This is a genomic window from Phocaeicola plebeius DSM 17135, assembly GCF_000187895.1.
Classification (GTDB): domain Bacteria; phylum Bacteroidota; class Bacteroidia; order Bacteroidales; family Bacteroidaceae; genus Phocaeicola; species Phocaeicola plebeius.
The window spans coordinates 230,686-346,028 of sequence record NZ_DS990133.1; the positions used below are offsets into that span (position 1 = coordinate 230,686).

General features: G+C 42.7%; 99 protein-coding genes, 2 tRNA genes, 1 pseudogene and 1 riboswitch (2 of these 103 only partly in view). Of the genes and pseudogenes, 41 read left to right on the forward strand and 61 right to left on the reverse strand.

From position 1 onward, the window contains the following. Together BACPLE_RS13805 and BACPLE_RS13810 are read left to right on the forward strand one after the other, a co-directional pair. A protein-coding gene (locus BACPLE_RS13805; RefSeq protein WP_007563018.1) for an efflux RND transporter permease subunit crosses the window boundary here: on the forward strand, positions 1–491 show its end. 2,614 nt of this gene lie to the left of the window's left edge; only the last 491 of its 3,105 coding nucleotides appear in the window; its start codon lies beyond the left edge, outside the window; it ends in the stop codon at positions 489–491. 18 nt (positions 492–509) lie between these two features. Then, on the forward strand, positions 510–1,892 hold the full coding sequence (locus tag BACPLE_RS13810) for an efflux transporter outer membrane subunit (RefSeq protein WP_007563020.1): 1,383 nt from the start codon (positions 510–512) through the stop codon (positions 1,890–1,892). A gap of 65 nt (positions 1,893–1,957) precedes the next feature. On the opposite strand, the gene BACPLE_RS13815 is transcribed toward BACPLE_RS13810, so the two are convergent. The 5 genes and pseudogenes from BACPLE_RS13815 to BACPLE_RS13835 all read right to left on the reverse strand — a co-directional run bounded on the left by BACPLE_RS13815 (position 1,958) and on the right by BACPLE_RS13835 (position 8,492). Then, positions 1,958–2,494, reverse strand: coding sequence for a GNAT family N-acetyltransferase (locus BACPLE_RS13815; protein ID WP_007563022.1), 537 nt, complete (start codon positions 2,492–2,494; stop codon positions 1,958–1,960). Positions 2,495–2,515: 21 nt separating this feature from the next. After that, positions 2,516–3,802, reverse strand: coding sequence for a M64 family metallopeptidase (locus tag BACPLE_RS13820; RefSeq protein WP_007563024.1), 1,287 nt, complete (start codon positions 3,800–3,802; stop codon positions 2,516–2,518). Positions 3,803–4,070: 268 nt separating this feature from the next. Then, positions 4,071–6,376, reverse strand: a pseudogene (locus BACPLE_RS13825) (TonB-dependent receptor). A gap of 32 nt (positions 6,377–6,408) precedes the next feature. Further along, positions 6,409–6,768, reverse strand: coding sequence for a hypothetical protein (locus BACPLE_RS19360; RefSeq protein WP_007563029.1), 360 nt, complete (start codon positions 6,766–6,768; stop codon positions 6,409–6,411). A gap of 20 nt (positions 6,769–6,788) precedes the next feature. Beyond that, positions 6,789–8,492, reverse strand: a complete 1,704-nt coding sequence (locus tag BACPLE_RS13835) for a bifunctional metallophosphatase/5'-nucleotidase (protein WP_050792093.1) — start codon at positions 8,490–8,492, stop codon at positions 6,789–6,791. Positions 8,493–8,702: 210 nt separating this feature from the next. On the opposite strand from BACPLE_RS13835, the gene BACPLE_RS13840 reads away from it, so the two are divergent. From BACPLE_RS13840 to BACPLE_RS13910, 14 genes are all read left to right on the forward strand, one after another. Then, complete coding sequence (locus tag BACPLE_RS13840; protein ID WP_007563032.1) at positions 8,703–10,841, forward strand: Tex family protein; 2,139 nt, start codon at positions 8,703–8,705, stop codon at positions 10,839–10,841. A gap of 14 nt (positions 10,842–10,855) precedes the next feature. Beyond that, positions 10,856–11,653 carry an NAD(+) diphosphatase gene (nudC, locus tag BACPLE_RS13845; protein WP_007563034.1) on the forward strand — a complete coding sequence of 266 codons (798 nt, stop codon included), beginning with the start codon at positions 10,856–10,858 and terminating at the stop codon, positions 11,651–11,653. Beyond that, positions 11,650–14,052, forward strand: coding sequence for a transglycosylase domain-containing protein (locus tag BACPLE_RS13850; protein ID WP_148374567.1), 2,403 nt, complete (start codon positions 11,650–11,652; stop codon positions 14,050–14,052). The genes nudC and BACPLE_RS13850 overlap by 4 nt, the downstream gene beginning before the upstream one ends. Before the next feature lie 171 nt (positions 14,053–14,223). Continuing rightward, entirely contained in the window at positions 14,224–15,192 is a 969-nt protein-coding gene (locus tag BACPLE_RS13855) for a hypothetical protein (protein WP_007563038.1), read from the forward strand. Positions 15,193–15,210: 18 nt separating this feature from the next. Further along, positions 15,211–15,897: a M15 family metallopeptidase gene (locus tag BACPLE_RS13860; RefSeq protein ID WP_007563040.1), complete on the forward strand. Its 687-nt coding sequence runs from the start codon at positions 15,211–15,213 to the stop codon at positions 15,895–15,897. 45 nt (positions 15,898–15,942) lie between these two features. Beyond that, positions 15,943–17,568, forward strand: a complete 1,626-nt coding sequence (gene pepT, locus BACPLE_RS13865) for a tripeptide aminopeptidase PepT (RefSeq protein ID WP_007563042.1) — start codon at positions 15,943–15,945, stop codon at positions 17,566–17,568. Between the two features lie 281 nt (positions 17,569–17,849). After that, on the forward strand, positions 17,850–18,509 hold the full coding sequence (locus BACPLE_RS13875) for a hypothetical protein (RefSeq protein WP_007563044.1): 660 nt from the start codon (positions 17,850–17,852) through the stop codon (positions 18,507–18,509). A 32-nt stretch (positions 18,510–18,541) separates the two neighbouring features. Continuing rightward, positions 18,542–18,904 carry a hypothetical protein gene (locus BACPLE_RS13880; protein ID WP_007563046.1) on the forward strand — a complete coding sequence of 121 codons (363 nt, stop codon included), beginning with the start codon at positions 18,542–18,544 and terminating at the stop codon, positions 18,902–18,904. A gap of 518 nt (positions 18,905–19,422) precedes the next feature. Further along, the gene (locus BACPLE_RS13885) at positions 19,423–23,787 is read left to right on the forward strand and encodes a sensor histidine kinase (RefSeq protein ID WP_040313234.1); all 4,365 of its coding nucleotides are present in this window, start codon (positions 19,423–19,425) and stop codon (positions 23,785–23,787) included. After that, complete coding sequence (locus tag BACPLE_RS13890; RefSeq protein WP_007563050.1) at positions 23,784–24,431, forward strand: response regulator transcription factor; 648 nt, start codon at positions 23,784–23,786, stop codon at positions 24,429–24,431. The genes BACPLE_RS13885 and BACPLE_RS13890 overlap by 4 nt, the downstream gene beginning before the upstream one ends. A 174-nt stretch (positions 24,432–24,605) precedes the next feature. Further along, on the forward strand, positions 24,606–25,862 hold the full coding sequence (locus BACPLE_RS13895; RefSeq protein ID WP_007563052.1) for a phosphoglycerate kinase: 1,257 nt from the start codon (positions 24,606–24,608) through the stop codon (positions 25,860–25,862). A 141-nt stretch (positions 25,863–26,003) separates the two neighbouring features. Further along, on the forward strand, positions 26,004–29,984 hold the full coding sequence (locus BACPLE_RS13900; RefSeq protein ID WP_007563054.1) for a hybrid sensor histidine kinase/response regulator transcription factor: 3,981 nt from the start codon (positions 26,004–26,006) through the stop codon (positions 29,982–29,984). Between the two features lie 10 nt (positions 29,985–29,994). Further along, positions 29,995–30,537: a chromate transporter gene (locus BACPLE_RS13905; protein ID WP_007563056.1), complete on the forward strand. Its 543-nt coding sequence runs from the start codon at positions 29,995–29,997 to the stop codon at positions 30,535–30,537. Positions 30,538–30,550: 13 nt separating this feature from the next. Beyond that, the gene (locus tag BACPLE_RS13910) at positions 30,551–31,120 is read left to right on the forward strand and encodes a chromate transporter (RefSeq protein WP_007563058.1); all 570 of its coding nucleotides are present in this window, start codon (positions 30,551–30,553) and stop codon (positions 31,118–31,120) included. Between the two features lie 8 nt (positions 31,121–31,128). Here the strand turns inward: BACPLE_RS13910 and BACPLE_RS13915 are convergent, their stop codons facing one another. The 11 genes from BACPLE_RS13915 to BACPLE_RS13970 form a co-directional block, all read right to left on the reverse strand. Further along, on the reverse strand, positions 31,129–31,671 hold the full coding sequence (locus tag BACPLE_RS13915) for an IbrB-like domain-containing protein (protein ID WP_007563060.1): 543 nt from the start codon (positions 31,669–31,671) through the stop codon (positions 31,129–31,131). Next, complete coding sequence (locus tag BACPLE_RS13920; RefSeq protein ID WP_007563062.1) at positions 31,662–32,960, reverse strand: DUF3440 domain-containing protein; 1,299 nt, start codon at positions 32,958–32,960, stop codon at positions 31,662–31,664. The genes BACPLE_RS13915 and BACPLE_RS13920 overlap by 10 nt, the downstream gene beginning before the upstream one ends. Continuing rightward, positions 32,947–33,354, reverse strand: coding sequence for a hypothetical protein (locus BACPLE_RS13925; protein WP_007563064.1), 408 nt, complete (start codon positions 33,352–33,354; stop codon positions 32,947–32,949). The genes BACPLE_RS13920 and BACPLE_RS13925 overlap by 14 nt, the downstream gene beginning before the upstream one ends. A 75-nt stretch (positions 33,355–33,429) precedes the next feature. After that, a complete protein-coding gene (locus BACPLE_RS13930; protein ID WP_007563066.1) occupies positions 33,430–34,443 on the reverse strand; it encodes an ABC transporter ATP-binding protein in 1,014 nt (337 codons plus the stop codon). Further along, positions 34,443–35,483 carry an iron ABC transporter permease gene (locus BACPLE_RS13935; protein ID WP_007563067.1) on the reverse strand — a complete coding sequence of 347 codons (1,041 nt, stop codon included), beginning with the start codon at positions 35,481–35,483 and terminating at the stop codon, positions 34,443–34,445. The genes BACPLE_RS13930 and BACPLE_RS13935 overlap by 1 nt, the downstream gene beginning before the upstream one ends. Then, positions 35,480–36,616, reverse strand: a complete 1,137-nt coding sequence (locus BACPLE_RS13940; RefSeq protein ID WP_007563069.1) for an ABC transporter substrate-binding protein — start codon at positions 36,614–36,616, stop codon at positions 35,480–35,482. Before BACPLE_RS13940 ends, BACPLE_RS13935 begins: the two co-directional genes overlap by 4 nt. 5 nt (positions 36,617–36,621) lie before the next feature. Continuing rightward, positions 36,622–37,737 (reverse strand): DUF5074 domain-containing protein, encoded by a 1,116-nt coding sequence (locus BACPLE_RS13945; RefSeq protein ID WP_040313236.1) that lies wholly within the window; start codon positions 37,735–37,737, stop codon positions 36,622–36,624. Between the two features lie 12 nt (positions 37,738–37,749). Then, the gene (locus tag BACPLE_RS13950) at positions 37,750–39,789 is read right to left on the reverse strand and encodes a TonB-dependent receptor plug domain-containing protein (protein ID WP_007563074.1); all 2,040 of its coding nucleotides are present in this window, start codon (positions 39,787–39,789) and stop codon (positions 37,750–37,752) included. Between the two features lie 59 nt (positions 39,790–39,848). After that, positions 39,849–40,062, reverse strand: a riboswitch (cobalamin riboswitch). A gap of 128 nt (positions 40,063–40,190) precedes the next feature. After that, positions 40,191–41,597, reverse strand: coding sequence for an amidophosphoribosyltransferase (locus BACPLE_RS13960; protein WP_007563075.1), 1,407 nt, complete (start codon positions 41,595–41,597; stop codon positions 40,191–40,193). 320 nt (positions 41,598–41,917) lie between these two features. Continuing rightward, positions 41,918–41,991, reverse strand: a tRNA-Thr gene (locus BACPLE_RS13965). Between the two features lie 20 nt (positions 41,992–42,011). Beyond that, positions 42,012–42,085 (reverse strand) — tRNA-Thr (locus BACPLE_RS13970). Between the two features lie 300 nt (positions 42,086–42,385). Here BACPLE_RS13970 and BACPLE_RS13980 point away from each other — a divergent pair. Genes BACPLE_RS13980 through BACPLE_RS14005 form a run of 6 tightly spaced genes read left to right on the forward strand, consistent with a single transcriptional unit; the run spans position 42,386 to position 46,679 of the window. Then, entirely contained in the window at positions 42,386–42,916 is a 531-nt protein-coding gene (locus BACPLE_RS13980) for a DUF4199 domain-containing protein (RefSeq protein WP_007563080.1), read from the forward strand. A gap of 19 nt (positions 42,917–42,935) precedes the next feature. Then, positions 42,936–43,889, forward strand: coding sequence for a glycosyltransferase family 2 protein (locus BACPLE_RS13985; protein ID WP_007563082.1), 954 nt, complete (start codon positions 42,936–42,938; stop codon positions 43,887–43,889). Next, entirely contained in the window at positions 43,889–44,389 is a 501-nt protein-coding gene (locus BACPLE_RS13990; protein ID WP_007563084.1) for a DUF6452 family protein, read from the forward strand. Before BACPLE_RS13985 ends, BACPLE_RS13990 begins: the two co-directional genes overlap by 1 nt. After that, positions 44,337–45,083: a DUF6048 family protein gene (locus tag BACPLE_RS13995; protein ID WP_040313241.1), complete on the forward strand. Its 747-nt coding sequence runs from the start codon at positions 44,337–44,339 to the stop codon at positions 45,081–45,083. The genes BACPLE_RS13990 and BACPLE_RS13995 overlap by 53 nt, the downstream gene beginning before the upstream one ends. A gap of 5 nt (positions 45,084–45,088) precedes the next feature. Next, positions 45,089–45,661 carry a manganese efflux pump MntP gene (locus tag BACPLE_RS14000; protein ID WP_007563088.1) on the forward strand — a complete coding sequence of 191 codons (573 nt, stop codon included), beginning with the start codon at positions 45,089–45,091 and terminating at the stop codon, positions 45,659–45,661. A gap of 4 nt (positions 45,662–45,665) precedes the next feature. Continuing rightward, positions 45,666–46,679, forward strand: a complete 1,014-nt coding sequence (locus tag BACPLE_RS14005; RefSeq protein WP_007563090.1) for an FAD:protein FMN transferase — start codon at positions 45,666–45,668, stop codon at positions 46,677–46,679. Between the two features lie 254 nt (positions 46,680–46,933). Here the strand turns inward: BACPLE_RS14005 and BACPLE_RS14010 are convergent, their stop codons facing one another. The 8 genes from BACPLE_RS14010 to BACPLE_RS14045 form a co-directional block, all read right to left on the reverse strand. Then, positions 46,934–47,839 carry a DMT family transporter gene (locus tag BACPLE_RS14010; protein WP_007563094.1) on the reverse strand — a complete coding sequence of 302 codons (906 nt, stop codon included), beginning with the start codon at positions 47,837–47,839 and terminating at the stop codon, positions 46,934–46,936. A 102-nt stretch (positions 47,840–47,941) separates the two neighbouring features. Next, positions 47,942–49,288 carry a sensor histidine kinase gene (locus BACPLE_RS14015; protein ID WP_007563096.1) on the reverse strand — a complete coding sequence of 449 codons (1,347 nt, stop codon included), beginning with the start codon at positions 49,286–49,288 and terminating at the stop codon, positions 47,942–47,944. A 12-nt stretch (positions 49,289–49,300) separates the two neighbouring features. After that, the gene (locus BACPLE_RS14020; RefSeq protein ID WP_007563099.1) at positions 49,301–50,659 is read right to left on the reverse strand and encodes a sigma-54-dependent transcriptional regulator; all 1,359 of its coding nucleotides are present in this window, start codon (positions 50,657–50,659) and stop codon (positions 49,301–49,303) included. A 40-nt stretch (positions 50,660–50,699) separates the two neighbouring features. Continuing rightward, positions 50,700–52,187, reverse strand: a complete 1,488-nt coding sequence (locus BACPLE_RS14025; protein WP_007563101.1) for a TolC family protein — start codon at positions 52,185–52,187, stop codon at positions 50,700–50,702. Positions 52,188–52,256: 69 nt separating this feature from the next. Beyond that, entirely contained in the window at positions 52,257–52,922 is a 666-nt protein-coding gene (locus BACPLE_RS14030; protein WP_040313299.1) for an ABC transporter ATP-binding protein, read from the reverse strand. A gap of 64 nt (positions 52,923–52,986) precedes the next feature. Continuing rightward, positions 52,987–54,282, reverse strand: a complete 1,296-nt coding sequence (locus BACPLE_RS14035; protein WP_007563105.1) for an ABC transporter permease — start codon at positions 54,280–54,282, stop codon at positions 52,987–52,989. 21 nt (positions 54,283–54,303) lie between these two features. Then, positions 54,304–55,617: an ABC transporter permease gene (locus BACPLE_RS14040; RefSeq protein WP_040313244.1), complete on the reverse strand. Its 1,314-nt coding sequence runs from the start codon at positions 55,615–55,617 to the stop codon at positions 54,304–54,306. Positions 55,618–55,707: 90 nt separating this feature from the next. Beyond that, positions 55,708–56,958 carry an efflux RND transporter periplasmic adaptor subunit gene (locus BACPLE_RS14045; RefSeq protein WP_007563109.1) on the reverse strand — a complete coding sequence of 417 codons (1,251 nt, stop codon included), beginning with the start codon at positions 56,956–56,958 and terminating at the stop codon, positions 55,708–55,710. Between the two features lie 214 nt (positions 56,959–57,172). On the opposite strand from BACPLE_RS14045, the gene BACPLE_RS14050 reads away from it, so the two are divergent. Further along, positions 57,173–58,462, forward strand: a complete 1,290-nt coding sequence (locus tag BACPLE_RS14050) for a putative DNA modification/repair radical SAM protein (protein ID WP_007563111.1) — start codon at positions 57,173–57,175, stop codon at positions 58,460–58,462. Between the two features lie 36 nt (positions 58,463–58,498). Here the strand turns inward: BACPLE_RS14050 and BACPLE_RS14055 are convergent, their stop codons facing one another. Then, positions 58,499–59,566 (reverse strand): linear amide C-N hydrolase, encoded by a 1,068-nt coding sequence (locus BACPLE_RS14055; protein WP_050792101.1) that lies wholly within the window; start codon positions 59,564–59,566, stop codon positions 58,499–58,501. A 133-nt stretch (positions 59,567–59,699) separates the two neighbouring features. Here BACPLE_RS14055 and BACPLE_RS14060 point away from each other — a divergent pair, with 133 nt between their 5' ends. Continuing rightward, positions 59,700–60,467, forward strand: a complete 768-nt coding sequence (locus tag BACPLE_RS14060) for a TIGR03915 family putative DNA repair protein (RefSeq protein ID WP_007563114.1) — start codon at positions 59,700–59,702, stop codon at positions 60,465–60,467. On the opposite strand, the gene truA is transcribed toward BACPLE_RS14060, so the two are convergent. Beyond that, a complete protein-coding gene (truA, locus tag BACPLE_RS14065; protein ID WP_007563116.1) occupies positions 60,464–61,222 on the reverse strand; it encodes a tRNA pseudouridine(38-40) synthase TruA in 759 nt (252 codons plus the stop codon). The two genes, BACPLE_RS14060 and truA, sit on opposite strands and share 4 nt — an antisense overlap. A gap of 13 nt (positions 61,223–61,235) precedes the next feature. Next, positions 61,236–61,904: a DUF5715 family protein gene (locus BACPLE_RS14070; RefSeq protein WP_022053623.1), complete on the reverse strand. Its 669-nt coding sequence runs from the start codon at positions 61,902–61,904 to the stop codon at positions 61,236–61,238. A gap of 192 nt (positions 61,905–62,096) precedes the next feature. On the opposite strand from BACPLE_RS14070, the gene BACPLE_RS14075 reads away from it, so the two are divergent. Beyond that, complete coding sequence (locus BACPLE_RS14075; protein ID WP_007563120.1) at positions 62,097–63,173, forward strand: YeiH family protein; 1,077 nt, start codon at positions 62,097–62,099, stop codon at positions 63,171–63,173. Between the two features lie 62 nt (positions 63,174–63,235). Here BACPLE_RS14075 and BACPLE_RS14080 read toward each other — a convergent pair whose 3' ends face one another. The 9 genes from BACPLE_RS14080 to BACPLE_RS14120 all read right to left on the reverse strand — a co-directional run bounded on the left by BACPLE_RS14080 (position 63,236) and on the right by BACPLE_RS14120 (position 74,092). Next, complete coding sequence (locus tag BACPLE_RS14080) at positions 63,236–64,084, reverse strand: helix-turn-helix domain-containing protein (RefSeq protein ID WP_007563122.1); 849 nt, start codon at positions 64,082–64,084, stop codon at positions 63,236–63,238. Next, positions 64,081–64,650: an HdeD family acid-resistance protein gene (locus BACPLE_RS14085; protein ID WP_007563124.1), complete on the reverse strand. Its 570-nt coding sequence runs from the start codon at positions 64,648–64,650 to the stop codon at positions 64,081–64,083. Before BACPLE_RS14085 ends, BACPLE_RS14080 begins: the two co-directional genes overlap by 4 nt. 89 nt (positions 64,651–64,739) lie before the next feature. Continuing rightward, positions 64,740–66,833, reverse strand: a complete 2,094-nt coding sequence (locus BACPLE_RS14090; protein ID WP_007563126.1) for a cytochrome c biogenesis protein CcsA — start codon at positions 66,831–66,833, stop codon at positions 64,740–64,742. A 5-nt stretch (positions 66,834–66,838) separates the two neighbouring features. Continuing rightward, complete coding sequence (locus BACPLE_RS14095) at positions 66,839–67,996, reverse strand: Rid family hydrolase (RefSeq protein WP_040313302.1); 1,158 nt, start codon at positions 67,994–67,996, stop codon at positions 66,839–66,841. Between the two features lie 19 nt (positions 67,997–68,015). Further along, positions 68,016–68,741, reverse strand: coding sequence for a hypothetical protein (locus BACPLE_RS14100; RefSeq protein ID WP_148374568.1), 726 nt, complete (start codon positions 68,739–68,741; stop codon positions 68,016–68,018). Positions 68,742–68,754: 13 nt separating this feature from the next. Beyond that, the gene (locus tag BACPLE_RS14105; RefSeq protein WP_007563131.1) at positions 68,755–69,969 is read right to left on the reverse strand and encodes a porin; all 1,215 of its coding nucleotides are present in this window, start codon (positions 69,967–69,969) and stop codon (positions 68,755–68,757) included. 26 nt (positions 69,970–69,995) lie between these two features. Then, positions 69,996–71,420, reverse strand: a complete 1,425-nt coding sequence (locus tag BACPLE_RS14110; RefSeq protein WP_007563134.1) for a di-heme oxidoredictase family protein — start codon at positions 71,418–71,420, stop codon at positions 69,996–69,998. Between the two features lie 98 nt (positions 71,421–71,518). Then, positions 71,519–72,697 (reverse strand): imelysin family protein, encoded by a 1,179-nt coding sequence (locus BACPLE_RS14115; protein WP_040313303.1) that lies wholly within the window; start codon positions 72,695–72,697, stop codon positions 71,519–71,521. Between the two features lie 30 nt (positions 72,698–72,727). After that, positions 72,728–74,092 carry a hypothetical protein gene (locus tag BACPLE_RS14120; RefSeq protein WP_007563138.1) on the reverse strand — a complete coding sequence of 455 codons (1,365 nt, stop codon included), beginning with the start codon at positions 74,090–74,092 and terminating at the stop codon, positions 72,728–72,730. A 646-nt stretch (positions 74,093–74,738) separates the two neighbouring features. Between BACPLE_RS14120 and BACPLE_RS14125 the strand changes: the two genes are divergently transcribed. The 5 genes from BACPLE_RS14125 (at position 74,739) to BACPLE_RS14145 (ending at position 82,825) form a co-directional block, all read left to right on the forward strand. Then, complete coding sequence (locus tag BACPLE_RS14125) at positions 74,739–75,416, forward strand: hypothetical protein (protein ID WP_007563139.1); 678 nt, start codon at positions 74,739–74,741, stop codon at positions 75,414–75,416. Between the two features lie 28 nt (positions 75,417–75,444). Next, a complete protein-coding gene (locus tag BACPLE_RS14130; protein WP_007563140.1) occupies positions 75,445–76,323 on the forward strand; it encodes a DUF4384 domain-containing protein in 879 nt (292 codons plus the stop codon). 18 nt (positions 76,324–76,341) lie between these two features. Further along, positions 76,342–77,817: a hypothetical protein gene (locus BACPLE_RS14135; protein ID WP_007563142.1), complete on the forward strand. Its 1,476-nt coding sequence runs from the start codon at positions 76,342–76,344 to the stop codon at positions 77,815–77,817. A 22-nt stretch (positions 77,818–77,839) separates the two neighbouring features. Further along, the gene (locus tag BACPLE_RS14140) at positions 77,840–79,948 is read left to right on the forward strand and encodes a WD40 repeat domain-containing protein (RefSeq protein WP_007563143.1); all 2,109 of its coding nucleotides are present in this window, start codon (positions 77,840–77,842) and stop codon (positions 79,946–79,948) included. Positions 79,949–80,032: 84 nt separating this feature from the next. After that, on the forward strand, positions 80,033–82,825 hold the full coding sequence (locus tag BACPLE_RS14145; protein ID WP_007563144.1) for a caspase family protein: 2,793 nt from the start codon (positions 80,033–80,035) through the stop codon (positions 82,823–82,825). Between the two features lie 455 nt (positions 82,826–83,280). On the opposite strand, the gene BACPLE_RS14150 is transcribed toward BACPLE_RS14145, so the two are convergent. The 6 genes from BACPLE_RS14150 to BACPLE_RS14175 all read right to left on the reverse strand — a co-directional run bounded on the left by BACPLE_RS14150 (position 83,281) and on the right by BACPLE_RS14175 (position 88,991). Further along, positions 83,281–84,441 carry a sodium ion-translocating decarboxylase subunit beta gene (locus BACPLE_RS14150; RefSeq protein WP_007563145.1) on the reverse strand — a complete coding sequence of 387 codons (1,161 nt, stop codon included), beginning with the start codon at positions 84,439–84,441 and terminating at the stop codon, positions 83,281–83,283. 2 nt (positions 84,442–84,443) lie between these two features. Continuing rightward, positions 84,444–84,872 (reverse strand): biotin/lipoyl-containing protein, encoded by a 429-nt coding sequence (locus BACPLE_RS14155; RefSeq protein WP_007563146.1) that lies wholly within the window; start codon positions 84,870–84,872, stop codon positions 84,444–84,446. 22 nt (positions 84,873–84,894) lie between these two features. Next, positions 84,895–85,824 (reverse strand): OadG family transporter subunit, encoded by a 930-nt coding sequence (locus tag BACPLE_RS14160; protein WP_040313306.1) that lies wholly within the window; start codon positions 85,822–85,824, stop codon positions 84,895–84,897. A gap of 25 nt (positions 85,825–85,849) precedes the next feature. Beyond that, positions 85,850–87,403 carry an acyl-CoA carboxylase subunit beta gene (locus BACPLE_RS14165; RefSeq protein ID WP_007563148.1) on the reverse strand — a complete coding sequence of 518 codons (1,554 nt, stop codon included), beginning with the start codon at positions 87,401–87,403 and terminating at the stop codon, positions 85,850–85,852. A gap of 49 nt (positions 87,404–87,452) precedes the next feature. Next, positions 87,453–87,857: a methylmalonyl-CoA epimerase gene (mce, locus tag BACPLE_RS14170; RefSeq protein ID WP_007563149.1), complete on the reverse strand. Its 405-nt coding sequence runs from the start codon at positions 87,855–87,857 to the stop codon at positions 87,453–87,455. Between the two features lie 165 nt (positions 87,858–88,022). Beyond that, complete coding sequence (locus BACPLE_RS14175) at positions 88,023–88,991, reverse strand: GNAT family N-acetyltransferase (protein WP_007563150.1); 969 nt, start codon at positions 88,989–88,991, stop codon at positions 88,023–88,025. A gap of 75 nt (positions 88,992–89,066) precedes the next feature. On the opposite strand from BACPLE_RS14175, the gene BACPLE_RS14180 reads away from it, so the two are divergent. From BACPLE_RS14180 to BACPLE_RS14200, 5 genes are read left to right on the forward strand one after another with little or no spacing between them, the layout of a single operon-like run. Continuing rightward, positions 89,067–89,603, forward strand: coding sequence for a nitroreductase family protein (locus tag BACPLE_RS14180; protein WP_007563152.1), 537 nt, complete (start codon positions 89,067–89,069; stop codon positions 89,601–89,603). Then, a complete protein-coding gene (locus BACPLE_RS14185) occupies positions 89,603–89,938 on the forward strand; it encodes a hypothetical protein (RefSeq protein WP_007563154.1) in 336 nt (111 codons plus the stop codon). The genes BACPLE_RS14180 and BACPLE_RS14185 overlap by 1 nt, the downstream gene beginning before the upstream one ends. After that, a complete protein-coding gene (locus BACPLE_RS14190; protein WP_007563156.1) occupies positions 89,935–90,732 on the forward strand; it encodes a Rossmann-like and DUF2520 domain-containing protein in 798 nt (265 codons plus the stop codon). Before BACPLE_RS14185 ends, BACPLE_RS14190 begins: the two co-directional genes overlap by 4 nt. An 18-nt stretch (positions 90,733–90,750) precedes the next feature. Continuing rightward, on the forward strand, positions 90,751–91,269 hold the full coding sequence (locus tag BACPLE_RS14195; RefSeq protein ID WP_007563159.1) for a KdsC family phosphatase: 519 nt from the start codon (positions 90,751–90,753) through the stop codon (positions 91,267–91,269). 9 nt (positions 91,270–91,278) lie between these two features. Further along, positions 91,279–91,875: a Maf-like protein gene (locus tag BACPLE_RS14200; protein WP_007563162.1), complete on the forward strand. Its 597-nt coding sequence runs from the start codon at positions 91,279–91,281 to the stop codon at positions 91,873–91,875. On the opposite strand, the gene BACPLE_RS14205 is transcribed toward BACPLE_RS14200, so the two are convergent. Next, positions 91,872–92,894: a glycosyltransferase family 2 protein gene (locus BACPLE_RS14205; protein ID WP_007563164.1), complete on the reverse strand. Its 1,023-nt coding sequence runs from the start codon at positions 92,892–92,894 to the stop codon at positions 91,872–91,874. The two genes, BACPLE_RS14200 and BACPLE_RS14205, sit on opposite strands and share 4 nt — an antisense overlap. Further along, on the reverse strand, positions 92,891–94,207 hold the full coding sequence (gene mtaB / locus BACPLE_RS14210) for a tRNA (N(6)-L-threonylcarbamoyladenosine(37)-C(2))-methylthiotransferase MtaB (protein ID WP_007563165.1): 1,317 nt from the start codon (positions 94,205–94,207) through the stop codon (positions 92,891–92,893). The genes BACPLE_RS14205 and mtaB overlap by 4 nt, the downstream gene beginning before the upstream one ends. Positions 94,208–94,510: 303 nt before the next feature. On the opposite strand from mtaB, the gene BACPLE_RS14215 reads away from it, so the two are divergent. Next, entirely contained in the window at positions 94,511–94,711 is a 201-nt protein-coding gene (locus BACPLE_RS14215) for a PG1828 family lipoprotein (RefSeq protein ID WP_007563168.1), read from the forward strand. Between the two features lie 347 nt (positions 94,712–95,058). Here BACPLE_RS14215 and rplI read toward each other — a convergent pair whose 3' ends face one another. From rplI to rpsF, 3 genes are read right to left on the reverse strand one after another with little or no spacing between them, the layout of a single operon-like run. Next, positions 95,059–95,508: a 50S ribosomal protein L9 gene (gene rplI / locus BACPLE_RS14220; RefSeq protein WP_007563170.1), complete on the reverse strand. Its 450-nt coding sequence runs from the start codon at positions 95,506–95,508 to the stop codon at positions 95,059–95,061. 18 nt (positions 95,509–95,526) lie between these two features. Next, on the reverse strand, positions 95,527–95,796 hold the full coding sequence (gene rpsR, locus BACPLE_RS14225; RefSeq protein ID WP_005841178.1) for a 30S ribosomal protein S18: 270 nt from the start codon (positions 95,794–95,796) through the stop codon (positions 95,527–95,529). A 2-nt stretch (positions 95,797–95,798) separates the two neighbouring features. Next, on the reverse strand, positions 95,799–96,146 hold the full coding sequence (rpsF, locus tag BACPLE_RS14230; RefSeq protein WP_007563184.1) for a 30S ribosomal protein S6: 348 nt from the start codon (positions 96,144–96,146) through the stop codon (positions 95,799–95,801). Between the two features lie 205 nt (positions 96,147–96,351). Here rpsF and BACPLE_RS14235 point away from each other — a divergent pair, with 205 nt between their 5' ends. Beyond that, the gene (locus BACPLE_RS14235; RefSeq protein ID WP_007563189.1) at positions 96,352–96,798 is read left to right on the forward strand and encodes a MarR family winged helix-turn-helix transcriptional regulator; all 447 of its coding nucleotides are present in this window, start codon (positions 96,352–96,354) and stop codon (positions 96,796–96,798) included. A gap of 190 nt (positions 96,799–96,988) precedes the next feature. Beyond that, positions 96,989–97,165 carry a hypothetical protein gene (locus tag BACPLE_RS19500; RefSeq protein WP_007563191.1) on the forward strand — a complete coding sequence of 59 codons (177 nt, stop codon included), beginning with the start codon at positions 96,989–96,991 and terminating at the stop codon, positions 97,163–97,165. Positions 97,166–97,239: 74 nt separating this feature from the next. Here the strand turns inward: BACPLE_RS19500 and rprY are convergent, their stop codons facing one another. From rprY to BACPLE_RS14250, 3 genes are all read right to left on the reverse strand, one after another. After that, a complete protein-coding gene (gene rprY, locus BACPLE_RS14240) occupies positions 97,240–97,938 on the reverse strand; it encodes a response regulator transcription factor RprY (RefSeq protein ID WP_007563193.1) in 699 nt (232 codons plus the stop codon). A gap of 3 nt (positions 97,939–97,941) precedes the next feature. Next, positions 97,942–99,492 (reverse strand): sensor histidine kinase, encoded by a 1,551-nt coding sequence (locus BACPLE_RS14245; RefSeq protein WP_007563195.1) that lies wholly within the window; start codon positions 99,490–99,492, stop codon positions 97,942–97,944. 265 nt (positions 99,493–99,757) lie between these two features. Beyond that, complete coding sequence (locus BACPLE_RS14250) at positions 99,758–101,917, reverse strand: elongation factor G (RefSeq protein WP_007563197.1); 2,160 nt, start codon at positions 101,915–101,917, stop codon at positions 99,758–99,760. 218 nt (positions 101,918–102,135) lie between these two features. On the opposite strand from BACPLE_RS14250, the gene hemW reads away from it, so the two are divergent. Both hemW and BACPLE_RS19365 read left to right on the forward strand, forming a co-directional pair. Then, positions 102,136–103,269 (forward strand): radical SAM family heme chaperone HemW, encoded by a 1,134-nt coding sequence (gene hemW / locus BACPLE_RS14255; protein WP_007563199.1) that lies wholly within the window; start codon positions 102,136–102,138, stop codon positions 103,267–103,269. Between the two features lie 76 nt (positions 103,270–103,345). Further along, positions 103,346–103,504, forward strand: a complete 159-nt coding sequence (locus BACPLE_RS19365) for a hypothetical protein (protein ID WP_157131895.1) — start codon at positions 103,346–103,348, stop codon at positions 103,502–103,504. A 122-nt stretch (positions 103,505–103,626) separates the two neighbouring features. Here BACPLE_RS19365 and glmM read toward each other — a convergent pair whose 3' ends face one another. The 7 genes from glmM to BACPLE_RS14290 form a co-directional block, all read right to left on the reverse strand. Then, on the reverse strand, positions 103,627–105,015 hold the full coding sequence (gene glmM / locus BACPLE_RS14260; protein ID WP_007563201.1) for a phosphoglucosamine mutase: 1,389 nt from the start codon (positions 105,013–105,015) through the stop codon (positions 103,627–103,629). A 25-nt stretch (positions 105,016–105,040) separates the two neighbouring features. Next, entirely contained in the window at positions 105,041–105,709 is a 669-nt protein-coding gene (locus BACPLE_RS14265) for a DUF4827 domain-containing protein (RefSeq protein WP_040313246.1), read from the reverse strand. A gap of 105 nt (positions 105,710–105,814) precedes the next feature. Beyond that, positions 105,815–106,852 (reverse strand): DHH family phosphoesterase, encoded by a 1,038-nt coding sequence (locus tag BACPLE_RS14270; RefSeq protein WP_007563204.1) that lies wholly within the window; start codon positions 106,850–106,852, stop codon positions 105,815–105,817. 60 nt (positions 106,853–106,912) lie between these two features. Then, complete coding sequence (locus BACPLE_RS14275) at positions 106,913–108,877, reverse strand: ComEC/Rec2 family competence protein (RefSeq protein ID WP_040313308.1); 1,965 nt, start codon at positions 108,875–108,877, stop codon at positions 106,913–106,915. A gap of 12 nt (positions 108,878–108,889) precedes the next feature. After that, positions 108,890–109,546, reverse strand: coding sequence for a ribulose-phosphate 3-epimerase (gene rpe, locus BACPLE_RS14280; protein WP_007563208.1), 657 nt, complete (start codon positions 109,544–109,546; stop codon positions 108,890–108,892). 72 nt (positions 109,547–109,618) lie between these two features. Next, positions 109,619–110,911, reverse strand: coding sequence for a porin family protein (locus BACPLE_RS14285; protein WP_007563210.1), 1,293 nt, complete (start codon positions 110,909–110,911; stop codon positions 109,619–109,621). A gap of 3 nt (positions 110,912–110,914) precedes the next feature. Then, positions 110,915–111,457: an RNA polymerase sigma factor gene (locus BACPLE_RS14290; protein WP_007563212.1), complete on the reverse strand. Its 543-nt coding sequence runs from the start codon at positions 111,455–111,457 to the stop codon at positions 110,915–110,917. Positions 111,458–111,610: 153 nt separating this feature from the next. Between BACPLE_RS14290 and BACPLE_RS18640 the strand changes: the two genes are divergently transcribed. After that, positions 111,611–112,294: a NigD1/NigD2 family lipoprotein gene (locus BACPLE_RS18640; RefSeq protein WP_007563214.1), complete on the forward strand. Its 684-nt coding sequence runs from the start codon at positions 111,611–111,613 to the stop codon at positions 112,292–112,294. Here BACPLE_RS18640 and BACPLE_RS14300 read toward each other — a convergent pair. The 4 genes from BACPLE_RS14300 to BACPLE_RS14320 all read right to left on the reverse strand — a co-directional run. After that, on the reverse strand, positions 112,291–113,214 hold the full coding sequence (locus BACPLE_RS14300) for an IS3 family transposase (protein ID WP_148374549.1): 924 nt from the start codon (positions 113,212–113,214) through the stop codon (positions 112,291–112,293). The two genes, BACPLE_RS18640 and BACPLE_RS14300, sit on opposite strands and share 4 nt — an antisense overlap. Beyond that, positions 113,133–113,669 (reverse strand): helix-turn-helix domain-containing protein, encoded by a 537-nt coding sequence (locus tag BACPLE_RS19750; RefSeq protein WP_007563219.1) that lies wholly within the window; start codon positions 113,667–113,669, stop codon positions 113,133–113,135. Before BACPLE_RS19750 ends, BACPLE_RS14300 begins: the two co-directional genes overlap by 82 nt. 134 nt (positions 113,670–113,803) lie before the next feature. Continuing rightward, complete coding sequence (gene fmt, locus BACPLE_RS14315) at positions 113,804–114,775, reverse strand: methionyl-tRNA formyltransferase (protein WP_007563220.1); 972 nt, start codon at positions 114,773–114,775, stop codon at positions 113,804–113,806. Between the two features lie 15 nt (positions 114,776–114,790). Next, positions 114,791–115,343, reverse strand: partial view of a chloride channel protein gene (locus BACPLE_RS14320; protein ID WP_007563221.1) — the 3' portion only. It continues 1,247 nt past the right edge of the window; the window shows 553 of its 1,800 coding nt (coding positions 1,248–1,800); its start codon lies beyond the right edge, outside the window; the stop codon is at positions 114,791–114,793.

Below are 115,343 nucleotides of genomic sequence, written 5' to 3' on the forward strand. Positions count from 1 at the left end.
TGGCGCTGGTATTCCTGTTCGTCTTCCTGTTCCTGGCAGCCCTTTATGAAAGCTGGACAGTGCCTATCGCCGTATTGATTTCACTTCCGGTAGCCGTTTTGGGAGCGTATGCGGGTATTACCCTCTGCGGTTTGGAAAATGACACCTATTTTCAGATTGGTCTGGTAATGCTTATCGGTCTTGCCGCGAAGAACGCCATTTTGATTGTGGAATTCGCCAAAGACGAAGTCGATAAAGGACGTGATATCGTAGAATCTGCTCTTCATGCAGCCAGCCTGCGTTTCCGCCCCATCTTGATGACCTCACTGGCCTTCATCCTGGGTATGCTTCCAATGGTGATTGCTTCAGGTCCGGGTTCAGCCAGCCGACAGGCCATCGGTACCGGTGTATTCTTCGGAATGATAGTAGCTGTTACCGTAGGTATCCTGCTCGTGCCGTTCTTCTTTGTAATGATTTACAAAGCTACCCACAAAATTAAAGCGAAACAGTAAACCTTACAGATGTAGCTTATGAAACTGAAAAATCAACTATATAAAATTTTGGTGATTCCCGTAGCAGCCCTCCTGATGGGAGGCTGCAAAATCGGGAAACAATACACCCGTCCTCAGATAGATTTGCCCTCTACCCTCGACAGCACAAGCGTAGATACCGTATCTATTGGTGACTATCCCTGGGAACAGCTTTATACGGACACGATCCTTCAGCAACTCATCCAAAAAACCTTGGACAACAACAAGGATATGCTGATTGCAGCAGCAAAAGTCAAGGAACTGGCTGCCATGAAACGTATTGATTATGCAAACCTCTTCCCTCAAGTCGGACTTAAGTTCTATGCAGAACAAGAAGGCGAAGACCACGGAGGCGGACACTATAAATCAGACGACCAGTATGATATAAAACTGGGGGTTACATGGGAAATCGACCTGTGGGGAAACCTTCGCTGGGCCAAAGACAAAAGTATGGCCGAGTTTATGGGTTCCATTGAGAATCAGCGGGCCTTGAAAATGAGTCTGGTGGCACAAGTGGCACAGTCCTACTTTGAATTGGTGGCTCTCGACAATGAACTGTCTATCGTGAAAAAGACAGTAGATGCCCGCCGGGAAAGTCTGCATCTGGCACGTATCCGCTACGAAGGGGGACTGACTTCAGAAACGGCCTTCCGTCAGGCACAGGTGGAATTGGCAAGAACAGCCACTTTGGTTCCCGATTTGGAAAAGAAGATTACATTGAAACAAAATGAAATAGCCTTCTTAGCTGGAGAATATCCTCACGACATAAAAAGAACGGTCCTGCCTGAAGATGTAATTCATGCAGCTTCCTTACCCGTAGGACTCCCCTCTTCCTTGCTGGAGCGTCGACCAGATGTACGCCAGGCTGAACAAGCCGTTATCGCCGCCAATGCAGCTGTAGGAATTGCTTATACCAATATGTTTCCTAAACTGACACTGACAGCCAGCCATGGTTCAGAGAACGAAGAACTTTCTCATCTGTTCAAATCGCCCCATTACCTATTGGCGGGAACCATTCTTCAGCCCATTTTCGCCATGGGAAAAAACCGGGCCATGCTGAAAGCAAAGAAAGCAGCCTGTGAACAAGCTGCCTACGCATACGAGAAAGTGGTACTGAACGCTTTCAAAGATGCTTACAATGCCATAGCAGAATATAATAAGGTAAAAGAAATCTATGAAACCCGCTTGAGACTGGAGCAGTCTTCGAAAATCACACTTGATTTGGCTCAGCTGCAATATATCAACGGAGTAATTGGTTACATGGATTTGCTGGACGCACAGCGAGGTTACCTGGATGCCCAAATCGGATTGAGCAATGCAGTACGTGACAAACAGATTACGATGGTTAATTTATACAAGGCCTTAGGAGGAGGCTGGCAATAATCCTCCCATAAAAAAACGCGGAAACTTGATTAGTTTGAGACATCAGTTTCCGCGTTTTTTGTATATTATACAGATTCTACTCCATATACCCTACGGTAAATTTCATTCCGTATAGATTCAAATTCTTTGTCTATCGTTTCTGTTCCTGCATACATCAGGAACATGGGAAGTGTTTCTCCTCCCTTGCGGTACGAAGGCTGTACATACTCTTTTTCGCATAAACTAAATCCACACCGCTGATAAAAACCGATACGCCGGCGACTCCATTCGTCCACCGGTTTCTCCACTTCCAGAATAATGACTCCCGGGAATTGCTGCTGAAGGACTTCCATGATTTTCCGTCCATATCCTTTATTGCGCACAGATGGAGAAGTAGCCAGATGCTCCACATAAGAAAAGCCGGCAAACTTCCACACTGTAATAAGTCCGACCAGAAGTTCATCATCTGAAATCAAGTAGCAGGTAAAGGCTGCACAGTTATCCACATTATTTCGTTGTGCTACATCATCCCTCCGCTCCGCTTCAGGGAAAGACTCATGCAACAAGTTTTCTACAAAAGAATAGTCTTTGTCTGTGGTTTGAAGTGGTGTAAATTGAAGCATAACCAATAGATTTAGAAATTATTACTCTGTATAAAAACGAATCGTCCGTTCCAAGGAGCGCTGGCATACGGGACAGAACACAGGTGCCTCATTGATTCTCATCCGGCATTCCGTAGTCGGGCGATAAATTCCCTTTTTAGTGTAACCAGCCCCTTCGTATACCCCAACTTTTGTGTAAATCAGTTTTTCATCGGTCTGAGGTTTTGTCGGCACAGGAGTTCCCTGTTCCAGCATATCCTTCCATTTATCTTCAAAATGAACCAAAGTCGTAATATTCGGTTCCCAAGGCTCTATATCATAAGGATACAACGGACTGGGAGCCTCATCATACGCATATTCATCGGCCAGCCCTCCAAAACTATGCCCAAATTCATGTACTACGACTGGTCTGAACATAGAGTGATGTGCCGTAGTTAAAGTGTAGGAGTTGTAAATACCTCCTCCTCCGTAGGTATCCGTATTGGCAAGGATAATGATATGCTCGTATGGAATGCCTGCCAGCCAGTTATGAATGGCTTTCACGCTACGGGTAGTCAGATAACGGTCGGAGTAAAACGTATCAAAATGCGAACTTACAGCTGTTTTTTTCCATTCATCCTTTCGGGGAATACTTACCCCACTGTCTTTTGACTCACTAAATACAGCCACAATATTGAAGCGGTCTTTCAGTTTCTTAAACGGTTCATGCGCAAACAAGGCTTCACACGCCACCGCCGCATCTTTGTAAAACAAATCCGATTCATTAGCTGCATAACCTTCTGCCATAATGGCCACGTCAATGCATTTATCCGAAGAACCTCCTTGCCACAGATAACGATGCGGTGTCAGTTCTCCTTCCCCTCTTTGATGAATCAGAATATCGGAAGGATTTACCTCATGTACCAGTGTGGCACTCACTTCGCGCGAGGCGTTCCGCAAAACGACGGTGATTTCTGCCGGCTGCTTGGGATAAGGCACCAAAAATGTATTTTCAAATCCACGTTTCACCACCTTGGCTTCCTGTTCTCCAATCCATTCCTGAAACAAACTGGAGAAAGAAGTGCGGTAGATAACCTTCCCGGTAGCCTTATCCTTCATGGTTATCTCTCCATTTCCTTCCAACGGAAGTTCCGACAAATGATGGCGTCTTCCTGCCCACTGCGGAAGAACCGACAATTCATCCAGACAAATGTCCTGCTTGTCTGCATTTCCCATAAATATATAATCCAGACGAAGCGTCTTGTCTACAAAATAATCTTCAAAAGTCTGCGCAAAGGTACTGCTTCCAAGTGACAGCCCCAATGCAAAAATCAATGCTGCTCTTTTCATACGTTCTTTTATTTTCCCACAAAAATAATGAAATGTCTTGTTTCCACACAATCCGCAGTCTAAAAAGCATTTCAATATATCACTCTTTCATAAAACCAGTACTTCCAAGAAAGTACTACAGTACTGCAAAGGAAGTACTCCAGTACTTTCAGGGAAGTACTACAATACTGCAAGGAAAGTACTGACTTTACATGAAAATACTTTGAACAACACATAAAAAAGCGGTGTCTCCGCCAAGAGACACCGCCATCCAAATAGTTATCATCAATTAATTAAAGAACTTTATTCCAATAAAGTATGTACGCGGCTGTGTTGGGCCATAGAAATACTTGGAGTCACGATTCATACCTTTATCCAAATCCTTCTGGAAGGCATTAAAGATATTCTGCACACCTCCGTTTACCTGCAACTTCAGATGGTCGTTCAACACAAAGGTGTAATTCAGCTTCAAGTTGAAATCCATAAAGTCTGGGGTATGTTCCAGACGGTCCTTCTCGATGTATCCGGCAAAGTGAGGAACAATCATACGTCCCGTATATACGCCGGAAAGAGAAAAATCAAAGTTCTTCAACGGGGCCGAACTGAACGTAAAGTATCCATAGTAATCCGGCGTACGCGGCATGCGTTTGATAGCTGCTACATCTTCATCTTCGCTCCATCTCACCGCTTCCGTGTAACGGCTGCGCTGTACCGTAAAACCTAACTGCAACTGTGCTTCCTTTCCATGGGCAATCTTGTAATCGATATTGGCTCCATACACCCGTGCCCCGTTTCCGTTTCTGCGTTCCTGAACCAATGTGCCCGATACAGGGTCCTTTCCTAAACTTTCCAGATAGAATACATCGTTCAACGCTGTATAGAAACCTTCAATCAGCAAGTTCGACTGGAAATGTCCGAAATTGAAACTCCAGTCTACAGAGCCACTGAAACTGTTGGAGCGTTCCGGTTTCAATCCTTTTGCCAGTCGTACTTCCATGGCCTCACCTCCTACGGCCGCCACATGCAAGTCCTCATCGTATGCCTGAGGCGCACGGAAACCCGTCGACCAGGTCAGACGCCCCTGGAATTTATCAGAAGGCTTCCAGAGGGTATTGATACGCGGACTGAAAATCACGTTATCCACCAAATTGTGTTTATCCAAGCGGAACCCAGCCAATATCGTGAAATAATCCAGTTTCCATTCATTCTGCACAAATCCGCTGGCAATCTTCACATCCTGTCTTAAGTCACGTCCGTAACCCGTCATCACATCATGCAAGGAGTTATACTGGTACTCCAGTCCACCGGTAAAGGTAGCCGGAGAAAAGAGACAGTTGTCCATGTTTCCTACATACATAGCACCACCTACAGCAGTCAAGTCTTTGGTTTTTCCGTATGCATTCTCTGCCTTGTCTGCCCCGTAATAGCTGTTACGGTCGGTGTGCTGTGCCGAAGCATATACAGAAAGCTTGTGCTTGTACTCATTGAAGAAAACATCATACGTCAGTCCCCCGCTGTTAATGATGTGCTTGGTCTGTTCCGTAATGTCCGTTTCGTGAGGCTGCAAGTCAAACTTGTTTCCTCCACGACGGAACTCGTTGGTGGTATGATATTCCAAACTGATACGGCTGAACTGTGTCGGACGGTAATATGCCCGCAGTCCGAATGTATTCATATTCAGTTTACCCAATTCAGAAAATCCATCTCCATCCGCATCATACGGATTACGGTTGCGATAAGACTGATACAGCGCGATACCATACGAATTGTCGGAAGATACCAGTGACGCATTGGCTCCCATATACTGTTCCCATACCTTTCCGTTCAAGTTCGACATGGTAGAAGCCACCTGAAATGAATTACGAACGGGGTCTTTGGTAATGATGTTAATGGTACCCCCACGGCATTGGCTCCAAATAAAGCAGAACCACCTCCGCGAACCACTTCCACGCGCTCAATCATATTGGTTGGAATCTGCTCCAATCCATACACGCCCGACAATGCACTCATCACCGGACGACTGTTAATCAGAATTTGTGAATAAGGTCCCTCCAATCCATTGATACGTACCTGAGGGAAACCGCAGTTCTGGCAATTGTTTTCCACACGCAATCCCGACTGATAGTTCAGCGATTTAGCCAAATCGGTAGAATTGACAATTTCAAACAACTTGTTGCTCATTACATTCACCACCACAGGCGCTACCTTACGGCTGGTTTCATTCCGGTTGGCCGATACTACTACCTCATCCGTCATGATACTTTCTTCCTCCATGACAAAGTGCATGTCGACCACAAAGTCTTTGCTCACCGTCACCTTCTTTACCTGAGTGGTATATCCCATTATCTGCACCTTCAAGGTATATTCTCCTGCCGGAAGCTTTTTAAAACGGAAATATCCTCCGGCATCCGTCACCGTACCTTCTCCAGTTTCCACCAACAACACGGTAGCATAAGGCAATCCTGCTTCCGAACCTTTCTCAATTACGTGTCCCACAATGGCATTTCCTTCTTTTACGGGACCATCAGCGTATGCAATAATACAGCTGACAAGAGCGCATACCACTCCCATCAGCAAATTGATATATTTTTTCATTATTTGCTCCTAAAAAATTAATACTATGTTCTTCAAATTCCCAATAAGAACGATAGTACAGGAGGAGCACGGAGGTACATCCCTTCCGTACAACAACATACAGCATGGAATGTATTCTTTATATAAGGTAATGAATAGAGCAGATGCAAATCGGGAGTCTTTACTTCCGTATGCCCAGGCTCCAATGAAGAAAAAGTCGACAGAAAATGCAGCGCCAATGTCTGCCCGTCACTATGAGAGTGAGAATGCGAGAAGGGATGCGAGTGCACAAGCATCACCCCGTTTACCACATGCACGTGGGTAAACAGGGCAGTCGTGGCATAATATGCGGCAAACAAAGTGGCCAGACACAATGCCCATACTCGTATATGTTTGCGGAACCCTTTACACATTTTCCGTCTTCCTACGTATTTTATTCGTTATCTTTGTTTCCAAACAAAAGTTCATAATCACGCTTTGCAGCAGGTACAGTCCATTCTTCAGGAATAAACTTCCACTGGTTCAGCGGAGCCGGATTCAGTACTTTAACCTCCTCAATCCGTTTCATCAGGTAATAGCGCAAATCCTTATCCGTTGAAAAGACAATACGCTTTGCCAGTTCTGCTTTGGGAATACCTGCTCCCTTAGTCAGCAAGTCTCCTCCTCCATTTCCACGATAGGAGTTGACAGCTACCCGATATTGCTTGTCCATCTCGAACGGCTTGCCGTCGGCCATCCGTTCGATCGTAATTCTCTTTCCGTATGGTTTGGTCACATCCACCGTATAGATGATACCCGCCGCAGAATCAAAATTGAAGCTGGGATTACGGAAACGACCGAAACCGTTATCTTTTTCGTTCAGCAACAGCAGGTGGTCATCGGGTGAAGTCATCTGGTTCACCCAAAGGTCATACGACATTTCCAGAAAATCCTTTACTTCCTTTCCAGTCAACACCATCGTGTAAAGCATGTTCTCAAACTTATATAAGTTGAACATATCGCTCATACGAATGTCTCCTTCTTTAATCTCGGCATAAGCCGACAAAGGCGCACAGAAAGAAATATCTGCTCCGGTAATATCCAGTTGCAACTGATGAATCAAATCAATAAAGGCTGACGGGCCAAAGAACGCATCCTTAGAAGAAATCGTATGTTCCATCCGTCCGATTTTCCGGGACACAAAAGCCTGCGTCGCCTCATACTGTTTCTGGAAAGTATGCATGAAATCCTTATCTACGGCATAGTCATCCATGTTCACCAGCTTTCCGTCGACTTGCTTCGATACAACCTTTCCATCCTGTTTCTTCACCGTTACGGTCACTTCTGACACCACTTTTGCCGTATTGGCCGGATCAATTACCAGCACAGAATCGCCCGACGCATTGGCTACTCTTTCATTCCAGCGGGTATGGTCGTGTCCCATAAAAACGACATCGAACCCTGGCACATTGGCAGCCACGCCTTTCGAACCGTTTTCTACCACATTGTCCAGTTTTTTTCCATCCATTCCTGAATGAAACAGTCCAATCAAAATATCCGGTTGTTCTTTTTCACGAATTTCCTTCACCCATTTCGCCGCACATGCTTCCATGTCTTCAAAACGAAGTCCGGCCCATAACTGCTCAGGCAACCAGGATGGTACTGCCGGCGTAATCATTCCTAACACTACCACCTTCACTCCGTTCCGTTCCAATACTTCATAAGGTTTCAGATAAGGCTTTCCAGTCTTCACATCCACGATATTGGCCCCAAGTATAGGAAAGTCACACTGTCCTACCCAACGGTCGTACACCGCATGTCCTGTCTCCACATCATGATTGCCCATATTGCCCACATCATAGCGCATATAGTTCAGCATAGCGGCACATACATGTACGGAAGCAGTATCCATATAATTGTAGTAATAAGCCACAGGCTGTCCCTGCAGAATATCACCGTTGTCCATTAAAATAAGATTGTCGCCATACACCTCACGTCCTTCCTTCACGTAAGAAGAAACGCGGGCCAGACTTCCTCTCATCTGCTTGTTCTGTATAAAATCATAGGGAAAGTAGCATCCGTGCACGTCGCTCGTCTCTACAAATTTCAATGTGATGGTTTCCTCATTATTCGAGGCTTTCAAATGTCCTTGACCCATACCGAGTAATGTGATCAGGCTGATTAAAAAGTAAAATCGTCTAGTCATCATTTTTGCAGACTTTTATATAAGTTTTTGCAAAGATACGAGAAGTTGCCGACATTCCCGCAGAATACTTCCTAAAATACCCAAATACGAAAGATTTCCCAACCGCTTTTTTATGCCATTTTTTCACTACTTTTGCAACCAAATAATATAAAGCCCCTATCAATGGAAGAATTCAGCCAGATGATTGCCGCTGAACTGAAACTACCGGCACATCGCATAGCCAATACACTCAAACTGCTCCAGGGAGGAGCGACCATTCCTTTCATCAGCCGTTACCGTAAAGAAGCTACCGGCGGACTGGATGAAGTGCAGATAGGCGACATTCAGACACGGTATGAGAAACTGTGTGAATTGTCCAAACGAAAGGAAACCGTACTTTCCACCATCGAGGAGCAAGGGAAACTGACTCCAGAGCTGAAAGCCCGCATTTCTGCCTGCTGGAATGCGACTGAACTGGAAGACATTTACCTTCCCTTCAAGCCCAAACGAAAAACCCGAGCTGAGGCTGCACGTGCCAAAGGACTGGAACCGCTGGCCCTCTTGCTTATGATGCAAAAGGAAAACAACCTTGCTGCCAAGGTACGGAACTTCGTCAAAGGAGAAGTCAAAGACGAGGAAGATGCACTGAAAGGAGCACGCGATATTCTGGCTGAACAAATCAGCGAGGACGAGCGGTCGCGCAACCTGATGCGTAACCAGTTCCAGCGCCAAGCTATCATTCAGTCAAAAGTGGTCAAAGGAAAAGAAGCAGAAGAAGCTTCGGCCAAGTACCGCGACTACTTTGATTTCTGTGAGCCCTTGAAGAAATGTTCTTCCCACCGCCTGCTGGCTCTTCGCCGGGGAGAATCGGAAGGTGTCTTGAAAGTAACCATTTTCCCGGAAGATGAAGATATGTGCAACGAACGCCTTCAACGGCTGTTCGTTCGGGCAAACAATAAATGTGCACACCAAGTGGAAGAGGCCCTCACCGATGCCTACAAGCGCTTGCTGAAACCTGCCATTGAAACCGAGTTTGCCGCACTCAGCAAGGAGAAGGCTGATGAAGAAGCTATTCGGGTATTCGCAGAAAACCTCCGTCAGCTGTTGCTGGCCCCTCCTTTGGGGCAGAAACGGGTGATGGGTATCGACCCTGGATTCCGTACGGGATGCAAAGTGGTCTGCCTGGATGCACAAGGTACCCTTCTGCATAACGAGGCCATTTACCCCCACCCGCCCAAATCTGAATATGCACAGGCAGCCCGAAAGATTGTGAAGTTAGTGGAACAATATAAAATCGAGGCCATTGCCATCGGAAACGGCACGGCCAGCCGTGAAACAGAGCAGTTTGTAACCAGCCAGCGCTACGACCGTGAAGTACAGGTTTTCGTGGTCAGCGAAGATGGAGCGTCTATTTACTCAGCCTCTAAAACTGCCCGCGAAGAGTTTCCGGATTATGACGTAACGGTACGTGGTGCCGTATCTATCGGCAGAAGACTGATGGACCCATTGGCTGAACTGGTGAAGATTGACGCCAAATCCATCGGCGTGGGACAATACCAGCACGACGTGGACCAGACCAAACTGAAGGCTTCACTCGACCAGACCGTAGAAAGTTGTGTCAACCTGGTGGGCGTGAATGTCAACACCGCAAGCAAGCACCTGCTGACCTACGTTTCCGGATTAGGTCCTACACTGGCACAGAACATCGTGGACTACCGTACTGAAAACGGTCCGTTTGAGTCACGCCGCCAGTTATTGAAGGTACCGAGAATGGGAGCTAAAGCCTACGAACAGTGTGCCGGATTCCTCCGTATTCCGCAAGCCAAGAATCCACTGGACAATTCTGCGGTTCACCCGGAAAGCTACCCGATTGTAGAACAGATGGCTAAAGACCTGAACTGCACGGTAGCCGACTTGATTAAGGACAAAGAACTCCGCAGTAAAATCGATTTGAAGAAATACGTGACCGATACGGTAGGTTTACCCACCCTGACAGATATTCTTCAGGAGCTGGACAAACCCGGAAGAGACCCCCGCCAGAAAATACAAGTATTTGAGTTTGACAGGAACGTACGTACCCTGGACGACCTGCAAGAAGGGATGGAACTACCCGGCATCGTGACCAACATCACCAACTTTGGCTGCTTTGTCGACATCGGTATCAAGGAAAACGGACTGGTGCACGTATCGCAACTGGCCGACCGTTTTGTCAGCAATCCGGCCGACGTGGTACGCATCCACCAGCATGTACGGGTCAAAGTTATGAGTATTGACCACGAGCGGAAACGTATTCAGCTCACCATGAAAGGATTGAACAACTAAATTGACAGATAACAATGAAACAAGATGAAAAGGAGCTGTACGGCTGGTTTATTTTCTGCCCCAAACAGCAGCTCCTTCTGGTTAAAGACGGAGACAAGTTCCACATCCCATATTCCGTGGAACCTCCCGTACAACTTCCTGCTGATACGCCCATACATACCGTCGGGGAAATTCTGGGCCATCCGGCAAAAGCATGTGCCCTTCCGCTGGAAGCACTAACAGAACAGAACACCTCATTTATTCCGACAGACCTGCGCGCTTCGTACGATGTACTGCCGCTGGAAGAATATCAATGTGCCGGGAAAGCCTCTCAGGTACTGACATGGGACAAGAACAGCCGCTTCTGTCCGGCTTGTGGCACCCCCACCACACAGACGGGTCCCATCACCAAACGATGCCCTCACTGCGGACAGGAAATCTATCCGCGTATCTCTCCTGCTGTCATCGTTTTAATAAAGAAAGGGGATAGTGTATTACTGGTACACGCACGCAACTTCCGGGGCAGTTTCAAAGGACTGGTAGCCGGCTTTTTGGAACCTGGCGAAACACTGGAAGAGTGCGTACACCGCGAAGTAATGGAAGAAACTGGTATCCGTATCAAAAACCTGAAGTATTTCGGGAGCCAGCCCTGGCCTTATCCAAGCGGTATCATGGTGGGATACTATGCGGAATATGAGAGTGGAACCATCAAATTACAGGATGAAGAACTGAGTGCCGGAGCATTCTACCACCGCGACCACCTGCCGGAAATCCCCAAGAAACTAAGTATTGCGCGAAAGTTGATTGACGCATGGTTAAACAACGAGATATGAAAAAAGCAGCATCATTTCTTATCCGACTTTTTCAACAGCTTCTGAGCCGGATAGTCAAAATCGGAAAACAGTGCATAAGCTGGTATGTACATACTTTCCGCAAATTGCCATGGTATGGGCGTACCGGAATGGGAATCCTGACCGGCATTGGCATGCTCATCGTCTTACTGGTCATGATTGACCTCAATTTCTTGTGGCTGTTCGGAAAATCACCGAGCATGTTTAACATCAAAGAGCCTATACAGCACATCGCCTCCGAGATTTACAGTGCCGACGGAAAACTGATTGGAAAATTCTATTCAGAAAACCGTACACCGGTGGAATACAAGGATATTTCTCCGATACTGGTCAAGACGCTGGTCTGCACGGAGGACGAACGCTTTTACAAACATTTCGGTATCGACTTTGAAGGAGTATTTGCTGCCGCCAAAGACTACGTGGCTCACGGAACGGCACGCGGAGCCAGTACCATCACTCAGCAGCTGGTCAAAAACCTGTTCAAGGTACGTTCACAATACTCTACCGGACTTTTAGGACATATTCCCGGAGTAAAACTGCTGATTATGAAGGCCAAGGAATGGGTTACAGCAGTCAAGATTGAAATGCTGTACAGCAAGGAAGAGATTCTGACCATGTATTTCAATACAGTAGACTTCGGAAGTAACGCATTTGGTATCAAGACGGCCTGTCATACCTATTTCAATACGACTCCCGATAAAATTACCGTAGAACAAGCTGCCACACTTATCGGTCTGCTGAAAGCTACGACTTATTATAATCCTAAAATCAACCCGAAGAACAGTCTTTCACGACGGAATGTGGTATTGGGAAAGCTCTATGAACACCATGTACTGAACAAGCATCAGCTGGATTCCATCCGGAAACTTCCCACCATTCTGAAATTCAAGCAGGAGAATTATTACACTGGTCCGGCACTCTATTTCCGCGAAGCCATAGCCAATGAACTGAAGGAATGGTGCAAAGAAAATAATACAGACCTCTATGGCGACGGACTGAAAATTTATACCACACTCGACAGCCGGATGCAGCAATATGCCGAAGAAGCTGTCAACCGTCAGATGCGTGAAGTACAGAAACGGTTTGATGCACATTGGGGTACACAGGCTCCGTGGCGGGACCGGAATGGAGAAGAAATTCCTCGCTTCATCGAAGAACTGGCCGAAAAGATACCGGCCTACCAGTATCTGTCCCATAAATACGGCAACCAGACTGATTCCATCACCTACTACCTGAACCAGCCACATCGTTGCAAGGTCTTCGACTATGACCTCGGACAAAAAGATACCCTACTCAGCACCATGGACTCTATCCGCTACATGGAACGCTTCATGCACTGCGGATTTGTAGCCATCGCTCCGCATACGGGAGAAGTAAAGGCATGGGTAGGCGACATCAATTTCCAATCTTGGAAATACGATAAGGTGTTGTCCAAGCGTCAGCCCGGCTCTACCTTCAAACTCTTTGTCTATACGGAAGCCATGAACCAGGGATTATCTCCCTGCGACCTGCGTGTGGATGAAAACATTCCCTGGGAAGTGGAAGAAAATGGAGAAAAGAAACTCTGGATGCCTCACAATGCCAATGGAGGTGCCACTCTCGATACCATGTCACTGAAAATGGCGTTTGCCCAATCGGTCAACACCATTGCTGCCAACATAGCCCATGAAGTAGGCATTCACCAGATAGCCACTACTGCACACCGCATGGGCATCCAGACCAAACTGGAAGAAACACCGGCCCTCAGCCTGGGAGCTTCTGACGTATCGCTATTGGAGCTGGTTTCTGCATACGGCACCGTAGTGAACGATGGAGAAGCCATTCAGCCCATACTGATTACCCGTGTAGAAAATAAGGATGGAAAAGTTATCTACCAGAAAGAGGCCGAAACGACCCAGGCCATTCCTTACGCCAGTGCCTATCTTATGCAACAGATGTTACGAGGTGGACTGACTTGCCCGAAAGGAACTTCACAAGCGCTCTGGCGTTTCCGCATCTTTGATAAAGGTACGGAGTTCGGCGGGAAGACCGGTACCTCTTCCAATCACTCCGATGCCTGGTTTGTGGGTATCAGTCCCAACCTGGTAGGAGGAGCCTGGGTAGGCGGAGAGTACCGCAGCATTCATTTCCGCACAGGCGAACTAGGGCAAGGCAGTCGCACCGCACTGCCCGTATTCGGCTATTTCATGGAAAAAGTATTGGCCAATCCGGAGCTTGCCGCACTTTATGCCAAGAAATTCCCAAGTCCTAAAGAAAAGCTGGACCGTTCATGGGATTGTAATGACTATTTCCCTCACTACTGTGACAGCGATTCCATTTATGCAACTTTAAAGGATTCCTTACAATTTGAAACCAATGATGAACTGAGTCCCACAGAATAGAAGTATAATTTTATTTATAAATCTCTATCCTGTCATTAAATTTATCTTATTTCTGTAAGATAATTTAATGACAGGATTTTTATTTTTTATACTGAAATTTGTCATGAGGAATAAAATTTCAAAAGGCATTATTTAAATCAAATAAATCTTAACAAAAAAAAGAATTGCTTTATGAAACAAATCTTTTTCATCATTATTTCAGTATTATCATATACTGCACTGAGTGCACAAACATATTTACCTACTACAAAAAATAGTAATGCACATAATGATTATTTTCTAAAAGGAAAACCAGAAAGCCTTTATCATCGAACATTCGAACTATCAAAAGATTCACTAACCGGAGAAATTATTATAGGTAAAGAATTTGATTCTCTCTCAGACTCTTCTTTTCGTATTTATTTTACAAACGACGGAGATGTACAAGAATTTCATCATATATACAATGGCACATCCTCTACTTCATTGCGTTACTTTTATGATCCAGAAAAACGATACTGTGTCTTACAAACCTATTTAAATTCTCCAGAATCATATCAAAGAAACTGGATAGAAAATTACCAAAGTTCAGATAACACTCAAAGTAATGTGTACAACCTCATACAAGAAGAATATTATATGTCCGACTTTGGAGACTCACTTCTTCTTACAAATCGTGACACAATTCTCTGCATTGAAAAAGATGGCATTTTTTTATCTTATTTCTTTTATAACACAAATAGTCAATGTGATAATTATCCTGCAAAAGACAGTCTCTATTATGCACAATACATAGATAGTTGTCGCAATAACGTTCTTCCTCAATACAGAACTATTAACCTATACAACGAACAAGAGCAAATTGTAACTCAAATAGAATATACGCCAATCAGTAAGCAACCATCTTACATGGAATATTATTACTACAATGAACAAGGGCTTTTAATCTCACATAAAAGATTGACTTATATAACATTCGATGAATTCGGAGAATACGTATACAGCCATGAGCCGCAATCCGACATATTCCGATACGAGTATCCTGATAATTCCATTGACGAACAAGGAAACTGGACCAAGAGATATGTATTCCGTCAATTCCGTAAAGAAAAGGAGCAACCACTCTACCTGGAATGCCGACAAATCGATTATATAAAATAAACTCACTCCATTTATAATATGAAAAAACTGACCATTACCTTAATTACCTTGTTGTTTTCCTTTGTCACAGGAACAGCACAGCCAGAAAGTTTATCAGCCAGACACATGCAACAAAGAGGACTTATAAACATCCAATCTCTCGACCCTAATATTCTGGTAGATTTAATGTATGCCAAAGCTGATAACTTTGTTGGAAGAATTTTATATACAGATCTTAAAGAAGCGTATTTACATCCTGAAGCAGCCAACGCACTCATAAAGGCACAAAAACTGCTAAAAGCTATTCACCCTTCATATAGACTCATAGTATACGATGCTACACGTCCGATGTCCATCCAGCAACAAATGTGGGATACCGTAAAAGGAACTCCTTCCGAAAATTACGTTTCCGACCCTGCCAACAAAGGAGGCACACATAATTATGGTTTTGCTGTCGATGTGAGTATATACGATACCTTACGCAAAGATACCATTCCAATGGGGGTAAAGGTGGATCATCTGTATAGCGAATCGAATATTGACAAAGAAGACCAGCTGGTACTGACCGGAAAAATCTCAGCTGAAGCAAAAAGCAATAGAGAACTCTTACGATACGTAATGACACAGTCCGGTTATCATACGTTGTGTTCCGAATTCTGGCACTTCAACTACAAAGGATACAACCGTGACTGGCTGACAGCCCATGGTTACCAAGCTATTCCATAAACTTCAAAACAGACTCTTTTTATCTCACCCTAAAATCTCTACAATATGCTACGTATCATCGTCTTACTTTTCTTCACACTTTTCACGCTGAACGGACAGGCGCAGTTCTGGAAAAAAAGCAGAATTGCAGCCATAAAAATTTATGAACGTGCCAAAAACTCTCAATGGGATTATTCCCACAAGAGAGTCCCAGACCCCGTTATAAATGCCGTAAAAAGAAATTACACACTCAAGCTAGACTCAGCCCAGCTGGCCCGTAATGCCAAATCGAAAGTTCTTTCTTCCTCGCCTGCACAGCCGTCACAGCCAAAGGAAGAAAAAACTCCTCCGGCAACTCCACGTTCCACCGTACAACGGAAAAAGACAAACAAGAATGTACACGAGAAAGTGTTGAACCGCTTTTTGTCTTATGTGAAAATTGAAAGCCAATCGGTCGATACACCCGACTTCAACGCATTTCCCATGACAGAAGGACAGAAAAAAATAGCCACTTTCCTAGCAAATGAAATACAGTCCTTCGGTGGAAAAAATGTAGAAGTAACAGTAAGTAAGGACTTCTATGTATATGTAAAAATTCCCTCCAACCTGTCTGACTCCCAAAACAAGACAGTACCCAACTTGTTTTTTACAGCCCATCTGGATGTTACCCCCGAAGCACCAGGGAAAGGTATCAACCCCATTGTGCACACCAATTATCCAGGAGGAGACCTTACTCTTTCACCAGGTATCGTACTCAGCCCCTCTTCACCAGCCGGAGCGCGCCTGAACGAACTGAAGGGAAAGACCATCGTCACCACCGATGGGACAACCCTGCTCGGAGCTGACGACAAAGCGGGATGCACCATTCTTGTCACACTGATAGAAGAACTGGTGAACAATCCACGCATCAAGCATCCCGACCTTTTCGTCATGTTTTCACAAAACGAAGATATCGGCCGAGCAGCCTATCGTTATGACCCAGCGGTGTTTGGCACAAAACCCGACATTGTCATTGACGTAGATGGAGGAGAACCTGGTGTTTTCTCGGCAGAGAATTTTACGGCAGCCGGACAGACATTTTATTTCAAAGGAAACAAGGCACACCCCGGAGACGGACTCAAAAGCCAATATGCTGATGCCCTTACTGCCGCCGCCTATTTCATGGGTGCGATTCCTCCTTCCGTACATCCCAGTGCCAGTTCCGGCAAACAAGGATACTTACATTGCTATGCATGTGAACACCCTGTTGACGCATCTGGGAAAATAATTGAAGAAGATTATATTGCCAAATACCGCATCCGCTATTTTGACAAACAAGAAGGTGATACACTAAGAACTTACCTGCATAATGCCTTCCAAAAGACCTGTAAAGCTTTTCCATTTGTGAAAATTACCCCATCGGAAGAAGTAAAACAATACGATAACATAGCTTATACAATGTACAAGCATACCCCAGAAATCATCCAAAAAGCCGCTTTGAAAGAAGGGCTGCCAATGGTTGCCAAAAGTGAACGTGGAGGAACGACTTCTTCCATGCTGGTCACTACCGGAGCTCTTCCAGGCGGTCCTTGCATCTATTCCGGTCAACAAGCTGCACATAGTTGTATGGAATGGTGCTGCATTGAAGATCTTACATTGATAGTACAAGTATTAAAGAATATCATCGAAGAAACATTAAAATACGAAAAATAGGAAACTTGCGATTAACCAATTATTATCCACCTAAAAATATGAGCCATGAAAAATCAATTCTTTTTATCCTAGTCACCTTGACAGCAGTTGGTGTATACGGAGTATCAAACTTGATCGATACCAATGTTCCCCCTACAGGCTTCCCATCAAGTCTGCTTGCTGTGGAGAAAGAAAAGCCATACGCAACCTCACTATTATCCAAAGAGAAGAATAACTCAATCTCAACATGAAATTCTGCAAATAACAAAATAATACCTTACGGAAATAAAGATAAAAATTGTATGAAAAAATTCGTTATTGCACTCCTTCTACTCACCGTTTCTCTGCTAGAACTAAAATCTCAGCAACCTCCTTTTTTTTGGAGAGAAGGACACAATTTTGGCATAAATGCTGGATACAAGAAGCTCTCTTTAAATTGCGGAGATTTTGAAGCTGGATTCGTAGAAATATCTTGCTTTATGAGACCATCACTCGGATGGGAATTTACAACCAAATTTGAATATGGGCCCAACTATCTAAGCTTTTCCCCAAGCGGCTTGATTGGGCTCCCTTTCTGGGCCTATTCATCCAGTCACGGAGGAGATAGTGACTCCAATGCCCTTGGAGCAATCTTATCAGTTGCTTCTGCCAAACTTCCTATCTATATTATGGATTGGCTCGAAGTTTGTCCATACTGGGATATACTTAAATTTTCCAAATTATATAAATCCAAGAAATTTAGAGTAAACGGAGATTTAGGACTACAGATTAAGCTATATCCCTTTTGTACAATTCCTAAAATAAGTACTTTTTTTATTAGTGGCTTTTGTCTGTATAACTTCGCCTACAAAAAAGATCCTTCAGCATACAACAATGAACCATGGAGTAACCAAAGAAAAAGATCAAACAAATCACCATTTTTCGGATATTCTTATGGTGCAACCATTGGATGCTATTTTTAATGACATTATCTCTAACTAAAACATATTCAAACATGAAAAAGATTTTTATCTTAACCTTTGCTCTATTCGGTTCAATGGTATTTTTATCATTTTCAAGCAACCACCTCGAAACAAAACATGCCAAAGAGGAATCAGAATGTAACTGTAATAACGTTATCACAGAGTCAGATGGCAAATGTACATGTGGTGGAGATTTATTTTTAAGTTATACCACATGCTTTAACTGGGTACGCTGTCCACTTAACTGTAAAAACGGATGGCTTTATATCGGAAAGACACGTGAAAAATGTACCGGATGCACTCCACAGCAAAATGGGAATGGACGGGGAAGTGTAAAAGAATTTTATCCTTGCCACGTTTGTAAAAAATGCGGTAAAAAATATGTACTCGATTAAGTGCTGCTATGAAAAACCGAAAGCCTTCTGCACATAATTTTCTGACAAACGATATAAGTTGCAGAAACTGAACTAAAGCCACTTCCTGAACCGGTCATTCAACAACGGTTCAGGCAAGTGGCCAAACAGTCTCACATAAAATACCTTGTTCTTCTATCACCTCATCCTTTTTTTCATTATCACAAAAACTTTTCTACGTTTCCCACCCGGAAAATGTACGTTTCACGAACGAAAAACCTATGGTTCTGCAACGGGAAACCTAGGGCTCTCTTATGAGAAGCCTAAAAAAAGACCTAACTTTTTCCCATTTACGGACCTGCATTTTAATTATCCCCAAATACATTTCTACAACCCATGTAGTAATTTTTTTTACACATATCTTCGATTTATAACGACAATAAATCTACTACATTAACCTATCTTTACGAAAAATATATTTTTTTCTTTCCCCGTTCAAAAAAAGAGAGAAGATTTTTCTATATTTGTTTAATTATTAACGACTTAAAACAAAGGTAAATATGCATCCTACCAAAAACTCAAACGAGTTTTTTCTACATTCATCCAGAATTTGGACAATAGTCAGAATTTGGATGAGGATACTTATACTCACCTTATGTACCTTTGTGCCACTTCAAGCTTACAATGCATCCTTACCTATAGCTGACAATTTTCGTTTTATCCGGTATTCCACACAAGATGGATTGCCTTCCGACAAAGTCTTAGATATTTTACAAGACCAATATGGATTTATGTGGTTCGCTACAGAAAACGGACTTTCCCGATTCGATGGCATCCATTTCGTAAACTATACACACTCATCCCACAACAAAAACAGCCTATCAAATAATGTTGTCACATCCCTCGCCGAAGACCGATATGGCAATTTATGGATAGGTACACAAAATGGACTTAACCGCTATGACAGAATTCACAATCATTTTCAGCAATATACCACACAAAACGGATTGAAAAATAACTTTATCAGAGCTATCCATGTTGACAAAGAAGATAATTTATGGATAGAAACTGCACAAGGTTACTTAACACAATATTGCCTTAAAGACAACAAATGGCAGCATTTCAAACACAGCCCTGGAACAAACGAAGGAAATCATTTTTACTGGCAGATATACGAGGACTCTCTTCAAAATCTATGGATAGGAGGACGCGCCCTGCACGGTTTCTTATTTTCAAAAAAATCTTATCAATTCACCCCGGTTCCTACGTGGTCGGATAAAGGTATGCCGCTTGAATCGGCTTTTTACGTAAAAGCCCCAGATGGCAGCTTATTTTCCTCCTCATTTGGTTCTGTCCAGAAATATGATTTCTCACAACATAAATTCATACACTATCGCTCCATCCCTTTTGAAGCGACTTGCGCAGTTACTGACAAAAAAGGCTTCATCTGGATAGGAGGATACGGAGGACTACTCAGATGGCATTATCCACAAGACAAAATCGAGCTACTGACTTCTCATCCTGATATCCCCTACTCCCTTTCTTCCAACCAGATTCTCTGCCTGTATACATCAAACGACGGATGTGTATGGATTGGAACTGAAAACGGAATCAATTTATATGCACCACAAAATAATTTATTTCACACTTACACAGGGTATAAGGTCACTGCCTTGATGGAAGACAAAAACCGACATTTGTGGGTAGGAACCCAAGATGACGGAAGCTATGTTTTTGACTTCGAAAAGAAACAAATTGAGCATTTTAATTATCGGCTGATGACAAAAGACATTGATTACCACACTTTCCAGCGTGAAAAAGAAATCATCAGGCAATATATCAGACACGAAGCAATCTATAATGAACAACATGCTTTGTCAGAAAATCTGGCTGATAATTTCCAAGCATACAAAAACGCAGATTTACACTTCCGATATCCAGATGAAAATCATGTATCAGCACTCTACCAAGACAATAAAGGCTTGATTTATGTCGGGTTATGGAATCATGTAGGATTCAATGTATACAATCCACAAAACCGACAATGGAAACGTTATGCCTTATGGAGCAAGAAGCCAGATTATCATTACCCACGCTTATGGCTAGGAAACCCGTTTGGAGCTAACTGGTATAATGGTTTTCTCGAAGACCGGAAGGGGCGTTTCTGGTGCATCACATGGGAATGTTTCGGACTGAATCTGTTCAATCGTAAAACAGGTAAATTTGAGTTCAAACATTATTTTCCCAATAATGTGCCCTGTTTCCCACAAGGAAAAATTGAACAGATATTCTATGATAAAAACTCTGACCGCTACATCTTTAATGGGAAAAGTACCTACTTCGGATATTATGACAACCAAAAGAAACGTTTTTACAAATTCGGAGAACACTTCCCAGACAATTATACTAACCTTGATATAATAAAAGGATATTACCAATACAGCAAAGCAAAAATATTCTCGCTTCCAAATGAATTTGGATGCGAGTACATACTGCCGGATGGCTATAACCGGCTTTATATGGCCAATGCACAAAGAATCATGTATATGAATCTTACAGACAATTCTGTGCATCAGATTCTTTCCATGCCTGGAAATACATCTTTTGCTTGGACACTCTCGGCCAACAAACAACTTCTTATTCTCTATTGCGATAAAGGATTTATGCAGGTAGATCTCCTAAAACACACTTACAAACCCTTACCACAGAACATCAACCTATCAGAAAATGAAGAAGTAAAAGTCATACTACAAACGTTAAACCACGAACTATTGGCAGGTACATCAAAAAACCTATGGAAACAAACTCCACGGCACACATGGGAAAAATTATTACCTGAAAATCAAACGGTTAACCTTTTACGAGAGACAGAAAATGACAAATTGTACGTTGGGGGAAGTAAAGGATTGTACATTTTCCAGAAAGGGAAAATTCAAAATTATATTCCTTTTTCAATGTATGATTCCCAAGGGCTACCTGGCACAGAAATCAGAGACATATATATATCCGATTCCACTACATGCTGGATTGCCACCAATGACGGACTGGCCAAACTGGGAAATGGTAAAATCGAAATCTTTGAGCACCATCCCCTCGACCCATACAGTCTCATTGACAATAATGTCTGTGCCATATCAAAAGGTCCAGACCATAAACTTTGGATAGCAACCTATCAAGGACTTTGTCTGCTCAATCCGGTAAACGGACGTTTTACAGACATGACACAACCCGGCAATGACTGCCTGACCTCCCGGCTCACTAGTTGCATAACCGAAGACAACCAAGGAAACATTTGGATAGGAACTACCGAAAAAGGCATCAATGTACTCTCTATCGAAGCAGATACTCTTACCCACTATTATCATCAATCATGGAATCCCTATAGTCTGCCTGATAATTACGTAGAATGTATCTTTTGCAGTCAGAACGGCAATATCTGGATAGGAACACATCAAGGATTGGTGAAATACAACGGAGGATGCAAACCATTCCAACGCATTTCGCAGACAGAAGAGCTTCAGGTAAAAGGCATACAAGAAGATTCACAACAACATTTATGGATTACCACCAACAAGGGATTATTATTATCCGATGCAAACGGTAATATTCTGCGTAAATTTCATGACTACCACGGTCTAACCGACAATAACTTATCAAGAGCAATCTGCTCACTAACAAACGGTAACATTGTCATTGGCGGGAATAATGGATTCAGTCTTTTCAGCCCCCAACAATTAAGTTTACCTCTTTCTGCTTCGCCAATAATGATTACAGATATAGAAGTAAACAGTTCACCATTTTCTACTGATCTGAACAAGAAAAAACAACTTTTCTTAGAAGACGACCAAAATTCATTTACCATCGGTTTCGCAGCTGCCGACTATGCTTACAGCACACACTTGAAATACCGATACAAACTGGTGCCTTTTGAAGAAAAATGGAATTACACAATACCTCCCCTGCTTACGGCCAAATATACCAATATACCCTTTGGACAGTATTATCTAGAAATAGAGACTACAAATGCCTATGGAGAGTGGAGCAATTTACCCCTCAAAGTCTCTATTCAAATTGCACCCCCCTGGTATTACTCCTGGTGGTTCCTCACAATATTTATTGTCAGCAGTATATTGGGAGGATGGAGCTTTATCAGATTCAGGGAAAGACACCTTAGAAAAGAAAATGAGCAACTGGAAACATTGGTTAAAGAAAGAACCAATAAACTATATCAGATAATGGAAAATAAAAATAAGTTTTTTAACATTGTATCGCACGACTTGAAAAGTCCGCTAAACAGTGTAAATGTTTTATCTACTATCTTACTCGAAGACTATAATAGCCTGAATGAAGAAGAAAAACTTCAGAAAATACGTATGATTTCTAAAACTTCACGCCAAGGAAAAAAACTACTCGATAATCTCCAGCTATGGGTACTGTCCCAAAAAGAAATCATCAAGCCAGTCTTCCGACAAACAAATCTAACAGATGAAATAGAAGCTGTAGTACAACTTTTAAACCCTGACATTCAAAAAAAAGAACTAATAATTGCAGCTCCAACCCAGGCAGTGACTGTATATACAGATAAAAATATGCTATCTACTATTTTAAGAAATCTGATAGCCAATGCCATAAAATACTCTTACCGCAAAGGATGTATCCAGATATCGGTCCAAGAAGAAAAAGACTACTGGCATATTAGCATTAAAGACAACGGAGTAGGCATGTCGGCCGAACGGACCGAAAAACTTTTTCAAATCGGAACAAAAGTTTCTTCTTTAGGTACAGAAAAAGAAGAAGGAACTGGATTAGGATTACTTATTGTCAAAGAATTCATAAACCGACTAGGAGAAAGCATTCAAGTAAAAAGTATCCAAGGAAAAGGCAGTATATTTACATTTACATTACATAAAACCATAAGAAGATGATAAAAATATTCATTGTAGACGATTCTGAAATACATTTGGAAGGAATGAAAAGCATTCTTAAGCATTCAGATAACCTAACTGTAACAGCTACGGCACAAACGGCTGGAGAAGCTAAGCAACTGCTACGAAAAGAAAAATACGATTTGGCAATTCTTGATATCAGCCTAGAAGAAGAAACCGACGGACTGGACCTTGCCCATTTTATCAAGACTACATTTCCTGACATGCCTATCATCATCCTTTCTCATTATAAAGACATACACTATATCATCCAGTCATTAAAAATGCAACTGAACGGATACTTGGCTAAAGACACACAAGCGGAGGAACTGATTTGTGCCATACAAACTGTTGTACAAGGCAAAGGTTTCTACTTTGGTAATACAATTTCTTATAATGACATTATCAAAGCTTTTGGAGGAGAAGAAAATGTGAAAAAGCGGAAACCATATGAATTGACCGACAGGGAACTGGAGGTAATCCAGCTATTAGCCAATGGATATACCAGCAAAGAAATAGCCAATGAACTGAATATAGACCGCAACACAGTAGAAACCTACAAAGATCGGATAAAAAGCAAACTAGATTGCAAATCAGCCATTGAAATTGTGGTCTTTGCCTATAAAAACAAACTTATTCATTAAATATCAGTCAGTCAATCAGATCTAACAATTACAAGTTTCTGTTTTTAATAGAAAATAACACACTTCAATGAATTTAGATGAAAGAGATTGAACTTCGTCACATTTTTTTTTTAACTTTGCGCTGCAACTCAAAGCAAGATTACAAACAACTTTAAACAAAAAATATTAGAGATTATGATGACTATTGACAAATTCAACTTTGCCGGCAAAAAGGCAATCGTTCGTGTGGACTTCAATGTACCTTTGAACGAAGAAGGTAAAATTACAGACGATACTCGTATCCGTGGTGCACTGCCTACTTTGAAAAAAATCTTGGCAGACGGTGGTGCTTTGATTATCATGTCACACATGGGTAAACCAAAAGGCAAAGTAAACGCTAAATATTCTTTGAGCCAGATTGTAGACGCTGTAGCTGCTGCTCTGGGTACTCCGGTTCAGTTTGCTCCTGACTGTGCTAAAGCTCAGGACGCTGCTGCTGCTTTGAAACCGGGTGAAGTATTGCTGCTTGAAAACCTCCGTTTCTATCCGGAAGAAGAAGGTAAGCCTGTAGGCATTGAAAAAGAAGATCCTGCTTACGAAGACGCTAAGAAAGCTATGAAGGCTTCTCAGAAAGAATTCGCTAAGACTTTGGCTTCTTACGCTGACTGCTACGTAATGGACGCATTCGGTACTGCTCACCGTAAACACGCTTCTACAGCTGTTATCGCTGACTACTTCGATGCAGACCACAAGATGTTGGGCTACTTGATGGAAAAAGAAGTACAGGCTGTTGACAACGTATTGAAAGACATCAAACGTCCGTTCACTGCTATCATGGGTGGTTCTAAAGTTTCTACTAAGATCGGTATCATCGAAAACTTGATGGACAAAGTAGACAACTTGATTCTTTGCGGTGGTATGGCATTTACTTTCGCTAAAGCTCAGGGTGGTAAGATCGGTAACTCATTGGTAGAAGATGACAAACTGGATCTGGCTTTGGAAATCATGGCTAAGGCTAAAGCTAAAGGTGTAAACTTGGTTTTGGGTTGCGACTGTATCGCTGCTGACAAGTTTGCTAACGATGCAAATACTCAGGTTTGCGAAGACAAGAACATTCCTGACGGATGGATGGGTCTGGATGCAGGTCCTAAGACTCGCGAAGAATTCAAAGCTGCTATCAAGGGTGCTAAGACTATCCTGTGGAACGGTCCTGCCGGTGTATTCGAAATGGACAACTTCGCTGGTGGTTCTAAGGTAATCGCTGAAGCTATTGCTGAAGCTACTAAAGAAGGTGCTTTCTCATTGATCGGTGGTGGTGACTCTGTAGCTTGTATCAACAAGTTCGGTATGGCTGACCAGGTATCTTATATCTCAACTGGTGGTGGTGCATTGCTCGAAGCTATCGAAGGTAAAATCCTTCCGGGTATCGCAGCTATCCGTGGCGATAAATAAAGTATAAAAACTTTATCATAAAATATCAAGGCATGACTTTTCGGTCATGCCTTTTTTTATTTCCTGTTCGTACATAAAACCCCATATTATTTTGATAAGAGATTGTTTTTTCCGAAATTTGCACTTACCAACAAAAGTATTATGCAGAAATTTATCTATCTCATTTGCCTTCTATTATCTGTCATATACACACGTTCAGAGGCACAAATATTTCAATATATCGGTATCGCAGACGGACTTAGCAGTCGAAGAGTTCTCTCTATTCAACAAGGAGAACACGATTACATATGGATTCTTACTCACAAGGGAATTGACCGTTATAACGGAAAGCAGTTTGCACATTATCCGCTGATTAAAAACGGAACGGTTGTCAACTGTTTCCCTAATCTGAATATTTTAAAAACAGACAAGGAAAAAAAGTTATGGGAAATTGGGAAAGACGGACTGGTTTTCAACTTGAATGAAGCCAGAGACTCTTTTCAACTGGTATTTGATTTACATGAGCAGTTCCCGGAAACTCAAAAGTGCCCGATAACTTGCATCTATCTAGACGATGAAAAGAATATCTGGTTCTGTACAGAAGGATATCAATATCTTTATAATGGAGATACTCAAAAGACGCATAAAATAAGTCAGAAAATCCCTGGTAAAGTAACTTGTATCACACAGGCAAAGGGAAATAAATATTTCATATCCACTGAACAGTTTCTGTATTCAGCAGTCTTAAATAAAGGTCAACTGACAAATGTACAGAGAATCAATATCTCTACCATTAATATTATAGATTACATTTATTACCATAAGCCCACAAACAAGCTTATCATCAATGCCCTGCTCGACAAATTGTTTATCTATACCCCAGATAGTGGAGAATTAATAGACCTCGGAAAACACCTGAAAGACATTGGAGTTAACACCATCACACCCAACCGGAAAAATCTGGATGAAGTGTTCATTGCAACCGATGGAGACGGAGTATACAAACTGGATGTCAGAAAAAAGGAACTTTCTCATTTCTTAAAAGAAGACAATGAGAGTTTTAACAAGATGAACGGAAGTATCATCAAGGATATCTATATGGACCAGAGTAACCGTATCTGGAACGTGATTTATCCTATCGGTATTACCGTCTATTCAGAAAAATACCCTAAATACCAATGGCTTAAACATGCACCGAACAGCAGCAACACTTTGTCGAACGACTGTATCAACGGCATCATGGAGGACTCTGATGGAGATATATGGTATGCCACCTGTAACGGAATAAGCTGTTATGACATAAGTGAAAAGAAGTGGAAAAGCTATTGCACAGAGAAGGAGCTTCCTCAATATGAGAATCATATCTTCTTGTCCGTATGCGAAATAAGACCGGGAATTATCCTGGCCGGAGGTTATATGTCCGGCATCTTCCGCATAGACAAGAAGGCCGGAACTACAACTTTCCATCAGCAAGGAAAATCGCAGGCACGTGAAACCCCGGACAAATATATCCGCGGACTGATAAAAGATAAAAACGAAGTTATCTGGAGTGGAGGATTCTACAGCCTGAAAAGCTTTGATACACGTACGCAGGAAAAACAGGAATACAATAGCTCCTACCCTATCACGTATCTTTTAGAAAGAAATGAAAATTCTTTCTGGGTAGGAACCATACAAGGATTATATGTATTCGATAAAACGAAACAGCAACTGTATCCTTACATGGAAAAAGAAGACTTTGGCTGTATCAATGCAATCTACAATACTCCCGATTTGAAAAAAACGTATGTCGGTACCTACGGTAACGGATTGTTTATCATTGATAATCAAACAAATGAAATCACACACTGCATGGCCAATAACAGCGGCTTGCAAACCAATAATATCTATAGCATTGTTCCTGACAAAAACGGTAATTTGTTTTTAGGAACAGAAAATGGACTGTCTTTCTATAATCTGAAAGAACAGACTTTTACCAACTGGACCCGGGAACAAGGTTTACAAGGAGCTAACTTTAATCCGACTGCCGGAATACATACCCGAAACGGTCAGCTGATTTTTGGAAGCAACGAGGGAGTTATTATCTTGCCCGATAGCCTGGAACTACCTTCAAATTTTTCTAGTCACATGGTATTCTCTAACCTGAATATCATGTACCACCCTGTATACCCGATGGAAAAGAATTCTCCTTTGACAAAAATTCTGGACGAAACCAATTTCATTCAATTGAAATACGACCAGAACACATTCTCAATGGACGTGTCTTCCATCAATTTCGACAATCCATCAAGTATTCTGTATAGTTGGAAACTGGAAGGATTCTACGACCAATGGACTCCTCCCACCAGCAACGGAACCATACGCTATACTAACTTATCGCCAGGTAATTATACTCTAAAAGTGCGATCTATCCTGCTCGATAACCAGCAGATACTGGAAGAAAGAGAAATACAGATTATGGTAGAACGCCCTTTCTGGCTGACTTTCTGGGCCTTTCTGGTATATGCTTTGTTGATTAGTGGAGCAGCCTACACCTTCCTGCGTTACCAGATTATCAAACGTGAGCGGAAAACGTCCGAAGAAAAAATCAATTTCTTTACACATGCCGCACACGATATCCGTACACCGTTGACCATGATTAAAGCTCCCCTGAGTGAAATCATGGAAAAAGAAAACCTAAGTGAAAACGGACAAAAAAACATCAAACTAGCCATGCAAAGCACCGAGAACCTGGCAGAACTGGCTAATAACCTGATTAACTTTCAGAAAGAAGAACTATACTCTTCACAAACCATCGTGACAGAGCACGAATTGAACCATTACTTAAGCAACTACCTGCTTCAGTTTGAAAGTTTTGCCCGCCAGAAAGACATCAAACTGTCTTACGAAAGTACGTTTGACAGCCTGAATGTATGGATTGATGTAAGTAAAATGGATTCCATCTTACGTAACTTGTTGTCTAATGCCCTGAAATATACCCCGCAAGGAGGGAGTGTATCGCTAAAAGCTGAAAACAACAAAAACAACTGGACACTCACCATCTCTGATACTGGCATTGGAATGAACAAAGAAGACCAGAAAAAACTCTTCAAATATTTGTTCAGAGGATACAACACTGCCAACCAGACTACCACTGGATGTGGCATCGGCATGTTGCTGACCTATCGCCTGATTGAAAATCATGAAGGTAAAATCTCATTCAGCAGTACAGAAAATGTAGGGACCACTTTTGTATTGAGTTTCCCCATAAAAAGCAAAAACTATCTGTATAAAAAAGAAGAGAAAGAAGCCACCACGGAGAAAACACAAGCTATAGAAAAAAAGACAACGGAAAGTATTATAACAGATGTACAATTCACCAATGTACAGACAGACGGACAAGCTCCTTTCATTCTTGTGGTAGAAGATAATGTATCTCTGAGGTCGTTCATTATGCACAGTCTCTCAGACACCTATCGTGTAGAGGGTGTTGGCAATGGACAAGAAGCCCTTGATTTTGTCCACGAAAAGCAACCAGACTTAATTCTTTCTGATATCATGATGCCAATAATGGATGGCAAAAGAATGTGCCAGATACTGAAAGAACAAATGGAAACCAGCCATATTCCAATTATTCTTCTTACCGCACTCGGCGACAAGGAGCATATTCTGGAAGGACTGGAAATTAAAGCCGACCAGTATCTGGTGAAACCTTTTGATATACATATTTTAAAAGCTACCATTCATACCCTTATAGAAAACCGAAGGATGTTACGTGACCGATTTAAATCGGCCGTAACCGCATTACCGGAAGAAGCTCCTGCCGTGAAATTGCCCACAAGCCTGGACGACGAGTTTATTCAGAAAGTGACCGAACTTGTCAAAGAAGGATTAGGAAAGAACTTCAATGTAGATACCCTGTGCGCTTCAGTTAACATGAGCCGTACCAGCTTCTACAACAAGATTAAAGCTTTGACGGGAATAGCTCCAGCAGAGTTTATCCGTAATATCAGAATGCAAGAAGCTGCCCTAATGTTAAAAAGCCAGCGCTATACGGTAGCCGAGGTTTCAGACAAAATGGGTTTTGCCGACCCTAAATATTTCACGGATACCTTTAAAAAATTTTATGGGGTACCCCCAAGTATTTACATGAAAAAGAATTAAACGCAATAACATGAATTTCTATTTAAGAGCATTTTTCATCTTCTTCCGAATAGGTCTATTCACCATTGGAGGAGGATATGCCATGGTTCCTTTAATAGAAGCCGACCTGGTAGACAAACGAAAATGGATAAAAAAGGAAGACTTTCTAGACTTGATGGCACTGGCACAAACTGTACCAGGCATCTTTGCCGTCAACATTGCCATCTTTATCGGCTATAAACTGAAAGGATTCTGGGGAGCTTTCTGGATGGCCCTAGGTACCATACTTCCCTCTTTTCTCATCATCCTAGCTATTGCTCTGTTTTTCAGACAATTCCAACATGTAGAAGCTGTAGAACATGTGTTCAAAGGCATCCGCCCCGCAGTAGTAGCCTTAATTGCAGCTCCTACCTTCAAAATGGCAAAATCGGCCCGTATCAACCGATACAATATCTGGATTCCGGTGGTTTCGGCACTACTGATATGGCTTCTCGGTTTTTCGCCTATCTATGTCATCATCCTCAGTGGATTAGGGGGTTACCTTTATGGACGCTACCAAAAGAAATATAACTAAAAGGAAATAAACTATGGTACTTTTATTACTGAAATTATTCTACACGTTTTTCAAAATAGGCTTATTCGGATTCGGGGGAGGTTACGCCATGATTTCCATGATACAAGGAGAGGTAGTCACCCGTTACGAATGGCTCAGTTCATCCGACTTTACAGACATCATCGCTATCAGCCAGATGACCCCTGGTCCTATTGGTATTAATTCTGCGACCTACGTGGGATACACGGCCATGGTAAATGCCGGCTACTCACACGCAGTCGGCATACTAGGCTCTACGGTGGCCACATTCTCTGTGGTACTACCTTCGTTTATACTCATGATATTTATCAGCCGTTTTTTTCTGAAATATCAACGTCATCCGGCAGTAGAAGCCGTATTTAATGGCCTGCGTCCCGGAGTAGTCGGTCTGCTTGCAGCTGCCGCTCTCGTACTGATGAATGGGGAAAACTTCGGAACAGATACGTATCAAATCATTATCAGTATCCTACTTTTTATCGGATGCTTCATTGCTTCCAACCGATATAAGGTAAACCCGATTCTGCTGATTGTATGCAGTGGTATCTTAGGCTACGTTATATACTAAAAAGAACTTTACTCTTCACTCTCCGGTAAAATGGACTGGGGAGTGGGGATAGAAAAATCATTGTCTGCAAACAAAGATGCCAGCCCCGAAACCTGCTTTAAACGAAGTAATTCATCTTTATCCATTCCTATATTTTTCATAATCCATTTATCCGACATCCCAGCCTGAGTCAGTTCCGCCACAATATTCGTCATTAATCCAATATCATGAGTCCCCCGCGCACGATTATGACGGATGGTAGATCCCATACGGTTAGACAAATCCTTATCAATTACCACTACAGGCAACATCCCATTCTCACGTTCATAAATTCGCTGAGAGGTTTTCAGCACCTGATAACGATGAAACCCATCTACAATAATATACTTGTCATTTTCCTTGTCATAATAACATACGCAAGGCATAGTAAATCCATCTTCCCAAATTGACAGTTCCAATAACTTCATTTCTGGGGGAGCCACCACATTCGGATTATAATTATTGGCACACACTTTCTCCACCGGTACGGCTTTTACATGGTAAACCGGACTTGTTTTCTCTTCTATGTCCATATCTTCTTATATTGTTGTAAAATATAATCTTTCATTTTTTTCTCTTCTTTGTTCATGGCAAATCCCATATATTTACATGCATAATCATTACGAAGAATACACAAGCACATACGTTTATAAGTAGGTATTTCCCTGAACTCCGCAATATCAATATCATCCAAATACTCCATCATAACCGGACGCTTGGTCGTCTTGTAGTTACTTTTATTTCTTACCGTTATCGGGATATTCAGCTTTTCAAGTTTTGCTATCGTTTCATCACTCAAACAACCACCTTTCGTTCTCCAGAACTTAATACTGGTATGCAACTTGTTTAAATAACCTCTTCGGGTTTCCTCCGGAAGTGTGGAAAGCAGAAATTCCATGAAGGACTTCCAGGTATGCCCCTCCGGTAATTTAATAGAACCGTATCCCATCGCATGGGTACCTCCATAGATAGCAGAAAAATTAACTCCGTTCACACGGCCAATCATCCGACCCCAGGTATCCGGCTCTATCGCTTTATACAAGCGTAAACTCTCAATGGCCTCACTAATAAAAGGACTGGCAACTCGCTGCCGTTCCAAGCTCACACCTGCATAATAATAAAGGTCATACAGGCGATTGTAATCCCAACCGAATTTTCCATTTGCAGTCCAGATATCAGTCGTTTTCCAATCATAAATGGGATAAAGATTATACACATCATTGGCAATCTTGGAAGTCCACTGATAATTGTGATAAAGCTGTTGCTTCAAGCCCCCGTAAATGGTACGCCATCGGTTATAGCTTTCTTGAGTTCGTATTCCAACCAGACAAGCTGTACGTACTGCCTTTTTCTTTTCATGCAGCCAGGCAGCAAAACGTAGTTGGAACTCATAGTCCCACATATTTTCATGAAAGAAATCAAAATCTTGTGCCCTCAGCACATTTTGAGGAATTTCTCGTACCCAAATATCTCGTACTTTCTCATCCCATGGTCGCCAATAATGCTGATACATGGAAGTACACGTCCTTACTTTAAAAGGAACGCAAACCCGATACACATCAAGAATATCTTTATTCTTCTCTAAAATACGATTAACAAACTCAATGGTATGGTCATACTGCACTTCATAATCCATAAAGAAGACACCAAGCTTAATATTCAGTTGATGCCGACGTATATAATCAATACATAAATTAAGCAGCACACCACTGTCCTTTCCTCCAGAAAACGACACGTAAATGTTATCAAATTCTTTAAAAAGAACAGCCAAACGCTCTTGTGTCAGTTCATAGACATTTTTCGGTTTTTCATTCGTTTTCATGCTTCTTCCTCATTTTAAGATACAAGTTCCACGCACGTTCTATTTCAAATCCGTGTGTACGGAAATATGATTCATGAGGTTTCTGAACAACAGCCTCCACGCCCCTTTCTTCTCCCAAGAAATCATTATCCACAGCATCCAATAAGCTCACAAAAACATCTTCATCGTCATTACTAACATAATAGTTATTGATTACCAAAGATTTTTTCCGTACCTCTACAGGAAAAAAACCGACTACCTGATTAGCAGAAAATGCCACAAACCAAATAAATGATTCACTGGTTTTAAAGGGATAATTATGATTATACTTAATAATTTCCGGATTCATCACCAATGGGGCTATACAGTTATATAATTCGGGAGATGTACCGGACATTTTCACCACAACTGCCATATATTTATTATTTTTCCAACTAATAGACCGAGCAAAAATAACAAATATCCTTCAAATAAGCTTATTTTCTAACAATTATATATTACGGAGCAATGAATCAAAGGTAGAATAACAAAAGGTCTGTCCATTTTCATCGGTATAAAGAAGACAATTGGAAGATTGCACATCCAACAATGGTAACTTTTGAGTAGAAAGACAAACATCCAGGCAAAAATAATGATGACGGTTCAAAGCATTCTGCGCCCAATGACGTAGCACTTCATCTTTCGCCTTTAAAACAATAGATTTCTCCCCCGACACCTCAGGAGAAAAGCCACCATGCATCAAATCAAACTTAATCCGGGCATGATTGGCAAACAATGTATCCATCCGGTTGTTCAATATCAGATCTTCCGTCACGCCACATTCCAACCCTCCTGTTGAAGAAAGAAGCCAAAGACGATCAGACAAAACCAACGCCTGTTCAATATCATGAGTAGACAGAAGAATAGCCCTCTTTTCCTCTATGGCCAGACGATGCAGAAGATTCATGATTTCAATACGGCTTACCACATCTAAAAAAGCGGTCGGTTCATCCAACAATATCAACGGACATTCCTGCACCAGCGCTTTGGCAATCATCACTTTCTGTCGTTCTCCGTCAGAAAGTTCAGCCATATAACATCGTGCCTTATGTGCTATCTCTACGGCTTGCAGTGCATGTTCTACCAACTGCTTGTCGGTCTTATCCAAACGTCCGAAAAATCCTGTATAAGGCTGTCGTCCCAAGGCGACCAGTTCATATACTGTCAACCCTCCTGCTTGCGTACGGTCTGTCAATACGACCCCTATGGTTCTTGACAACTCACGTTCGGAGTAGGCAGACAAATCACGCCCCAACAGTTTCAAGTCGCCAGATAAAGACGGTTGAGCAGCCGCCAAAGTGCGAAGCAAGGTAGATTTACCTGCTCCATTCGCTCCCAGTAGGCATGTCAGCTCCCCACGAAAAAGCTGAAAATTCAGACCGGAATGTACTTCCGTCCGCTTCTTCCCTACCTGATAACCGATTGTCAGGTTACGACCCTCTACCACTATTTCCGATTGATTCATCAGTTAAAGTATTGAATTCGACGTTGATTGATAATGACATAAATGATGACCGGCGCCCCCAAGATTGGAGTTACGGCATTCAGCGGTATTACCCCCGACTCTCCCGGAAGGACGCAAATCAAGTTACACAGCAATGCCAATGCTCCTCCAGCAAGCAGCGTAACAGGCATCAGCGAATTATGGTTGGAGGTACCCAGCATCAAACGGGCCAGATGAGGAACTGCCAGACCGATAAAAGATATAGGGCCACAAAATGAAGTCGTTACCGCAGTCAGCAATCCGGTAGCCAACAATAAGAAGTTACGTACCCGGCGAATATTCACTCCCAGATTTTCGGCATAGCGCGGCCCCAAAAGCAAGGCATTCAAAGGCTTAATAAGCATAACTGCTACTAACAAGCCGACCACAGTCAGCAACGAAAAGGCCGGAAGCTGCTCCAAAGAAACTCCACCAAAGTTTCCCATTCCCCACACCATATACGAGTGGACTCCTTCTGCCGTAGCAAAGAAATTCAACAAAGAAATCAGTGAAGAAGTAATATAGCCTATCATGATACCGGCTATGAGCAGCATTACATTACTTTTTATCAAAGAGGATAAAAACAATACCAAAGCCAACACAGCTACAGCACCAAAAAATGCACCTAATATGACAGAAAAAAATCCGGAAAGTGTAAACACACCTGTGGCAATGGTTCCTCCTCCGGCAAGCATCACAAGTGCGACTCCCAGGCTGGCTCCTGAACTGATACCTAAAATGGAGGAATCAGCCAATGGATTGCTGAATACCGTCTGCAACATCAGTCCGGAAGCCGACAAGGCTGCTCCACAAAGCAAAGCCGTAATGCATTGAGGAAAACGCGATTCCCACACGATAAACGTCCAGCTTGCCTTTTCAGCCTCTTCTCCGCTTAAAATACGCAGCACTTCCTGCGCCGGAATATCTACCGAACCTAAAAATAAATTGGCTACCACTAAAAGCGCTATCAAAAGAGCCAAGGTGCCGAATATTACGTAATGTTTTTTATCAGAATGTATCATTCCGCTAAATTACTAAAATATTTCGGTTCATAACCTTCCAGCAACTCGGGATGGAATATTTTTACCATATCTTTCAACAATACCTCCGGATGAAAAGGTGATTCTTCATAAAAAGGTATCCGATAGGTGTTACATCCATAAATCCGACGTTCGCGGAATGCCTTGAAACGCGTATAAAGCGAGTAGTCCTTCTGAAGTTCCTTATAGGTCTTATCTTGTAGCTGATTGTATTTTATCAACCAGAAATCGGCATGTTCTCCTTTGTCGAAGACGGCTTCAAAAGCCATCGGCACAGAACCACTGTTCGGCAATTCTGCAAAAACATAATCTGCTCCGGCATCTGCATACAAGCGTCCTGTAGTACTCTGTCCTCCGGCAATATACCATGCAGAGCCATACTTCAAATCACTTAATACCGTAGGACGGGAAGTAACCTGCGCTGCCAAATTCTTTACTGTCAGATATTCTTTTTCTATATGCGCAAAAAGTGAATCTCCTCGCTGTTCCTGCCCTACCAGCAATCCGTAAAAACGTAACCATTCCGCACGCCCTAACGGAGAGGTTTCCATATAATCCGCACATTCTATCACGGGTACTCCCAGCTTACCTACCCGACCGTATCCCCCGCTGTTCTCAAACGGAGAAAGCATAATGGCATCCGGACGAAGGTCGATAATTTTCTCAATATCCGGATTCATTCCGTTTCCACAATCTACGATTTCACCGTTCCGGCATCCGTCCTGTACCTCCGGCATCTTGAAATATTCCAGATTGCAGACTCCCCTGATACTTTTGGCCTGTCCCAATTCTTTCAGCACACTTCCATGCACCACAGAATACACCACGGCCCGTTCCAACGGAATCCGTACGACAGTCCCCTCCGGCAAATTTTCCGGAACTGGCTGAGTCTTATCAGTCAACAGATAAGTATGCAATATTTTCAATGTATCCCATGGGTTACGAATAGAAACCATGGTATAATCAGGAAACTTTACCACAGACAAGTTGGTGGCATACCTCATTTTCAGGGTATCTCCTTCCTCCTGAACGGAAGAAGTCTTGCTTCCTCCGCCGCAGGCAGAGAGAAGCAAGACTGTAATTACTATATGGGCAGATAGTAAAATTTGTTTCATAAAAATCAATCGATGAAAGCCATTGTTTTAGGATTCTGACCACCACAATCAAACTTTTCTACAAAGTTTCCGTTACGGTCAAAACGATACATCGTACCATTAGCTTCTGAATAGAATGTCACACCTATATAAATATCTCCCTTCTCATCATCCACGCTCATCATATAGACACTTGATGTAGCCAGTTCCGCAGGTGCATTTTTCAGGAAAGAGGATGAATTTACCGTAGCTGTCTTAATATTATAAGAGAAGAATGTATTGGTCGTACTTGTTTCAGGCCAATTAGAGTAATCTGTTTCTGAATTTACAAAATACACCATATCATCTCCTACCGCCATATTAGTAGCAACTCCTAAAGAGGTCTGCTTATTACCATTTTGCGGTTCTATCATCTGAGCAGAATATCCCTTATCCGCATAATTCCCCCAAGAAATCAGGAAAATCTTTCCATCTTCTTCCAATACCTGATTCGGGTTAAGGTCTACTGTCAAAGTAGTTTCTAACTGCATATTGGCAGCATTGATCACAAACAAATCTGTCTGATACTGATATCCCGCATCATTCTTCAAATAAGAATTAGCCACGTACAATTTACCATCGCATTCAGCAATACCTTCCAGATTAGCTCCTCCTTTAAATGTACCAACAACCTTCAAGGTATTTGCATCCAGTTTCGTCACCTGACCACCATATTGCGTCATATAAATATATCCGTCATCAGCTGCCAAATAACGAGGATCTCCTTCTGATTCAGGAATTGTATAGCGCTGTTTCTCTACTCCAGCCGTATTCATCCGAACCAAATATCTTGAACCTGCAATAATTGCATAAAGGTCATTATTATATTCAATCATGGACTGTCCTGTATCACCTAATTTAGCCTGATTCTGAGTATAAAAAATATCATTAATAAATTCGGCATCTTTATCCGGTGCATAAAAAGACAATGTTGCATTGTTATATCCCATGGTACCTTCATTCAGAATAAATGCCCGATGAGTAGGAAGGGTAACCTTAGAACCACTGTCATCAAATAACTCTTCATCTTCGCTACAAGCTACCAGTGACGCTCCTAATGTCACCATGCAGCACAAACTGAAAAATAATTTTCTAAATTGCATAAATATTTAAATTTAAAAATGAATAGCAGCTGTTATTTTCCATGAACGCCCTGGCATCGGATAATACTTTATTACCTCATATTGCTCATTCATGAAATTAATTAAATCTGCCTGTAGTCTTAAACGACAGGTCTTAAATGAAAATTGCCGAGAAAGAGTTAGCGTTTGTTCCACATACCCTTCAATTTCATTCTCCGGAATATTCTGTGAGAAATAATATCTTTTTCCGACTCCAATCAAACTATATCCTAATTTTATCCATGGCGTTTCCAAGATGACAGAACCGTTCCCATTATGTTCTGGCGTATAAGGCAATTGATCCTTATAATTTTTAGCATTCGGGTCAGTCAAATCAACAGCCTTTTGCCATGTATAACTTCCTGATACATGTGCTTTAAACAATTCACCTAAAGGAATACCCATAGAAAGAGTGATATCAGCTCCCCATATATGAGTTTTCCCATAATTCGCCATTCTCCATACATAAGTAGAAGGAAAAGCTACAATCTTGTCTGTTACCTGATTGAAATACACATCCCCTGTGAATGTCAAATAGTCCCATACAGAGTTCTTTTTTGCTCCCCACGTTACGCCAATATTGTATTCCTTTGCTTTTTCCGGACGAAGAGAACGATTTCCTAATCGATAATAATATAAATCATTGAAGGTAGGAGTACGGAAGGTACTTTTATACATCGCCCGCAAGAAAAAATCCTGCTCACTCAGAGGTCTCCAATTTATAGAAAAAGACGGGGATAATTTCTTTAAATCTTCTGGTTTATCACCGGTCTCTACATGTTCTTTTACATACGTATTTATTAAAGAAGCATCCATTTGCACACTGCCCAATTGATAGCGGGCATGTAAGGCCGTCAAAGAAGTTACACGAGTGGGGAACGGACAATCCGGTAAATTACTATCCAATGTATTCACTGCTAAATCTTGAGCCAATGATACGGAAAAGCCCTGAAACGGTCGATACAAAACAGCTCCCGAAGCATAATATTCATGCTGGGTATAATGATCTGTGGAAACTCCACCCTCATATTGTGCCCCCTTATCCTGATATTTATTCCAGGCATAATTGTACTTAGCCAACACCTGCAATGACCATTTCTCAGCTATTTTATCCTGATATTTTGCTTGCACGAAAGCATTCTTATCCCATAGGCGTTCATTTGAAACCGGATTATACAAAATTACGGCTCCCGGTAATCCACGTTCAGACTGATAATAATATGCCTTTACATTCAATTTCTTATCTTCCTTAAATTCATGCATAAGATTCCATTCTGTATGCCAGGAATCCACTTCCGAATTATTTCTCTTCTCCGTTTGGGTATATTTTCCGTTTTTCAGCAAAAAAGGATACTGCCCATCCGAACGTAAATAATCTCCGTCGACAGACAGTACCGTCTTTTCACCAAACTGCTGTCCATATCGAAAATAAGGATTGACCAAACCAAAAGAACCTCCTTTTACCTGAAACAACAGTTGCCATTTTCTATCTTCCAAAAACTCAGGACGAGAAGTCTCAATATTCAAGACTCCTGCCGAAGCATACAATCTGGCAGACTGAAGCATATCTTCATTCTGACCTACACTTAACGATAAAGATTCTACGTTATCTAAAGAAAAACGCCCTATATCTATCTGTCCAGCCTGACAATTGCTTACGGCAACTCCATCATAACTAATTGCAGTATGGGCTGCTCCCATATTACGAACGGAAACTGTTTTCAACCCTCCCGTACCTCCATAATCACGTACATCGGTACCCGCAAAACGCCTTACCGCATCTGCCATATTCTGAATACCCAAATCTTCCATCATATCTTTCCCCAAACGCTGCACAGGAACATTTGAAGAAATTTTATTCATTGTTTTCTTCCCGCTCACCGTCACATCTGGAATCTGGTGTACCTTTCCCGTAATACTATCTGAATCTGTTTTTTGTGCACAAAGTGTTCCCACTCCGGCCCAAATCCACAGACACATAGCTATAAGAAAGCGATACCCGACAATAATAGCCGGTTCATTCAAGTTTTTCATTCAAATTTTAATTGTAATTCTACATTACGCACGTTCTTGCCATCCTTTCCTCGAGAATGCAAGCATGACTTTGTTTTGCAGGTCTTCTGACTTACTCCCGTTTGTCTTGCCTTCCCATCTTTATTTAAAAGACAGTGGCCTTGCAGAGGGTAGACAAACGTAAATGACTGGAGCTTACAGCAGCGGGACTGTCCGGGACTTTCACCCGATTCCCTTTTCATCCGCGATTTCGCTTAACCGGAAATCAATACGGAACAAAACATTGCAAATATACATTTTTCCTGAAAAACAAATACAACTTTTTAGAAAATATATCTATACAATAAAACAAGCCTAATGTCGGGATATAAAAAAAGCTGTCTCAAAATGAGACAGCTTTTTTTATTATTAAGCAAAATTAATCAGAAACAGCTGGAACCATCGAAGCAATGTGTACAAACCTTGCACTTCGGCAAGCCAATAGCCTCAATCAAGGTTTCCAGCGTATTGAACTTCAATGAGGTCAATCCGAAACGGGCACGAATACGTTCTACCAGTTCCTTGTATTCCGGAGAATCTGTAGTAGCATATTTGTCGAGTTTAGCATTTTCATCACCCTCAATTTCCTTGATGATACGACGGGTTATCAACTCCATATCTCCCTTAGAAGATGTAAAGCCAATGAAAGGACATCCGTAAATCAGCGGCGGACAAGCAATACGCATGTGTACCTCTTTTGCTCCGTAATCGTAAAGAATGTTCACATTGTCACGAAGTTGAGTACCACGTACGATAGAATCATCGCAGAACAACAGACGCTTGCCTTGCAACATGGCACGGTTAGGAATCAATTTCATCTTGGCTACCAGCGAACGCATGCTCTGGTTGCTCGGAGTAAAACTTCTGGGCCAAGTCGGGGTGTACTTGGCTATAGCACGATGATAAGGAATTCCCTTACCTTCTGCATAACCTAAAGCCATACCTACTCCCGAATCAGGAATACCGCAGGCACAGTCCACTTCAGACTCATCTGTCTGTCCCATCTTGTATCCGCTCATGAAGCGAACTTCTTCCACGTTCTTACCTTCATAACAAGAAACAGGGAAACCGTAATATACCCACAAGAAAGAGCAGATCTGCATCTTCTCGTTCGGTTTGCGAAGCTGTTCAAGACCGTCGGCACGCATGCGCAGAATTTCACCCGGTCCTACATATTTGTCAATTTCAAAATCCAGGTTCGGCAAACTGCTTGACTCGCTGGTGGCAGCGTATGCCCCATCCTTCTTTCCGATGATAATTGGCGTACGTCCCCATTTGTCACGAGCCACAATGATACCATCTTCAGTGAGAATCAACATAGAGCAGGAACCCTTGATTTTGTTGAATACATTTTCAATGCCATCCACAAAATCCTTTCCTTGTACAATAAGCAATGCTACCAGCTCCGTAGGGTTGGTTTTTCCCATGCTCATCTCCGAAAAGTGCATATTGTTGCTCAACAACTCCTGCACCAGTTCATCCATGTTATTAATCTTCGCTACCGTCACAATGGCAAAACGTCCCAAATGAGAATTAATCATCATCGGTTGAGGATCCGTATCACTGATGACACCGATTCCTGCCTTTCCCTTGAACTTAGGAAGTTCACTCTCGAACTTCGTGCGAAAATAAGAACTCTCCAGATTGTGAATCGAACGTATGAAACCCTCGCCTTCGGCGTATGTCGCCATTCCGGCGCGTTTCGTTCCTAAATGTGAATTATAATCCGTACCGTAAAATAAATCGGTCACGCATTCAGCCTTAGAGACTGTTCCGAAAAAACCACCCATTCTGTATGTATGTTATTTAGTTGTTATGATTTTCGGGTGCAAAAATACAGAAAAAAACGGGAAGTCATTGCCAAGCTTTTTCTATAAACATATTTTTTAATACAATGAGTGAACAATTTCATCCTTCCGCTTGTTTATACATCATAACTCCTTTACAGAATCCCCCTTTTCCAACAAGGGAAGAAGCCGCACGTAAATCATACAAAGGGCTTAACTAGACTTTACATTATGTACAAAAGCCGCCGTACAACACCGGCGGCTTTTCTTTTTCCTTATTTATAAACACAAAAAAAGTTGAACAGAACTGTCCAACTTTTCTGAGCCTCTTGTCGGATTCGAACCAACGACCCCGAGATTACAAATCACGTGCTCTGGCCAACTGAGCTAAAGAGGCGATAATCATGTCTTTTCTTGAGCCTCTTGTCGGATTCGAACCAACGACCCCGAGATTACAAATCACGTGCTCTGGCCAACTGAGCTAAAGAGGCGGGTGGGTAAGCTTACCATATCGCGCCGCTACAACCAACTACCTTTGCTGCGATCAAGCCCTGGAGGATTCGAAGGGAGCTGGCCGTATGGGACTTACCCGTATTTCAACATGTTCTCGACAGACATCTTATCGATGTTTCTCGATTTCGGGTGCAAAGGTAGGCATTTTTTTTGAATACGCAATACCTTCATGAAAAAAAATATACCAAAATGGTAAAGAATATGATTTTTCAGTCTTTTTATATACCATAGCTCACTGAAAAAGACTACTTTTGTAACCATTATCAAACGTAACTATCATGACAACAGAAAGACCGATAACCTTGCAGGAATACGCCATGCGGTTTGGAACTTACATGGGATTGTTCTGGATTTTCAAATTCATCTTCCTCCCCATAGGCTTTTCCATCCCGTTGCTTCAGCTCCTGTTTATCCTGATGACCCTCTTTGTACCGGTGTTAGGCTACATTTATGCACGCCGCTACCGCAACCAGTATCATGAAGGTAATTTTTCTTTCACTCAGGCGTTCAGTTTCTGCTTTCTGATGTATCTTTTTGCTTCTATCCTGACAGCGCTGGCACACTACGTGTATTTCCGCTTCATTGATCAGGGTTACTTGTTGAATACGTATCTGGACCAACTGGAAACTATAAAGGATTCCGTAACCGGCGACATGAAGATTTCCGTAGAACAACTTATCGGTAGTCTGAATGTGATTTCTTCCCTCAGTTCTTTGCAACTGACCTTTCAGCTGCTTTCGCAGAATTTCTTCTATGGAATCCTGTTAGCTATTCCTACCGGTCTGGTAGTCATGAAAAAGAAAAACTAATCGCTTTAGCAATATAAATATGGATATATCTGTAGTCGTACCTCTATATAATGAAGAGGAGTCCTTACCCGAACTGTATGCTTGGATTGAACGCGTAATGCATGAGCATCATTTTACTTACGAAGTTATCTTTGTAAATGATGGTAGTACAGACCACTCCTGGCAGGTCATCGAAGAACTTAGCCGGAAGTCAAAAGAAGTGAAAGGCATCAAGTTCCGCCGTAATTATGGAAAATCACCTGCCTTATTCTGCGGATTCAAGAAAGCAGAGGGAGATGTAATCATCACCATGGATGCTGACTTACAGGACAGTCCGGATGAGATTCCGGAACTTTACCGCATGATTACAGAAGACGGTTATGACTTGGTTTCCGGATGGAAGCAGAAACGCTATGACCCGCTGTCGAAAACAATCCCGACCAAACTATTCAATGCTACCGCACGTGCGGTTTCGGGAATACATAATCTGCACGACTTCAACTGCGGACTGAAAGCCTATCGTCGGGACGTAGTGAAAAACATTGAAGTATATGGCGAAATGCACCGCTATATTCCTTACTTGGCTAAAAATGCCGGCTTCAACCGTATCGGAGAAAAGATTGTACATCATCAGGCACGCAAATATGGAAAGACCAAGTTCGGACTGAACCGTTTCGTCAACGGCTACCTGGATTTGCTTACCTTGTGGTTCTTGTCTACCTTCGGCGTGAAACCGATGCACATCTTCGGCTTCTTAGGCTCCATCATGTTCATCCTGGGATTTATCGCTGTCATTGTGGTAGGTGCTACCAAGCTCTATGACATGTATTGCGGCAATCCATATCGCCTGGTAACCGAAAGTCCCTATTTCTACCTGGCACTGACCACCATGATATTAGGAACCCAGCTTTTCCTGGCCGGATTTATCGGAGAACTGATAGCACGCAATTCTCCTGAAAGAAACAACTATCAAATCGAGAAAGAAATTGAATAATGAAGAAACTACCGATTGTATTAGGTATCCTCTTAGTGGCAGTCGTTTCCTTTTTTCCAGCTTGTGAAGTGGAAAACTGTCCGCCCAATGCACTGGCGTATGCCCAGTTTGCATTTGTAGACCAATATGGACGATCTGTGCAGTACACCGATACACTCACAGTCATCGGGCAGTTAGAGACCGCTGATACGACAATTTACGACACGCTGATCAATAAGTCAACCAACACAAGTACGCTCAGCCTGCCGCTCAGCTACGGAGAACAAACCCGGTTTATTCTTCAGTATGCCAACCGTCAGCGAGACATCCTTACAATTACTCACCGCAATATTCCTTATTTTATCAACCTGGATTGCGGTACCATGATGTTTTATGAAGTTACCAATGCGGAAACTACCACCCGTATGCTCGATTCGCTTGTCATTACCAATCCGAACATAGATAATTATGAGAAAGAGAATTTCAAGATATATTTCACTATTTCTGATACTAACGAGTAGCTGTCTTTTGCTTTCTCCTTTACAAGCACAGAAACCGGGCGTACATAAAGCAACTCCCGCAGAGATTAAAAAGGAAGACAAGAAGAAAGCTGAGCCGACAGAGCCTGTTCCGTTCTATCAGGGAACGAGCATAGGAGTGGAAATTGCCGGGCTGGGAAGTTACCTGTTAGGCAGCGACATTCTGAATACTGAAATTGCCGTACAAGCAAACTTGAAAAATCGCTTTCTTCCCGTCATTGAAGTGGGATACGGAAAGGCAGATGCCATAAATGATGGAAACAACTTGCATTACAAGACTTCCGCTCCTTACTTCCGTATCGGAATGGATTATAATGTGTTTTACAAAAAGACACACCTCCCGGGTTATTTGTATGTGGGTCTTCGCTACGGTATGAGTTCATTCAGTTATGATGTAGACGGCCCCAGCATGACCGACCCAAACTATGGCGGAGAAATCTCTTATCCGTTTGCCTATTCCGGAATGAAAAGTAGTGCCAGCTGGCTGGAAGGCGTATTCGGACTTAAAGTGAAAATATACAAAGGTTTCTGCATGGGTTGGAGTGTAAGATATAAAATGAGAATGAGCGTAGAAGGTCATGACAATTCCATTCCATGGTATGTACCTGGATTTGGGAAAAATGCCGGGAGCAGTTTTAACTTGACGTATAATCTCATCTACAACTTACCCTTCTGATTCACATGAATTTAATTGAAACCATTTTATTATCTATCAGTCTGGCTATCGACTGTTTCACCGTATCCGTAACCAGCGGAATTATTCTGCACCGTATCCAATGGGGCACATTTTTACGAATGGCTTTTTTCTTCGGTCTCTTTCAGGCACTAATGCCCTTCTTGGGATGGTTAGGTGCCAGTCGTTTCCAGCATCTGATTGAAGCCTACGACCATTGGATTGCCTTTGCCCTATTGGCATTTTTAGGTATCCGCATGATACGTGCGCAATTTAAAGAAGAAGAAACCGCTTCCTTCAACCCTACCAGCCTGAAAGTGACACTGGCATTGGCTGTAGCCACCAGTATTGATGCATTGGCCATCGGTATCTCGTTTGCCTTTGCCGGATTCAAGCAATTGGAAAGTCTTTGGATGCCTCTGACCAGTATTGGAATTGCCTCTTTCGTACTCTCACTAGCAGGAAGCCTCATCGGCGTATTCTTCGGTAAGCGTTTTCACCTGCGGGTGGAAATCTTCGGCGGACTGGTGCTGATTGGCATCGGTATCAAAATATTAGTAGAACATTTATTCTTGCAATAAAATCATGAACAAAAACAACTTAAAATGGCAGTTGCCGTTTCTTGTATTGCTCATCGTAGGAACGGTACTAATTCTGAGAAAACAATCTCCTTACCAGACCGACCAGGGACTGGTATTCGGTACGGTCTATAAAATTACTTACCAGTCATCCGAAAACCTGAAAGAAGAGATTGAGAAAGAACTGCAGAAAGTAGACAACTCTTTGTCGCCGTTCAACAAGCAGTCGGTCATTACCCGCATCAACCACAATACAGACATGCACGCCGACAGCCTGTTTGTGTATGTATTCAATATGGCCAAAGAAATCTCCAACGAAACCGGAAAGGCTTACGATGTAACCGTGGCTCCGTTAGTCAACGCCTGGGGATTCGGCTTCAAGCACTCTCAGTTTCCTGATTCGCTGACCATCGACAGCCTGCGTCAGTTCGTAGGTATCGACAAAGTACAGCTTAATGCAGAAGGAGAAGTAGTTAAAGCCGACCCGCGCATGATGCTCGACTTCAGCTCTATCGCTAAAGGGTTTGGTGTAGACTGTGTAGCACGCTTGTTCGACCGCAAAGGTATCAAGAATTACATGATTGACATTGGTGGAGAACTGGTACTGAAAGGACAGAACAGCAAAATGGAAACCTGGCGTATCGGCGTGAACAAACCTATTGACGATTCTTTGTCTGTCAATCAGGAACTGCAGACCGTATTAGAAATTACCAATGCCGGTATGGCTACTTCAGGCAACTACCGTAACTTCTATTACAAAGACGGAAAGAAGTATGCACATACCATCGACCCTCGCACAGGATATCCGGTACAGCACAATATTCTTTCATCTACCGTCATCGCGAAGGACTGTGCCACAGCCGATGCATACGCCACTGCCTTCATGGTACTGGGCCTGGATTCAGCCAAGGCCATCTGTAGTGCACATCCTGAACTGGACGCCTATTTCATCTACTCGGACAAAGACGGAAAATTACAGACTTACTCTACCGAGGGTATGAAGAAATACATGCGAAACTAAAAAAGGCCTTGTTCAAGACAGGATATAAAAAATGCCGGAACGTAAAAAGTACGCTCCGGCATTTTTCATCTTATCAAGATACTACACCAGCCTTCTTCAGGCAAAAGGACCCGTCACAATCTTCTTTTCCCAGTACTTCTTAGGAAGTACTACAGTACTGCCGTGAAAGTACCAGAGTACTGATTAGAAAGTACTGGAGTACTGCCAAGGAAGTACTGACACATCTCCAGTCGGTTCAAGAAAAGACCTTGTAATTATCCTAATACATTTCCTAAGTAGAGGAAGAACATACCAATCAGCACTAAAATCAGATCGACCACCTTACTCTTCAGGTTCTTCTCACGGAATATCATGGCACCAAACAGGAAGGAAACCACCACGCTTCCCCGTCGCACCATAGACACAATGGAAATCATGGCCCCGTCCATACCAAGCGCATAGAAATACACGAAATCAGCCGCCGACAAGAATACGGAAATCAGGATAATGCACCAGTCCCAGTGAAACGGTGTACTGCTTTTCCGCTTGGGCCACCACAGGAACATCAGCACTCCTCCCATCAGGAAAAGCTGGTACACATTGTACCATGCCTGTACCACCATGTTGTTGAAGCGTCCCATCAGGTATTTATCGTACAAACCGCTGACAGCACCTAACACAGCCGCCAGCACCACAAACCAAATCCATTTGTCGTGCTTGAAATCGATTCCTTCCTTCTTTCCCGAACGGCTCAGCATGAAAAATGAAATGATGGCCATCAGCACACCAATCCACTGGTACACATTCAGGCGCTCACCAAATATCAGCAAGGCACCTACCAGCGTCATGACCGGACGAGTAGCATTGATGGGGCCGACAATGGTCAAGGGTAGGTGTTTCATACCGAAATAACCGAAAGTCCACGAAGATAGCACGATAAACGATTTCAGGATAATGAACTTATGTACCTCCCAACCTGCTGAAGGCACGTAGAAAAGTGTATCCTGCAACGCCTCCGGATGAAAGTACGAAACTAAAATAAACGGTAAAAAAATCAGACTCGAAAAAAGCGTATTCAGTCCCAGTACCGGAAGAACCGCATTGTTTGCCAATGATTTTTTCTTGAAGACATCATAAAAGCCCAGCAACGCCGCTGAGCAAAAAGCCAGTAATAACCACATGTTTCTTTACGTTAAATCGAATTACAGCCTGCAAAATTAGGCAATAAAGCCGTGACTGACAAGTTTATTCCACAGAACCTTCTACCATTTTTCAGAAAGCGTTTACAATGTATATTTATCCGTGTCCTTCCCTTGCTCCGGACGTCGTTCTGGAAATGAAATACGAAAACGTGTCAGACCATCAGCATAAGTCCGCAAAGAGAATGTACACCCCAGTCTGGTCAATACTTCCCGAATGAAAATCAATCCGATACCTTGCCCGTTAGGCTTGGTCGAAAAGAACGGACTGAACAATTTCGTTTCCACCTCCTTACTGATACCTTTTCCGGAATCGGCAATTTCAAGCATGACCGGAGATACTGATGTACGAATAAAAATATCCCCTCCCTGCCCGATGCTTTCTGCCGCATTCTTAATAATATTCACCAGTACCTGTTCAAACAGAACCGTATCAATCCACACTTTCGGGTTCTCCATACATAACTCATTATGCAGCGTAATCTGCCGTTCCCGACAGATTGTTTCCATAAACATTCCACAAGCTATCACCCGGTCATTCAGCCTCACCAGCTCTATATTGGGGTCCGGAATCTTCACTACATCGGCAAATTTGGTAATAAACTGACTCATCCCCCAGCAACGCTCCACACAAACTTTCATCACTTCCTGCAAATCGTTAGTTTCTTCCTCCAATGTTTCCAATGCTTCTCCAACGGTTTCCAAAGTAGAAGTAATGCCGGCTGTGGTATTATTCACCTCATGGGCTATCATCCGAATCACCTTCTCATAGGCCTTTTTCTCTGCTTTCACCACCTCGGTGGTTAAACTTTCTACCAATATGAACGGATGAGCAAACCCTCTGTCCACAAATGAAAGCCGGGAGCAGCGGTAAATTTTGGCATCACTTAAACGGATGGTATCTGTGGTATCCTTAGGTAAACGTGCCACTTCTTCTGCCAAGGGCGAATCCAGTTCGTCCAGCCGTTTTCCCATTAATTCCTCAACTGAAGCATATCCCAAAAACCGCAACGCCGCCGCATTCAACATAGATATCTGCTCGTCGAAAGTCAAAATAATCACTCCCATGGGTGATACATTAATCAACAAGTCTAAGAAATGATTCTGCTCACGCAAACGCAGACGTTCGTTCTTCAACTGATCCATCATCCGGTTAAACATCTCCACGATGCGGTCTGCTTCAGCCTGACCTACCGAAGCCAAACGGCTGCTGAAATCTTGTTCACGCAACAGGTCCATTCCACTTGCAATGCTATTGAGCGGTTTTACAACTTTACGATAAAAATAGAACAAGACTATCAGGCTAAAAGAAATCACACCTTCTCCCACATATAAAAGCATGCTCTTTGTATTCAGGGTGAAAAATAACAAAATGCTCCACGCCAATATGAGCAACAAGCCCAACAGGAAAAACAGCGTTCTCAACCTCATAAAACCTTCTGATCAATCATTAAACGAAATTCCGTATTTTTCCAGACGACGATACAAAGCCGCCCGGCTGATGCCCAGTGAAAGAGCTACCTGAGTCAAATTATTATCATGCGTATCCAACGCCTGAAGAATGGTACGTTTTTCCAGTTCCTCCAATGTAAGTCCTTTTGCATTCGCAACAGAGTCTGTAGCAACTGAAGCCGGATGATACTGTGACTGAAAATCCTCTGCCGTCAGACAATCTTTTCCACACACCAACAAGGTACGCTCTACTAGGTTCTTCAGTTCCCGGATATTCCCGGGATAAGACAAACGACTTAAAAACTCCAAGGCATCTTCGGAAAGTTTCACCAACGGCAATCCGTCCTCACGGCATCTGTTTTCCACAAAATGACGGGCCAGCAAAGGGATATCCTCACGCCGTTCACGCAAGGCCGGCAGATGAACCGCAATCAAATTGATGCGATATAACAAATCCTCACGAAACGTGTGTTCACGCACCATCTGCTCCAGATTAGCATTAGTCGCACAGACCACCCGTACATCTACCTTTCGCGGACGACTCTCCCCCAACGGTTCAAACGTCTGCTCCTGCAGCACCCGAAGCAACTTTACCTGACACGACAAATCCAATTCACCGATTTCATCCAAGAAAATCGTTCCTTTATCCGCCAGTTCAAAACGTCCTTTCCGGTCGGTTACCGCATCGGTAAAGGCCCCTTTCTTGTGCCCGAACATCTCACTTTCAAACAAAGTTTGAGAGATGCCTCCCAAGTTTACTTTCACAAAAGGTTTGTTTCTGCGCAAACTGTTCAAATGAATCGCCTCAGCAATCAGTTCTTTTCCTGTACCGCTCTCACCTGTTACGAGCACCGAAGCACTTGTTCGGGAAACTTTCTTCACCGTTGCCAGCACAGCTTCCAGTGCCTTGCTCTTGCCAATAATGTGGCTGCGGTCGAAATCCTCATCTTCCATAGTCGAAGTATCGGCCACTTCCTCCCTGGACGTCAGTTCCAAAGCCGTTTCAATACGTTGCATTAACGCCGCATTATTCCAGGGTTTGGTAATAAAATCAAAAGCACCAGCCCGCATCCCTTGTACAGCCAGCGGAATGCTTCCCCAAGCTGTCATCAGAATAACCGGTACATCCGGACAAAACAACTTAACCTGTTTCAATAAAACCAACCCTTCTGCCCCATCGGTCGAAAGGCTGAAATTCATATCCATCAGTATTAATTGCGGTGTCACAGAATGTATCGCTTCCATTGCCTCTTTAGGCCCAGACACAGCCTGTACTTCATACTTCGCTCTCTTAAGCATAAAACTCAACGAAGAGCGAATGGCACTATCATCATCTATTATCAATATCATAATACGACAAAAGTAAATATAATTTTACAATAGCAAGAGGTCAATGCTTCACAATCTTCTCAAAATCGGCCTCTATGCCCGTTCCTGCCACAAAATCCCAAAGTGTAAGACTGCGTAGCTGATAATAATAATACCAGTAGTAAAACAATTCATTGATGTGTTTACGGCGAGCCTCATCCTTCTGGCTTTGTGAATCGTTCAAATCCAGTGTAGAAATCTTACCTATCAGAAAAGTCTCCACATTGGTATGATAACGCTTACGGGCAATCTGGTCAGCCTCATCGGCCAAATGAAGCTGAGTCTGCTGGTTGTTAAACTGCTCTACCAATACAAACAGGTTCTGATTGAAATTCATGGTTTCCTGACGTAGCTTACTCTCAGTAACCTCCCGGTTACTCTGTGCCACTTTTACCTGTCCGCGACGTTTACCCCAGTCCAGAATCGGAATTTTAAAACCAATCTCAACCACCTGATTATCTTTCAGACGACGATAAGCCGTATCGAAACGACGGTCTGTTCCTGTAAATCCCACCTGGGCAAACAGCGTGATTTCACGCATGTTTCCCTTGGCCTTGGCTACTTCATAATCGGCTTCCAACTGCCTGCGGCGAATATTTTGAGCAAATGAATTATTGGCCAAGGCCTTGGAAAGCACATCTGCATAGTCCAGGCGGATTTCGGGTATTGAATCCGGAATCTGAGGTGTCAACTCCTCATACTCTCCCAATGCTAAGAAAGAACGCAAGGTAAACATGTGACTCTTCAAGGAACTTTCATTGGAAGTAAGCGCAGAACGTGCATCCAGCACATTCAATTGCAACTGTAACAAATCATTTTCACTAATCTGCCCCATTCGCCGTTTAGTCTTGGCCACTTCATACAGTTTTTCCGCATTTTCCAGATTCTGCTTAGCAATAGCTACATTCTCACGGGCCAGTAACAGATTGAAAAAATAATTGATAGTGGTCATTGTGACCTCTTCCGTCGCACTCAAAAATGCTGCCTTAGCCTCCGCATAACGCACCGGCTCAATCCTACGGTTCCATTTTGTCTGATTCACTCCAAAAACAGGCTGATTTAGGGTCAAAGCCAGTGGAACCGACATAAAACGATTGTCAGAACCGCCATCCATCTGCCGCAGAAAATCGAGGGAAGTATTCAATGAAAGTGTACCTCCCGTAAACCAGATATTCTGGTCGATGGACAACTGTCCGTTCATCTGCATGTAGTTATTTCGTACATACGTATAGGAACCATCATTCTGCTGGTACGAAGTATAACCTTTTTGATAGGAAGGAAGGGTCGCTGTAAAGTTCACTTCCGGCAATAGCTCTGCACGGAAAGTACGATATTCCCAATAGGCCGTTTTCAGTTCGTTTAAAGCGACAGCCGCATCCACACTTTGTACCCGTGCCAGCATGATAGCTTCTTCCAGTGTCAATGTATGCGTTTCTCCCATCGGCACTGCGGTCACTCCCTTACTACAGCAGATAAAAAGAGAAAATAAAATCAGCAGGTTCCGTTTCATAATCTTCGATTCATTTTGTCATACAATGTTCATCCTTCACACCACTCTTCCCCTATCAACCATTTCACCTTATCCTACCTGCCGGCCATCAAAGAACCGCACGATACGTGACGTTTGTTTAGCCTGTTCCTCATTGTGGGTAACCATGACGATGGTACGCCCATCTTCCTGATTAAGCTTGTGCAGAATTTCCATAATTTCCGCTCCCATCCTGGAATCCAGGTTACCGGTCGGTTCATCAGCCAATACAATTTCCGGATTTCCCACAATGGCCCTGGCTATAGCCACACGCTGGCACTGTCCACCCGAAAGTTGTGACGGCATGTGATGCATACGATGGCTCAACCCCACTTTGAGCAACACCTCTTCGGCCAGTCGACGACGTTCCTTCGCTGAAACGTCACGATAGAGTAAAGGCAATTCCACATTATCCAGCACATTCAATGAATTGATCAGGTGGAACGACTGAAAAACAAATCCCAAGTTCCGGTTGCGAAAAGCTGCCAGCTCCTTGTCTTTCATTCCCTCTACTTTCACCCCCGCAACCTGAATAATACCGCTGGTAGGGGCATCCAGCAGTCCCATAATGTTCAACAAAGTAGATTTTCCACATCCTGAAGGCCCCATAATGCTGAGGAATTCTCCTTTTTCTACCATGAGGTTCACATTTTCCAATGCCTGAGTCTCTATTTCATTGGTCCGGTAAATCTTGTTGATTCCGGTTAATTCTATCATATTCATACTCATCTTATTTAAAAGTTTACTATTATATTCGCATTCAAACGAATCTTTCCATATTTTATTCATCCCTCAATGCTTCCGTAGGCGAAATGGAGCTTATCCGGCGGGCAGGAATATAAATGCCTATCCATACCACCAGCAGCAGAATCACGTACACCATCAGCGATACTAGGAAGAAATGAAGTCCAAAATTGTCTACCCAACTGGGTGTAACAGCTTCCATCAAAGAACTTCCCGTATTCAGTCCCTCACTAAATGCATATTGCAGATAAATGAAACAGCCTATGAAGGTAGCCAGCGTGGTCAGTGCCGTGCCCTCTCCTAAAAGCAACAGACGAATGCGATGCGGTGTCGCTCCATAAGAAAGCATCACGCCCACTTCTTCACGACGGGTACGAGTCTGCATCCAGAAAGTACCAATCACTCCCAGACAAAGATTGACCAGAAAGAACAAGGCAATGCTTAGGCTACGACGATAAAGCACAGTAGAATCACTGAATTCACGTGCCGCATTGATTTCGTCGTATGACTGCAATTCGCGGGCATAAAGATTCCCTATACGTAGCTGACGAAGCATCCAAGGACGAAAATCATGCAAGAAACGCTCCATACGCACTCCTTCTTTCAAACGAACAACAATCCTCATATTGTCCAGGCTGGAACGTATATCCGGATTCTGCAGGGGCATAAATACAATCGGCACAGGACGTTTGTCACTCAAATACTTACATGATTTCACGGTTCCCTTCACCGCCGTATAACAAGTATCTGTTCCATTCACTTTCCAGCAACGCTGATTGCGATATATGTGCGTGCGGAACATACCTTCCAGCAAATCTTCCGTCATAATATAATAGTCCCCATTGTCCAAATCGGACAACTGAGCCGCACTCATACTCCCCTTGCCAGACTGGAAGCCATAGGTTTCAAAGAAATGGGTATGAGGCAAAAATTCGATAAATAAAGCCGTATGAGCCACTGAATCACCTTCCGCTATAAAGCTGGAAGTTCCAGTTCCCATTGCACCAGGATACACAAAAGAAAGAACGGGAGTTGCCTGTTCCACATCGGGATGCTGCCGGGCACGGTCCACCAGATTCAAATAAGTCTGCATCAACGAAGCCGAATCAGCTGCTTGTGTCTCATACCCGGGAGCTTCCTGAGGAAGCATACCCACAGATACCATACAAAGACGATCTGCATCATAGCCTAACGGAAGATGTCGCTCATAGGTCACCACCATCACTGGATCGAAAATGTACCAGGAAAGAATTGCCACTAATATCAGTTCAGCCAGCAGCCATCCGTTACGACGACGACGGCTCCAAAGATTTTTCAAAATCAATTTCCACATATCCACCAACTATTTTTCAGATTATCTTTTTTCATACAATGAATACACAATCGGCTTGCGCAATGATGTCCATGCCGGCCACAAAGCAGACAACAGGTTAAGTATCAGACAAAGCACAAACGCCACAATAAACACTACCGGTGCAAACAGCATTTCACCTGATACATACAGATTAGCTCCTTCGGCAATATCCATAGGCCACGAATCGAACAACATAAAAATCCATTCACGACCCACATAAAGCATACTCCATGCCACCAACAACCCCAGTAAGCCTCCTACCAATGTAAGAAAAAAGTTTTCCCACATCACCTGCGATAACAATGTACTCCTACTCGCACCAAAAGCCTTACGTACTCCCATCTCCGACAGACGACTCTCCATACGGCTGGCTATCAGCCCACTCAGGTTTAAAGATGGTACAATCAAAAGTACCAGTAGCATCAGAATCAGATGACCTGCCACCTTCCAGGAACTAAAACTTGTATCGGCCGGATAATCTTTAAACACACTGAGTGTATGCGAAGTGGGCTGTTCCCATAACTCCATCTGCCACTGCCCTTTATACTGTGCATTTACTCTTCGGACCAAATCCCTGATTTCAGTGCGTAAGGCTTCTGCCTGTGCATTATCTTTTACTAAAAAAGTAACATTAAACCGACCACAATAGGGAAAACTGGAGGTACTGGGTTCCTTATAATTCAAGCCGACTGAATAAGGCACATATATCTGTGCATACGATTGGCCGGTCAAGAAGCTTGCTCCACGTACCACTCCACATACGCGATAGTTCACATAATCCATTGAAAACGAACGTCCCACAACGTCTTCGGTAGTACCGAACAGACGACGGGCGATGTCATCGGATATCACGGCCGTATGAATACCACTTGCCAAATCGGCCTCCGTAAACGGATGTCCCTCCAGAAACTGCAACTCATAGATACGGAAAAAAGCCGGGTCTACCAATTTCTGTACCGGACGAAAATCGCCACTCCGATCGGCAGGCTGTACATAATAGTCCGTCGCATTGCCGAAACATGCAGAAACTTCCACCACATTCTTAAGCGGATAAATCCATTCCTGCAAAGCCCGATACGACAAAGCGGCCTGATAAGTCATTGCTTCCTGCTCGGACTTGAAACTGACATGAGTCAGATACAACGTGTTGTCCCGATTCCTTTCAGGATATATAGGAGCCAGTTTCACGTAATAAACTACTGCTACTATAACCGTCATCGCAATGGCCAGTCCTGTACCAGCAATGTAGAGCATACTGAACAGACGGTTCTGTTTCAGTAACGTAAAAGCTTGTGTCAAATAGGTTCTTCGCATTCTCATAAAAATCTCACTCTCATTAAATTTTGTACCATATCAACGTATTTTTCATCTTTATCTTATCTCAAACTTGCCAATCCATAAACCTTAGTGTTTCAAGTTTATCTTATGCTTATTCTTATACTCTTTCATATCACTGACTACCACACGGTCGCCCGGTTGAAGTCCCGAAACTACCTCCACATATTCAAAATTAGAATCTCCCAGTTCCACCTTCCGCTTGACCAGTTCCTCTTTTCCATCCCGTACAAAAAGTTCATACTCTCCTTTTCCCACGTAATAACTGGCATTCTCTATTCGCAATACGCCCTCTTTCACGGCATTCATCACATACACATCCACTTTCAGTCCCGAACGCAACCGGCGGTGATGGTCATTAGACAGCTGCACAATAAAAGAAATCACTCCATTTTTAGATAAAGGCGTCACACTGCTTATCTGTCCTTCCAGTTTTTCATTGCCTATCTTTACGATGGCCCGTCCTCCTGCCATGACCTGATCAGCATAAGTATCGGCAATATCTGCTTCCACCTTAAAGTGACTCAGGTCTGAAACCACAGCCAATCGGGTACCTTCCGTCACCTGCGCTCCCACCTGATCATTAATATAGGTAAGAATGGCTTTCCTTGGTGAACGTATCTGCGCATCCTCCAAGGTTCGCTTCATCTCCGCCATCTCCTTACGGAAAATCTCATATTCCAACTGTTTGACCTTCAAGTCGGCAGCTTTCACCTGACGCTCATTATCCAACTGCTGACGAAGCTGTTCCAATTCCAGCCTGCCCGTCTGATAATTCAATTCCGCTTGCCGCACCCGGTCAGTCGTACCAGAACCCAAGCTATCAAGATATTGCTCGTTCCGAAATTCCACCTTCATCCGGTTCAGCTTCATAGCCGATACCTTTACCTGCATTTCCAAATCACTGAGATACGTTTGGTTATTAATCTCCAACTGCTCCAGCTGATAACGTTTCATCTGGTCCTCATCCTGCAATTTCTTATATTCAGTCTCGGTACTCTGTAAATCCAGTTTCAGCAACGGAGTACCTACATCCACACTGTCTCCCCCTTTTCCATACACCTCCACAATACGCGAATTAATCGGAGTATTGATTATTTCTTCAAAGGCTGGTACTACTTTTCCCGATGCACTTACACTCACCTCAATGGTTCCTCTGGTCACTTCTGAGAACACCAGTTCACTCTCTTTCACACTGCTGCGCGTCCATGAAAAAAGCAAAACCAACAATATCACGCATCCGGCTCCAATACTACCATATTGTATAATCTTCTTATTGCGTGCCTTTATTCGTACTTCTTTTGATATTTCCCGATCCATATTTTTACGTTATATCCGCATTTTCTGAATGCAACATCCATGCCAAAACAATAAACAACTGATTTACAACATAAAACCAATTTTAAGAAGTGTCCGATATCGGACACTCTGTTCGGTTTTACACACATTATGTACGTTTTTTACGAGAAATCTCACAGAAGCATTGCACATATCCGCAACTCTCTCTACCTTTAAATCTGAAAATAAAAGGGAAATGAACGAACTGGTAATACAAAAACTAAAAATCCTGACTGAATCCGCCAAATACGACGTGTCGTGTGCTTCCAGCGGTACTTCCCGCAAAAACACACGGGGAGGAGTCGGCAATACAGTAGGAGGATGGGGCATCTGTCATAGCTTTTCAGAAGACGGACGCTGCATTTCCCTGCTCAAAATTATGCTGACCAACTACTGCATCTACGATTGTGCCTACTGCATCAACCGGGTGAGTAACGACATTCCACGGGCCACTCTTTCCGTTACGGAACTGGTGGAGCTGACCATGGAGTTCTACCGGAGAAATTATATAGAAGGACTGTTTCTCAGTTCGGGAGTAGTACGTAATCCCGACTACACCATGGAACGCCTGGTACGGGTGGCCAAAGACCTGCGGCTGGTACACCGTTTCAATGGTTACATCCACCTGAAAAGTATCCCCGGTGCCAGTGAAGAACTGGTACGGGAAGCCGGACTATATGCCGACCGTCTCAGTGTCAATCTGGAGATTCCGACAGAAAAGAATTTAAAACTGCTGGCACCGGAGAAAGACCACCAGAGTGTGTATCTTCCGATGAAATACATCCAGCAAGGCATACAGACCTATCAGGAAGAGCGCAAGCACTATCGTCACACTCCCCGCTTTGCTCCTGGCGGACAAAGTACCCAGATGATTGTAGGAGCCACCCCCGAAACTGACAAGGACATCTTGTTGGTATCTTCTTCGCTGTATGAAGAACCTACCATGAAACGAGTGTATTATTCAGGCTATATTTCGGTAAATACGTATGACAAGCGACTTCCTACCTTGAAGCACCCGCCTCTGGTACGCGAAAACCGTCTATATCAGGCCGACTGGCTGCTACGTTTCTATCAGTTCAAGGTAGACGAAATAGTGGACGACCAGAGTCCTAATCTGGACTTGGAGATTGATCCGAAACTGGCCTGGGCCCTTCGCCATCCGGAGTTTTTCCCCGTCAATATACAGACCGCCGATTATGAAGCCATCCTGCGTGTGCCGGGCATCGGAGTAAAATCCGCCCGCCTGATTGTAGCTTCCCGCCGTTTCTCCCGTATCGGATTCTACGAACTGAAGAAGATGGGAGCCGTCATGAAGAAGGCCAAATACTTCATCACCTGCAATGAACTGCCCGACAAGACCATTCATGAGCTAGGTGCCTACGGAGTACGGAAACTTCTGCTCCCTACTCCCCGCAAGAAGATAGACGAGCGTCAGCTGAGTTTCGACTTTGGAGATACAGAAGAAGCTGCCCCCACAAACGAGTGAAGGCAGCTTCCTTACTTTTATGCATTCTACATTTTTTCAGCGGATTGACACTTCCATTACAGGCTGTTCCTTTATGGTATCCAATGGTACCGCTCTATACTTGACACGCTGAAAATCAATCTTGTTCAAATCAATACTACGTATAGCAGAATTATACATGGTACGATAATAAATCATCCGATGCCGCATATCCGTGGCCGAAGTCCACTGTGTAGCACTTGGGATATTGACAGGCACTTTTCCTTCCGAGAACTCAATTCCCAATGGAATATCAAAGTTGTTCAAAATCTGAAATCCTTGAAGTACGGTCTGACGGGCATTGTCCTGCACAGGGGCTGTAGCCTGATAAAAGGCAGCCCGTACAAAACGGGAAGGAGGAGTCACATCACCGGGAATGCCCAAGAACCCACTTCCAGCTCCGAAAGAACGAAGAGCTACATTCCCTAACGATTGAGGTTGGGCACTGCCCGGATACAGATTGACGTAATTATTCAAGTTGGTCAGTTGCCATTCAAATCCCGGAGAGTTAGTCAGTACTCCTAAGTTGTTTTCAAAGAAATGCAGTTCACCATCTACGATTTCCAATACCACCTGACGTCCTGATACATCGGCAAAACGCCAATGCACAGTCGATGCACGCGGGTCAATGGCCACTACATGTACCTGCTTCAGGCTTTCCACCACTTCATCCACCGTCTTGCAGTTGCCTAATACCCAGGAAACCAACTGTAAATCGGCAATGGAAGACGACTTATATTCTGCTTTATACGCTTCATACTGTCCGTAATTCGGGAAATAGAACAGACCGGCAGAGAGACCTTCTTCGTTCAAACCTTCTGCCACAAACTCCTTTTGTTCTACCGCAAGGCCCACATATCCATATTTTGCCGTAAATTTCATGCCATCCTGTCCACCGGGCACATACGACTGAACCGTATAACCACGTGGCACTACCACATAGCAACTGTTCAAGTCACTTCCACCCCATTCAATGGTACGGGCAAGAATGCGTGTGCTGTCTTTTGCTGTCAAGGTGATACCTGTGCAAGCCTGAGCAGGCTGTGACTGGAAGACGGCCACTGTGGCCATCAGTCCCAAGAGCATAGATTTGTAATTCATCATTTAATCTGTTTTTATTATATAACAAAAAACTGTTCCTTTTGTTTCAGTTTATCGTTTTTACTACTTTTGCTCCCTGAAATCCTCTATACACAAAGATACGAAATTCTCATAAACCATGACAGTTTTTCAATACGATTCCACTTTTGAAGGTCTGCTTACCGCCCTGTTCGATGCCTATTATCGCCGGACTTTTCCTGACCTGCTGCTTACAGAGAAGGAACCGTTTCCACTTTTTCATGAGGAGGTACATCAGGTGGTAACAGATGCGGAAAAGACAGAACGGGTTTGGAAACTGTTATCACGTAAACTTTCCCGAAGAGCACTTGCTTCCCTTACCTATTGCTGGCTCTCGGAAACACCGGAAGCTGCCATGCTCCTTTTTCGCTACATGCGGAAAGTAACCGATGCACCGGCCTCTATCGAACAAAATTTCGCAGACCCGGATGTGTTAGGAGTGTATCAACTCAGCAAAAAAGTAGCGGACGAGCGAATGAGGGTACTTCAGTTCATGCGCTTTCAAAAAACAGCCGACCAGGTATATTTCGGTATCATGGAACCTCTTTACAACGTCTATCCATTGACCATCCATCATTTTCGCGACCGGTTTGCCGACCAGCCGTGGATAATCTACGATGCCCGCCGTCACTACGGCTACTATTACGACCTGAAAGAAGTCAGCGAAATCACATTTGAAGACTCTCGTGCTGCCTTCCTGCGACACGGGAAGTTGGAAGATGAGCTGCTGGATAAAAACGAAAAGCTTTTCCAGGAGGGCTGGAAAAGCTATTTTCACAGTGTATGTATTCAATCCCGACTGAATCCCGTAAAGCACAAAAAGGATATGCCGGTCCGTTTCTGGAAATATCTTACCGAAAAAGACTAACCCAGCGGGAACAATTCATCTGGATAGCCTATATCGACCAAAAAGAGTGCATGTCCCGGTACGGATGTACCTGCACTGCAACGGTTCTTCTCTTCTATCACCTTCCGGAAACCTTCCACCGAAAGTTTGCCGCGTCCCACTTCTACCAGCGTACCGACAATGGCCCGAACCATATTCCGCAAGAAACGGTCAGCCTGAATGGTAAATACCCATTCCGTTTCGCTTACCTGATCCCAGTGGGCATGCATAATCTTGCAGTTATTGGTCTTCACATCCGTATGTAATTTGCTGAAGCTCGTAAAATCCGTGTAATCAAACAAGATCTGCGCCGCCTCATTCATCTTTGTAAAATCCAGAGGCTGGAACAATCGCCAGCAATATGCCCGGTTAAACGGATTCTTCTGTGTAGTGACGTAGTATTTGTACGTACGATAAGTCGCATCAAAACGGGCATGCGCATCCTGATTCACTCTCCGCACACGATACACTGATATATCCGGCGGCAGCAAACGGTTCAGTTTATCCGTCACCGTATCTTCATCCAGCATCCATTCCACATCAAAATGTGCCACCATCAGGCGGGCATGTACTCCGGCATCCGTACGTCCGGCCCCCACCACTTCAATGGCCTCATCCCGCAAGAAAGTATGCAGCGCTTTCATCAGCGTTTCCTGCACACTGCTTCCGTTAGGCTGTATCTGCCAGCCGTGATAGTTAGTACCGTCGTAAGCCAAATAAATGAAATATCTGAACATAGTTTCTTGAATTTTATCGGGCAGTAATATGGAAGCAACCTTGTTTCAATTCGTATTTCACATAGCAACGGTCTGCCTTACGAAGGTCACGCAATACTTCCGACAGCACCAGCTTCAATGTATCCGAGCTTACATCCTGCATAGGACGGCCATCAGGGTCTTCTACCTTCTCAAAACGCTTCCAGCTCACATCAAACGTAGTTCCATAAAAATGGCAGGAGTTCAGCGAAGCATTTCCGTTGGTTCTCCGCAGACGCTTTACGTCATCCTTCGTACGAGTCACGGACGTTACAATGATTTTATTGGGGTTCAGTCCTTTGTTTTCCAATGAATCCAAGAAATTAACTCCGATGGTATCCAGCAGCGCACTGGCCTGAGGTATCAGGTAGGGAATTGAATGCGTCAAAGAGTCCAGACCATACCGTTCACAAGCGGCAATTTCAATCAACCGGTCCTTCATTTCTTCCGCCTCTTCACGGGTACTGATAGGACGAATACCAATTTTCTTGGCTGTAGCCAGCTGTACATCATTCAAATCTCCGAACGAACGTTTATAGCTGATAACTCCCCTGATATTGCGCGGATTGTTCATTTTCATTGACATGTCCTTTTCCTTACATCCAGCCAGACAGATGCCAGCAAATAAAGCCACTGCCAGACATGACTTGATCAATAATTTCATTTCTTTTCCATTTTTAATTCCATGCAAAGATAGCATAAAAAGCAAGAAGCACAAAACCACCGAATAAAGGCCTAGACAATACACATTATTACTTTTAGTTATCACGCATAAAAAAATGTAAATAGGACATTCCATGGAAATCTTCTATCTTTGTGCCCGAAATAAAATCAAAATCACTAAAAACAAACTGATATGTTCAAGAAAGGAAACAGAGCCAATACCCTCCATGGTATTTTATTGATTGCATTATTTTCTTTTGCAGCTTTCTACATTGCCGAAATACCCTTCGTGAAAAGTCTTTCCTTCAGTCCGCTGATTGTGGGTATCATTTTGGGAATGCTTTATGCCAACAGTCTGCGCAACAAACTGCCTGAGACATGGGTTCCCGGTATCAAGTTCTGCACCAAGCAGGTACTGCGTGCCGGTATCGTACTCTACGGATTCCGTCTGACACTGACACAAGTAGCCGCCGTAGGACTCCCCGCAGTGGTTATCGATACCATCATCGTAGCCGGTACTATTTTCCTGGGTATCTGGCTGGGCAAACTGATGAAAATGGACAAAGATACGTCTCTCATGACAGCTACCGGTAGCGCCATCTGTGGAGCAGCAGCCGTACTGGGTGCAGAACCGGTGGTAAAATGTGAAGGACATAAAACGGCCATTGCCGTATCTACGGTAGTCATTTTCGGAACCATTTCCATGTTCCTCTATCCGATTATGTACCGTGCCGGTATGCTGGATGCACTGGGAGATACGGGAGTAGCCATCTACACTGGAAGTACCCTGCATGAGGTTGCTCACGTAGCAGGAGCCGGAAATGCCATGGACCCGACCGATTCATTAGGAATTGCCGGAACAGCTACCATCACCAAGATGATCCGCGTCATGATGCTGGCACCGGTACTGGTCATCATGAGCTTTGCATTGGCAGGACGGAAAAAAGCAAATCCTGAAGGTAAAGCCGAAAAGAGCAAAATCACTATTCCCTGGTTTGCATTCGGATTCATCGGTATCATCTGTCTGAACTCCTTGCTGCAATACCTCACAGGTGCCGAAACTGTAAAAGATATTCCGTTGAATGGTGCCATTGAGTACATCGATACCTTCATGCTGACAATGGCCATGACGGCACTGGGTACAGATACCAGTCTGGAAAAATTCAAACAAGCTGGTGCCAAACCGTTCTTGCTGGCAGGATTGCTTTACATCTGGCTGGTAGGCGGAGGATACTTGCTGACACAATATATCACTCCAATGTTTGGATAAAAGATAATCCTCAAAAAACAATAAGGGCAGGCGTAAACAAATTACACCTGCCCTTATTGTTTTTACATGTTCCGATACTGCTTGGGCGACATGCCTGTATAACGTTTGAAGTATTTCCCAAAGAAGGAAATGTCCGAAAAATTCAACGAATAGGCTATTTCCTGTACTGTCATATCCGTAGAACGGAGCTTAGCCTGTGCATCGCGTATGATGAACGAAGAAAGGATATCGGTCAAAGTCTTTCCCGTAACTTTCTTCACCGTTGTACTCAGATGTTGTGGCGAAAGATGCAACTTCTCGGCATAGAAAGATACATTGCGTTCCGTTTTATAATATTGCACAATAATACGAACCAACTCCTTTACAATTTCTTGATTTCGATTGTATCTCGGTGAATCTTCCTCCTCTCCTCTTTTCTTATATACGCCACCTAAAGAAAGGAGCAGCTGCGTATAAATCAAACTGATTTGCATTCCGCTCATTTCTTCTTTTATCTTCTGCCGACGAATCAAGAGACGGATACTATCCCGGAACAATTCATATACGTCTTTCTTCATCTCAATTACCGGTCGTTCGAATATATAAGGAGTATATTCCACAGTATAAGAAAACAATTTGGCTCCTTCTATCAGCTTTTTGGAAAAACCGACAAAAATAAACCGACAATCCTTACTCTGCTCCTGAATCTGAAAAAATACCCCTGGAAATATAATAGCCAATGAACCTTCCTTCAGATCATAATATGTCAAATGGATTTTTGTCCGGCAGCTTCCCCTCAGACAGAGCAGAAAAACACACCCCGGAAAAGGCGCAGAATTCTGGAACAAGCGGTAAAAACCACCCGTCATGTCTATACCAGCCACCATATCCTGGCCTTCCGGCAATAAATCAAGTCTGTCAAATCGCTTCATTCCTTAATTTCTTCTATAGGTGTCACATCTTGTATGTTCTTGTTCTTTTTACGGAAACGCAACAAACGGAACATATCCATCAATGCATATACAATGGAAGAAATTCCCAACACAATAAAAGGTATTTCAGCCGTAGCAAACGGATTGAACAAGACCGTAATTCCCGCTGCCAAAATCAATACGGGCACTACATACACCCCAAATGGAACCGGCATAAATGAACGAGCTGCAATCAGATTAGCCAGCTGACTGATACCACCCAAAACCAACAGAATGCCTAACACATACATCAGCACCCCGATAAAGAAAGAAGGCATGATAATCAACCATACACCGAAAAGTGTACTGCCTAACGCAACTATAGGAAACCCCGGACGAGGAGCATCTACCTTACTCTTGTTCAACAAGGCCAGATAAGAAAACAATCCAACCAGTCCGGGAATAAGGAACAACACCCCGATAGTAATTACCAGGTAACTCACTGCTACATCTGGCCATGTGACCAATAATATACCGATAACTAATGCACAGAGCGAACTGACTAATGCATAATTCAAAGATTTCATACTTCGTCCATTTTTAAATTCACTATCCAAAGGTAATGAAAAACTATCAATAAACAAATCATTCGCCCAAAAGGATAAAAAGCTATCACTTATCCGGCATAACTGTGCATTCCTCCGAGTACATAGTTTACGCCGAAATAGGTCATCAGTATGGCAGAGAACGAAACGATTAAAAACCAATGAAAAAAGTACGGATTTCTGAAACGAGGGATACTTTGCACATGAAAAGCCATTCCATAAAGCATGAAAGTAATCAGAGCCCAGACTTCTTTCGGATCCCAAGCCCAATAGCTCCCCCAGGACACGTTGGCCCATACCGCACCGATAAAAATTCCTATTCCTAAACACAACACTGCCGGATAAAGCAAGACCCGACAAAATAAAGTCAGCCGTTGCCGCTGCCAAGTATGCCGCCGAATACTCAGTGCCAGGATACTACACAGACACATCAAAGCAAATAAGGCATACGACACCATAATCAATGATACATGCAGACTCAGCCAGGGTGACAGCAATACCGGCATCAACGGGGTTATCTGCGGATTCATCTCGCTCAGATAAGCCACCAGCAAGGTAAAACCGGAAAGCAATAAACCGGTTGGAAGCAAAAACGAGAACCGCCGCTGCCAGATACAAGTACACAATAACAGAAATCCCGCTAAAAAAAGCATCGTTTCATGTCCGTTTCCCAAAGGAATCCGTCCTCCAATATACCAACGAAGCAAATAAGAAGTCCAATGAAACAGACAGGCCATCCATACAGCCCACACCCATATCCGTCGCCACCTACTACTCCAGTTTCTTGCCTTATCGCCTTCTTGCATCACATAGGAATAGACCCACCATCCCAAAGCCAGCAAACCTAAAGAAAGATTAGCCATAAACAAAACTTTAGTGAACGGTACCGCATGATAGAAAATCTCTGCACGTATTCTTAACGGCGATAACGGAGTGACACTTCCATCCTCCGGCAAAGGACGGATAAAAGTACCTTTCTGAAGCATCAGTACCATACCGACCTTCTCATCCAGTTCCAACACTTCTTTTTCCAACTTTTTTGCCCGATGGTTCTCCAACCAACCTTTCTCATGCGTATTTCGCACTTCGTCCTGTAGTCTCTGCAACAATCCCTCCAACCGATAGGTCTTTCCATCAAACAAGTCTACCAGTGCGGCATACTCCGATTTCAATCCCAATTCCTGCCTCAACCGTTCACTTTTCACCCGAAACATCAGTTCGTGCTGCCATTCTTCGGGATAAAGTAACCAACTGGCCACCACTTGTTCCGGTGTCAAACCATGATAAGAAGGTTTTCCGCTCAACTTGATTACAAAGTCACGGGCCAAAGTATGGAAGGGCGCCACACGGTCGTGGTATATCACCTGACTCATCTTCAGCTTTTCCGCATCCTGCCGGGCCAGGACACTGACCGGACGAGCTTGAGCCGTCAACTGGAAAGCACATACTCCCAGCCATACCAGTCCCATTTTTCTCCATAGGGGATGACGTAACAAGCGGAAAAAAGTCTCCCTCCGGCTGCCTAACAGCCATAAAGAAGAGAAAGCCAGACACAAATACCCGGCATAGGTTACAGCAATTCCCCAAGGGTCATAGTTTACACTCAACCAGCTTCCAGACAAATCCGGGTCGTATGATGACTGATAAAAACGATAACCCTCTACAGAAAGAATGTGATTCATTGAGATTACCTCTTCTTTCCATTTTCCATTCACTTTATAACTCACGTAACTCTTGTAATCAGAAGGGGCTTCCGTTCCCGGATAATAAACCACCCTGAAGCTGTCCAGAGAAAGACTGAAAGGCAACGCCCTCGCTTGCTGGTCGGAAGTCCGGATAAAACTCTTCACTTCTTGCCCTTGCATCAGATGCACATACCCTTTTTCACCTGTCAGATAGGTAAGCATGGCCCCTCCCAGTATCACTAAAAGAGAGCCATGCCACCACAAGACCGGGAGACGCTTCCACAGCCGGCATTTGCCACATGCCCGCACAAGCCCGAAAGCCAGCGCACCCCACAAGCCACAAAACCAACAAGCGTGATATATATGTGCCTGGACAAAAGTTGTTCCGTATGCATGCTCTAAAAAAGTAGCTATGGCCAATACTCCCATCAGCACCACATAAAGAACTACCCAGACGTTTTTCCACAGACGTTTTTTCATACAAACTAAAAATCAGGATACTGTGTATGCTTCATCATTTTTGTACCCATGCACTCCATCTCTATCAGCCAACCCGGACGGCAGACAGGAGCCAACAGAATCACTTTTGGCGTTTCCGGGAAACGCTGGTCGAACATCTCCCGCACCACGGCATAATCTGCCGCATCGCGCAGGTAAACCAACATCTGTCCGATGTCATCGAACGACATTTCTGCTTCCTTCAACAAGGCCTCCACGTTTTCCCACATACGTTCAGTCTGCCTCCGAATGTCGCCTGGATACACCACTTCACCCTTATGATTGATACTGGCCGTACCTGATATGAAAACCTGACGTCGGTCACCATAGTCCACATACGTACCACGTTCAAAACTTACTCCATACTCATACGTAGGATTCAAATGAGTCGGTGCATATAAATAATGAATCTGTTCCTGGTGGATACCCAACACGGCATACGTATCCATCTGTACCAGCACCTGTGTATCGGCATGACGCCCACCGATACCGGTACTGGCTATATAATGTGTTTGTGGTGTCAAATCCTGCGTCACAAACACTTCGTTACGGGCTTTTACCACTCCGGCATAATTCACATCTACATTCTGTACAAAAAACCAGGTACGAATGCAGTTCTCAGCCAGATGCCCACCCTGTGCAATCAGTTGCAGGATATAATCATTCAGCAACAAGCGGGTCTGGTATTCTGAATTAGCCGCCCGATTACAAGCCGAACCACCCCACAGATGGCGGTAAGCCCCGTGTGGCACTTCGAACAATCCGCTTTCCAGCGCACGACATTGCACACCGGATTGCAGATATACCCATAAAGCTATTTTTGTTCCGTTCAGCGGGGGCTGTTCCACAATCGAACAGGCACAGACTGAGCTTTCCGGCACCTGTACCGCCAGCCAGTCGGCCTGATTGGCAGCATCGCTTAAAAAATAACGCTTGAACACGGCAACAGATCCCTTCAACTCATTCTCCAACAGCTGATAATAGGTATCGAGCAAGGTATCCAATTGTTCCTGATACGTCAAAGAAGGCCGAGTAACGTGAATCATCACATGGTATTCAGCGACTCCTTCAGCCGGTTCAAAACATGAAATTTCTACTAATGTATTTTCTTGTGACTTGTGGTTTCGTAGTTGTTTGTGGCTCATATTCATACTATTTTAATATTCAAGGTTTGGCACCTCCATTTATCCAATCATCTATCAAGTTCAATAATACCGGCTCAGCCGAAAGAATGTCCTGATGGTCATGGTGCACGTGACCGTTTTCATGCAGTACCTGATACAAAAAGCTGTTTTCCGCATCTGCCGGTTTCACCCTCATGACTTCCGGATTCACTACAGACGGGACATTTACCAGCTGTTCATAGCTTTTTCCTGCAGTCAGGAACAAATGCCCTGCCGCTGAAGTGCTTCCTCCATGGCAACTGGCACAGCGGGAATCAAACACTTGCTGTTGCACAGCCTGGAACATGCCGACTTGCTGTGCACCCACGTCCATACGAATCGTGTCTTCTGCCGTTTCCGAGCAATCGACCCTGGCGAAGGTCACTACCCGCTCCCGAATGCGGTTAATCACGCACAATTCTATTTGAGTGACTTCATCGGTCACTCCCGACATCACCACCTGCACCGTACCATCTTCTCCTGCCTGCGAAGGCATCACATTGGCAGAAGTCAGTGCATATTCACTTTTCGCATCAAAACCGGCTACGGCTACCGTATATCCGGAAGGCCAGGTATCCATACCCGTTACCTTTCCGGTGAATTTCACCGTACGTCCGCCTTCTGCCGTAGCTGGCACCGCTTCATAGATACGTCCTTCGTCGCAGGAAACCAAGCATAGGATTCCCAGCCCCAAGAGTATCCATCCATACACATTTCTTTTCATCACACCCTCCTTCCTTTTAGAACGTGTACTGAAGCATCACCGTGGCATTATGGGTCGCTATACCCAAGTCGTCATTATCACGGTCAAGTTGTGTATCGTGCCCCCAGCGCCCTACAAACTGATACATAGCCTGTAATTTCAGGTTGCAGCCTTTAAAGAAATAGTTTACTCCCACGGCCGGCATATTCATGAATCCGTTTGTATCCATTCCGTTACGGTTGAAGAAATCATAACGTGCCGTAGCTTGCAAGCGGGAAGTCACAAAATAGCCTCCCTGTACGTATCCACCCAGGTAGTGATACCCCTGGTCAATTTTCTGCCGTTTGGTAAAGCCCACGTGCATGTAATACATTTCCGCTCCCAGATAGAGTTTTCTTTTCAACATGGCAAACTCCAATCCGGCACGGTAATCGTTCGTACTTTCGTTCTCACTCTCCACATTCAATGAAGTGGATACTCCCAGCATCAGTTTGTCTTCATTCAGCCGGTTAAGATTTCCCTGCGTAGAAGGCATCACTCCTTTGGGCATGTAGGTAAAGCGTCCGGCATAAAGTAAGGAAGGAATGTGCCAGTCATCACTGAAGGTCTTTCCTGCCGTATTCACCGAAATACCCGTACCATTGAAAAGTCCCACTTCATAACCAAACTTATCCGCCAGCAGACCGTGTACTTCCACTCCCAAGTCGAATCCCGTTCCGATATTGGGAGTCACGGCATTCAACGAATAAGGCAGAATCACCGGAGCGGTCAGCGACAGCGGTAAGGAGGGCATCAAGGTTTCTCCTAGCGTAGTCAGGTAGGCATGCGAAAAAGGTGTTTTAAACTTACCCACGCGGATAGAAAACTGTTTTTTCAGCTCCACATCGAACCAAGCCTGCTGCAACAAGGCTGCGCCCGTAGCCGCTGCATTCAGTGACAGATTGAACGACACTTTGCCAAAGGCTTTCCCTGTAAAGCCCAACACTGCATAAGGAATAGCAAAGCCTGAGTTAGCCACATTGTCCTGATTATAGGCCTTGTCCAGTCCTTCATCATCATACCAGTTGAAGTTGGCACTTGTCTGCACTAACAGATAAGGCTTGAACACAAAATCTCCTTTCTTAGAAGCGATGGTAAATCCTTCTCTCCCAGCCAACGACACGATACCATTTTCCGTATCCTCTTCATGTTGTGCCAGTGCTGTCAATGGCATTAGCGCAGACAGACACAAAGCAGTCAGTATTTTTTTCATAAGTTATCAGTTTCTATACTTAATGATTAAAGTGAATTTAAAAACGCAATCAAGGCATCACGGTCTTCCTTACTCATGCGTTTAAACAAGTTTTTCGAAGCTTCCGCCTCTCCTCCATGCCACATGATAGCCTCTACGAGGTTACGGGCGCGTCCGTCGTGCAGGAAATAGGTATGTCCGTTCACCACTTCCTGCAAGCCGATGCCCCATAATGGAGTGGTACGCCATTCATTCCCCCGGGCCAGACCACTTACGTAATTGTCGTTCAAACCCACACCCATAATTTCCGACCCCATATCATGCAGCAGAAAATCAGAATACGGATGGATGGTCTGATTGCCCAACCACGGTAGTTCCGTACCGTTCAGCAGTGTGGCTCCTCTTACTTTTGTATGCAGCGTAGTCACATGGCAAAGGTGACATTTCGCCTCATAGAATTTCTGTTCTCCTTTCTGTACCTGCGGATCATTCACATTCCGGCGGGCCGGCACACCCAGGCAGTGCATATACAAGTCCACATCCTCCATGTCCTCGGTCGACACGTCCAGCTGGTCGTACGAAAGTCCCATCATACTGCCCTGATCCATCTGTATCTGTCCCTCACATATCTCCTCAGGATAACGGCTGTTGGTCACCCCCATGTCACTGGAGAATCCTAATTCCACCGTCAAATCAGCATGCTGTGCCTTGTTGCCCGAAAGTCCCAAACGAGTTACTCCACGCTCACTGATATAATTGCACCGTCCGCTAATGCCGTATTCGGGGTAATTACTTTTGGCAGCCAATGCTTCGATTTCTTTCTGGTCGAGTGCCATCATCTGCCCCATTCCCACATGACGTAACGGTATACGGACAGAACAGAACAAATCTTCCGGACGAATACTGTCGGCATACCACTCCGTAATGGTATAGGTCGGCTTGCAAAGCTCATAAGTTTCTCCATCGGGAAATTCGAATGTCTGGTAGTCATACTTCACTGACAATTTTCCCTCCGGTTCCACCCCATAAATGGCCTGATCATGGAGCACACGGCCGTAGTTCTGGAAGAAGGCTCCGTTCTTTCGGGTGATATATACCAACATGGAAGAAAAACCGTAATTTCCTGAGCCACCTTCACTCCACAAGGTAGGCTTGGTACGTCCGGCATTGCGGTGACAACTTCCACAGGAATAACCGGCATACACGGGACCTAATCCACCATCCTGGTTACTACTGGTACGCACATCGTCATACAATCCATCTCCGTCGTTAAAACGGCTGCTATAAATACCCGACAGCCACGACGCTTCAAAATCATAAGCTTTCGAAGAAGTCAGAAAATTAGTAGCCGTACCGGCTGACAGTGCAAAGCCTTCCGGCAACTCCACGTACTGCTGGTCGGTTCCTTCTTTCTCACAGCTCCATAGAAAACAGGGGAAAAGTCCGTATAACAAAAGTTTTACTATTCTCATTTATTCTTCTCTTTTTCGGAAACATACAGAGGAAGTAAAGGAGGGCTTCCCCTTCTTTACTCCCCTGCCTGTCATTCATCAAAAATTTATCTTCATGCTTAATCTACCGTACGTGCTTGTCCGTCTTTGAACAACAGGAATTCCAAAGTATGGAAACCACGTACATTCTGTGCGGCAGAAATGGCTTCACTGTCTTCTGAGTAGTCGCCACTCCATTCCATCTGGCTGTAATCTCCTGAATTCAGGATGTTCACGATGGCAGCCTGGTCAAGCGGCCAGCTGTCCATGTTCGGGTCAAGTCCCTGATCTGCTACCGGACCAAACAAGAAAGCCTCACTCTTTTCCCATGGTTCACGGGCAGTAATCCAAGCATCACAGGCATCCTTGAAAGCCTGATTGGTTGGGTTGGCTGCCAGCGTATTCACCTTGTCATACAAAGTAGCTACTCTGTCTTTCAGGTCTGAATAAGTGGGTAATACCACTACATCCACGTAGTTCTTTACCACCGGACTCAGCACAGCTTCCGACAATGCATCACAAGCCGGTTTTACCTTATCTTTCAACAAGACACTCAGTTCACTGCAGGCTTCCTGAGCCGCCAGACTCTGTTCGCTGTTGATATGGTTACGGAACGGTTGCGGGATGGCTAAAATCTTATCGTAAGCATTCTTGATAGCCAACAAAGTATTATCTGCCAGTTGCTGCTGCCCGTTGCTCACCAATACCGTGTACAAGGATTGCGTGGCCACCTGAGTTTTATCAATAGCAGCTCCACTAATCAAAGCCTCACTGCGCACACCACAGAAAGCATTACAGATAGATACGATGTTATTGGAATAGTCTTCGCGCGAGTGCCAGCTATACCAGGATTCTACTGCATAGAGGGCTTCTGTTACCTTCCCTGCCTGGTATTTGGAATACGGGTCACCGATTTTTGTTTCTCCCACCTCATTGGCAATATCTACACAACCGTCTATCACTTGCTGCACGCAAGAACCTGCACTGTTGAACGGTGCCTCATGATTTTTAAAGGTCACGGCATAACTTTCACCTCCCTTGTAACTGGTAGCCCAATAGCCATACAAGTCGGAAGCATCTTTACGAAGTAAGGTAACCACTGCCTTCATGTAGTTGTTCCAGCTAGTCGCGTTTTCCGACGTATAATCAATGTTGGCCGCATCGGTCGGTTCTGTCGGTGTGTCTTCGTTACTGCACGCTGTCATCGAAAAGGTCAGCCCCATTGCCAAGGCTGCCGCATAAAAGAAATTCTTTTTCATATACATAATAGTTTTTTAGGAGTTAATAAATCATTTCTTGAAAAACCAGCCGATGTAGGCCAAGCCAATGGAAAACTCATTTTCACTGGTATACGGTCCGGTACCGAACATCTTTCCTGTACCAATCTGACGGGTAGTATAGTCTGCCTTCACCACCAGATTAGGCAAAGCAAACCAATTCAATCCGGCCACCCACATGCTGACCTTGTTACGCAAGTCCATGGTCTGCCCGGCTTCTCCTTTTTCTTGCGGATTATAGTATTCATAGCGGGCAAACGGATAAATCACAGGAACTTTGGGATTGTGATTGAAAATGGAACGCAGGTTCACACCCACCTCTCCGGCATAACTGACTGCATTTTTAGCTACCGGAACCACGCGGCTGTAAGAAGCATTGTTCGACAAACGGACATTCTTGCTGCTAATAAACTTTGAGTTGCTCAGGTTACCATAGACCATATTGGCACGTGCAGTCACATAGTCATTCTTGTACTGCAAGTCGCCTGAATAAATCCGTAACGGTGCTTTCTGTCCCTCGTAGAAATTGGGTTTGTCGGAATTACCTGCCGTATTGGCACAATAATAAAAAGAACCTCCTACACGCAGTCCCGGCACTCCACGGTAATCTACACGAAGCACATACCCAGGAGAATTGAAATTATCTTCCTCAAACAAGCCCTGCTTACCGCTGGCAACCCAAGTATTCCGGTCGAATCCGTTGGCATTCAGTCCGGCCACCACCAGCACCTGATAGTCGAAAGTGGCATATCCTTTTCCCAACGTACCGAAAAACTCAATACCCGTTTCATGCCAGGTAGAAGGCAAGATGGTGGTTTCACCCTCCGGTCGCACTGTACCGAAGAAATTAATCGGCTCGTGATGTGCATTGGTCAGTCCCACCGGCACAATCATGTGTCCCGCCCGCACATTGAAAGCCGGATGAATAAGACGGGTGATATGAAACTGCTCCAAGGCCACTTCTCCCCCTTTTTCCATTTCCGTTTCATATTCGCCGTTTTCCGAGTTCTCCAGCTCCATGGCAGCCCCTGTTCCTCCGGCTTCAAATTCGATTTCTGCGCTCAGAATCCATTTCGGAGTAAACTTATAATCCATTGCCAGCACAAAGCGTGGAATAGAAATCGTGTTCCGATGATCACGGGTGTTTCCATTGGGATTACCGTAATAACGATTGATGCCATAATCCTTAAAACTGGCCACAGCTTCTCCATAGCCTCCCAGACGGAAACGGGTATATTCGTCATTGTCCGTATACTGTTTGCGTGCAGCTACATTTCCGTGTACTTCAGCCACCTGCACCGAATCAACTTCACTGGCCGAAACAGCTCCTACGGCACAGCAAAGAGCGGTTAAAAATAAACTAACTTTTTTTTTCATTTCTCTGCGATTTTTGAACACCGCAAAGGTATACTACACAAAAAAGGCTATCAATACCTAAAAATTACGAAAATTAGAAATTAAAAAATCCCCACTTATAAGTAGAAGACAAGTCTTCCACATCCCAATAAGTAAAGTGATAAAACTTATTGACCTAACGCTTCTTTCACAAAAAACAACCGATTTTTTACATTTCCTAAAAAGTTGTTTAGTTGCCGACTTGTATACCTAAAAAAGAGTAGCCAAAGAATGCCAGCATCCCCCCATTTTAAACAACGCATTTATCCCAAAGAATAATCCTCAAAGTAGTTTTTATGTTTCCGGCATACCAACCTTATGTTTCCAGGTCGAAAGACTTAGGGTTCCGTCTCAAGAAACTTAGGTTTTCAATAAGAAAAACAAAGATTACTTCTCTATAAACTTCTTATATTGAACTTACGGTACAGTATTTAACTGATTTAGGGTTATAGGTCACAGCAAAAACTGTACAAATCGACAAATAATGTAACTTAAATAGACAGAACTTTTTGTATATTTGACAAAAAGAAACATTTTTAGGATAAAAACAAATTCTAAAAGTGATAATTCATTATCTTTGCACCCCGGAAAACGTTTAAAAAATCATTATCACTAAATTATCTATTTTATGAAAAAAGCAGTATTACTATGTCTCAGTTTAATTATGCTGTCTATTTCTTCTGTTTTTGCACAAGACAAAACAGCAAAAGAAATCATGGAAGAAAGAAAAGAAATAGCCAAGCTTTCTAAGAAAGCATTAAACGAAAAAGCTACCAAAGAAGCTCGTAAAGAAGCTAAAAAACTAAAAAAACAAGGATGGCAAATTGCTCCGGGAGCACTTCCACTAGAAAAACAGTTAGATAAATCTTACCTCATGCAATATGAATACGACGAAAACGGATATCAGAAATTCTTAATGGGGGAAGCTATCAGTACAGGAGAAAATTACGATGGAGCAAAAATGCAGGCAATGGAACTAGCCAAACAAAATCTGGCAGCACAGGTTCAGACAGAAATGACAGCTCTTGTAGAAAATCAAGTAGCAAACTCACAGCTTTCAGCTGAAGATGCTTCTTCTGTTACTAAGAGTATCATGGCAAGCAAGAATCTTATTTCACAAAGCATCGGACGCACCATCGTTGTAATGGAAGTATACCGTACTTTAAGCAACAAGAATAAAGAAGTACTTATAAGAATTGCATATAATAGCGAAATGGCAAAACAGGTTGCTAAAAATGCCATCCGAAAATCACTTGCAGAAGAAAGCAGCAATCTGAGTGAAGAACTCAATAACCTCCTGAAATAATCAGTGCTATTATAAGATTTCTTCTTCCATGAATTTTGCTATAACAAAAAGGATTTTTTCCTTAATAATACTTCTTGCTTTACCACTTGCCTTCTATGCCCAAAAAGCAAGGAAGGTTTGTGGTGAATACATTTACTATGTACCTACTAATCAGTCACTGGAACAAGCCAAGAATATAGCTTTGGACAGAGCGAAGATCAAGGCTTTAGCTGATGAATTTGGAACCATAGTAAGCCAGACCAACTCTACAGTTCTCACGAATGAGAATGGAAAGACAGACAACCGCTTTTTCTCTTTAAGCGGAAGTGAAGTAAAAGGTGAATGGCTTGAAAATGACGGGGAACCACAATATGAAATCTTGTACGAAAAAAATATGCTGATTGTGAAATGTTCAGTATGTGGTAAAGCACGAGAAATAAAAAACTCGTCTATTAACTTCAAAGCCACAATTCTGAGAAACGGAACAACAGAACGATTTACTAGCAGCGAGTTTCACGACAATGATTTCATGTATCTTCTATTTCAAACACCGGTAGATGGCTATGTAGCAGTCTATCTCATCGATGAAACCCCTACAGCCTATTGCTTGCTGCCTTATCAGAATGACAGCGATGGACAACAGATTGTAAAACACGGGAAAGAATACATATTTTTCTCACCTGAAAAAGCTTCAGAAGAACTGAATCTAGTTGATCAATACTCTCTGACTTGTTCAGGTTCCGTAGAGCACAATCAGATTTACGTGATATTCTCACCTAACCCGTTCACAAAAGCAACTGACAATGCAGGTGCCAAGTACTTGCCAAGACAGTTAAGTTACAAGGAGTTCACGGAATGGCTATCCAATTGTAGAAAGCTCGACCCCAAAATGAGCATTAAAGTATTACATATGGAAATACGTCCGTAATAATTAATTCTTGAAACAATGATGAAGAGACTTATTATCTTATCTATTAGTTATATATTTCTCTCACCCATATACGCACAAGAAAAAAGTCCAGAAGAAATATTCAGGGAATTTAAGCAGCAACAGATAGCAAGCTACAAAGACTTTCGAAAAGAGGTCAATAACCGATATACTGAGTTTATGAGAGGAAAATGGGACTGGTTTAATTCCGAAAGTTCCATTGAAGATATGGAAAATAAGGTAAAGCCTATGCCGGCACCTTCAGCTCCAGACGAAAAAGAAATCAACGAACTCAAAAAAGCTTTTTTGGAACATGGCAAGGTAATAAGCATACATAAAAAAAAGAAAGCACAACCTATGCCACTCTCCCCCATAGAAGAAACGATTCAGAGGGACGAAGTGTTCCAGTTTTATGCTTACGGTACCCAAATGAAAGTAAGAATAGGTACGTCTTCCAAATACCAATTAAACGGTACTACAGAAAATGACGTAGCTGACATGTGGATGCATCTATCGGACAAAAGCTTCAATAATCTCATTTACGATTGCCTGCAACTGAGAAAAGAACATAATCTGTGCGACTGGGCTTATCTTAACACATTAAAAGAACTAAGTCAAGCATATTATGGTGAGAACTCTAACGAAGCCGTGGTTCTACAGACCTTCCTGTTCAATCAATCCGGATATAAGACCAGAATAGGACGTTCCAGATCTAATAAGCTGTACATGATGATTGCCAGCCCCAATACCATATACGGTAAAGCTTATTTTAAAATAAAAGATGACGCATTCTATCCGCTGGATTATAAAGAAACCGGACTCTATATTTTTGCACATGAATATCCGGGTGAAGAGGGATTAAGTTTGAGCATTGATAAAGAGCAGCTTTTTGATATAGCAGCATCAGATGTACACAAAATAGAATCTAAAGCTGCCGACTCTTTACATATTGATATAAAGTTCAATTCGAACTTAATGAATTTTTATCACTCATATCCCCAGTCACACATCAATAACGATGAAATGACAAAGTGGACTATTTATGCCTCTACCCCAATAAGCGAGTCGGTTAAAAAGCAATTATATCCCGCGTTACGAAGTAAAATTGAAGGTAAAACCGAAACAGAAGCAGCCAACATATTAATTGGTTTCGTACAAACAGCTTTCGAATACCAACTGGATGAGGTTGTGTGGGGACAAGACCGGCCATTCTTCCCTGAAGAAACGCTGTTCTATCCATTCAGTGACTGTGAAGACAGAGCTGCCCTATTCAGCAATCTCATAAGAGACTTGCTTGGACTTGACACTGTACTTCTCTACTATCCCGGACATCTGGCTATGGCTGTCAGATTCAATAGCAAAGTGGAAGGAAAAACTCTTTTAATAGACGGCAACGAATACACATACTGCGAACCAACGTGTAGCAGCTATGCACCCGTAGGATGGTGCCCTACGCAATTGGCATCTACCAAACCTGTGATAATAAAATATTAAAGAAAACATAAAACCAATCATTATGAATAAATACAATTCGCTTTTCAAGAACAAAAAATTTATTGCATGTTTTATTGCTGCAGCTTTAGGCAGTGGATTAGCTTCAGCACAAGTTAAACGAGCAAAAGATTTTCCGGCACAGAACACTATATCCACATTTGACAATACAACTTTCTGCGTAGCATACCTGTCAGGTGGAAACCTGTTGACATTAAGAGACAGACCTGTCACAATTTACAACAAGTTAAGTCAATTGGCTTTCAATCCAACAGGAAGTTCTATTGCTGTAGCAAGACCAGGAAAAGAAATACGCATCTATTCTTTCCTGAGAAAAGATAAAAGACTTTTCTCTCTGAAAGAAAAAAGAAAAGAATACAAGGATGCAGAAACCACCAGTATGTGCTACTCGGCAAATGCCAGATATTTCATTGCTGCAACTTCTGCAAATGAAATCATCATTTACGATACGAAAGAATACCTGCCACAAGCTTATATAAAGACTAACTCACCAGCCTCTTCACTGGAAATGAGTTCCAACAATTATTTTATTGCCTCACAACACGAGAATGAAATTGATATATGGAACTTCCAGACCAAAGAACTCAGAACAAAATTAGAAATAGAAGGTCAAATCACAGGAGATGCCTTCTCTAAAGATGCTTCACTTTTTGCTGTTACTACCGACAAGAAGGGACTGATGATATACGACACCAAAACCTGGACTCTGAAACATACGTTTGACAGCATCTCGGGACAACTGAAAAATCCGTATTTCCATCCAGATGGCAAATACATTGCAGTAGTAAAAGACAACAGTAAAATTGTCATAATGAACCTGAAGAACAACAAGATTGAGCAAGAAATCGAAAATGAGAACAGCAACTTGATGCAATTTAAGTTCTTCACAAATAATCAAACTAAAGACGTGTACGGCCTCTCCGGAGAAAGCAAATCTATCGTTTTCTGGGATGCTAACGGATTAAACCCATTTTACGGCAAACTGGTAAGCAGTGAAGTAGATGCCAAGATGAATGAATGGGTAAAAATGATGCAGGGAGAATCAATGGAAGAATATGCTATTCGTGTAAATGATGAAACACGAATGAAACAGCAAATATTGTTCGAAAATGAAGCAGCAACAAGATTAGCTGGTGATAGAATCTCGCTTGAAAATCCATTCATTGGCAACTATGATGCAACCAACGGTATGTTGAACGTAGGATTTAACACCATGTCTCCTATTGCCATCGAGGTACCGGTAGAAGATTTGGGATCGTTCAAGGACAGCAAAGACCTTTCATTTGATAATGCCGTATATTACCTGAATGACAATGATGAATTCGAGCTGGCTTACGTAGAAGTGAAAAATGAAACGACCAACAAAGTCTACATTTATGATAACCTTGGAAGAAAGAAAATGACAAGTATTCAGGATGACAGCAACTTTGTACCTCTTGAAATTATGCAGCAAGCCAGTCAGGAAGAAGCTAAACTGGAAGCTATCAAGAAAGATGTAGTTGAACAGAACAAACAAGATCAGCTCATCACCGACAATACACAGATTAATGTCAAGACAGAAGTTATTCCTGACGTAAATGCCAATGGAGAGAAAATCTTAAATTACAAAGTGGGTTATCAGTATGAAGTAATCAACAAAGAGTTCTCTGCAAAAGAAGACTTCCCTTCTGGTGGATATGATATCCAAAGTTCAAATGCTGCAATGTCTTTGATGAAAATCATCAAGAATGCATTTGAAGGAGAATTTGCTTCATATCTGGGTGAAAACAAACAAGTGAAGATTGTAATTACAGGTTCAGCTGACGCTAGTCCTATCAGAAGCAAAATTGCCTATAAAGGACAATATGGCGAATTTGTTGATGAACCGTACTACAAAGATGGAAACCTCGACAATATTACGGTAACAAAGGAAAGCGGAATTACCCAAAATGAACAGCTGGCATTGCTGAGAGCTGCAGGCGTAATGGACTATGTAAAGAATAACATTACGACTCTAAAAAACACAAACAACGAATTTGAATATCACGTAGAAGTAGCAAAAGAACGTGGTGGTGAATATAGAAAAATCAACATTGAATTTGTTATTGTAGATGCATTTCCTGCTACAAAATAATTAGGGGAAAGACTATAACTACATATAAACGACAGAAGAACTGAAAGCTTTTTCCGGTTCTTCTGTTTTTAACTTTATTAAGCGATGAGAAAAATTCTATTTTTATACACAATAGCCCTCTTTTCTCTTTTAAGTGTACAAGCGCAAGACGCAGGCAGTGCCTACAAAAGAGCAAACCAGCAATATGTGCTTTTCGAAAGCGAAAGAGACAAAGGAGCCAATGCAAACAGTATGTATACCTACCTGTTGGAAGCATACAACAATTTCATACAGGTAACTAAAGAACAAAACAATGCCAGTTACATCAATGGAACTAAAAACAGATTACGTTCCATGTATCCGTATCTTCTAAATGCCGCATTGTACTATTACGAGCAAAAGGAAACATCCAAGGCCCTCGACTTCGCATCAGCATATATCGACATCCGATACATGCCTATGTTTAGAAGCGAATTGCTACCTAAGGACGACCGGTATAACTCTGTAGTCTATTTTGCAGCTGTATCCGCTTTTAACATGAAAAAACTTGATGTTGCCAAAAGATATTTCAATATTTATTTGGAATCAGGTGACAACACACAAGAAAAGGACTGCTTTGTATATCTGAACATGATTTACATGAGTCAGAAGAATTATGCCGAACAAGAGAATATTCTGGAAAAAGCGATCAGCAAATACCCTGTTTCGCTCGACTTTCTGTATAACCTGGTAAATGTCCATATTGCAACCAACAATATGCCCAAACTGCTGAATACCATCGACAGAATTCTGACCATTGACCCCAATAACCTACAGGTGCTCCCTATCAAGGCACGCATTCTGGAAAAACAAGGCCAGAATATCGAAGCTCTTGATATATATAAAAGATTATATGCGCTGGCACCCAATAATTTTGAGTTGCTCACCGGATTGGCCAGAGCAAACTTCAATGTAGCTACTAAAATAGTCAATGATGGAGCCACTATCGCCAGTGATACCGAATATGCATTGGTAAGACAAAAGGCATCGACTTATTTAATGGAAGCCCAGAAACTGTTTTTAGAAATCCTGAAACAGAAACCTGATTCCAAAATGTATATGCAAGGACTTGCCGGGGTATATCAGTACATGGATATGACCAGCGAATATGAAGTCTTAAATAAAATCATCTCCGACGGAGCTTCGTTTACCACATTTGAGCCCAGACTGCTGGCCTACAATGAAGCACTCAAAAAGACAGAAACCATAACAGACAATTCCAGCTCAACTCCTGTTCCATTGGAACCAGCTCAACTTGTTATCCGAGTAGACAGTTTTATTGATGGTAACAATAACAAAGTGATTGATGCCGGCGAAAGTTTTGCTGTAAGATTCACCATTGCGAACAAAGGAAAAGGAGATGCTTACAGTATCCGTATCAGATTATCCGAACAACAAGGATATGACCAATATTTCGATGGTCCTAGAGAGTTGGATGGAGGAAATCTGCCTGCTGGAACATCTAAAGAATATACCTTCAGATATTTGGTTAAAAAGGAAATGCCTACAGCCTTAACCAAAATCAATATTTATGCATTCGAAGCAAACGGATTTGATGCAGACCCGTCAGAACTTATCGTCAATGCACAGGAATATGCTATGCCAAGACTGAAAATAGCCGACCATCAGTTCTTCGCATCAAACGGTTCATCTATTACATTGGGTTCTAATGGTAAACTGACCATTGCACTTCAGAACTTCGGTACTAAAACGGCACGCAATGTAAAGGTCAACTTCACACTGCCTAAGAATGTGTATACAACAGACTCTCCGGAAATGCTGATTGACAGTATCGCTCCTGGCGAAGTTGCCACATTAGATTACGGTTTCCTGGTAAACAAACGATTTGCAGAAGATTCTGTAGCCGTTATGCTGACAGCTGTAGAAGAAACTCAGTCTTCACTCATCAACGAAGCTTACAAAGTAAAAGTGGGTGAATATCTTACTGCCGCAAATTCTATTAAAATCAACGGTAAACTGGCAAACCGGAAAGTCAACCTACAGGATTTTCAATTGTCATTTAAGAGTGAACTGCTTGAGGGTATCCCAGAAGGTGCAGTCAACAACCACAGATACGCACTTATCATTGGAAATGAAGATTACAGTATGACTGGAGCAAATGCCGAAATCAATGTACCATACGCGGTAAATGACGCAATGATATTCAGAGAGTATTGTGTACGAACTTTCGGAATACCGGCAAGTCAAATTAAAGTGATTCCTAATGCAACAGCCGGTATGATGCATGAGCAGCTAGACTGGCTACTGAATATGGCCAGCACTGATCCGGATGCAGAACTATTCTTCTACTACTCCGGACACGGAAATAATGATGAAGCTACCAAGCAAGCTTATCTTCTTCCTGTCGATATTACCGGAAAAAACATCCACCTAGGTATATCTCTAGCCGACTTATATCAGAAACTTGCCACATACCCTGTTAAAGGAGCTTATGTATTCTTGGACGCTTGTTTCAGCGGTGGATATAAGAGTGCTGCCCCACTTATCGCCCAAAAGGGTGTACGTGTAGTTCCTAAATTAGGCATGCCACAAGGCAATACTATCAGTTTTTCATCCAGTAGCGGTGACCAGACTTCAAGTGTATACCATGATAAGAAGCAAGGCTATTACACCTATTACTTGCTAAAGACTATCAAGGACTCCCACGGAGACATCACCATGCAGGAACTGTTCGACAAGACAAACGCCGAAGTAAAAAAAGCTACCGCATTACTTGGCAAGATGCAAGAGCCACAATATATTGTATCTCCTACATGGAAGACCTGGGGCGCTATTCAGCTTAAAACTCCAGAAACAGAAATCCATGTTGAAAATCCGGACAGTTTACTTAACCAATAAAACTATATTATATTGTGGGATTAGCATAAAACCACAATAGCAAAAAAACCCGCCATTGAGAATTAACATCAATGACGGGTTTCTTTTCAAAATAGTATGTAGCAATAATCAGCCAAGACAGATACGTTCCCTACAATAATACTTAAAGTAACGGAAAACACCAGAATGGAACATAGAAAAAAGTATTAAGCTAGATAAAAACATTCTATAACTTTATCTAAGAACAGACTTCCATTTTACCTCGGCACGAACGTGACAATACCTCGACACGAACGTGACGAGCTCTCATCAGCAACGTGTCAAGGTCTCGGCACGAACGTGTCAAGATATTTTTATAGAAACGCCTTGTAGAAAATGAACAAGTCAAAAGACATTGCTTCAACTGAGCTATACCAAAACAACAGGGGGATGCATTATGTGTGAAATGCATCCCCCTGTTCTGATATCGTAATCTTTTAAATCAGGAATCCCAGCAAGATACCGGCAGCGACTGCCGAACCGATTACACCTGCTACGTTCGGACCCATGGCGTGCATCAACAAGTAGTTGCTTGGATCATATTCCAAACCTACTACCTGAGAAATACGGGCTGAGTCGGGCACAGCAGATACACCAGCATTACCGATAAGCGGATTAATCTTATCACCTTTCGGAAGAATCAGGTTGAAAATCTTTACGAAAATCACACCTGAAGCTGTAGCGATAACGAATGACAAAGCACCCAAACCGAAGATTTTCAGAGAATCCACAGTCAGGAACTCAGAAGCCTGAGTAGAAGCTCCTACGGTAAGTCCTAACAAAATGGTAATGGTGTCAATCAGCGGACCACGGGCTGTTTCAGCCAGACGACGTGTTACACCACTTTCCTTCAACAGGTTACCGAAGAACAGCATACCCAACAAAGGCAGACCGGAAGGAACCAGGAAGCAGGTCAACAACAAACCTACGATTGGGAACATCACCTTTTCTGTGTGTGACACGGCACGAGGTGCTTTCATGCGAATCAGTCTTTCCTTCTTGGTAGTGAGCAAACGCATGATAGGCGGCTGTATCACCGGCACAAGGGCCATGTAGGAATAGGCCGACACGGCAATGGCTCCCATCAGGTTAGGTGCCAGCTTGGATGAAAGGAAGATAGCGGTCGGACCGTCGGCACCACCAATGATACCGATAGCTCCAGCCTGCATCGGGTCGAAGCCCCAAGCCAAGGCAATCATGTATGCACCAAAGATACCAAACTGTGCTGCCGCCCCAATCAGCATCAGCTTCGGATTGGAAATCAGGGCCGAAAAGTCGGTCATGGCACCAATACCTAAGAAGATAAGGGGCGGATACCAGCCGGACGTGACTCCCTGGTACAAAATGTTCAATACGGAACCCTCCTCATAAAGCCCGACTTTCAATCCGGCCTCCATATTGAAGGGAATGTTACCAATCAAGATACCGAAGCCGATAGGAATCAGCAACATCGGCTCAAATTCTTTTGCCACGGCCAGATAGATGAAGAATATACCGACCAGAATCATCACCACATGCTGGAGCGTGGCGTTATGAAAGCCGGTATAGGTCCAGAAATCGGCCAGGTTATTCTGTAAAAAACTAGCAAATTCTCCCATAATTATTCAATGATTATAAGGTCTGTACCTTCGAGTATTGATTCTCCCTTGCTCACCTTGATGGCGGTTACCTTACCGTCACGGTCGGCCTTGATGTCGTTTTCCATCTTCATGGCTTCGAGCACGAGCAATGTCTGTCCGCGTTTCACGGTATCTCCTTCTTTCACCTTGATTTCCAGAATAACACCCGGAAGCGGAGACTTGATACCCGACTTGCTGCCTGCCACAACCGGACGGCTCACTGCTGGAGGAGGAGCTGCCGGCGTAGTAGCTGCCGTACGAACTACCGGTTTGATTTTCGGACCGGCTTTCTTTTCCAGTTCCACGGTATACGCCGTTCCGTTTACTTCTACATGTACATTATTGTCTTCTATGTCTCCCACGGTCACCTTGTAAAGATTTCCGTTAATTTTATATCTGTATTCTTTCATGGTTTTCGTTATGCTTTAGAGGTTATTTCTTATGAGGAGTTTCACGCAATGTATAAATCTTAGAACTCCACGGTGAATAGCTTCGTTTTACCCGACTGATGGTCAGGATGGTTTCTTCCACATCGTGGTCGGCTCCCTGTGCTTCGTGCAAAGCCATAGAGATGGCAGCAATCACTTCACCCGGAGCTTCACCCAACTTACGTTCTTTTGCTTCCTGCTTGTCGGTGACATTCTGCGCTTTCATGGCGTTACGCTTACGCAACTTAACCGCCAGTTTGCCCACGAATTTAAAGCACAGGTAAAGCAAGATAAGTCCGGTAAATACCACACTCATGGCAGAAATAGCCATACCGATACCTACAGGGTCATGCTGTTCGAAATTCTCCATCTTCGGATTGCTCTCGATGGTCTGGTTATTGGTGCTCGGAGTGACATATTTGTCTTCACTTCCACCCTTCACTTCCCATGTAGCCGTACCATCACCTACGCGTGCATACGACTGGTCAGCCTGAAGCATACCTGCGGGAACTACCACCTCATCCAGCAATTTTTTACCGGAGTCGTACAAACCAATCCAGTTGTCTTGTGTCTTGCTAAATACAAAGTTGGTATGGAAGGTTCCTCTTCTTGGTGCCCCGTCGGCCCAGAAAAGAGCATGCTGACGCGGTTTGAGCAAGGTCAGCACATCTCCCTTAGGAATAAAATAAGACAAAGTATCGCCCGGCTGACTGCTCACTCTCAGATAGCATCCGGCCAGGTCGGCACTACTGTAAGCTCTGTTGAATATTTCTACCCAACCGCTGTGGATGCCATAATCATCCTGAAAGTTGCTTTCATTATCAATCAAGACTTCATTGATAAGCAACTTGGACGCAGTATTCTGCTCCTTACAGGACGAGAACCCGACCAGCAGAAACAGGGCCAGAAATATTCCGATTTTATGTGTTTTCATCATCATTGTCAAGTTTTAGTTACTATTACAAAGGAATATTACCGTGTTTCTTAGCCGGATTGCTCAGCTTCTTAGTCTGTAACTGCTGCAAAGCACGAATAATGCGGAAACGTGTGTTACGCGGTTCAATCACATCGTCAATGTAACCATACTTGGCTGCATTATACGGGTTAGCAAACAGCTTGGTATATTCGGCTTCTTTTTCGGCCATAAAGGCTTTCGGATCGGGTGCTTCTTTTGCTTCCTTTGCATACAGTACTTCTACGGCACCGGCTCCTCCCATCACGGCAATCTCAGCAGTAGGCCATGCATAGTTCATATCGCCACGCAACTGCTTACAGCTCATCACGATGTGAGAACCTCCATACGACTTACGAAGGGTTACTGTTACTTTAGGCACGGTAGCTTCACCGTATGCATACAGCAACTTCGCACCATGCAGAATAACCGCATTGTATTCCTGACCTGTTCCCGGCAAGAATCCCGGAACGTCTACGAGTGATACGATAGGAATGTTGAAGGCATCGCAGAAACGAACGAAACGGGCAGCCTTACGAGAAGCATTGCAATCGAGCACACCGGCCAAGAATTTCGGCTGGTTGGCTACGATACCCACTGACTGTCCGTTGAAACGTGCAAAACCGATAATGATATTCTTGGCAAAATCACGCTGGATTTCAAGGAATTCACCATTATCGACAATGGCACCGATTACTTCATACATATCGTAAGCCTTATTCGGGCTGTCGGGTACGATTTCATTCAAAGAATCTTCCAAGCGGTCTATCGGGTCGGTACAATCAACATAAGGCGGTTCTTCCAGGTTGTTCTGAGGGATATAGCTCAACAATTTACGAATCAATGCCAACCCTTCTTCTTCTGTAGAAGCCGTGAAATGAGTCACACCGGAACGAGTGGAATGTACACTGGCACCTCCCAGGTCTTCCTGTGATACATCTTCGCCTGTCACAGTCTTTACGACCTTCGGACCGGTAAGGAACATATAAGAAGTACCTTCCATCATCAAGGTGAAGTCTGTCAAAGCCGGAGAATACACTGCACCTCCTGCACATGGGCCGAAAATACCGGAAATTTGCGGAATAACTCCCGAAGCCAGAATATTACGCTGGAAAATCTCTGCATAGCCCGCCAAAGCGTTGATACCTTCCTGAATACGTGCACCACCAGAGTCATTCAATCCAATACAGGGAGCTCCCATTTTCATGGCCATATCCATCACCTTGCAGATTTTCAGTGACATGGTTTCAGACAAGGAGCCAGCAGATACCGTGAAATCCTGGGCAAAAACATAAACCAGACGGCCTTCGATTGTTCCGTATCCGGTTACGACGCCGTCTCCCAAATAATGCTTCTTGTCCATTCCGAAGTTTGTGCAACGATGCTGTACGAACATGTCCATTTCTTCAAAGCTGCCTTCGTCAAGGAGCATGGAAATACGTTCGCGGGCTGTGTACTTACCTTTATCGTGTTGTTTTTCGATAGCTTTCGCACCTCCGCCCAAACGGGCCTGTGCGCGAAGCTCTATTAATTCTTTTACTTTTTCAAGTTGGTTACTCATGGTATTAGTATTTATATTTGATAATTAAATAAGGGTCTTTTCCCGGTGGTTATTTTTCACAAAGTTCCGTCAATACGCCCATGGTAGATTTCGGGTGGAGGAATGCAATGTGAAGGCCTTCTGCTCCTTTACGCGGAGCCTTGTCAATCAAACGAATGCCTGCTCCTTCAGCCTGTGCCAGCGCATTGGCCACTCCGTCTTCTACTGCAAATGCCACATGATGTACGCCCATGCCGCGATTTTCAATAAACTTGGCAATCGTGCTGTCAGGACCGGTTGGTTCCAGCAATTCAATTTTTGTGTCACCACATTTCAAAAACGCAGTCTTTACCTTCTGGTCTTCTACGGTTTCTACGTTATAGCATTTCAATCCGAGGACGTTTTCATAATAAGGAAGGGCTTCTTCGATACTGTTGACCGCAATGCCCAAATGTTCAATGTGAGAGATTTTCATAATAGAATTGTTTTTTATGGGTATTAAATTAAAGTACGTGTTTAATATACACACAGACAAAGAAAAGAAAATTGTGCTGAAAAAAGAAACTTTTTGACGATTTTTTCAAAGAAATCCCGTTGTTTAAAAAGAGTTTAATCCATTGAGAGAAGTATGGAAAGGGGGCTATACATAGATTTTTGTCAGCAGACGATTCAGCCAGTTCCAACGCACATGAAACCAGCGGCGACTGCTCATCTGCTTTCCGCCGAAACGCAGAATAAAGTCACGGAAACCGTATTTCTTAAAAGGTAACCCGGCTTCAATAAATTCAAAATGAGCATATCCATGCTCACGGGCATACTGCATGGCTCCCCATACGGCAAGAACTCCCGGAAACTGCAGCGGATACGTTTTTCTCATCCCCCCGGAAAAAAGCAAATAGGCATCTTCTCCAGAAAACAGACAGACCGAACCTCCGATAATCTTGTTTTTATAACGAATGATAAAAATCCGTCCGCAATGGGATGAATGCGTCAGAAAAGTAGTGAAGAAACCAATGTCGGGCAGGTAACGATGAATCTTGGGCGAATAATAATGCTTGAGCATACTGAAAAAAGCCTGCACATCTGTTTCTGTACGTGCCACATCAATTACGGCTCCATTCTTCAGTCCCTGATGAATTTGCCGCTTGCGGGAAGTACTCATCCATTTGTCCAACGAATCATGGTGCAAAGAGTTGCGTACCCGAAGCCAGCGTATCGGGAAATATCCGTTTTGCCGGAAATAACGGTAACCAAACAAAGGTTCTTCCAGATTACGAAATTCTAAAAGAAAAGATTTCTCTGCGAACTGCTGCGTAAAGTAGGAAAGCAGTTCCTGAAAAATATGTTCTTTCGGATAAGAAGAAGGAAAGTATTCACCTGTGCCGTACGCATAACTCTTTTCGGCAAAACGTAGTAAATTGGTAGAACGGCGAGTGATGCATAGCAGCTTTCCCACAGGAGATTTCCCCTCGTAGGCTACCAGCAAAAGCGGACGAACTCCCCTTGTCTGTTCCAATACATGGAACAGTTCCGTAGAATGAAAGATGTTTGACCCCGGAAGGGCGGGTACATCCTTAGCATGATAATATGTAGCTAAACGGATGTTCATGTGATGCAAATTTACATTTTTTTATTGAGGATTTAACGGGGAAGCCTTATATTTGTCCAAACAAACTAAATTTTTATGGAAAACTTCAGTGATTTAATCAAAAACCGGCGAAGCATGCGAAAGTTTACGAATGAGGAACTGACACAAGATCAGGTGCTCACATTACTGAAGGCGGCCCTGATGGCTCCGTCTTCCAAACGCTCCAATTGCTGGCAGTTCATCGTCGTAGACGACAAGAACACACTGGAAAAATTATCTTTCTGTAAGGAATCGGGAGCGGCATTCGTAAAAGATGCTGCACTGGCGATTGTAGTGACTGCCGACCCGCTCGCCAGCGATGTGTGGATTGAAGATGCTTCCATTGCGTCAATCATGATTCAGCTTCAGGCAGAAGATTTGGGACTGGGAAGTTGCTGGGTACAGGTAAGAGAAAGGTTTACCGCCAACGGAACACCGGCCAACGAATATATCCATGAACTGTTGGACCTTCCTTTACAGTTGCAAGTGCTGTCCGTCATTGCTGTGGGACACAAGGGGATGGAACGCAAACCTTTTGATGAGTCACACCTGCAATGGGAAAAAGTACATATCAATAAATTTGGAGGGAAATAATGGCAGCAGCATCGGGCAAACACAAAGATACCTATCGGGCTACAGCCGTTTTTCTTGTACTGACAGGACTACTCTACCTGATAGACAAATGGGTCGGATTCGGTCACCTCGGACTGCCGTGGGTGATGCAAAAAGATACGATGTTGCTGTATGCAGCCATTATTTTTCTGTGGTTCAAAAGTGACAAATCGGTAGGACTCATCTTATTAGGTATCTGGCTGATTCAGAATATCGGACTGGTTATCTCTCTGCTGGGACAGATGTCGACTTTCCTCCTGCCCGCCACCTTGCTGGTCATCGGAGTTTTACTTTACTTCTTATCTTCACGCGGATGATGAATAAAAAAGATTTTTCCATTGTATGCATAGGAGCAGGCAATGTAGCCACTCATCTGGCTCAAGCTCTGCAACAAAAGGGATTCCACTTGTCGCAAATTTACAGCCGGACACAGGAATCGGCACAAGCTTTGGCACAGACATTAGGATGTGCGTGGACCACCTGCCTGAAACAGGTAGACGAACACGCTGATTTGTACATCGTATCGGTAAAAGATGCCGTTTTGGAAACAGTCATTTCACAACTTGCCCACTGTAATCCAGATGCTCTGTACCTGCACACTGCCGGAAGTATGCCGATGGAAGTATGGAAGGGAAAGTTCAAAAATTACGGAGTAGCATACCCCATGCAAACTTTCAGCAAACAGCGGGAAGTTAATTTTGAAGAAGTGCCGTTCTTCCTCGAAGCCAATTCGCCGGAGAACTTGTCCCTGCTTCAGGAAATAGCCGGAAGCCTTAGTCCAAAAGTGTACGAAGCCAGTTCGGAACAGCGGAAATACCTGCACATAGCAGCTGTCTTTGCCTGCAACTTTAGCAATCACATGTATGCCATTTGCCAGCATTTGCTTCAGGCACAACACCTTCCTTTTGAGTCTATGCTACCACTGATAGATGAAACCGCCCGAAAAGTACATGAATTATCCCCGGTGGAAGCACAAACCGGTCCGGCAAGGCGTTACGATGAAAATGTAATTAACCGCCACCTGAATATGCTGGAAGAAGAACCTAAGCTGGCAGAAATCTATCGGTTACTGAGCGAACACATCCATTTATATGAAACAACCAATCATTGACCATTTAATTTTTCAGATATGATAAATTACGATTTGACTCAAATAAAAGCGCTGTTTTTCGATGTAGACGGAGTACTGAGCGCCGAAACAATCTTTTTGCATCCCGACGGAGAGCCCATGCGTTCTGTCAATATCAAAGACGGATATGCGTTGCAGCTGGCTGTGAAATGCGGACTGCATGTGGCCATTATCACAGGGGGAAAGACGGAAGCCGTACGGAAACGCTACGAAGGATTGGGTATAAAGGATGTGTACTTAGGTGCTGCTGTAAAAACCCGTGAATACAAGGAACTGTTAGAAAAATATAACCTGAAACCGGAAGAAGTGCTTTACATGGGAGACGATATACCCGATTATGAAGTAATGCAGCTGGTGGGACTCCCCTGTTGTCCGGCAGACGCAGCACCTGAAATCAAAGCCATCAGCAAATACATTTCTCACCGACAGGGAGGATATGGCTGCGGACGCGACGTCATTGAACAGGTTTTAAAAGCACAGGGAAAATGGATGGCCGGACAGGCTGCCTTTGGCTGGTAACCAATAAATATGCAAGAGATGAAACCGTTAGAAAACATACAGCATTATAAAATCGTACTTGCCTCCAATTCTCCTAGACGACGAGAATTGCTGAGCGGACTGAATTTAGAATATACGGTCAGGGTACTTCCGGATATAGATGAAAGCTATCCTGATACGTTGAAAGGAGAAGAAATTCCAATGTACATCTCACGTGAAAAAGCGGAAGCTTATCGTAACTCCATGGCGGAAGACGAGTTAATCATTACAGCCGACACGGTGGTGTGCATCAACGAAAAGGTATTGGGAAAACCCCGGACACTGGAAGAAGCCAAAGAAATGTTACGGGAACTTTCCGGCAAGACACACCAGGTAATTACCGGAGTATGTCTGATGACCCGTAGCCTGCAACGTACGTTCTCGGCTACTACTCAAGTGACATTCGACGTACTGACAGAGGATGAAATTGAATTTTATGTAGAAAAATTCCGCCCACTGGACAAAGCTGGGGCATACGGAGTACAAGAATGGATTGGCTTTGTAGGAGTTTCCCGACTGGAAGGCTCCTATTTCAATGTCATGGGGCTTCCAGTACAACGCTTGTATCAGGAACTCAAGAAACTTTAATGTGAAAGGGCTGAAAAGGTTTTTCGGCCCTTTACTTTTACCTGCCACACCAGACTGAAAGAATAGCGTTCGGGAATGGTCTTCAATACTGTATGGGCCAGGTTTTGTTGACGGTCGGCAGTAAACTGGCTGCGAATCCGGAAGAACTCCCGACGGGCATTCCACACGGCTTTGGCATTGGCAAAATCTCCTTTCAAAACCCAAACTGCAGCGGCACAATAATCCAGGAAAGTACGGACACGCATCACAGGCTTTAATTCTTCTTCCGGCAGGTTCTTATACAGCATCAGCAAATTGTTCCGGAAATTCAGGAAAGTTTTACGGGGATTTTCCTTTTTCAAGGTAGCCCCTCCCACATGATATACCGCACTTGAAGGAATACAGACAAGCTGATAGCCTCGATTGCGTAAACGCCAGCACAAGTCTATTTCTTCCATGTGTGCAAAGAAACGTCCGTCCAGTCCACCCACATTCCGATATACGTCCAGACGAATCATCAAAGCTGCCCCCGTAGCCCAGAACACAGGAATCACCTCGTCATACTGCCCTTTATCTTCCTCTACACTCTCAAAAACGCGTCCACGACAGAAGGGGTAACCATAACGGTCAATAAAGCCTCCACTTGCTCCGGCATATTCAAACAGGTTCCGGTGACGATACGCACGGATTTTCGGCTGACAGGCCACAGTCTCCGGATGAGTATCCAAATAATCAACCATCGGCTGAAGCCATCCTTCCGTCACTTCTACATCACTGTTGAGCAGGACAACGTATTCCGCATCTATTTTCTGCAAAGCATAGTTGTAGCCATCGGCAAAACCATAATTCTTATCCAGGCGTATCAGGCGGACAGAAGGAAATTCTTTTTCTACCACCTCACACGAAGCATCCGTGGAAGCATTGTCGGCTACATAAATTTCCGTTCCCTCCAAACGCGAACAAGCAATCACTGAGGGCAAGAACTGGCGAAGCATGGCTTCCCCATTCCAGTTTAAGATGACTACAGCTGTCTTTATCATAAAATAGTTCCTTTAAGCGACGTTCCGTCTTCATTAAAATCACCCAAACGCACTTTTACCAGATGGTTATCCAGTTTTTCATCGTGCACCAGTTCCACCCGAATGTAGTTTTTCGTAAAACCGTGCATAGGTGTACCAGCTTTAGATTTCTCCATCAGCACTTCTGCTTCTGCACCAATATGACGGGCATAGAAAGCTTTCGTCTTTTCATCTGAAAGCTCCAGTAAGCGCTGGCTTCTGGCATGCTTCTCCTGAGCAGGAACTACATAATCAATTTTCAAAGCCTGAGTTCCCGGACGTTCTGAGTAACTGAACACATGCAGCTGAGTTACATCCAATCCCTTAATAAACTCATAAGCTTTTTCAAAATATTCAGGAGTCTCTCCGCGAGTACCCACGATGACATCTACTCCAATAAAAGCATCAGGCATCAAAGACTTTATCTTTGCAATCTTAGCAGCAAACAAAGCCGTATCATAACGACGGCGCATCAACTTCAGCACCTCATCGCACCCGGATTGCAAAGGAATATGGAAATGAGGCATGAAACGACGGGATTGAGCTACATATTCAATGATTTCATCCGTCAGAAGATTGGGTTCGATAGAAGAAATACGATAACGCTCAATGCCTTCCACTTCATCTAAGGCCTTTACTAAATCAAAGAAAGTTTCACCTGTTGACTTTCCAAAATCACCGATATTCACTCCGGTCAGCACAATTTCTTTTCCTCCTTCAGCTGCTGCCTGCCGAGCTTGTGTCACCAAATCTTCTATCTTTCCATTACGGCTTCTTCCTCGTGCAAATGGAATGGTACAATAAGAGCAGAAATAATCACATCCATCCTGTACTTTCAGGAAATAACGGGTACGATCCCCACGAGAACAGGAAGGAGAAAAAGTACGAATATCTTTGGTAGCAGTAACTACAGCCTCTCCATGCGTATGTTTCTGCAAGTTGCCTAAATAATTCATCAACTCACCCTTCTGTTCTGCTCCTAATACCAAATCCACTCCTTCTATATCAGCCACCTGCCCAGGTTTCAGCTGAGCATAGCAGCCGGTTACCACAATAAATGCATCAGGATGCTGACGAGAAAGACGATGAATGGCTTGCCGACATTTTTTATCTGCCATTTCTGTCACCGAACAGGTATTAATCACACAAATATCTGCTTTTTCACCTTTTCTGGCTGTTCGAACTCCTGCTTCCTTTAACGTTTTTCCAATAGAAGAAGTTTCTGCAAAATTAAGCTTACAGCCCAACGTATAATAAACAGCTACTTTATCCTGAAAAATAGTTGTATCAATCATATCTCTTTACAATTTTAGAAGTTTGCAAAGGTACACATTATTCACGATTTCTGAAACGTGTTTCTAAATTTGCAACCTCTATTCACTGCTTCTATACATATTTCTTCATCTTTTAAGAAATTTCTCAGAATACGAAGAAAAAATTTATGTTTTGCAACATATTATAATTCAAGCAAATAGGTTATAAAACATATTTTTTTGAAAAAAAGTGACTAAAAAGAGAACAACGTATTGAAAAAGTCTATATCTTTGCAGCGTTTTAAGAAAACAACATAAGTATTACAGATTTAAAAAGCAAAGAAAATGAAAAAATTAGTATTCTTGTTCGTAGCATTTGCTGCAGTTTCTTTCGCTTCTTGCGGAAACAAAGCAGCTAACAGTGAAGTTGCATCTGATTCAGATTCAGTAGCAGTAGTTGAAGAAGCAGCTCCGGTTGTTGATTCAGCAGCAGTAGTTTGCGATTCAGCTGCAGTTAGCGCTGACTCAGCAGTAGTAGCTGAATAATCTCGAACATCAGAGAGAATTGAAAGTCTGTAAGCTCAGCCTACAGACTTTTTTTATACCCTTTTGCTAACTACTAATACCCTATCTTATATTTTTATCACACACTTATCCCTCACTCATACAAACATATTTTATCCCCAGATTTATCTTATTCAAGCAACAGCCCCATTCTTCACCCCGCTTTTCTCACATCATACTTAATTCACTCCTAACCTTTTACAAACTAAGAGAAAAGAAAGCTCAAAGTCACAGCCACTATAATTAACTCTTATCCAATTCCATAATAAAAAACCCCGAACAGATCATTGTCCATTCGGGGGATTTATTAAAGTATTTACAGATACAAATTAAGCTTCTTCTGCAACTACTTCGAAAGGAATTTCTACAGAAACTTCCTTGTGAAGTTTAACCACAGCTTTGTAGTGTCCAACTTCTTTTACGTTATCTTTAACAACGATGATCTTACGATCGATGTTGTGACCCAACTTAGCCAATTCATCAGCAATCTGAATATTACCTACTGAACCATAGATAACACCTGTTGCACTTACCTTTGTAGCGATAGTCAAAGAAACACCCTTCAATGTTTCTGCAACAGCTTCAGCATCTTTCTTAATCTTCTCCAATTTGTGAGCACGCTGTTTCAATTCTTCAGCCAACATTTTCTTTGCAGCCGGAGAAGCAATCACAGCTTTACCTGTCGGAATAAGATAGTTACGACCATAACCAGACTTAACGGTTACAATATCATTCTTGTAGCCCAAGTTAACTACGTCTTCTTTCAAAATCAGTTCCATATTCTTATTCCTCCTTTATTATTTCATCATATCAGTTACGAAAGGCAGCAAAGCCAAGTGACGAGCTCTCTTAACAGCCTGCGCAATACGACGCTGGAACTTCAATGAAGTACCTGTAATACGGCGCGGAAGGATTTTACCCTGTTCGTTCAAGAATTTCTTCAAGAATTCAGGATCTTTGTAGTCGATGTACTTAATACCGCTCTTTTTGAAACGACAGTATTTTTTCTTCTTAACGTCTACTGAAGGCGGAGTTAAATATCTGATTTCTGATTGTTGCTGTGCCATGATTAGTTTTCCTCCTTTTTAGTTGATTTTACATTTCTTCTCTTAGCAGCGTATTCTGCAGCGTACTTATCCATCTTGAAAGTCAAGAAACGGATTACACGTTCGTCACGACGGTAGTTAACTTCCAGCTTCTCGATTACAGACGGTTCTGCTTTGAATTCAATCAGTTGATAGAATCCTGTAGATTTTTTCTGAATTGGGTAAGCCAATTTTTTCAATCCCCAGTTTTCTTCATTGATGATCTCCGCACCTTCCTGAGTAAGGATAGCTTTGAACTTCTCTACCGCTTCCTTCATCTGAACATCAGACAAAACGGGAGTTAAAATGAAAACGGTTTCGTATTGATTCATACTATTCGTTAATTAAATTAATTAATAATGATTTTTTATTTGCGCGGCAAAGGTACGACTTTTCAATTAAGAAACCAAGACTTCTCATATATTTATGCAATAAAGATTCTTAAAAAAGAGAGATTTATCTTCCAAACTCTCCTCTCCCTACTTTATATATAGGTGAAATGTCGTATATTTGCAAAGTTGTTTAAACAATAATTACATGATAGAACAATTCAATTTTGACATTCAGCTGATATTTGCCATTTTAAACGGAAAAGTATCAGCCGCCATTAACAGAAAACTGAGCCGGAACTTCCGATTAAATGACATGGAAATTACACCGGAGCAATGGACCGTGCTACTCTACCTTTGGGAAAAGGACGGAGTTACCCAGCAAGAGTTATGCAATGCAACCTTTAAAGACAAACCCAGTATGACCCGTCTGATCGACAATATGGAAAAACTGCACCTAGTTATACGTGTATCAGACAAAAAAGACCGTCGGACCAATAAAATTCATCTGACAGAAACTGGTAAAAAATTAGAGGAAAAAGCACGCTTTATAGCCAACAAGACATTAAAAGAAGCTTTGCACGGACTAACATTAGAAGAATTGAGAATTAGTCAAGAAGTACTTCGAAAAATCTTCAATAACACAAAAGACTAAAAAACGGAAGTTTTTTACCTATCTGGCATTTAATAGAAACATAAAAATCATTTCATTTGTCAAGCTTTTATAAAACGACCTACATATATGCTCAAATTTCCGTTTTTTTTCACGAAATAATTTTTCGGATAAAAGAATTATGCTTTAATTTGTAACCATGAATAAATAAACCATAAAAAAGAAGACACACATGAAAAGCTTATTACAGAATTTAGGAGTGATATTGGTTATCATCGGTGCTGTGATTCTCATTGCAAGCTATGCAACAGGTAATGTGAACAATAACGCAGTATTGGGAGTTTCTTTGTTACTCGTTGTTGCCGGATTGATTTCATATATCATCCTGAACAAAAGAATTACAGATTGATTTTTCAATCAACAGCAATAAAAAAGCCTGAATGTTTAATTCAGGCTTTTTTATTGCTCACTTCCGAAAAGTCTTTATTCACCTTCCGGAGTAATCAATTTATATCCCTTTCCGTGAATATTGATAATTTCAATTGAATCATCTTCTTTCAGGTGCTTACGCAATTTTGTGATATACACATCCATGCTTCTTGCATTGAAGTAATTGTCATCAATCCAGATAGTTTTCAATGCAAAATCTCTCTGAAGAATTTCATTTGCATGTGCACAAAGTAAGCCTAACAATTCAGATTCTTTTGTAGTCAACTTAGTCTGTTTGTCACCAATTGACAAAATCTGTTTCTGAGTATCAAAGGTAAAACGACCAATCTTGTACACTGTACTTTCACGGTTACGTTTTCCACGTACACGACGCAAGATAGCTTCAATACGGAATGTCAGCTCTTCCATACTGAAAGGCTTCGTAATATAATCGTCCGCACCAATCTTAAATCCTTCCAGAATATCTTCTTTCAGCGTTTTAGCAGTCAAGAAAATAATAGGAACTTCTGCATTTGCCTGACGAATCTCTTGCGCCAAAGTAAAACCATCCTTTCTAGGCATCATCACGTCAGTTACTACCAAATCATATTTACTCTTCAGAAAAGCCTTGAATCCAACTTCTCCATCTGGGAAAAGATCAGCATTATAACCTTTTGCCTGCAAATATTCTCTCAAAAGCATGCCAAGATTCTCATCATCTTCGCACAGCAAAATACGCAATTTGTCGTCCATATCTTATTCTTCTTTAAATAATGGTATAGTAATTATAAATTTTGTTCCTACATTCAATTCGCTTTCAGCCCGGATAGAGCCCTTATGATCTGCGATTATTTTTTTCACATAAGCCAAGCCAAGTCCAAAACCTTTCACATCATGCAAGTTTCCGGTATGAACCCGATAGAACTTGTCGAATATCTTTTTCAAATTTTCTTTTTTAATCCCGATACCGTTATCCTCAATAGAAATACATAGTTTCCCACTTTCATTCCACGTACGGATTTTCAATGCAATGTCACGATCCGGACTCTTATACTTCACCGCATTATCCAATAAATTGAATACCACATTGGTGAAATGCATCTCGTCCACAAAAATCACCGGATCCTGCGCATTTAATTCCGCCTCTAACGTACCATTGTTTTTCTCTACTTTCAAACGGAAAGTATTCACAACCCCATTGATCAATTCATGCGCATCAATCTCCTTTTTCTTAAGTGTTACACTCTGCCTTTCAAACATAGACATCTGCAACACCTTTTCTACCTGAAAACGCAAACGCTTTGTTTCATCATTAATAACTCCTGATATATGCTTAAACATTACAGGCGACTTACCTACAGCCGGATCATTCAGCATTTGAGCAGCCAATGATATGGTAGAAATCGGAGTTTTAAACTCATGCGTCATATTATTGATGAAATCATTCTTAATTTCAGTCAACCGTTTTTGACGGAAAATAATATAGATCGTAAAAATGAACGTAATCAACAACACGACTGTAAAGATGATAGACGGAATCATAAACTTCACAGAACTGAATATGTAATTATCCAGTGTGGGGAAGAAAATATTCACAAAGCCCATCTTCGCAGGAGGATCTTTTTCAAAGAGCAAACGAGAGTAGATTTTTTCATCGTCATGCACATAATCCGAACAACGGTACACTTCTTTCCCATCCCGATCTGTCACCGAAAAGTGATAGGGAATATCGATACCATTATTAAATAGTTCTGTTTTCAGAAAATGATCAAGCTGTTTAAAGTTGACTCTTTCTTTCAAAGGCTTGTCACTTGCCGTATAAAGAATATTGTACACTACCTCATCCAGCAATGCACGTTGATATACATAACGTTCTTTAAGGACCTCCTGCAATGCACGTGATGTCTGCGGAATAGTTCTTCCTGTAGAGATGACCACCTTCGGCACATTTGATGGCCGATTCATAATAGTCTTCAACTCAAAAGTAGAGTAAGTAGAACCATCAGGTGCCGTAATCGTATACTGATGATGTTCTACCACATTTTCACCGGCTTCATTCTTTTCCTGGTATTGCCTGGACAACAACGCAGCACGTTCTTGTGCCGCTACATCCTTCTCCAAATATTTTTTTGTTTCAACCAGTTCCAAGTTATGCACAGCCTTTCCCAAACTGCGGTTTACATTCTCTTCAAACTGACTACGCCGCATTTTGACCATCTCCTCAATATAGCTTACCTGCAAATAGAGCAAGCTCAAGAAAGACAGTCCCATTACAACTCCTAATATCCAAATAGTCGATTTTTTCATATGGACAAATTTAACAACCTGACAAATACGACGCTAATAGATTAACAAGCTTTAAATAAGATTTTGTCGTATATTAACCATAAATCAAATTTTACCTGATAAATTCTTCACTATCTATTATTTTAAGCACCTATACATTACAAAAATAATAGAATTTTAGATTAATAACAAATAAACAGAGGGTTTTGTTTAAGCTAAGTTAAACAAAAAAAGCCGTGCTTTTTAAGAAACACGGCTTTTTTATCTATAAAAATCACAACTAATATTATGCTTCGTCCTTTTCTTGCTCTTCAAATTCCTTCATCAGCTTGGTCTGTACATCCGTCGGAACCAGTTCATAGCTGGCAAATTTCATAATGAATGAAGCACGACCTCCAGTCAATGAACTCAAAGCTGTAGAGTAATTCGACATTTCTTTCAATGGAACTTTAGCGCTCAACTTTTCATATCCTTTTTCACTGGTCATACCCATAATCATACCGCGACGACCTTGCATGTCACTCATCACGTCACCCAACTTGTCACTCGGAACGAATACTTCCACATCATAAATCGGTTCCAAAATCTTCGGACCTGCATTCTTAAATGCTTCACTAAACGCATGGCGACCAGCCAGCATGAAGGAAATTTCATTCGAATCTACCGGGTGCATCTTACCGTCGTACACAATAACACGTACATCACGTGCATACGAACCAGTCAGCGGTCCTTGTTCCATACGACTCATGATTCCTTTCAAAATAGCCGGCATGAAACGGGCATCAATTGCTCCACCAACTACACTGTTGACAAATACAAGCTTACCACCCCATTCCAAGTCAATTACTTCCGTACCCTTCACGTTCATCTTATACTCCTGACCGTTGAACTTATACACTTCCGGAGCAGGCATACCTTCATAATAAGGCTCTACAATCAAGTGAACTTCACCAAACTGTCCGGCACCACCCGACTGTTTCTTATGACGATAGTCTGCACGAGCCGATTTAGTAATTGTTTCACGATATGGAATCTTAGGTTCATAGAACTGAATCTGCAACTTTTCGTTGTTTTCCAAACGCCATTTCAATGTACGCAGATGGAATTCCCCCTGACCGTGTACCAGAATCTGACGCAATTCCTTAGACTGTTCTACAATCCAAGTCGGGTCTTCTTCACGCATACGGTTCAATACAGCCATCATCTTTTCTGTGTCGGCTTCATTTACCGGCTTGATAGCTCTCGTATACTTCGGATTCGGATATTTAATGAAATTGAATCGGTTCTCACAATCCTTGCCATTCAAGGTATTGCCCGTCTTCACATCTTTCAATTTTACTGTACAGCCAATATCTCCCGCACGCAGTTCGTCTACTTTTTCACGATTGGCACCTGCACATACATAAAGCTGCGCCATACGTTCTTTCGAGCCTCTGTCTGCATTGCTCAAATCATCGCCTTCATGCACTACACCACTCATAACTTTAAAATACTGTACATCCCCAATATGAGGTTCCACTGCTGTCTTAAAGAAGTAAAGTGAAGTAGGCCCATTCGGATCGGGAGGAACAGGAACACCACGTGTATTATGAACTACCGGCATTTCATCCACGAACGGTACTACATTGCCCAAGAATTCCATCAAGCGGCGCACGCCCATATCTTTACCTGCACATACACAAAATACCGGAAACATACCTCTGGCAGCCAACCCCTTACGAATACCTTCACGCATTTCATCCTCTGTCAACGATTCTGATTCAAAGAATTTTTCCATCAGGCTTTCGTCGTGTTCAGCCGCAGCTTCCACCAGCGTCTTATGCCATTCCTGCGCTTTTTCCATTTCTTCTGCCGGAATGTCTTCAATGGTTGGAGCACCGCCGTCCGGTCCCCAAGAATATTTCTTCATTAAAAGTACATCAATCAACGAATTGAAGTCGGGTCCTGTACTAAGCGGATACTGAACCGGAACAACTTTAGAACCATAATTCTCTTTCAACTGTTCAAGCACATGGTCAAAATCGCATTTTTCACTATCCAACTGGTTTACCAGGAAAATCACCGGCTTACCCAGTTTTTCAGTATAACGGAAGTGATTCTGTGTACCCACTTCCGGACCATATTGCCCGTTCAACAACAAAATGGCTGTATCAGTCACATTCAATGCGGTAATGGCAGCTCCTACGAAGTCATCACTTCCCGGACAGTCGATAATATTCAACTTCTTTCCGTTCCATTCTACATGATATACAGTAGAAAATACCGAATATCCGTATTCCTGCTCTACCGGAAAATAATCACTCACCGTATTCTTGGCAGTAATTCTTCCGCGACGTTTTATAATACCACTCTCATAGAGCAAAGCTTCTGTGAGAGTGGTTTTACCTGAGCCATCATTACCTAGAAGGGCAATGTTCTTGATTTCGTTTGTCTGATATACTTTCATGGTATTTCAAGATTTAGTTTAGTAACGAAAGGATATGCTTTTCATATCTCTTATTTTTTAACGAAGCGCAAATTAGAGATTATAATTCAGAAAAACAATAAAAAGTTTCGTGTTACTAAACTATGTTTTCAGACATACAAAATCTGCATTTCTTCTTTCCTCCCATAAATAATCTGTATCTTTACACCCGTAAAACAAATTCTTACAGTAGATTAATTATGGCTGGAATCTATCTTCATATCCCTTTTTGCAAACGACGTTGCATTTACTGCGATTTCTTTTCTACAACAGAAAATGATAAAAAAAGCACATACGTACAGGCTCTGTCCAAAGAACTTGAGCTGCGGAAAGCCTATCTGGATGGAGAAATTATTGACACCATCTACTTTGGTGGAGGTACGCCTTCACAATTAGAAGGAAAAGATTTCATTCAGCTTTTTGAAACCATCTATAAGATATATACTGTAAATCCGGAAGCCGAAATTACAATTGAAGCAAATCCCGACGATCTGACACCTGAATACATAGCCATGTTGCGTACCCTCCCGTTTAACCGATTAAGCATGGGCATACAAACCTTCAAGGAAGACACTCTTCGTCTGCTTCACCGCCGGCACACGGCTGCTCAGGCTCAACAAGCATACCAACATTGCCGAGAAGCTGGTTTTCAGAATATCAGTATCGACTTGATGTACGGACTACCTGGAGAAACATTAGAAGACTGGCAAAAAGACCTTCAAACAGCCCTTCAGATGCATCCGGAGCATATTTCAGCCTATCATCTGATTTATGAAGAAGGTACTCCTTTATGGAACTTGAAAGAAGCACATCAAGTGGAAGAAACAGACGAAGATTTAAGTGTCTCCTTATTCAAAGAGTTGATACATACCCTCAAGAGCAACGGATATGAACATTATGAAATATCCAATTTCTGCCGCCCGGGATTTCATTCACGCCACAACTCCAGCTACTGGACAGGCAAAAAATACCTGGGTTGTGGCCCTTCTGCCCATTCATATGACGGGACTTCCAGACAATGGAACGTAGCTTCCCTTTCTCAGTATATACAAGGTATTCAAGAAGGAACACTTAATCAGGAAAAGGAAGAACTTGATTTGTATACGCGCTATAATGATTTTATCATTACCCGTCTGCGCACTGCTTACGGAATACCCACCCATATACTGAAAGAAACATTTGGAGAAACCTTATTCAATTACTGCATGCGCATGGCTTCCCCCCATCTGAAACAAGGATTCCTGACACTCGACAATCACGTCATGAAGCTCACAGAAAAAGGGATATTTATTTCTGATGGAATCATGAGCGACCTGTTATGGGTAGACGATTAGATTATTTAACACTTTCCAGGTAGGGGGATATTTACATTTGGGCGTTTTCATTACAAACCCCTAAAAACAACGCATTATGGAAACTCAAAAAGTTATTCTGCCCTTCTTTTACGCATTATTCCATGCTGGTTTTTCGTCAGAAGAAAACTCGTCCCCTATTGTTTCACCTCAAAAAGAATCGACATTACATTCAGAATTAACCCTCATTTCTTCAGAAGAATCTGAGAAGGAATAACCTCTACACACATTTTCTCTATCACACATTCACAAAAAAAAATTCCGGAATGAAAACCAGCTAACCGCTTTATTTCATTCCGGAATTAATTTTATTTTCAAAAGAATGCGCTAACACCCTTCTTATTTAGCCAAACTGTATACAATATCCATAATCTGCTTACCGATTTCATCTGCAGCCTCCATTGTAGAAGCTTCTGAGTATACACGAATAATCGGTTCTGTATTACTCTTACGCAGGTGAACCCACTTATCAGGGAAATCAATCTTCACACCATCGATGTCGTTGATTTCTTCATTTTTGTAAAGTTCTTTCACCTTAGCCAGGATAGCATCTACATCTGTTTCCGGAGTCAGATCAATACGATTCTTTGCAATGAAATAGTTAGGATAAGTCGCACGCAATTCGCTTACCTTCTTTCCTTCGTGTGCCAGATGACTCAAGAACAAAGCAATACCTACCAATGCATCACGTCCGTAGTGAGATTCCGGATAAATCACTCCACCATTACCTTCACCGCCGATAACCGCATTAGTAGCTTTCATCTTGGTTACTACATTTACTTCACCCACTGCAGAAGCATTGTATTCCATGCCATATTTGCGAGTGACGTCACGCAACGCACGAGTAGAACTCAAGTTAGAAACTGTATTTCCCGGAGTATGCTTCAATACATAATCAGCTACTGTTACCAGCGTATATTCTTCACCATACATGGCTCCATTTTCACAGATAATAGCCAGACGGTCTACGTCAGGGTCTACCACAAAGGCTACATCACAAGTACCTTTCTTCATCAAACCCATGATGTCACCCAAGTTCTTTTCCAGAGGTTCTGGATTATGCTGGAAGTCGCCAGTCGGTTCGCAATACAACTTTTCCACATGCTGTACGCCCAGCTGCTCCAACAACTGAGGCAGTACTACACCACCTACAGAGTTCACACAATCAATTGCCACGCGGAAATTAGTCTTACGGATAGCTTCTACGTCTACCAGTTTCAACGCCAATACGCTGTCAATATGTTTCTGGTTGTATGTATTATCTTCACGATACTTACCAATATGTTCGATATCTGCAAATTCAAATTCTTCTGCAGCAGCAATACGCAAAACCTCATTACCTTCTGCCGCATTCAGGAATTCACCATGCTCATTCAACAACTTCAAGGCATTCCATTGTCTCGGATTATGGCTGGCTGTCAGAATGATACCACCACATGCACCTTCCATAGTTACTGCAAGTTCTGTAGTCGGAGTAGAAGCCAATCCGATATTTACTACATCGAATCCCATTCCCATCAACGTTCCGCAAACCACATTTTTCACCATCTCACCAGAGATACGCGCATCACGGCCTACTACAATCTTATTTGATTTATTGGTCGTAGTCTTACGAATCAATGTAGCATACGCTGAAGTGAATTTCACGATGTCCAAAGGATTCAATCCTTCGCCGGCATGGCCGCCTATAGTGCCACGAATTCCGGAAATAGATTTAATAAGTGTCATAAATAAAGGTTTTTAATTATTTAGGTTATCTTGTCATGTTATAGGTCAATTCATAAAAACATGGATATACAGACTGAGTAGCCGAAGAAGTACCTTCACTATGCGGCACAATCAATTTCACACGTGCTATTTTCTCTGCATCATTTGTTCTTCCCGGTTTCAGATAACGCAGCGGAATCAACCACCCAGAAGGAACAGCTACTGTTCCATACATGCCATACATACTATAAGAATCATTACGAGTAAACGAAGCCGAATAAGAATCACCGCTAATTGTCAGTTTAAAATCCTCGCCCTTGATTGTATAAGAAGGATTGGCTACGTGAAAATTAGCCAGCAAAGTATCTCCAGCTGTCATACCTAAATCAGTGCGTGTTTGGAGTGCCACTTCCACAAAACGTGCCACCATATCATACGTTCCATCTCCAAGTACCTCTTCACCAGGACCACGATTGTCTACGTGCATATAGACTCCACTTTCGTCCAACAACACATATTCATTTTCTTTCGTTGTAGAATCCTGTGCAGCAAAATCAGCCTCAGAAATAACTTTTATGTCATTTTCCAAAATGTACTTATTAATGGCATCTGCCTCCTCTTCTTTCATTTCAGCGTATGTCTTTCCGTTATTACAACTTTGCAGCGCCAGCATTATCAGGGCAGTTACAGCCCACAGCAAATAATTCTTTTTCATCTTAATAAGCATGTTTACACGGGCAAATGTAGTAAAATGTCTATAAAACATCCTTCCTATTTTGTCCAATTATGTCTAATATTGTTCAAGAATAAAAATTTCTCACTAATTTTTCAATAACAAACTCTCATATTTCACCAAGGCCTGCTTAAATAAATCCACAGCCTCATCCATTGTACCATAAAACTCTCCTCCAGAAGCATTCAAATGCCCCCCTCCGTTAAAGAATTCTGTCGCAACCTGATTACATGGGAAAGCCCCAACCGAACGAAGTGAAACCTTAATCATATTCTTTTCCGTATCTTCACGCAAGAATACCGAAAAACAGATTCCCTTCATCTGAAGAGGAATATTCACAAAACCTTCCGTATCTCCTTTCACGTAACGGAATCTGCCCTGCTCTTCCTTTGACAGACAGATTAAAGCCGCACGGAACTGAGGATATACTTGCATTTTTTCATAAAGTACATACCCCATCAAACGAAGACGACCTTCTGAATATGTATTGAATACTTTACGATAAATATCATCCTTATCAATGCCTTTAGACAGCAGTTCACTTATAATGAAATAAATTTCACGGTTATTGGAATTATAAGTAAAACCTCCCGTATCCGTCATCATTCCGGTATAAATACATTCTGCTCCTTCCAATGTAATGTCATCAAAACATCCCAGACGGCATATCAGCCTAAAAATCAATTCTGAAGTAGAAGATATTTCCGGATGTGAAATAGTCACCCTACAGAATGGTTCCGGATTCAAATGATGGTCAATCATGACCTTTCTCCCTTGAGCAGTTCTGACGGCTTCTGCCATCTGGTCAATACGAGACAAGGCATTAAAATCAAGACAACAAATCACGTCTGCCTCTGCAATCAGTTTATCGGCAAACTCAGCATATTTATCATAACGGATAATATCTTTTGCTCCAGGCATCCATCGTAAAAAGTCAGGAAACGCATTAGGCACAATTACATTTACAGTCTTGTCATGTACAGACAAAAAATGATACAAGCCCAACGAAGAACCCAACGCATCTCCGTCAGGAGAAACGTGAGTCACAATCACCACTTTATCAGCCCGTTCAAAATAAGTCTCAACTTTATCAATATGGGCCTGAAGAATTACTTTTGACAACATATTCTTTTTCTTAAACTTACACTTTTGAAAGGAGCAAAAGTACAAATTTATTTTTAGAAACTACAGCACAACAGAATAAGAACCGTGAACAGAAAGGTCTGTATAAGATATTTTAAGTAATTGACATTCCCTTATAAGCTTTTCTCGGAAAGCATCACTCAACGAACTGTCCAAAATAACCTGCCGAATAATAAACAGTTTGTCCAACTGTGAAAGACTCCCTTTAAACCCCTTACAAATGTATGCATATTCTAAAGGAAAACGTGATAAAGATTCACATGTCCTCCATCGACCATCATCCAACACTGCAATATGCACATTTCTGATACATAGCAATCCCGTTTCAGAGCTATGAGTAGAAACACAATCTTTTTTACGGGTGTATACTTCCGAGCGGAAAAAGTACAACTGTTCCGGAGCTTCACCTGTATATTCCACACAAGACACCACTACAAACAGATTGCAAACCATCAGTAAACGAATCCAGTCAGAAGCCTTACGGTGTATACCGGATGCCCAGCATAAATAGAAGCAAATAATTACCACAATCAGCAGACAGGCCTGAGAAAAGGATAAATAAACAGAAGTAATCTGAGATCCGTCCAGTTGCTGAACCCACCGGGTAGATTCATTCAAAACCGATGTACACCATTCCAATAAGGTCATCACCGTACTTCCTACCATAGGTACGGAAGCTACACATAATGCAACCAGCGTCAACATCAGTATTCCACCTGCCAATATAACAACAACCAGATTGACTAGTAGAAAATAAGTCGGAAAACTTCCGAAATAATACAGAATAAAAGGTAGCGTACCTAACTGAGCCGAGATAGATAGGCTGAGTGTGTTCCACACATAACGCAACACACAATTTTTTATGCATAACCAACGTGAAAACAAAGGATAAAACGCCAAAATAGAAAAGACAGCTGTAAACGAGAGTTGAAAACTTATATCAAAAAGAAAAAACGGATTATATATCAACATCAGAAAAGCAGCCAACACCAAGGAATGCATACCCGAAAAACGCTCCTCTGAACAAAATGAAGCAAAAGTATATAAACTATACATTACTACTGCACGTACCACCGACGAACTTAGCCCGGAAATAAAGGCAAAAAGCCATAACAAACAGACTACCAGAAAAGCTAAAATCTTACGCCCATGCTTTAAATAAGTCAACGGATAAAACAACCACAAAAGAATACACGAAAGAATACCCACATGCAGTCCTGATAACGCTAATACATGACTGACCCCAGCTGCACTATACATTGCTTTTAATTCAGGAGTCAAATCCGTTTTCTCCCCAATAGTCAACGCCGATACTACAGCCTGCACGTCCTGATCAAATCCCCAACTCCGATATACATCCACAACCTGTTGTTGACATACCTTTGCCAACTGGCTGACAGATAATGAACGAGGTTTTCCCGTACAACGCCAATTCCCGGCATAAGCCAAAGCCGTTCCGCTAATACTCTTTCGTAAAAGATAGTCACCGTAATCGAATCTTGTCAGTTCTTTCTCAGAAAAAGGATATGAAACTTTTGCATAAAAACACACACTGTCTCCACAAGCCAAAGGTTTTGATAAAGAATCCGGCATCCATGACAAAAGAATATTCCGGTCTATTCTTTTCCAGTTTCCGTTTGACAACCGTTGGACATCTACACGCACTTCCGCCCGAAATGTTTTCCCCCTGACTTCCGGCACACTTTCCACTATACCTTTATATATAGCAGGCTCTCCATCCCAATCATATTGCACCGTTTCTCTTTGATGGAGTACCGATATTCCTCCCCATAAGAAAAAAGCCATTCCAGCCATCACTCCAAAAAGCCAGCGCCATCTCCATCGGGAAAACCAAAACACTCCTCCGCAAACAATCACCAGAAGTAACCATATCGCAACCCAATATGGCCATGAAAAATTTTCCGGCCACAATGTGTCGAATAAAAAAATTCCGGTTGCCAGACAAATAGTCAACCGGAACAATGGGTATGCTATTAAAGAATGCAAGGCTCCCAATACTTACTCCACATATTTCAATTGCTGAATAGCTTTAATCATGTCTGGAGAATTAAATACAGAACTGCCGGCCACCAGCACATCTGCTCCAGCGCGCCGCAGAAGAGGGGCATTTTCCTGATTAACACCTCCATCCACCTCGATAAGGGCAGAAGCCCCGTTACGCGTTATCATTTCGCGAAGCTGCGCAATCTTTTTAAATGTATTAGGAATAAATTTCTGGCCACCGAATCCTGGATTGACACTCATCAGCAACACCATATCCACCTCTGTGATAATATCCTCCAATACAGATACCGGAGTAGCCGGATTCAGCGTAACTCCCGCCTTCATTCCAGCTTCCTTAATCTGCTGGATAACGCGATGCAGATGAGGACAAGCTTCATAGTGTACATTCATCATCATGGCTCCCAAATTCTTTACTTCACGAATAAATTTTTCCGGCTGCACAATCATCAGATGCACATCCAACGGCTTCTGACTAATTTCAGCCACATATTTTAATACAGGAAAACCAAATGAAATATTGGGCACAAACACACCGTCCATAATGTCCAGATGCAACCAGTCCGCCTCACTTTGATTTATTTTTTCCAAGTCACTCTTCAAATCAGCAAAATTTGCAGAGAGCAAGGAAGGAGCTACCATAATTTTTTCCATCGATTTATTTTAGTTAATCAGATTCTTTTCAACAAAGATAAGCATCTTTTCTAATAAATCAACTATAAAAACTTATTTGGTCACATTGAAGCGTAAGCCTAACTGCAAATTAAAATTAAGAGGGTGTTCTTTTCGTATGGTTTCTACTCCGCTATGATCATCAAAATAATATGCAATTCCGGGCTCTACATATAATCCAAAACGTGAGGTAAAATTCACTTGCGCTCCGGCTGCTGCAGTCACTGACCACTGAAGCGGATCCACATCCAATGATGTGTTCTCAGATGTACGGTTTCCTCCATTCGTCACGGTAACAGTTTCCAGCTTCCCAGACACACATTTCTCCATCACTCCTCCAGCAGACGCATATACAGAGAGCCAACTATTTTTCCAAATAGAACGATGCAGTTTTACCGGTATACCCACATAATGCAATTTCTGAGTCTCTTCCACATACGATTTGGAACCGGAATGAATATCTGAAGATAAAAGTGTATAATTTAATCCTGTTTCCAATGCCCAGTCTTTATGAAAATGCCAGGCAACTGTCAGCCCCACCGTGACAGGCATATGGTGTTTCACACTCGTCTGAGGAGTTTGTATCGCATTCTCCAACAATACCTGACTGTAAGCCAGTCCTCCATTACTTATTGGAGACATATTCAAATCAGAAGAAGTATAATAAGCCGAACGAGCCACAAAACTACCCATTCCATCAAATGTATTCAACGAGCTATAAGGCGTATTGCCTGCTCCAACTCCAACCGAGAATCCAGAAGACTTATCCGACTTATTTTTCAGTGCCATGGCATTACGTTCCATACGTTCACGATCAGCTGCCCGATTTTCTTTCATGCTTCTGCTTCGTTCTGTTGGTGTTCTGGTAACCTCTTGTTCTACATTCACATTCTCTTTCGCCACTTCTTCAGGTTCTTCCTGATCCATTTCCGAAATAGCAGAAACTGGATCTACCTCTTCTTTATTCTCCACAGACTGTATAAGCGGAGTATGAGCTAAGAGAGAGACTGATTTTTCAGAAGATGTTTCTACAAGCTCAGTTTCTGCCATCCGCTCCTCTTGAAGTGGAACATACTCTGGCAAAGGAGTATCCTTCACCTTTACGGCCAGTTCCTGATTACGAAAATCAGCCTGCGGAGAAGACCAGAACCAATATGTCAGTGAAGACACCAGCAGCACCAGCACCGCCGCAGCCACTTGCCAACGTCTCCACAAAGGAATTACCTTCGGAACTTTAGGTTCCTCCAGTTCCTTGGACAACTTATCCCAAAGCCCCTCAGGAAGAGGTTCAGAATAGCCCTCCATCTGGTTACGTAAATTATCTATCCATTCTTTCTCGCTCTTCATTGCCTATAATTTCTTTCTATATTCATTTATTTTCTTTGCCAATAAAGTCTTTGCACGATAAAACTGAGAAGAAGAAGTATGCTCAGTTATTCCCAGCATCTGCGCAATTTCCTTATGACTTTTATCTTCAAACACATATAAGTTGAATACCGTACGATACCCATCGGGAAGTCCAGCAATCATTTTCATCAATTCAGCTTGAGGAATATCACCCACTCCCTCATCATCCTCTTCCGTATCAGGCAACTGCTCCATCAAAACTTCCTGCTGAGCCAGTTGATTGCGTTTTCGCAAATACCCCAACGCTTCATTGACCATCACACGCGAAAGCCAAGCTTTTAAAGAACCTACACCTTGATAAGTAAACTGCCCGATTGATTGGAATATCCGGACAAACCCATCATGTAACACATCCTCTGCAGCCTCCCGGTCCCCGATATAACGAAGACAAATAGCCATCAGCGAACCGCCATACAGCTCGTACAACTCCTTGCGAGCCTGATTATCTGCCAGCTTGCATTTCGACGCTAATTCTTCTTCTGTCATATTCAGCTTATCGTGCTTTGGTTAATAAATGATGAATACACAAAAATACTGCACCTTTTTCTAATTAAAATCGTCATTAAAATGTTTTTAACTAAAAAAGGTGCAGTATCCGAAAATCATTTCATTTATTTACATGAAAAATCCAACTAAATTATGAGATATACAAAATACATCACATACATACTTTTACTTCTACTATACGGACACTTTTCTTCTTGTTCTGTTGAAGAAGAAGACCAACTTCTACTATCCTCAAGCAGTGGCAGCTTTTCCACATTGGGAACTGTGGTAAACACCGAACAACTCACAATAGACTCTGACACTTATGGTGCTTTACTTCCCGTTAACACCCATATCTTTACAGACAACAAAGTGAACATCTTAGGCCAAAGAGTTTTACTAGAAGTCTTATTTCTTGATAAAAATAAACAAAACAATAATTCTGAAGCTAAGAAAGTAGAAATCATCAGCCTTTACAAAGTACTGACAAAAGATGCTGATTGTATAACTCCTGAAGAAACAGTTGAATCAATCAATGATATATTCGGCACAGCCCCGATATGCATTACTTCTTCCAGTATCAGCAAAGAACATCTAAATATCCAATATGAAATTGGAGGAAATAACAGTAACATCAGCCATCGTATCAGTTTACTGGTTCCACAAAATGCCCATCTGGATGAAAATGGATTGCTGCCGGTAGAGTTACGCCATAACCCGGGAGCAGACTTGCAAATCAACTCCTATTGGGGAGTAGTTTCCTTTACGCTTTCCAGCATTCCGCAATATCAGGAGTCTGCTTTTGAAGTGCCCCCCAAAAGTTGGACTTTAAATTAAAATTGATGATTCAACTCTCTATAGTAGTGAGCTCGGTATTGTGCCGGGCTCATACCTTTTAATCTAAGCTTAATTCTTCTTGTATTATACCAAACAATGTATTTCTTTAGTTCAGACTCAAACATGTCAAGACTATCAAAATGATTTACATACAATAATTCATTCTTCATCAGCGCGAAGAAGTTTTCCATCATAGAGTTATCCAGACAGTTGCCTTTACGGGACATGCTTTGTATAACACCATTATTCTTCAATATCTGTTGATATTGTGCATGCTGATAATGCCATCCCTGATCTGAATGCAGCAATAGCCCATCAAGGTTCTTATACTTTTTAAAAGCCTTTTTAAGCATATCTGTAACCATTTTCAGGTTAGGACTTCTTGAGAGTGTATATGTTATTATCTCCCCATTGTACATGTCTAATATTGGAGATATATACAGCTTCTCATCCTTTATGCAAACCTGTGACACGTCCGTTGTCCATTTCTGGTTAGGCCTTTCGGCAGAGAAATTTCTGTTGATGACATTAGGTGCAACCTTTCCTATCTGACCTTTATAGGAGTGATAGTGACGTTTTTTTCGCTTGGCTTTCAACTCCATATGAGACATCAGTTTCAGTACAGTCTTATGATTGATATTGCAGCCTTCGTTACGCAAGGACAGACAAATCCTTCTGTATCCATAGCGGCCTTTGCTGTCGTCATATATCGCTTTAATTCGTTTCCTTGTATCATCATAGCCATCGTTGTCCTTCAAGCGTGACAGATGGTAATAGAATACAGAGCGAGCCATATTTACCATTTTGAGAATACACTCAAGTGCAAAACCATCCTGCCTTAGTTCTTCGATGGCTCGCGCCCAATCCCTTGTAGTCGGGCGTTCCTTTCCTCTACTAAGGCTCTCACTTTTTTTAGCAATGCTACCTCCAGTCGCAGTTCCTCGTTCTCTTTTCTGAGTTTTTCCAGTTCACTCTGTGGCTTGATATTCTTCTTCGGTCTTCCCATATGTGACGGTCTGCCACGCTTTTTACATTTACTTAGAGCATCAATGCCCTCCGTACGCATAATCTTTAACCATACGCCTATCCTTTGAGGACTTGCACCATATTTTAGCGAGGCTTCGTGCAAAGTAAGATGATTTTCTTCAATATCAAGAACAATATCGTGTTTTAATGCATAATCGGCCTTGATATTGGGACATTTTTGCAATCCAGATACTCCTTCTTTCTGATAGCGTGACCATAAAACCTTTAGTCGTGCTTCATTTATCCCATAGTTCTTGTGGATGTGATTAAAGGATATGCCATCTTCCAACATATACATATAAGACAGCAAGTCTTGTAATGATTTTTGTTTTCTTTTTTGTGTAGACATAATAAAACCCCAAAAGTTTTGTGTCTAACTTTTGGGGTGCAGTACATTTCAAGGGTTTCCGCATTCTATATAAAAATAAAGAGGGCGACGATATACACACCGTCACCCTGCACAAATAAATATTGCCATATTCTTTATTCTACAAAGGAATCTTCCACGTGGCGATACCCGCGAAGGAAGTCAGCTACCTCCATTCGTTTCTTCCCCGCCAACTGCAAAGACAGCACTTTGACAAACCCGTCAGTAGAAGCAATCTGGAAATATGTCTTCTTATCGGTTACAATGCTGCCTGGTTTCAGGCTATGTGCAACAAATACTTTCTCCGTTTCAAAAATCTTCAATGCCAACGGAGCAGCATCACCCTGATGCAATTCCGTCCATGCAGCAGGATATGGAGAAAGACCACGTACAAAATCATATACCTTTTTCACTCCGGCCTGCCAGTCTATACGACAAGTTTCCTTAAAGATTTTAGGAGCCGGACGAAGCTCCGTGGCAGCAGCCAACTGTTCCTGTGGAATGGTCTTCACATTTCCTTCCAAAATGGCATCCACTGTCTTCACCACTAAATCTCCGCCTAAGTGCATCAGCTTGTCGTACACAATCTCCACATTATCCGTATCCGCAATGGGCACACGTACCTGATCAATAATCTCACCCGTATCAATCTCATGCTTCAGAAAGAAAGTGGTAATACCTGTTTCTGTTTCACCATTGATTACCGCCCAGTTGATAGGAGCTGCGCCACGATACTGCGGAAGCAAGGAAGCATGCAGATTGAATGTACCCAAACGCGGCATGTTCCATACCACCTCCGGCAGCATACGGAAAGCTACCACAATCTGCAAGTCCGCTTTCAAGTCTCTCAGCTCGGCCAGGAAATTCTCATCCTTCAGTTTTTCCGGCTGAAGCACCTTCAATCCTTGCGACACGGCATACTGTTTCACCGGGCTCGGCTGAAGCACGCTGCCATGCCGTCCCATCGGCTTGTCGGGCATGGTGATGACTCCCACCACCTGATAACCTCCTTCCACCAGCCGCTTCAAACTCTCCACGGCAAATTCAGGAGTGCCCATATATACAATTCGTAAATCTTTCTTCTCCATATTTCTTTTCGTTGTTTATTCTGCTGAAAAATCCACCATCACCTGACGATAAGTAGAAAGTATGCGCGATTTGGATACAAAACCGATATACTTGTTGTCTTCGTCTACCACCGGCAAATTCCAGGAGCCCGTCTTATCAAACTTATCCATCACATCTTCCATTGAATCTGTCGTAATAATGCAGGCTTTTGGAGTGACCATAAAATTCTCTACCCGGTATTTGTGATACAATTCCTGACGGAACATGATATTACGGATATCATTCAAGATAACTAATCCGATTAACTCATTGTGTACATCTACCACCGGAAAAAGATTACGGCCGGATTTCGAAATGGCCTTCACCATCTCTGCCAAATCCATATCCGGACGAACTACCTGAAAATCAGTTTCAATGACAGTTTCCATGCTCATCATGGTTAAAGCCGCCTTATCCTTATGGTGCGTAATCAATTCTCCACTCTTCGCCAAACGCATGGAATAGATACTGTGCGGTTCAAACACGATAATAGTAAGGTATGCGCAGACCGACACAATCATCAGCGGCAGGAACAAACCGTATCCACCG

Bases quoted from the DNA above. Each gene is read 5' to 3' on its own strand.
- rpsR (WP_005841178.1), bottom strand. From the start codon at position 95,796: ATGGCACAGCAACAATCAGAAATCAGATATTTAACTCCGCCTTCAGTA.
- BACPLE_RS13810 (WP_007563020.1), top strand. From the start codon at position 510: ATGAAACTGAAAAATCAACTATATAAAATTTTGGTGATTCCCGTAGCA.
- BACPLE_RS13895 (WP_007563052.1), top strand. From the start codon at position 24,606: ATGATGACTATTGACAAATTCAACTTTGCCGGCAAAAAGGCAATCGTT.
- BACPLE_RS14205 (WP_007563164.1), bottom strand. From the start codon at position 92,894: ATGATAAAGACAGCTGTAGTCATCTTAAACTGGAATGGGGAAGCCATG.
- BACPLE_RS14150 (WP_007563145.1), bottom strand. From the start codon at position 84,441: ATGGGAGAATTTGCTAGTTTTTTACAGAATAACCTGGCCGATTTCTGG.
- BACPLE_RS14010 (WP_007563094.1), bottom strand. From the start codon at position 47,839: ATGTGGTTATTACTGGCTTTTTGCTCAGCGGCGTTGCTGGGCTTTTAT.
- BACPLE_RS14055 (WP_050792101.1), bottom strand. From the start codon at position 59,566: ATGCTCTTGGGACTGATGGCCACAGTGGCCGTCTTCCAGTCACAGCCT.
- BACPLE_RS14045 (WP_007563109.1), bottom strand. From the start codon at position 56,958: ATGGATCGGGAAATATCAAAAGAAGTACGAATAAAGGCACGCAATAAG.
- BACPLE_RS14165 (WP_007563148.1), bottom strand. From the start codon at position 87,403: ATGAGTAACCAACTTGAAAAAGTAAAAGAATTAATAGAGCTTCGCGCA.
- BACPLE_RS13995 (WP_040313241.1), top strand. From the start codon at position 44,337: ATGAGAAAGAGAATTTCAAGATATATTTCACTATTTCTGATACTAACG.
- BACPLE_RS13935 (WP_007563067.1), bottom strand. From the start codon at position 35,483: ATGATACATTCTGATAAAAAACATTACGTAATATTCGGCACCTTGGCT.
- BACPLE_RS14195 (WP_007563159.1), top strand. From the start codon at position 90,751: ATGATAAATTACGATTTGACTCAAATAAAAGCGCTGTTTTTCGATGTA.
- BACPLE_RS13950 (WP_007563074.1), bottom strand. From the start codon at position 39,789: ATGAAAAACTTGAATGAACCGGCTATTATTGTCGGGTATCGCTTTCTT.
- BACPLE_RS14250 (WP_007563197.1), bottom strand. From the start codon at position 101,917: ATGAAAGTATATCAGACAAACGAAATCAAGAACATTGCCCTTCTAGGT.
- BACPLE_RS13945 (WP_040313236.1), bottom strand. From the start codon at position 37,737: ATGCAATTTAGAAAATTATTTTTCAGTTTGTGCTGCATGGTGACATTA.
- BACPLE_RS14005 (WP_007563090.1), top strand. From the start codon at position 45,666: ATGAACAAAAACAACTTAAAATGGCAGTTGCCGTTTCTTGTATTGCTC.
- BACPLE_RS13915 (WP_007563060.1), bottom strand. From the start codon at position 31,671: ATGGACATAGAAGAGAAAACAAGTCCGGTTTACCATGTAAAAGCCGTA.
- BACPLE_RS13880 (WP_007563046.1), top strand. From the start codon at position 18,542: ATGAAAAAGATTTTTATCTTAACCTTTGCTCTATTCGGTTCAATGGTA.
- pepT (WP_007563042.1), top strand. From the start codon at position 15,943: ATGCTACGTATCATCGTCTTACTTTTCTTCACACTTTTCACGCTGAAC.
- BACPLE_RS14095 (WP_040313302.1), bottom strand. From the start codon at position 67,996: ATGAGCCACAAACAACTACGAAACCACAAGTCACAAGAAAATACATTA.
- BACPLE_RS19365 (WP_157131895.1), top strand. From the start codon at position 103,346: ATGGAAACTCAAAAAGTTATTCTGCCCTTCTTTTACGCATTATTCCAT.
- BACPLE_RS14115 (WP_040313303.1), bottom strand. From the start codon at position 72,697: ATGAAAAAGAATTTCTTTTATGCGGCAGCCTTGGCAATGGGGCTGACC.
- nudC (WP_007563034.1), top strand. From the start codon at position 10,856: ATGAAACAAGATGAAAAGGAGCTGTACGGCTGGTTTATTTTCTGCCCC.
- BACPLE_RS13855 (WP_007563038.1), top strand. From the start codon at position 14,224: ATGAAACAAATCTTTTTCATCATTATTTCAGTATTATCATATACTGCA.
- BACPLE_RS14135 (WP_007563142.1), top strand. From the start codon at position 76,342: ATGATGAAGAGACTTATTATCTTATCTATTAGTTATATATTTCTCTCA.
- rpe (WP_007563208.1), bottom strand. From the start codon at position 109,546: ATGGAAAAAATTATGGTAGCTCCTTCCTTGCTCTCTGCAAATTTTGCT.
- BACPLE_RS13815 (WP_007563022.1), bottom strand. From the start codon at position 2,494: ATGCTTCAATTTACACCACTTCAAACCACAGACAAAGACTATTCTTTT.
- BACPLE_RS14125 (WP_007563139.1), top strand. From the start codon at position 74,739: ATGAAAAAAGCAGTATTACTATGTCTCAGTTTAATTATGCTGTCTATT.
- BACPLE_RS14080 (WP_007563122.1), bottom strand. From the start codon at position 64,084: ATGAAGCGATTTGACAGACTTGATTTATTGCCGGAAGGCCAGGATATG.
- BACPLE_RS14120 (WP_007563138.1), bottom strand. From the start codon at position 74,092: ATGAAAAAAAAAGTTAGTTTATTTTTAACCGCTCTTTGCTGTGCCGTA.
- BACPLE_RS14025 (WP_007563101.1), bottom strand. From the start codon at position 52,187: ATGAAACGGAACCTGCTGATTTTATTTTCTCTTTTTATCTGCTGTAGT.
- BACPLE_RS14020 (WP_007563099.1), bottom strand. From the start codon at position 50,659: ATGATATTGATAATAGATGATGATAGTGCCATTCGCTCTTCGTTGAGT.
- BACPLE_RS13905 (WP_007563056.1), top strand. From the start codon at position 29,995: ATGAATTTCTATTTAAGAGCATTTTTCATCTTCTTCCGAATAGGTCTA.
- BACPLE_RS13960 (WP_007563075.1), bottom strand. From the start codon at position 41,597: ATGGGTGGTTTTTTCGGAACAGTCTCTAAGGCTGAATGCGTGACCGAT.
- hemW (WP_007563199.1), top strand. From the start codon at position 102,136: ATGGCTGGAATCTATCTTCATATCCCTTTTTGCAAACGACGTTGCATT.
- BACPLE_RS13835 (WP_050792093.1), bottom strand. From the start codon at position 8,492: ATGGGTCAAGGACATTTGAAAGCCTCGAATAATGAGGAAACCATCACA.
- BACPLE_RS14140 (WP_007563143.1), top strand. From the start codon at position 77,840: ATGAATAAATACAATTCGCTTTTCAAGAACAAAAAATTTATTGCATGT.
- truA (WP_007563116.1), bottom strand. From the start codon at position 61,222: ATGTTCAGATATTTCATTTATTTGGCTTACGACGGTACTAACTATCAC.
- mtaB (WP_007563165.1), bottom strand. From the start codon at position 94,207: ATGATTGATACAACTATTTTTCAGGATAAAGTAGCTGTTTATTATACG.
- BACPLE_RS14155 (WP_007563146.1), bottom strand. From the start codon at position 84,872: ATGAAAGAATACAGATATAAAATTAACGGAAATCTTTACAAGGTGACC.
- BACPLE_RS13860 (WP_007563040.1), top strand. From the start codon at position 15,211: ATGAAAAAACTGACCATTACCTTAATTACCTTGTTGTTTTCCTTTGTC.
- BACPLE_RS14215 (WP_007563168.1), top strand. From the start codon at position 94,511: ATGAAAAAATTAGTATTCTTGTTCGTAGCATTTGCTGCAGTTTCTTTC.
- BACPLE_RS14075 (WP_007563120.1), top strand. From the start codon at position 62,097: ATGTTCAAGAAAGGAAACAGAGCCAATACCCTCCATGGTATTTTATTG.
- mce (WP_007563149.1), bottom strand. From the start codon at position 87,857: ATGAAAATCTCTCACATTGAACATTTGGGCATTGCGGTCAACAGTATC.
- BACPLE_RS18640 (WP_007563214.1), top strand. From the start codon at position 111,611: ATGAGATATACAAAATACATCACATACATACTTTTACTTCTACTATAC.
- BACPLE_RS13940 (WP_007563069.1), bottom strand. From the start codon at position 36,616: ATGAAACAAATTTTACTATCTGCCCATATAGTAATTACAGTCTTGCTT.
- BACPLE_RS14270 (WP_007563204.1), bottom strand. From the start codon at position 106,852: ATGTTGTCAAAAGTAATTCTTCAGGCCCATATTGATAAAGTTGAGACT.
- BACPLE_RS14265 (WP_040313246.1), bottom strand. From the start codon at position 105,709: ATGAAAAAGAATTATTTGCTGTGGGCTGTAACTGCCCTGATAATGCTG.
- BACPLE_RS19750 (WP_007563219.1), bottom strand. From the start codon at position 113,669: ATGTCTACACAAAAAAGAAAACAAAAATCATTACAAGACTTGCTGTCT.
- BACPLE_RS14200 (WP_007563162.1), top strand. From the start codon at position 91,279: ATGCAAGAGATGAAACCGTTAGAAAACATACAGCATTATAAAATCGTA.
- fmt (WP_007563220.1), bottom strand. From the start codon at position 114,775: ATGGAGAAGAAAGATTTACGAATTGTATATATGGGCACTCCTGAATTT.
- BACPLE_RS14060 (WP_007563114.1), top strand. From the start codon at position 59,700: ATGACAGTTTTTCAATACGATTCCACTTTTGAAGGTCTGCTTACCGCC.
- BACPLE_RS14235 (WP_007563189.1), top strand. From the start codon at position 96,352: ATGATAGAACAATTCAATTTTGACATTCAGCTGATATTTGCCATTTTA.
- rplI (WP_007563170.1), bottom strand. From the start codon at position 95,508: ATGGAACTGATTTTGAAAGAAGACGTAGTTAACTTGGGCTACAAGAAT.
- BACPLE_RS13990 (WP_007563084.1), top strand. From the start codon at position 43,889: ATGAAGAAACTACCGATTGTATTAGGTATCCTCTTAGTGGCAGTCGTT.
- rpsF (WP_007563184.1), bottom strand. From the start codon at position 96,146: ATGAATCAATACGAAACCGTTTTCATTTTAACTCCCGTTTTGTCTGAT.
- BACPLE_RS13850 (WP_148374567.1), top strand. From the start codon at position 11,650: ATGAAAAAAGCAGCATCATTTCTTATCCGACTTTTTCAACAGCTTCTG.
- BACPLE_RS14105 (WP_007563131.1), bottom strand. From the start codon at position 69,969: ATGAAAAAAATACTGACTGCTTTGTGTCTGTCTGCGCTAATGCCATTG.
- BACPLE_RS14190 (WP_007563156.1), top strand. From the start codon at position 89,935: ATGATGAATAAAAAAGATTTTTCCATTGTATGCATAGGAGCAGGCAAT.
- BACPLE_RS19360 (WP_007563029.1), bottom strand. From the start codon at position 6,768: ATGTGTAAAGGGTTCCGCAAACATATACGAGTATGGGCATTGTGTCTG.
- BACPLE_RS14185 (WP_007563154.1), top strand. From the start codon at position 89,603: ATGGCAGCAGCATCGGGCAAACACAAAGATACCTATCGGGCTACAGCC.
- BACPLE_RS14180 (WP_007563152.1), top strand. From the start codon at position 89,067: ATGGAAAACTTCAGTGATTTAATCAAAAACCGGCGAAGCATGCGAAAG.
- BACPLE_RS13875 (WP_007563044.1), top strand. From the start codon at position 17,850: ATGAAAAAATTCGTTATTGCACTCCTTCTACTCACCGTTTCTCTGCTA.
- BACPLE_RS13885 (WP_040313234.1), top strand. From the start codon at position 19,423: ATGCATCCTACCAAAAACTCAAACGAGTTTTTTCTACATTCATCCAGA.
- BACPLE_RS14145 (WP_007563144.1), top strand. From the start codon at position 80,033: ATGAGAAAAATTCTATTTTTATACACAATAGCCCTCTTTTCTCTTTTA.
- BACPLE_RS13840 (WP_007563032.1), top strand. From the start codon at position 8,703: ATGGAAGAATTCAGCCAGATGATTGCCGCTGAACTGAAACTACCGGCA.
- glmM (WP_007563201.1), bottom strand. From the start codon at position 105,015: ATGACACTTATTAAATCTATTTCCGGAATTCGTGGCACTATAGGCGGC.
- BACPLE_RS14130 (WP_007563140.1), top strand. From the start codon at position 75,445: ATGAATTTTGCTATAACAAAAAGGATTTTTTCCTTAATAATACTTCTT.
- BACPLE_RS13980 (WP_007563080.1), top strand. From the start codon at position 42,386: ATGACAACAGAAAGACCGATAACCTTGCAGGAATACGCCATGCGGTTT.
- BACPLE_RS14285 (WP_007563210.1), bottom strand. From the start codon at position 110,911: ATGAAGAGCGAGAAAGAATGGATAGATAATTTACGTAACCAGATGGAG.
- BACPLE_RS14000 (WP_007563088.1), top strand. From the start codon at position 45,089: ATGAATTTAATTGAAACCATTTTATTATCTATCAGTCTGGCTATCGAC.
- BACPLE_RS14070 (WP_022053623.1), bottom strand. From the start codon at position 61,904: ATGAAATTATTGATCAAGTCATGTCTGGCAGTGGCTTTATTTGCTGGC.
- BACPLE_RS14030 (WP_040313299.1), bottom strand. From the start codon at position 52,922: ATGATAGAATTAACCGGAATCAACAAGATTTACCGGACCAATGAAATA.
- BACPLE_RS14090 (WP_007563126.1), bottom strand. From the start codon at position 66,833: ATGAAAAAACGTCTGTGGAAAAACGTCTGGGTAGTTCTTTATGTGGTG.
- BACPLE_RS13985 (WP_007563082.1), top strand. From the start codon at position 42,936: ATGGATATATCTGTAGTCGTACCTCTATATAATGAAGAGGAGTCCTTA.
- BACPLE_RS14160 (WP_040313306.1), bottom strand. From the start codon at position 85,824: ATGAAAACACATAAAATCGGAATATTTCTGGCCCTGTTTCTGCTGGTC.
- BACPLE_RS14050 (WP_007563111.1), top strand. From the start codon at position 57,173: ATGAACGAACTGGTAATACAAAAACTAAAAATCCTGACTGAATCCGCC.
- BACPLE_RS14290 (WP_007563212.1), bottom strand. From the start codon at position 111,457: ATGACAGAAGAAGAATTAGCGTCGAAATGCAAGCTGGCAGATAATCAG.
- BACPLE_RS13890 (WP_007563050.1), top strand. From the start codon at position 23,784: ATGATAAAAATATTCATTGTAGACGATTCTGAAATACATTTGGAAGGA.
- BACPLE_RS14175 (WP_007563150.1), bottom strand. From the start codon at position 88,991: ATGAACATCCGTTTAGCTACATATTATCATGCTAAGGATGTACCCGCC.
- BACPLE_RS14015 (WP_007563096.1), bottom strand. From the start codon at position 49,288: ATGAGGTTGAGAACGCTGTTTTTCCTGTTGGGCTTGTTGCTCATATTG.
- BACPLE_RS13820 (WP_007563024.1), bottom strand. From the start codon at position 3,802: ATGAAAAGAGCAGCATTGATTTTTGCATTGGGGCTGTCACTTGGAAGC.
- BACPLE_RS13925 (WP_007563064.1), bottom strand. From the start codon at position 33,354: ATGGCAGTTGTGGTGAAAATGTCCGGTACATCTCCCGAATTATATAAC.
- BACPLE_RS13910 (WP_007563058.1), top strand. From the start codon at position 30,551: ATGGTACTTTTATTACTGAAATTATTCTACACGTTTTTCAAAATAGGC.
- BACPLE_RS14040 (WP_040313244.1), bottom strand. From the start codon at position 55,617: ATGCGAAGAACCTATTTGACACAAGCTTTTACGTTACTGAAACAGAAC.
- BACPLE_RS13930 (WP_007563066.1), bottom strand. From the start codon at position 34,443: ATGAATCAATCGGAAATAGTGGTAGAGGGTCGTAACCTGACAATCGGT.
- BACPLE_RS14110 (WP_007563134.1), bottom strand. From the start codon at position 71,420: ATGAGAATAGTAAAACTTTTGTTATACGGACTTTTCCCCTGTTTTCTA.
- BACPLE_RS13900 (WP_007563054.1), top strand. From the start codon at position 26,004: ATGCAGAAATTTATCTATCTCATTTGCCTTCTATTATCTGTCATATAC.
- BACPLE_RS14085 (WP_007563124.1), bottom strand. From the start codon at position 64,650: ATGAAATCTTTGAATTATGCATTAGTCAGTTCGCTCTGTGCATTAGTT.
- BACPLE_RS19500 (WP_007563191.1), top strand. From the start codon at position 96,989: ATGAAAAGCTTATTACAGAATTTAGGAGTGATATTGGTTATCATCGGT.
- BACPLE_RS14035 (WP_007563105.1), bottom strand. From the start codon at position 54,282: ATGTGGAAATTGATTTTGAAAAATCTTTGGAGCCGTCGTCGTCGTAAC.
- BACPLE_RS13920 (WP_007563062.1), bottom strand. From the start codon at position 32,960: ATGAAAACGAATGAAAAACCGAAAAATGTCTATGAACTGACACAAGAG.
- BACPLE_RS14245 (WP_007563195.1), bottom strand. From the start codon at position 99,492: ATGAAAAAATCGACTATTTGGATATTAGGAGTTGTAATGGGACTGTCT.
- rprY (WP_007563193.1), bottom strand. From the start codon at position 97,938: ATGGACGACAAATTGCGTATTTTGCTGTGCGAAGATGATGAGAATCTT.